This is a genomic window from Microbulbifer agarilyticus, from assembly GCF_020171345.1.
GTDB classification, from domain to species: Bacteria; Pseudomonadota; Gammaproteobacteria; order Pseudomonadales; family Cellvibrionaceae; genus Microbulbifer; species Microbulbifer agarilyticus_D.
The window spans coordinates 634,384-749,726 of sequence record NZ_JAIUZM010000002.1 but is presented as its reverse complement, the minus strand read 5'-3'; the positions used below and the strand labels follow the sequence as shown (position 1 = coordinate 749,726).

Below are 115,343 nucleotides of genomic sequence, written 5' to 3'. Positions count from 1 at the left end.
CGAGCTAGCCTCGGTTAGCGAGTTCATTCACTTCGCGTGTACTTCTGAAGACATCAACAACCTGTCCCACGCACTGATGCTGCGCGCGGGCCGCGACGATGTTTTACTGCCGGCCATGAACCAGATCGTTGATGAGATTGCCGGGCTGGCCAAGAGCTTTGCCGACGTGCCGATGCTGTCACGCACCCACGGCCAGACCGCGAGCCCGACCACCGTTGGTAAAGAGCTGGCCAATGTTGTGGCGCGCCTGCGTCGCCAGGTGCAGCAAATCCAGAAAGTTGAGTTACTGGGCAAAATTAATGGTGCGGTAGGTAACTACAACGCACACCTGTCTGCCTACCCGAGCGTGGATTGGCAGAAGAATGCGGAGGTATTTGTGACCTCCCTGGGACTGACTTGGAACCCCTACACCACCCAGATCGAACCGCACGATTACATTGCCGAGCTGTTCGATGCGATCGCCCGTTTCAATACCATCCTGATCGACTTCGACCGCGATGTATGGGGCTACATCTCTTTGGGTTACTTCAAGCAAAAAGTCGTTGCGGGCGAAGTGGGCTCCTCCACCATGCCGCACAAGGTTAACCCCATCGACTTCGAAAACTCCGAAGGTAACCTGGGCATCGCAAACGCGGTATTCCAGCACCTTGCTGCCAAGCTGCCGGTTTCCCGCTGGCAGCGCGACCTGACCGACTCCACCGTGCTGCGCAACATGGGCGTAGGTGCTGGCTACTCTGTGATCGCTTATGCCGCGACCATGAAAGGCCTGGGCAAGCTGGAAATCAATCGTGCACGCCTGGAAGAAGATCTCAATAACGCTTGGGAAGTGCTCGCCGAGCCGATCCAGACTGTCATGCGTCGCTACAACATCGAAGAGCCGTACGAAAAACTGAAGGCACTGACGCGCGGCCAAGGCATCACCAAAGAAACCTTGGCGGTATTTATCGATGGCCTCGAGATGCCAGAAGAAGCCAAGCAGGCGCTGCGTGAAATGACGCCGGCCTCTTACATTGGTAATGCGGTCGCCCAGGCGAACGATATCTAATCCGCATAGCAGGATCGGGAACGTAATATGACAGAGTCGAGCCAGTTCAGCGCGAGAAAGCCGTTGACCCATCTGGGTGATATGCCCGTTGAGGAGTTCTTGCGGGATTACTGGCAAAAAAAGCCGCTGTTGATTCGCAACGCGTTTCCCGATTTTGTCAGCCCTATATCCGGTGAAGAGCTCGCCGGTATGGCGCTTGAAGAGCAGATAGAATCCCGCTTGATTGAAGAGCGCGGCTCAGATGGCCCCTGGCAGTTGCGCAACGGGCCCTTCACCGAAGAAGACTTCTTTGCCCTGCCGAAAACCCACTGGACTTTGCTGGTACAAGCCGTCGATCAGTGGATACCGGAAGTTGCTGCCCTGAAAGACCATTTTCGGTTTGTGCCCGACTGGCGCCTCGACGATGTAATGATCAGTTATGCGGCGGATCAGGGCAGTGTCGGTCCCCATTACGATTTCTATGATGTGTTTCTGCTGCAGGCCGAGGGCATACGCCATTGGCAGCTAGGGCCGGAAGCCAACGAAGACAGCCCACGTGTAGAAGGCACGCCGTTGAATATTCTGCGGGACTTTGAAGCGGAAGCCAGTTGGCGCCTCGAGCCCGGCGACATGCTGTACCTGCCACCCCAGTTCAGCCATTGGGGCGTTGCCGAGGGTGGTTGCACCACCATTTCTATCGGCTTCCGTGCGCCTTCGGCGCGTACTCTGTTGGAAGATCTGGGCGGCGAACTGGCTGCACAGCTGCCGGATCACATTCGCTACAGCGATCAGGATCTTCCACTGCCTCTGAACCCAGCGGAGATCGACAGCGACACCGTTGCGCGGGTACAGAGCCAGCTCACCCAATGGCTGCAACAGCCGGAAACCATTGCCCGCTGGTTCGGCGCGGTGATGACTGAATCCAAGTACCCGGAAACCGTCGCGCTGGATGCAGGCAGCGCCGAAGATTGGCGTGATCACTTGCAGGATGGTGGCAGCCTGGTGCTCAACCCGGGATCTCGCGCAGCCTTCTCACGTAACCCCGCACTTCTGTTCGTGGACGGTGAACCCCTCCCCGCCCCTCTGCTGTTTGCAGAATCCTTTTGCGAAAGCCGCACCATCACCCACGGTGACCTGGTCGGTTACCCCGAACTCGGCGATCAAGATGGTTTGATCGATGCGCTGGTGTCCCAGGGCAGTCTCATTTACCCTGAGCTACTTGAACACGATGATCAGGATGATGAGTAGGAGTTCGCGCTATGAGTCTGTTTGTTCGCCTGGCTGATTGGCACACAGACCGGAATGCCATTCGCGGCATCCGCCAGAAGGTGTTTGTGGAAGAGCAGAATGTGCCACCCGAACTGGAGTGGGACGAACTCGAGGAGACCGCGCAACACTTTCTCGTTTACCTCGACAGCAAGGCAATCGGCACTGGTCGCCTGACCGGTGGTGGCAAGATCGGGCGCATGGCGATCCAGCGTGGCGCCCGTGGCCACGGTGCCGGCCTGGAACTGCTACAGCGTATTTGCAAGTTTGCCGGACTATCCGGGCAAAAGAATGTCTATCTCAACGCGCAGGTACACGCGATCCCCTTTTATGAAAAAGCGGGCTTTGTACCGGTCGGTGATGAATTTATGGAAGCTGCGATTCCACACGTGCGCATGGAACGCACCCTGAACGAAAGTGAACCGAGTGAAAAGCTCGATGACTGGAACCGTTGACCCGCGCAAGCTTCAGCAGGCCGAGAGCATCCGTGCCGAGGACTCCCATCACATTTTTGAAGGTGGTGGGCAGTGTATCGCCGCTTTAACATCGCTGATCGGCACAAGTCGACGGCGCTTGCGTATTTTTTCCCAGCATCTCGCTCGTCAAATTTATGGTGATCTAGCGGTTGTTGACGCGCTTTCCGAGTTTGCGCGTAGCAGCCGCTACGCACAGGTCGAAATCCTTATCACCGACAGCGAGCCACTTTTACGGCAACCACATCGCTTGCTCCCCTTGCTTAAACGGCTACAGAGCCGTATTACCCTGCGAAAAATTCAGCCGTCAAGCGAACCCACCGACTGGGAATTTGCCATTGCCGATCAGCGACTAAGCTTATCGGTATCTGACCATCTTAAATGGAATGGGCAATATCGCAGCGATGATCCAGTGCGCAACGCAAAGTTAACTGATGTGTTCGAACAGCATTGGCTTGCCGCCCGTCCCGATCCCGCTTTGCGTCAGTTCGTCCTATAGTCGCTTTCGCGAATATCAATCACGCGATCAAACAATACGCTCGGCGGCAGTGCTGGGTTCAAAGCGCACAGCGATATATTTGGACGTCGGGGTGAAACTTCCCACGCCGAAACTCTCCAGCGGCACTAACGGGTTTGCTTCGGGGTAGTACGCCGCGGCTTGGCCTTTGGGTATATCAAAGGCAATCAGGGTGAAGCCCGATACACGCCGCTCTTGCTCATCTTCCCAGATTGAAACCACATCAATCGCCTCGCGGTCATCAAATCCCAGGCGATGGATGTCCTCGATATTGGCAAACACCACATGGCGATCGCCACTAACCCCGCGATAGCGATCATTCAAACTGTATACTGTGGTGTTGTATTGATCGTGAGAACGTATGGTTTGCAGAACCAGATCGGCCTTGTGTCCCGGAGTCCCTAGCTTTTCCAAAACCGCATCCGGTAGTGGCGCCGGCAAGGGTCCGGCGATGAAATTTGCCTTGCCGGTGGCGGTCTGCCACCGACGTTGGCCGGCAGGGTTTTGCAAGTAGAAACCGCCCGGCCGCTCAATCTTCTCGTTGAAATTTTCGAAGCCTGGGATGACATCCCCGATCAGGTCGCGGATGCGATTGTAGTCTTCAGTAAGTGACAGCCAGTCTACCGGCTTGTTACCGAGAGTAGCCTGTGCGATTCCAGCGATAATTGCAGGCTCGGAGCGCATTTCTGCGGCCAATGGCCGTAACTGCCCGTAGGACGCGTGGACCATGCTAAACGAATCTTCCACGGTGACGGCCTGGGGACCGCTTGCCTGGATATCTATGTCGGTGCGGCCAAGGCAAGGGAGAATCAGTGCGTCGCGCCCTGTCACCAAGTGGCTACGGTTTAGCTTGGTGCTGATCTGCACGGTCAGGTCGCAGTTGCGTAGTGCTTGGTGGGTATTTTCGCTGTCCGGTGTAGCCTGCGCGAAATTTCCACCAAGGCCCACAAAGACCTTGATCTCCCCTTTTTCCATGCACTCAATCGCTTTAACCACGTTGACACCGCTTGACTGGGGCATTGGCATCTCGAAACGCGTCGCCAATGCTTGCAGTAGTGATTGTGGAGGGCGCTCGTGAATTCCCATGGTGCGATCACCCTGCACATTGCTGTGACCACGGACAGGGCAAAGCCCTGCTCCGGGCTTACCAATCTGGCCGCGTAGCATCTGCAGGTTGGCGATTTCTTGAATGGTCGCAACAGAGTGACGGTGCTGGGTAATCCCCATCGCCCAACAGATAATGGTGGCGTCGCTGCGCGCGAAGATATGCGCTGCCCGTTCAATTTCATCCAGTTCTAGGCCACTGAAAGCGACGATCTCATCCCAACGCGTGCCTCTTACCACAGACTGATAAGCATCAAATCCCTGGCAATGCTCTTTAATAAACGCGAATTCAAGCGGACCTTTTTCAATATCTGAGCCTTCGGCCCCGTTGCCTCCCCGCCCCTCTTGGCCAGTGAATCGCTCACTGTTGCGCGCATCTACTTCGTCTTGCCACTGAAACAGGAACTTCGCAATACCACGCATAACCGCGATATCGCCGGCGAGCGCCGGGCGGAAGTACGCGGTGTGCATCGGCGACGCTTTATTGGTCACCATCTGCACCGGGTCTTGTGGTGCTTGGAATCGCTCGAGCCCCCTTTCTCGCAATGGATTTAGAACAACCACTTGTGCACCGCGGGCAACGGCTTTTTGCAACGGCTCCAACATGCGGGGATGATTGGTGCCCGGGTTTTGACCCACAACAAAAATGGCTTCGGCTTTACCAAAGTCTTCATAGCTCACCGTGCCCTTGCCCGTGCCAATACTGGCCAGCAAGGCAACACCGCTGGCTTCGTGACACATGTTTGAGCAATCCGGCAAGTTGTTGGTGCCAAACGCACGCGCAAACAACTGATAGAGAAATGCGGCTTCATTACTGGCGCGGCCAGAGGTGTAAAACGCAGCCTGGTCGGGGGACGACAGGTTAGTTAAATGGTCGGAAATTCTTTGAAATGCCTGGTCCCAGGTTATTGGTCTGTAGTGATCGGTCTCCGCGTCGTACACCATGGGTTCCGTCAGCCGACCTTGATACTCCAGCCAGTAGTCGTCCATTTCGAGTAGCGTACTGACGCTATGCTCTGCAAAAAAAGTCGCGTCGACAGCGCGACCGGAGGCCTCCCAATTCACGGCCTTGGCACCATTTTCACAGAACCGGATTCGGCCCTCGTCAGGCGCCTCACCCCATGCGCAGCCCGGGCAATCGAACCCACCGTGCTGATTGGTTTGCAGCATCGCGCGCAAGTTTTTAAACGGCTGGCGGCTGTCCAGCCAGGCATGGGTGACGCTGCGCAAGGCACCCCAGCCGGCGGCGGGACGTTGGTATGGGCGAAAGCGGAAGCGGTCAATGGGTGTTTTCATACGGAAGACGCCTCGCAGAGCAGGTTCACCGCTCGATTACTAGGAGAATTGAATGCATCACTGCTAAAGACCCGTGGGGCGGCCTGCGCGGGTACATGAATCAAGTTGAGTTGGTACTTTCGCGCCCAGCGCACGGCAATATCGGAGGGTGAAGCAAGTGTGACGAGGGTGCCGAGACCGCAGCGAGTAGCTTTTTGAACCAATTCCAGACCGCAACGACTGCTGATCGCGATGAAGCCATGGGACAAAGGGAGGTCTAGTCGCATGCAGGCGCCAATCAGCTTGTCCAGTGCATTGTGGCGGCCGACATCCTCACGGCATATGCTCGTGTTTCCAGATGCATCGACGTAAATGGCCCCATGTAATGCGCCGGATACACTCCGGTGCCGCTGTGCCAGATTTAACTGTTCGCGCAGTTGCAACAGGCGCTCTACGGGCGGTAAAGGTTGGTACCCTCTGGCACTGGTACTCTGCGGTGAGAGCACCTGATCCAGGGCCTCTACACCGCATAATCCGCAGGCACTGGAACCGGCAAGTGTGCGACGCTCGCGCGCCCGGCTGTGTTTGAATTGATGGAACGCACGCTGATTAAGAGTGACGTCAAGACAAATAGCATCATCGAGCTGTCGCGTCTCAATATCTAAAATCTGACACTTACCCGTCACAACGCCCGCGCTGAGGGAGTAGCCGACTACAAAGTCCTCGAGCGCGCCGGGGGATGCCATCATCACCGCATGGCTAAGACCGTTGTAGCTAATCGCAATGGCTTTCTCTTCTGCCAGGCACTGATTACTAAACTGAATACCGTTGCCGGCCGAGTCCATAGAATGGAAGGTATAGCCGGTGGGGCGTCTTGAGTTCTTCATTGAGCGCGTTGTATTGATGATTGTAATTTAGCGGTAGCGCACGGCAGTACCACTCACACTAACCATCATCATGCCACCCTTTTCACCGACAACCTCATAATCCAGATCGATGCCAACGATGGCATTCGCCCCCATGGAGCGGGCTTCGGCTTCTATTTCGGAAAACGCCAACTTGCGCGCCTTGCCCATTTCGCGCTCGTAGGCACCAGAGCGCCCGCCGATGACGTCGGTAATGGATCCGAACAGGTCCTTAAAGATATTCGCGCCAAGAATGGCTTCGCCGACGACGACGCCCAGGTATTGCTCGATCTTGTGGCCGTCGATAGAGGGTGTGGTGGTCTTTAGCATCGTGGATTCCTTCCCTGATCATTATTTTTAGACAGCTTACACAAAGAAAAAGCCCCGCGGGTGCGGGGCTCGAAATATTGTGATGATTTTTACCTTGCGCGTGCGTGCTTAGCGTTGGCTAGCCTTGAACTCACGGCGGCGGCGATGCAGAACCGGCTCGGTATAGCCATTGGGCTGAGCACAACCTTCAAAGACCAGTTCACACGCTGCTTGGAACGCAATACTGCTATCGAAGTTTGGTGCCATGTTGCGGTATGCGGGGTCAGACGCGTTCTGGCGGTCAACCACTGCAGCCATACGCTGCATGGTTTCTTCAACCTGCTCGCGGGCACAGATGCCCTGCTTCAGCCAGTTGGCGATATGTTGTGAGGAAATCCGCAGGGTGGCGCGGTCTTCCATCAGACCTACATCATTGATGTCCGGCACCTTCGAGCAGCCCACACCCTGGTCAATCCAGCGCACAACGTAACCGAGAATACCCTGGGCGTTGTTATCCAGCTCCAGTTGAATATCGGTAGCGCTCCAGTTGGGGTTTTCGGCTACCGGCACTGTCAGGATATCGTCGAGACTTGCAGGCTTACGGGTAGCCAGCTGGTCCTGGATCTCCGCAACGTTAACCTGATGGTAGTGCAACGCATGCAGGGTTGCGGCGGTCGGAGATGGTACCCAGGCAGTGTTCGCGCCCGCTTTCGGGTGGGCGATTTTTGCTTCCATCATGGCGGTCATCTGATCGGGGATCGGCCACATGCCTTTACCGATCTGCGCACGCCCCTTGAGGCCGGTCGCCAGTCCGGTATCAACGTTCCAATCTTCGTAGGCCGCAATCCATTTGGACTGTTTCATTTCGCCTTTGCGAATCATCGGCCCCGCCAGCATGGAGGTATGGATTTCATCACCGGTACGATCAAGGAAGCCGGTGTTGATGAACACAACGCGCTCTTGTGCAGCGGCAATGCAGGCCTTCAGGTTTACCGTGGTGCGGCGTTCTTCATCCATGATCCCCATCTTCACGGTGTTGCGTGCCAGACCGAGCGCATCTTCAACGCGGTTAAACAGCGTATTGGCAAAAGCGACTTCTTCCGGGCCGTGCATTTTTGGCTTTACGATATACACGCTACCAGTGCGCGAATTGCGCACCGGGCCTTCACCGCGCAGGTCGTGAATCGCGATCAGGCTGGTAACCATTGCATCCAGAATACCTTCCGGTACTTCGTTGCCATCTTTGTCGAGCACTGCGTCGTTCGTCATCAGGTGACCAACATTACGGACGAACATCAGGCTGCGCCCAGGCAGGGTCAGTTCACCGCCTTCTGCGCCCTTGTATTCACGATCCGCATTGAGCCGGCGGACGATCTCACGGCCACCTTTGTTCAGTGTTTCCTGCAGGTCGCCTTTCATCAGGCCCAGCCAGTTGCGGTAAACCACTACCTTGTCTTCGGCGTCTACTGCCGCAACGGAGTCTTCGCAATCCATGATGGTGGTGAGTGCGGCTTCCACCAGAATGTCTTTGACGCCGGCTTTGTCGGTTTTGCCAATGGGGCTATTCGGATCAATCTGGATCTCGAAATGCAGACCGTTATCCGCAAGCAGCAGTGCCACGGGTGACTCCTGCTCGCCGCGGTAGCCAACGTATTGACGGCTATTTTGCAGCGCAGTCACCTTGCCGTTGGCAAGCGTTGCTTCGAGCAGCGAGCCATTGATACGGTATTCGGTAACCTCTTTATGGCTGGCACCGTTCAGTGGCGCAGCCTGATCGAGAAACTCACGACCGTATTCGATGACTTTATTGCCGCGCACCGGATTGTAGTCGCCGGCCTTCTCCGCACCATTCTCTTCGCTGATAACGTCGGTGCCATACAGCGCGTCGTACAGACTGCCCCAACGTGCGTTCGCGGCATTCAGTGCGTAGCGGGCGTTCATCACTGGTACCACCAGCTGCGGGCCCGCCATGGCTGCAATTTCCGCATCCACGTTTTCGGTTTTCGCAGTGAAATCCGCAGGCTCTTCGACGAGATAACCGATTTCCCGCAGGAAAGCTTTGTATTTTTCGAGGTCGCGGAAGCCGTCTGGGTTGTCCTGGTACCACTGGTCCATCTGCGCCTGAATCTGATCGCGCTTGGCCAGTAACTGGCGGTTGATCGGCGCCAGGTCATTAACGATTTTTTCGAACTCGGACCAGAACACTTCTTCACTGACTCCGGTACCCGGAACCACGTCGTTCGCGATCAATGCGTGCAATTCTTTGGCGATCTGCAAATCGCCGATACGGATTCTTTCCGTCATGTTCGACCTCTTAGTACTGGTGAGTTCTGCGGCATTCTAAACAGGGCGAGCACCATGCCGCTAATTTATAGGTGGAATCTTCGCTATTCACCAAATGTATTCGGTCGATCGACTGACTACAGTTGTCGGCCTACATCAAGAATCAAGCGGCGCATCCAGCGGTGTGGCGCACTCTGTTGCAGAAGTGGGCTCCAGGCCATCTTTAGCTCCAGCAGCGGTATCTTGACTGGCGGCTCACGCAGCACCACACGGGGGTTGCTGGACGCAAGCTGAGCCATGCGCGTCGGTACTGTAACGATCAGGTCACTCTGTTCCGCGAGCAGCATGGCAACCTGATAGTGGCGCGTGAATACCGAAATGTCGCGCTTGCGCCCCAGACGGCCAATGGCCTCGTCCACCCAGCCCAGCCGCTGTACGTCTTCTGGATTAACCCCGACGCCAACACCCATCCCGGTTTTACTCACCCAGATGTGTTGTGACGCGAGATAGCTCTCCAGATTGTAGTCCTGAAGAATGGGGTTATCTGCGCGCATCACACAAGAAAACGTATCGCTCCAGATCGTCGCCTGGTGGAAGCTCTGGGGCATGGAATCAAAGCGGTTGATGACCATATCGACCTTGCCCTGCTCCACATCGACAAAGCTCACATCACTTGGCGTCATTATGTCTAGACTGATACCAGGCGCACTGACGCGCAATTGCTTCAGCAGCGGCGGAATCAATGTGGACTCCGCGTAGTCACTGGCCATGATGCGGAAGGTACGACGGGCATCAATGGGGTTGAAATCCCGGTTTGGCTGGATGACCTGATCAATGGCCGCCAGTGCCTCCCGTACCATGGGTTGCAGCTCCATGGCGCGCTCGGTGGGCATCATTCCCTCGCGGGTACGCACCAACAAAGGGTCACCGAACAGCTCACGCAAGCGTTTGAGTCCATTGCTCATAGCCGGTTGTGAGAGACCCAGGTGGCTCGCCGCACGGGTCACATTGCGCTCCCGGAGCAGCACATCCAGGTACACCAGTAGGTTCAAGTCGGCACGTTCGAGATTCATCAGCACAGTCTCTATCGGGCTTGTCAGCCGCTGGTTTATTTAGCGTTGTATGAGGTCTTGCCATGTATTCACGACTTGGATAGTGAGAATAATGACAATAAATTAGCCAAATTATGCCAGCACTCCTACGATACGCACAACCTATTCGCAGTCACCGATAGAGGGAATATCGCAATGTCTACTTACGCTAACGAGATCCAAACAGCCGCCAAGCTGTGCGAAACCAACGGCAACACCTGGGATGCAATCAGCCCGGAATCTGTGGCCCGTATGCGTCTTCAGAACCAGTTCAAGACCGGCCTCGATATCGCGCGTTACACCGCGAACATCATGCGCAAGGACATGGAGGCTTACGACCAGGACAGTTCCAAGTACACCCAGTCTCTGGGTTGCTGGCACGGTTTCATCGGTCAGCAGAAGATGATTTCTATCAAGAAGCACTTCGAAGGCAATACCGACCGTCGCTACCTCTACCTGTCTGGCTGGATGGTTGCTGCGCTGCGCAGTGAGTTCGGTCCCCTCCCCGACCAGTCCATGCACGAGAAAACCTCTGTTGCGGCACTGATCGAAGAGCTGTACACCTTCCTGCGCCAGGCAGATGCCCGTGAGCTGGGTGGCCTGTTCCGCGAGCTGGACGCTGCCCGTGACGCCGGCGACGAAGTAAAAGCGAAAGCGATCCAGAACCAGATCGACAACCATGTAACTCACGTTGTGCCGATCATTGCCGACATTGACGCCGGTTTTGGTAACGCGGAAGCGACCTACCTGCTGGCGAAGAAAATGATTGAAGCCGGTGCCTGCTGTATCCAGATCGAAAACCAGGTTTCCGACGAGAAGCAGTGTGGTCACCAGGACGGTAAAGTAACCGTGCCTCACGAAGACTTCCTGGCCAAGATCCGCGCCGTACGTTACGCGTTCTTGGAGCTGGGTGTAGACAATGGTGTAATCGTTGCCCGTACCGACTCCCTGGGTGCCGGCCTGACCAAGCAGATCGCTGTTACCAATGAGCCGGGCGACCTGGGTGACCAGTACAACAGCTTCCTGGATTGCGAAGAAGTTGACGCTGCTGACCTGAGCAATGGCGATGTGATCATCAACCGTGAAGGCAAACTGCTGCGTCCTAAGCGTCTCGCTTCTAACCTGTTCCAGTTCCGTAAAGGTACCGGTGAAGCGCGTTGTATCCTCGACAGCGTTACCTCCCTGCAGAACGGCGCCGACCTGATCTGGATCGAAACCGAGAAACCACATGTTCGTCAGATTGGCGCCATGATGGACGAGATCCGTAAGCAGGTACCGAACGCGAAGCTGGTATACAACAACAGCCCGTCCTTCAACTGGACCCTGAACTTCCGTCAGCAAGTATTCGACGCGTGGAAAGAAGAAGGTAAGGATTTGTCTGCCTACGACCGCGCCAACCTGATGAGCGCAGAGTACGACGACAGCGAGCTGTCTCAGGCGGCGGACGAGAAGATCCGTACCTTCCAGGCGGACGCTGCACGTGAAGCGGGCATCTTCCACCACCTGATCACCCTGCCGACTTACCACACTGCGGCCCTGTCTACCGACAACCTGGCCAAAGAATACTTCGGTGAGCAAGGCATGCTGGGTTACGTGGCTGGTGTACAGCGTAAGGAAATCCGTCAGGGTATCGCCTGCGTTAAGCACCAGAACATGGCCGGCTCCGACATGGGTGACGACCACAAAGAATACTTTGCTGGTGATGCCGCGCTGAAAGCGGCCGGTAAAGACAACACCATGAACCAGTTTGGATGAGTCGATCTCGAAACTATCCCTGAGAATCGTTTCACTCACTTTTGGGGCCGCTCTGCGGCCCCTTTTTTTGCCTCTATTTTCTAGCTACTTGAATCCAACGCAGACGATATGCTGCATGGATTCTCCTGTCCTCACTTTCTATCCCGGCAAAACTCCACTGGCGTAAAAATGAACTAAGCTTATGGCACGCCCTAGGTAATTTTGTACTGTGTGTATGCCTGACAAGCGCGCCAATGGTGGCCAAGTTCTCGTCCTCAACTGTGGTAGCTCTTCGCTCAAATTTGCGTTGATAGATCCACGTAATGGCAACGCCAGCCTTAGTGGCTTGGGTGATTCACTCGGTCACAGCGTGCCTAGCATCAGCTGGAAAATCGACGGTGAGAAACAAAGCTCGGCGCTACCTGAAGGGGCGAAACACACCGAAGTCATCGAGTTTGTTGTAACCAATATCCTTTCTGGTGAGGGCATCCTACAGGAGGATATTGCGGCCATCGGCCACCGGGTTGTTCACGGTGGTGAAAGATTCTCACACTCCGTACTTATTGATGAACAGGTCATCAGTGCGATACAGGACTGTATTGCCCTGGCACCTTTGCACAACCCCGCGCATTTACAGGGCATTGAGGCCGCGACCAAGGCATTTCCCGGACTCCCCCAGGTTGCCGTATTCGATACCGCGTTCCATCAAACGATGCCGCGTCAGGCATACATCTATGCCCTTCCCTACGAGCTTTACGAAGAGCACGGGATTCGCCGGTACGGAATGCATGGCACCAGCCATCGCTTCGTCTCAGAGCGTGCTGCGGTGTTGCTGGGCAGGCCCAAATCGGATGTAAATATCATCTCCGCGCACCTTGGAAATGGAGCATCCATCGCCGCCATTCAGGGAGGAAAAAGTGTCGATACCAGTATGGGGCTGACTCCACTGGAAGGCCTGGTGATGGGTACCCGTTGTGGTGACGTCGATCCCGGCTTGTTACTGCATCTCGGTGTGCGCCTCGATTACTGTCTGAAGGAAATCAATGACCTCCTCAATAAAAAGAGCGGGTTGCTTGGTATTTCTCAGCTCAGTAATGACTGTCGGGCGCTGGAGCAAGCTGCCGCAGAGGGCCATCAGGGGGCGCAGTTGGCCCTTGAAATCTTTTGCTATCGATTGGCGAAATATATCGCTTCCTACCATGGGGTCTTGCCACACGTGGATGCGCTGGTGTTTACCGGCGGTATTGGCGAAAACTCTGCATTTATTCGCCGAAACGTGCTCAACCGACTCGCCGGCCTGCGCTACCAGGTAGACGAGACGAGAAACGTGGAGATGCGCTTTGGCGCTGAAGGCGCAATTGACTTCCCCTCTACCGCGGCGTCCACGCCTAAAGTACTCGTCATTCCCACCAATGAGGAATGGGTGATCGCACGGGATGCCGCGCAGATAATAGGCAGTGGTTATTCAACCGCGTCAGACCAGCTGGCCGGAGACAACTAGCCGATGGCCCGCACGATTATGCTTGTCCCAATCAGTTCCGGCGTGGGCATAACCTCGGTCAGCCTGGGCACCTTACGCGCGTTGGAGCGGGATGGTGTCAGCGTCAGCTTCTACAAGCCGATCGCGGAAACCGTCAAAAACGAGCGAAACCGCGATCGCAGCAATGAGATCCTGCGTACCGCGTCAAACTTAAAGGTTCCGGAATCGTTCAGCATGAAGCATGCGGAATCGATGATTGGTCACGACGATCTCGCGGATTTAATGGAAGATATTCTCGGGCGCTTCAGCGAACAGGCACGCCGGTCTGATGTAGCGATTGTGGAGGGTCTGGTTCCCAACGCGGAAAACCAGTTTGCCAACCTGCTCAATTTACATATTGCGAAGACACTGGACGCGGAAGTAATACTGGTGGTGTGCCCGGACATGGACTCCACTCAACAGCTAAAAGACCGGCTTGAGGTCGCGATGACGACCTTTGGCGGTAGCAGTGCGCAACGTGTGGTTGGCTGTATTGTAAACAAGGTCGGTGCCCCCTCGCATTTACCCGACTCCCCGGGTGCGGACATTAATGGTGTGTTTGAGGGCTCGCGCGTACGGCGTGGCAACCTAGAAATTCTCGCTCTGTTCGGTAAAAGCCCGCTGCCAATCATCGGCTGTATTCCCTGGAATGCAGATTTGGTGGAGCCCAGGGCAAAAGATCTTGCAGAACATTTTCAGGCAGAAATCATCAACTATGGCGAACTGGATATACGCCGCCTGCGCAGTGTCACCTTTTGCTCACGCTCGCTGGGCAATATGATCTATCGCTTCGAGCCCGGTTCAATGCTGGTCACATCCGGTGACCGTCCCGATGTCATCGTGGCCGCCTGCCTCGCAGCGATGAACGGCATCAAGATAGGTTGCCTGCTGTTAACCGGTGGCTACCAGATCGAGTCACAGGTACGGAAACTGTGCGGCCCGGCTATGGAAACCGGGTTGCCGGTTATTCTGGTCGAGAGCAATACATGGCAGACGGCACTGCAGCTGCAGTCGTTTAATACTGAGACGCCCACCGACGATCTTGATCGAATCGAGAAGGTGCAGGATTTCATTGCCGGTCACTTGGATAACCATTGGGTCGAGTCCCTGGCGCGCGACTCCAACCGGCCCAAACGTCTTTCTCCGCCGGCGTTCCGCTACCACCTTACCGAGCTGGCACGGCGAGCCAATAAGCGTATTGTGCTTCCGGAGGGGGATGAACCCCGCACGGTAAGGGCCGCGCTGGTCTGTGCCGAGCGCGGCATTGCCCGCCCTGTGCTACTCGGCGACCCCAAGGAAATTCATCGCGTGGCCGAGCAGCAGGGTATTTTGCTTGCGGATAAGGTTGAGATCATTGATCCAGACAATACGCGTAACAAATACGTTGATGCCATGGTGGAACTGCGCAAAAATAAGGGGCTAACTGAAATCGTCGCCAAAGAGCAGCTTCAGGACAATGTGGTGCTCGGGACCATGATGCTGGCCGAGGGCGAGGTAGATGGCCTGGTATCCGGGGCCGTACACACCACAGCAAACACCATCCGCCCGGCTCTGCAGCTGATTAAAACCGCACCCGGCGCGAGCCTGGTGTCGTCGGTATTTTTCATGTTGCTACCAGACCAGGTCCTTGTGTACGGAGACTGCGCGATCAACCCGGATCCGAACGCGGAAGAACTGGCGGACATCGCCATACAGTCAGCAGACTCCGCAGAAGCGTTTGGCATTGAACCGAGGGTGGCAATGATCAGTTACTCGACGGGATCATCCGGCTCCGGAAGTGATGTGGAGAAGGTGCGGGAAGCCACCAGAATTGCCAAAGAAAAACGGCCGGATCTCGCGATCGATGGGCCATTGCAATATGACGCGGCCGTAATGGAAAACGTGGCGAAGAAAAAAGCACCGGGTAGCCCGGTTGCCGGGCGCGCCACGGTGTTTATCTTCCCGGACCTGAATACCGGTAATACCACGTATAAGGCCGTGCAGCGCAGTGCGGATCTCATCAGCATTGGGCCGATGCTACAAGGGATGCGCAAGCCGGTTAACGACCTCTCCCGCGGAGCACTGGTGGATGACATCATCTACACCATCGCCCTCACGGCCATTCAGGCGAGCCAGTTAAAAAGCTAGCTAACGTTCGAAGTGCTTCAACGAGGCACCTTCATGGAGCCGCTGTGTCGGTGATCTCGGCGGTATCTCCCAGCGCACGCTTATCGTCAAAGAATGTCGCATATGCACCGGCAACCAGGTATGCGAGTAAGCGATGGTGGTAATCGTCGCTACCATAAAAGTCCAAACGCTCGAGGCAGGCGCGTACCGCTGGGAATTCGTCGAGGCGATGTTTGGCAATATCACGGCCTTTGCGCAGTAGCGGCCAGTAGCTGAAGATATTGCGCCCGGCTTCTTTCAGGCTCTGCAAGGCGACCGCCAATTGCGCTTCCGGCGCGGTAAAGTCTGTACCCAAGGGATAATATGGCAGTAGTGCGGGCCTGTGCCCCTGCTCGAAGATTGCCTGAAGCCGGTGCGGTGTGTTGTTTCGGTAGGCAGGGGGGATTTTAAAGCCTCGCTCCACTTTTCCAGCAGCCCGCGCTTTGGCGAGCAGCTCTCGCTGGAACCGTTTATCCGCGATACAAATCATGGAGACGATCACGTCCCGATCCGTTTTGCCGCGCAGATCGGCAATGCCATACTCGGTGACCACGATATCGCGCAGGTGCCGTGGTATGGTGCAGTTCGGGTACTCCCAGACAATATTACTCTGTACGCGACCGCCAGTCGTACGGGTACTGGACAAGGCAATGATGGAGCGCGCTCCTGGCAGTTCTTGCGCCTGTGCGACAAAGTTGTACTGCCCGCCTACCCCGCTCACCACTTTCCCGTTAGCCAAACCATCGGAAACCACAGCCCCGTTCAGGGTTACCATCATTGCTGAATTTACGAATCGAGCATGTTGGCGCTGTACACTTTTCAATTCGCGCTGCTTTTCCAGTGCGTTGATGTAGTCGATACCGGTCATATTGATGCCGGCCAACTCATCCGGATCCATTTCTCGAAGTTCACGGTAGAGGCTGGTAGAACCGAGATAGAACCCCCCATGTAGCCAGGTGCCACCAGTAATTGGCTTGCCCGCGACGCTACCGAGCAACTTTTGTCGCCCCGCTGCACTGTGCAGGTCACACTCTTCCAATTCGCCCCCCTCATCAAGAAAGCGATGGCCACGCCAGCTATACGATGGGTCGATGATGCCCATGTCCTGGAGGAATTTTGTATCTTCTTCGGTTAATGGGCTCTGAATGCGCCCGCTGTCACGCAGCGCGAGCAATAGCTCCTCCGATGCACAGTCAGAAACCACGCCTGAGTTCAGCAGTGACTGGAGTGCCGCATCCTGGTAGACCTTGCGCTTCATCACCCCTGCACGGCGCAAATGCAGGAATCCCTCCGGAACCATCTCACTGGCTCCGTAGATACCCTGCGTAAACAGACTTGATTCCGCAGGTATGCTGCTCGCCGTGGCATCAAGTTCGAACTGCAAGGTGTGCAGGATATCGCTGAACTCCTGGTTATGTGTCTGCCGAAGGCGGAGTACGTGGCAGATAGCATCAGCGAGCGCGCCGATGCCCACCTGCAAGGTGCCGCCGTCTTTCACCAGGCTGGCGATATGGAAACTGAGGGCGTAATCGGTAATCCGTACCGGTGCATTGGGCGCGGGGAAAATTTCCTGCTCAAAAGCATCGCCTTCCAGCAGAAAATCAAACAGGGTCGCACTCACCCGCGCATCACCACCAACAAACGGCAAGCGCGGATTGACCTCCCCAACAAGAACGATTGGGCCATGGTTACGCGCTTCAGCGAGTTCCAGTAGTGGCAAGGTGAGATCGGGGTTGCTACTTAAGCTGTAGTCACTGCTGGTGTCGGTGGCCGGCGACACCATTTGCGCGACAACATTTACACCACGGTCTAAAAGATCACGCGGCACCAGCGTGTAATTCGTGCTGACATAATCCTGCTGCGCACTCGCTACATTGAGCATGCTCCCCGGTTGCATGAAAAACTCACACACCTCGACGTTACGCGGTAGCAGCCCCTTGCGCCGGGCCTGATTGTAGGCAAGATCTTGGTAGTCACTATAGAGGCGGTCCAGCAAGGGTTGGACAAAACGACGCTGCAGTTCGTTGCCGCTTGCCGGCCGCTCGAGCGTCAATGCGGTAAATATGGTCAGGGAAATGCGCGGATCGGCTTCGGCGCGGGCGTAAAGGGCGTTCGCGAAATGGTTGGCTTTACCAATTCCAAGTGGAAGGCCCAGTACGATGCGCTTACCGACTCGCTCGAGCACGGCATCAACACAGGCTTCCACCTCGTCGAAGGACTCAGGCTCTTTCGGTGATTGCACGATGAAGACCCCGCTTTTGCTTTAACCCGTTGTCTTCTGGCCACCAAGGGAATCGAAGTGGTCGACCTGAATCGCCTTGTCAACAGCCTCGGCGGTAAGCTTCATCTCGCTGGCCTCTTCCTCGTTGATCAGTCCTTTGTCCAGCGCTTCCTCGACGGATTTCACGCTGAGTGCGCGCACCCCGCCCTTTTTCATTTTTTCACGGATGTCTGCGGTCGCATGGCTGAGCTCAAATGCCTGTTCGACGATATCGATACCATCTCCCGGGTTCCCCAGGAAGACACCTTCAGTAAGCCGCTCTCGGGTTTCGGACGGTTCCATAATCAAGTCTGCACAGGCTTTGGCCTGCCGATCAGATGCGTCGCGAATACTGTGCCCCCACGGCATGGTCAGGAACTGCATCAGTTGGCCGATGAAACGGATGGGGAAATTATGAAACACCTCGATCAGGCTGACTTCAATATTGTGGAAGCCTGATCGCATCGCAAACTCCAGCAAGGGCCTGTCGCTGTCCGGGCTACCATCGTCGTTAAATCGCTTGAGTGCACAGCTCATCAGGTAGAGATCGCTCAATACGTCACCAAGCCTGGCGGAAATCATTTCCTTGCGCTTCAGCTCGCCCCCCAATGACATCAGGGATATTTCCGTGACCAGCGTAAGCACAGCGGAATAACGATTCATCTGTCGGTAATACTTGGCCGCATCGCCAATGCCCTTGGGACTGCTGGCAAACAGGCCACCGGTCCACCCATGAAAAACGGCACGGGCAAAGGTTTTCATCTGGAACATGAAGTGCTTTGGGAGTAGCGCGTCCAATTCCTTCACCCCGGCGTCGTGGTCGGGATTGGTCGCCGCCTCCATTTCTTGCAGCAGGTAAGGATGGCAGCGTATAGCCCCCTGCCCGAAGATCATCAGGCTGCGCGTTAGAATGTTTGCGCCTTCCACGGTAATCGCCACGGGTACCGCCCGGTAAACGTTGCCGAGATAGTTTGAAGGGCCATCAATAATCGCCTTGCCCGCATGGATGTCCATGGCATCATTAATCGACTGGCGCAGACCGAAGGTTGCATGCGCTTTCATAATTGCGGAGATGACCGCGGGCTTGCGCCCCTGGTCGAGGGCGCGCGTGGTGGTCTTATGTGCGGAATCCAGTACATAAGCAATACCGGCGATTTCCGCAAGCCGGCGTTGCACGCCCTCAAATTTGCCAATAGAGATACCAAACTGCTCACGTACATAGGCATAGGCGCCTGTAGTGCGCGCTGCGAGCTTGGCGCCGCCGGTCGAGAGTGATGGCAGGGAGATACCACGCCCTGCAGCGAGTGCACTCATCAACATATGCCAGCCGTGTCCGATGTTTTCCTGGCCACCGATGATCCAGTCCATGGGAATAAAGACATCTTTGCCCCAATTGGGGCCGTTCATAAATGCCTGCATCGCGGGAAGATGGCGCTGACCAATGGTTACGCCCTCGGTATCGGTGGGCACCAGCGCCACGGTGATTCCCAGCTCCTCTTCATCGCCGAGAATATGATCCGGATCATAGAGTTTGAAGGCGAGCCCGAGGACAGTGGAAACCGGGCCGAGCGTGATGTAGCGCTTGTGCCAGTTGACGCGCATACCCAGAGTTTTTTTACCCTTGTAGGTCTCGTAACAGACGACGCCATTGTCCACCATGGCCGCTGCATCAGAGCCGGCTTCTGGGCTGGTGAGGCCAAAACAAGGGATATCGCGGCCGTCGGCAAGTCGTGGCAGATAATGACGCTTTTGTTCATCGGTACCGTGAGCCATCAGCAGCTCACCTGGCCCCAGTGAATTGGGCACCATTACAGTAACCCCGACACTGGTGCTGCGCGTTGATATCTTGGTCACGATTTGTGCGTGCGCGGTAGGAGAAAACCCGAGGCCACCAAACTCTTCCGGAATAATGATGCCGAAAAAGCGGTGTCTCTTCAGGAAATCCCATATTTCCGGCGAAATATCGTGGTCTTCATACGACAATTTCCAGTCGTCGACCATTTTGCACAGCTCTTCCACTGGGCCGTCGATAAATGCCTGCTCTTCCTCGGTTAATTCCGGCTGCCCCATTTTGAGCAACTGATCCCAGTCGGGCTTACCGGAGAGCAATTGTGCGTCCCACCATACCTCGCCCGCCTCCATGGCTTCGCGCTCGGTGTCCGAGATTGGCGGCAATACTTTCTTAATCCAGTTTAATAGGGGTGCGGTTACCCACTTCTGACGCAAACTGCTCATTAGTTGTCCTTTGGAAGGGCCGTTACAATTTGGTGATCTTGAGTTAGTGAACTGGAGTTATGCCGGACGACGGGTATACCGCCATCGGGCCTCGTCCCCATTCGAGGAAGTCATTGAAACTATAGGCAATCCGTCGGCCGACAACGGGCAAAGACATACTCAGAACGGTGTGCTGGCGCCGATCAGGCAAGGGCTAGAGCGCCAATGCCACAAAAGATAATCAGTGCGCCGCAGACACGACGGATAGAAAGGCGCTCTTTCAGCAAAAACACAGAGATCAGTGACGCGAAGAGGATACTTACCTCTCGTGTTGCCGCGACCGCCGCCACCGGCATCAGCGAGGTTGCCCAAAGTGCTATGCCGAACCCGCTCGTCGCCAATACGCCGGATAGAGAGCTGCGCAAAAAATTCGCGCGCGCAAATGCCAGACCCTTTAGCGGACGTGTTAAGAGGACCGCAACAATTACCCCGCCACCGGAAAGAATTTCGAGCCAGGCAACGAAACTCCAGGGGTTCTCTACAGTACGTACCCCAGCAGCGCCCAATGTGGTGTAGCCGGTAATAGCGATACCAGTACCCAGCGAGTAATAGATTCCAGCAGAACTTACCCGCAGTTCTTTCATAATTAAGGCAAAAATTCCGCAGCTGACCAGCAAAACCCCAATGATCTGCATAGGCTCAAGTGATTCATCGAGAAAAACCAGCGCAGCACTTGCCACCATCAGCGGCGTTACACCGCGTGCAATGGGATAGGCGGTACCGTAATCGAGCGCATGATAAGAACGCGACAGAAGAAAGAAATAGAGGTATTGGAATAACGCGCCGCCAATCAGAAAGATCAATGAGGACTTTGCAGGCAGTGGCAGCTGTGTCGCCAGTAGAATACCTGCAAAAAGACCGACGCTGCGAATCATTGCGAGCTGTAGAAACGCTTCTCCACTATGTTTAACGACTGCGTTCCATACAGCGTGAGCAAGTGCGGATAGAAGGACTAAAGAAAATAAAAGTGAATCCGATATTGCCAAGTTACATCAATGGTTTTGGGGAAACTATCACACCGTTATTGTCAGCGTATAAGTACTCTCCGGGATTAAAGGTAACGCCGCCAAAAGTCACAGCAACATCGCGTTCGCCGATGCCTTTCTTTTCAGTCTTCATCGGGTGACTTCCCAGCGCCTGCACTCCTAACTGTAGTTGAGAAATTTCATCTACGTCACGGATACAGCCATACATGAGGATACCTTCCCAATTACTATTCAAGGCCTTTTCCGCCAGCATATCGCCAAGACATGCGCGCCGCATTGAACCACCCGCGTCCACGACCAATACGCGACCTGCACCCTCTTCCGCCACCAGGTCACGCACCAGCGAATTATCTTCAAAGCATTTTATGGTGGCGATCCTGCCGCCGAAGGTTTCGCGCCCACCAAAGTTGATAAAGCCCGGCTCTACCACCTGAATCAGTTCAGGAAATTCATCGCAAAGGTCGGGGGTCGAAATGTGTTTGCTGGTCATGGTGCGCTCCGAAAATGAAACTGTATCGCCGTGCCGGTTACCCGGCCGCTGATACAACATCATAACCGCTAAGTAGAGGCTTCTGCATTGCACAGACAAAAATGCCGGGTATCACCGCAATGGATAATACCCGGCAACAGGGCCTGCCGATTCCCGAAGCGCTGCCATCGAATGTCAGGCTCGGGCGCAGGCTGCCAAACTTTACCGATAACGTGCCATTAATAAGTCACAGTTACCGGCATACCTACACGAGAATACTGGTAGAACTTGCGTGCCATATGCGGAGGCATGCGTACACAGCCGTGTGAGGCAGGATAGCGCGGTACATGGCCAGACGCATGCAGACCGATACCACCATTGAAACGAATGTAGTGGTTCATCTTCGCACCGCGATAGTAGGTGCCAGCCGGACGACGGTGCTTGCGTGTATCCACGTCCGCACGTACTACACGGCCGGAGTTACGATCGACGTAGCTACCGTAGATACTGGAACGGTGATTTGGTCGTTTCGCCAGTACACGGAATTTGCCGGTACCGGTACGAAATCCTTTCTTACCAGAGGATATGAACGATGAGCCCACCAAACGGCCGCCCTTGTAGAAGTAGGCCTTCTGTTCACTCAAGTTGATGCGAATAGACGGCGCACCAGAGGAATTCATCGCCGCGGCATCATCAAACCAGTTACCGCCCCTATTCGCTTCCGCAAAGGAAGGCCAGAGAGTACCAACCAAGCCACCCACGAGCAGCATGACTGTGGCGATAAAACGGCGGGAAATAACAGATACACCGTCGGCAACACTTACATCCCCTCCTGTTTGGTCAAGCAGGTACTGGCGACATCGTTGGTTGTTTGATTGGGCTACAGGATCGTCGTCGGGAGAGAATTGAAAATGTCTAAGCATGATCACACCTCAGTCAGAACTTGAATCGTTGGCTTCTGCTTCGAATAGACAGATTTGGATTAATCACTCTCACGGTCGCGAATGACATTTATGTGAAAGCTCTTTCGATTCTATTGATGTGAAATTGGGTGCTTAGACTGATTTTATCGGGCGTATAGCAGTTTTATGGAATTTGGCAATTCACTTAGACTCGTGACGGTGATTTCACAAGCCCAAAGCGGTGAAATGACCACACCAGCTGTATTCAATATTAGCCGTTTTCAGGCAACATTTTCCTAACGGCAAATAACAAAAAAGCGCCTTAAAAAAGGCGCTTTGCTTGAAATTTCCCAATCAATGCGCAATCAGCCACGCAATGGACCAGGGCTGGTACATCAAGTTAATTACTTTGGGTCGCTCTGGTTGGCGAGGTATAGCCAGGTATCAACCGCGGTGTCCGGGTTAAGGGATACGCTGTCAATACCTTCGTCCATCAACCACTGCGCAAAGTCTTTGTGGTCTGACGGGCCCTGGCCGCAGATACCGACGTATTTACCCGCCTTTTTACAAGCCTGAATCGCACGGGACAGCAACATTTTTACCGCCGGGTCACGCTCATCGAACAGCTCCGCGACCAGTCCGGAGTCGCGGTCCAAGCCGAGGGTCAACTGGGTCAGGTCATTGGAGCCAATGGAGAAGCCATCGAAGTACTGCAGAAAATCCTCAGCCAGCAAGGCATTTGAAGGAAGTTCACACATCATGATGACTTTCAGTCCATTCTCACCGCGCTTGAGACCGTTCTGTTCCAGCAGCTCGATGACCTGGCGGGCCTCGTCCGGCGTGCGTACGAACGGCACCATGATTTCCACATTGGTAAGACCCATCTCGTCACGGACCTTCTTCAGCGCCTTACACTCAAGTGCAAAACACTGGCGGAAATCCTTAGAGCGGTAACGTGCAGCACCGCGGAAGCCCAGCATCGGGTTTTCTTCGCTGGGCTCGTACATCTGGCCACCCACCAGGTGTGCATATTCATTGGACTTGAAGTCCGAGAGACGCACGATAGTGCGGTTGGGAGCAAACGCGGCGGCAAGCGTAGAGATACCTTCCACCAGTTTTTCGACAATAAAGTCTTCCGGGGATGCGTAACCGCCGATGCGATTGCGAATGGTGTGCTGCAGTTCCTGCGGCAGACGGTCCAGTTCCAGCAGTGCACGCGGGTGGATACCGATCATCCGGTTCAAAATGAACTCCAGGCGCGCGAGACCAACTCCCTGGTTCGGCAGGTTACTAAACGCAAATGCGCGGTCCGGGTTGCCCACATTCAGCATGATTTTGAACGGCAGGTCGGGCATATCCGCGACTTCGGTGAGCGAGCGCTCGAAATCCAATTGCCCGGACATCACGAAACCCGTATCGCCTTCGGCACAGGTCACGGTAACGGGCGTGCCAGTGGACAGCTTTTCGGTGGCGTCACCACAACCAACAACCGCCGGGATACCCAGTTCGCGCGCAATGATTGCTGCGTGGCAAGTGCGGCCACCGCGATTGGTGACGATGGCACTGGCCTTCTTCAGTACGGGTTCCCAATCCGGGTCCGTCATGTCGGTGACCAAGACGTCGCCATCTTGCATTTGCGCCATATCTTCAACGGAGTCCAGTACCCGCACCGGGCCCGCACCAATACGCTGGCCGATGGCACGCCCCTCGCACAGTACTTCACTGCGCTCCTGGAGTTTGTAGCGTTCGATGCTGGTACCGGTGTCGCGAGAACGGACGGTCTCCGGGCGCGCCTGAACGATAAACAGTTTGCCGCTGTCGCCGTCTTTTGCCCACTCAATGTCCATCGGACGCTGGTAATGCGCTTCAATTTTACGCGCCTGATTGGCCAGCTCCGTCAGTTCTTCGTCATTCAGGGCAAAACGCAGGCGGTCTGCCTCATCGACCTGCACGGTTTTGACCGAACGGCCACAGTCGCCGCTGGCGTCATATACCATTTTGATGGCTTTACTGCCCCGGTTACGGCGCAAAATGGCCGGGCGGCCCGCTTCCAACGCCGGCTTGTACAGGTAGAACTCGTCCGGGTTCACCGCACCCTGCACCACTGTCTCACCGAGGCCGTAGGCGGCGGTGACGAAGATGACATCGCGGAAACCACTTTCTGTGTCGAGGGTGAACATCACGCCCGAAGCGCCGGTTTCACTACGCACCATGTGCTGAATTCCGGCGGAGAGGTAAACACCGACATCCGCATAGCCAGTGTGTACCCGGTAGGCAATCGCGCGGTCGTTGTACAGAGAGGCGAATACTTCCCGCACCGCCTGCAGCACGGAGTCAATACCGCGGATGTTCAGGAACGTCTCCTGCTGGCCGGCGAACGAAGCGTCCGGCAAATCTTCGGCAGTCGCCGAGGAGCGCACCGCTACAGCCGTCTCGCCGCCGCCCAGAGCCTCGTAACCTTCGCGGATCTCTTTTTCGAGCTGTGCGGGGAATGGCGTGTCTAGCAGCCACTGACGTATCTCTTCGCCCGCAGCGGCCAGTGCGGTGACATCATCTACATCCAGGTTCTGCAGGCGCTCGGCAATACGTGTGTCCAGATCCGCGCTGCTCAGGAATTCGCGAAATGCCTCTGCGGTAGTGGCGAAACCACCGGGCACGCTCACACCAGCCCCAGACAATGAGGAGATCATTTCACCTAGTGAGGCATTCTTTCCGCCAACCTTGTCGACGTCCGCCATGCCGAGTTTCGCGAAATCGAGAGTATAAGTGGTCAATGATCTGTCCTCTAAGACTGCGTTTCTGGCGGCAAATTATAAGGAAGGGTTTTGTAAATAATACCCCGCAAATACCACTGAAAATCGCCAATATTTGTTGTAATTTTTCTACAAGACACGCGTGTGCAATCGGATTTTGACTACATCAGTATGTGTATGCATAAAGCACAGCATCGATTGACTGTTGTATGATTGGATAAACAGGCGGCCGAAGCCGTTCTCACCTAGAGCAAAAAATTTGCGAGTGACTTCGGGATCGCAATCAATTTATTTGCAAAGATAAAATTATGACGGATTCCACACCGAGCCATGCATCTGCTATTCAGGCGCAGAGTGCAGTAACTGGTAACAACAAAAAACGCACAGCGTTTTTTATTTCAGATGGTACCGGTCTTACGGTAGAGGGTATTGGGCACAGTCTGCTTGCACAGTTTCGCGACCAGCATGTTGAGCAAGTTACCGTCCCCTACGTGGACTCCGAGGCGCGTGTGAATCAGGTACTACAGCGTATAGAGCGTGCCGCTGAGGAATCCGGCCTTCAGCCGATCATTATTACCAGTATTGTTTCAGACCAGATACGCAACCAGCTGCACGAAAGCTCTGCACTGATGCTGGATGTGTTTGAGAGTTATCTGGCGCCGTTGGCAAACCTGTTCGGGGCAAACCCGGCGCGCACGGTGGGCGTTTCCCACGGCATTTCGAACGACAGCCGCTATAGCGCACGTATGGATGCCGTGCACTTTGCCATGGATAATGACGACGGCCGCCGCACACGTGAATTTGAAAGTGCAGACGTGATCCTCGTTGGTGTTTCGCGCTCGGGCAAGACGCCCACGTGCCTGTATCTTGCCCTGCAGTTCGGGTTGCGTGCAGCAAACTATCCGATCACTGAGGAGGATATGGACTCCACCTCCCTGCCGAAAATCCTGCGCCCCTATCAACACAAACTCTTCGGTCTCACCATCGACCCCCGCCGCCTGATGAGCATCCGCCAGGAACGGCGCGCCAACAGCCGTTACGCGTCCCCGGAGCAGTGCGAATTCGAAGTGCGCCAGGTCGAACAAATGCTGCGGCGCGCACAGATACCCTACCTCGATGCGACAGAGCTGTCGGTGGAAGAGCTCGCGACCCGACTGATGTCGCAGGCGGGAATTGAGCGCAGAATCAGCTAGATTTTCATAGAGCCCAGTGAACGGACTCAGCTAACGCAGCGTATCACTATCTATCGCAATACCCCGTCAGGAGTGTTTCGATAGGCTCAGCGGGCAAATTGGAGTAAAGTAGCGCCGCCCACAAGGCTATGCCTATTGCTCGAAAGAAACCTGCGCGGTAAACCCGCCTGGAAGTTTGGTTGACGTTTTGCAGATCATTTCCCTGCCCTATTCCCGAAACCTCGGTGCAGCCTTCGCTGCGCTTGGCGACCTACCCTGCCCGGTCTGGCTGGATTCGGGGCAGCCCCGCGCAAGTGGCGGACGGTTTGACATTATTAGCGCAGATCCCATTGCATCGCTGACCCTGAATGCGGACGACCCGGCCCCCTTCGCGGCACTCGATGATTTACTCTGTGAACTGGCACCACAGGAAGTGGACCAGCAAATCCCCTTCTGTGGCGGCGCCATCGGCTTTGCTGGCTATGAGCTGGGGAACAACTGTAATTTCCTGGCCCCCGATGTGCGGCCAACCCCCTTGCCGGCAGGCGCATTTGGCCTGTACAGCTGGGCGCTGATCGTCGATCACCAGCTGGGCGCGAGCCATCTGGTTTTCCATCCGGCGTGTACTCGCCACCAAAAAGAGGACCTGCAACAGCGCTTTGAAGCCATTGACTGGGAAAAGCCTGCGTCAAGTCACGAATCATTCAAGCTCACACAATCTTTCCAGCACGAATATAACGCCAGTGAATACGCACGGCGCATCGAATCTATCCTCGACTACATTCGTGCCGGGGATATCTATCAGGCGAACTTCACTCAACGCTTTAACGCCACCTACGAAGGCGACCCGCTCACAGCGTATTTAGCATTGCGTGACGCGGCCGCGGGTCCATTTTCTGCATACCTCTCTCTGCCGGAAGGCCAATTGCTTAGCCTTTCACCTGAGCGGTTTATCCTGGCTGATGGGCGCTTCCTGCAGACCGAACCCATTAAGGGCACTGTGCCCCGTGGAGAGACCCCCGCCGAAGATGCGGCACTCGCGCAGCAATTGCGGGACAGCCGCAAAGATCGCGCCGAGAACCTGATGATCGTGGATCTGTTGCGTAATGACTTTGGTAAAGTCTGTGAGCGCGGCAGTGTGCGGGTGCCAAACCTGTTCGAGCTACAGAGCTTTGCCAATGTGCATCATCTGGTGAGCACCATCAACGGGCAGCTGCCACAGGACATTGAGTACGCGGACGTGCTCGCAGCATGCTTCCCCGGTGGTTCGATTACCGGTGCCCCCAAGCGTCGTGCTATGGAGGTTATTCGCGAGCTAGAAGCCAGCCCTCGTGGCGCCTACTGCGGCAGTATTGGTTATCTCAGTAGCTGTGGGCGCGCGGACACGAATATTGCCATTCGCACCCTTACCGCAAGTAATGGCAAGATCAGTTGCGCCGCTGGCGGGGGCATTGTGGCGGATTCGGACCCCGCAGCTGAGCACCGCGAGTGCCTAGACAAGGTACGCATCTTGCTCAATACCCTCGAAGCGCGCTTCTCCTGAATACCGCCACCGGTTATAGAATTATCGCCCTTCGATATTTCCCACCGTTTATCTTCTTTGCTAGATTCCGCGCCAATCATTCGATTCACTGGATTTGAGCCGCCCGCCCCAGAAAACGCCATATGAGATCACGAGGCGACGGCGCTACACAATAAGGCTGTGTTTCATGCGTATTACGCTGGTAAAGAAGATTCTTGCGGATGGCTCCCCTTGCGGGAAATGCCGCGACGTTGAGCAAAAGCTCAAGGAAAACGACCAGGAAAAGTTTCTGGACGAAACGTTGATTGCCGATGAGCGTGACCCAGAAAGTGCCGGTATGGCACTGGCCCAAAAGCTCAATGTCCAGCGAGCGCCATTTTTCGTGGTGGAAGAGGAAGGCAAGGAACCGGAGGTTTACACGGTGTACTTCAAGTTTGCGAAGGAAGTGTTGGCCAAACTGGCAGCCTGATTGCGATTGTTGCGGCGACCCATTGCCGGTGTCGCCGCGCCAAGTTTTGCGACTTAGTAAACCGGCAAATCAATATGTGAAAACAGTTCATCCACCTCCGCACGGGAGGATGCCTGCGCCGCTTGATCAACAAGCTCCCGGGTAAGATGCGGTGCGAACTGCTGGAAGAACTCGTACATAAAGCCGCGCAGGAAAATTCCTTTACGGAACCCAATTTTTGTCACGCTCGACTCAAACAGATCACTGGCATCAAGCGCGACAAGGTCACTATCCTCATCCTCAACCGCTGCCATATCCGCGACAATCCCGATACCAAGGCCGAGCCGCACATAGGTTTTGATCACGTCGGCATCCGCGGCGGTGAACACCACTTTGGGCGACAAACCTCTCTCAAGAAACGCCTCGTCCAGCTTGGATCGACCGGTAAACCCGAATACATAAGTTACGATCGGGTACTTAGCCACTTCTTCCAGCGTCAGCTTGGATACCTGCGCGAGCTCATGGCCCTTGGGCACCAGAATACAGCGGTTCCAGCGATACACCGGCATCATCACCAGATCACTGAATAACTCCAACGCCTCGGTGGCGATGGCAAAATCCGCGGTACCATCCGCAGCCATTTCAGAAATCTGCATTGGTGTTCCCTGATGCATGTGCAGGGCAACTTCGGGGTAGCGGGAGATGAAGCCTTTGATAACGGTCGGCAGCGCGTATCGTGCCTGCGTATGGGTGGTGGCAATGGCAAGGCTACCGCGCTTGTCATTACTAAATTCCTGAGCCACCTGCTTGATATTTTCCACCTTGCGCATAATCTCGCCGGCGGTTTTGAGGATGGCTTCCCCTGCCGGGGTCACACGAGTGAGGTGTTTGCCGCTACGCGCAAAAATCTCTACACCGAGTTCGTCTTCGAGCAGGCGTATCTGTTTACTGATGCCGGGCTGGGACGTAAACAGGCTTTGTGCGGTGGCCGACACGTTGAGGTCATGGTGCGCCACCTCCCAGATATATCGCAACTGCTGCAGCTTCATAGCCTCTCTCCCTGCCTGCCCTTTCGGTCTCCGGCACTGTCCGATCAGCGATAATGTGATCTTTTTTGCGCCAGTAAATGGTTATAAAAACTGTGCAACTATATGCGCGAAAAGCATAGCAGTGAAAGTGATGAGGAGCCAACTAATCGTGATAAGGCTAGAGAAAACGTGACAAATGGTTACAAAAAGTGACCAAAGCCTTGTTCAATTTCTCTGATTACGGGCAGTTGGGGAAAGCCAAGGTGTCAGGTGACGGCCTATTTTCCCAGATTGGCAATGCCGTGCGGGACATGTCCGGTGGCGACATGGGCACTGGCGGATGCGCAGTGCACCGGCTGATCGTCGAAAAATACATCGGCACCGAACGCCCGCAAGAATTCGCCCTTGGGTAGGCCGCCAAGAAACATGGACTCATCAATTCGAATATTCCATGCACGCAGTGTGCGAATGACCCGCTCATGCGCTGGCGCGGAACGCGCGGTAACGAGTGCGGTACGGATTGGGCAATCCTCGGGATCGAATTCGGCCTGCAGCTGCTGCAACGCCTCGAGGAAACCCTTGAACGGCCCCCCTTGTAAGGGTTTTTTCGCGGATGCACGCTCGGCATTAGTAAACGCGTCGAGGCCATCGCGCTTGAAGATTTGCTCCGCCTCATCAGAAAACAACACGGCATCGCCATCAAACGCAAAGCGCAGTACTTCATCGCCACGCTGGCGTGCGCCTCCCGGGATTAATGTCGCCGCGGCAATCCCCTGCTCCAGCGCTCCGCGGACATCCTCGCCATCGGTCGACAAAAAAAGGTGGCAGCCAAACGGAGAGATATAGCGATAGGGACTGCCGCCGTTACAAAACGCCGCGCGACTTATGTTTAGCCCATAGTGTTCAATTGAATTAAACACACGCAGACCAGTATCCGCGCTGTTGCGGGATAGCAGTATCACCTCAACCCTGGGTTCACCGGGCAGCCGCTCGTTGATTTGCAGAAATTTTTCCACGAGAGAAAACGCCTCACCTTTTGGCAAAATATCGTTTTCTCGTTCAATTTGGTAGGCAGAAAACGCCTCGACGCCCTGCTCTTCGAAAATCTGATGACTCTCGCGCAGGTCAAACAATACCCGCGATGAAATCGCGATGATCAGGCGATTGGGATGGGATTTTCCTGTCGGGTACTGTGTGCTGGTCATTTGAACGCCTTACGGAGCCTCAACATCGTCGAGGCCCGAAGGCCGTTCATCGTTACGATGCGGCTCAAGTAGAACCATCAGCATGTTAAGTAAGTCTTCGCGGGTCCGCTCCGAACGGACCCCCGCTTGATTTACCACAACCAGCAGCATGGCATGGCAGGTTTCCAGAGTGGCGCGCGCCAGGCGGTTAGACTCGTTAGGCGGACAGGTAAAACCGAGTCGGCTAAACATCCGCATTAAATGGTTGATTACCAGCTCGTCATGACGCTCATCCAGCTCATGCAGTTCCGGCACACCCCACATGGCCTGTACCAACGGCAACAGACCGCGCTGCTCACGGTATACCGAGAGCCAGCGCGACAAGAGTTCGTCGAGGAATTCGCGCAGACTGAGGCGCTCGAGGTGGCTTGCTGCGAGTTCGTTCAGGCGCTCGGTAAGGCTGGTGAGCCACTGCTCTCCCATCGCGTAGAGGATCGCATGCTTGTTGGGAAAGTAGTGATATACGGAACCAACGGAAACACCAAGCTCCTTGGCGATCAGAATGGTAGTGAGGTCGTTGAGGCCGACCCGTTCGAGCAAATAGCCGGTGGTGTCCAGAATCTGACGGGCGCGCTCGCGTGCCCTCGCCTGAACGGGCTCTCGGCGCGGTGACAACTGGTTTCTACGGCGTTGATTGTCTGAGCTGGACACGTCCATCTTCCCTGCTACTGAACGTGCTTTTTAACACAATTAGCCAAACCACTCACCAAAAAAAAGGCCGGCATTTCTGCCGGCCTTTTATTCCCATCCTGTGAGACGCGAATGGAATCAATTAGAAGCGGTAATCCATGTTGACCCCAACAACGCGACCACGCGAAGGATCGGTCTTGGTGGCCGGCAGGTTATACAGCGCATCTGCGTAACCCCAGTGGTAGAACTCTTCGCCGGTCACGTTCTCGGCGTAGATACCAGCGGTCCAGTTCTCTGCCGGAGAAGTCAGGGCTACACGCAGGTTCACCACGTTGCGGGCATCCAGCTTCACCGCTTCGGTGTTTTCCAGCTCGGACCACTGCTCACCGGTGTAGGTGTATTCACTGGAATAAGACAGCTCACCGAAGCCGGTTGTCTGGGTGTACGTCAGCACGGTGGCGGAAGAGAACTTCGGAGAGAAGGCCATCTCGTTGCCGTTGCACGCATCACACAGTTCTTCCGGCGCACCATTGAACTCGGTGTCGAGCAGTGCTGCACCGAAGTACAGATCCAGGTTGTCGGTGATCAGCCAGCGTGCGTCCACTTCCAGGCCGCGACCTTCAGATTCACCCACGTTGCGGGTGATCGCTGCCGCACCTACCCAGAATGCCTGCTGCATGTCTTCATAGGTGTACTGGAACGCGGCGGCGTTCAGGGCCAGGCGGTTGTCCAGCAGGCGAGCTTTCACACCCAGCTCGTAGGACAGCACGGTTTCCTCGTCGAACTTGCTCGGTTCGGCGTTGTTGGCGTTGACCTCGTAACCCTGCTCCCACAGCCAGTCAGCCTGACTCTCGTAGGTGTCGCCGTACGCCGGGTCGGTAATGTTGTAGGACAGGTAGTCGAAACCACCGGACTTGTAGCCGGTTGCAACGCTGGCGTAGGTGGTCAGCTCGTCGCTCAGCTCGTGGGTCAGGGTTACACGGCCAGACACGTTGCTCCAGGTGTTGTCTCCGGTAATACCATCCTCATCGGTATACATGGCCTGGTAGTTCCAGCCACCAGTCCAGGTTTCTGGCCACGGAGAAACTACGTCGTAGGTCTTCTGGTCTTCGGTGTAACGCACACCCAGGCCAAGCGTGGTGGATTCGGTGATATCGAAGGTGGTGTTGGCAAATACACCCCAGCCCTTGTAGTCACCGAGGGTGTCGGCGGCTTCGATAGACAGGTTGTCGGTGGCGTACTCCCACGGCTCGCCTTCGAAGCCAAAGGCTTCATCGAGCACGTCCTGCGGCAGTGCGTCACAGGTTACAAAACTGTCGAGGCCCTCTTCCCACTCGTCCGCATAAATGCCGTCACAGATAAAGTCTTCGTTGTCGATACCGGCGAAGCTCGCTTCCAGCTCTTCCTGGTAGTAGGACGCACCCAGTACGTAGTTGAACGGACCGCTGTTGTTTGAGGCAATACGGAATTCTTGGCTGAAGAACTCACCAGTCTGCTCGCGTGTATAGGTATCGATCGGGTACGGGGTACCGTCGAAGTCCTCGCGGTAGGAGTACTTGTGGGACTTGTAACCGGTAATGGAAGTCAGGGTGCTACCACCGGCGAGCTCGTGCTCCACGGTGAGGACCACGTCGGCGATCTCAGACTTGTCGAGACCATCGACGTCGTTGTACACCTCGTCGTAGGCACCTTCCGGAATGTCGTAGTTGTAACCGGCATCGTTGTCGAAGGCGCGATAAATGGAGCCATCGCTCTCACGGTCTTCGTACTGCGCCAGCAGGGTCACCGTGGTGGCCTCGGAGGCTTCGTATACCGCGGTGATACGCGCGGCGTTCAGCTCGCTGGCGCCCAGGTCGCCACCGGTAGTGAGGTTCTTAACGTGACCGTCTTCAGAGAAGTGCTTACCGGCGATACGCACGGAAAAGTCTTCGCTTACCGGAACATCGACACCACCTTCCAGTTCGGTGCGACCGTACTGGCCGGCACCCACGGAAATATCGCCAGTAAAGGCTTCACCAGGCTTCTTGGAAACCATGGAGATGGCACCGGAAGCGGTATTGCGGCCGAACAGGGTGCCCTGTGGGCCCTTGATCACTTCCACGCGCTCGAGGTCATACATGCTTGGAGTGGCACCGGTGCGGCTCTGGTACACACCATCGAGGAAAATACCCAGCGCCGGATCGCTACCGCTACCGAAGCTGTTGTTGTTGACACCGCGCACGGAGACGGAGTCGAAGTAGGAGTCGTTGGTCTCGCCGGAAATGCCCGGGGTAAGGGCAAACAAGTCCTTAAAGTCGCTCAGGTTGCTGTTCTTAACGGTATCGCCAGTGAATGCGGTGACCGCTGCGGGAACGTCTTTCAAGGATTCTGCACGCATCTGTGCAGTTACCGTTACTTCTTCAATCTCTGCGGCCACCGCGCCGGCACCGACAGTGAAAACTACTGCGCCGATGGTGGAGGAAAGCAGGTTCTTTTTGGCCATGAAAGACCGGTCTGATAGCGTCATCGTTACTCCCCGTGGGTTATTTTTGTCGGGTTTGTGCCCATAGATACCGCTCGGACGGACCCAGTGCTTGTAAACTGATCGGTCTGTTATTTCATAAACCGAACAATTCTTCAACTTTTATTTGTACCCGCACCCTGCCGAAGCATGGCAATAACGACACAGGATTTTCGCTGTGCCGCATCGCCACAAAGCAAAGAAATCGAGTAAGTCTACCGGCCCAGCTTGTCCATCATGCTGTAGTACAGCATGCCTGCGACCAGCCCAGGCCAACGCAGCAAGGTACCACCCGGGAACCTTGGCGTCGGAATGCGCGACAATATATCAAATCTCTCCTCCGTTCCGGCAATAACTTCCGAAAGAATTTTGCCGGCGAAGGTCGCCGTGGGAACACCGTGACCGGAATAGCCCTGGCTGTAGTACACATTTGGCTCCAGGCGGCCGATGCTCGGCATTCGGTTCATGGTGATGGCAAGGGTACCGCCCCACCCGTAATCGATACGGGTATCCGCAAGCTGCGGGTAGATTTCCAGCATGTACTTACGCACGAACGCCCTGATGTCCTGAGGGAAGCGCGACGTATAGTTTTCTCCACCGCCAAACACCAACCGATTATCACCGGACAGCTTCCAATAATTGATCACAAACAGGGTGTCCTGCAGCGCGTAGTCGTTCGCTATCAATTCCTGTGCCAACCCATCGCTCAGTGGCTCGGTGGCAAGCACAAAGTTGTTGATGGGCATGATGCGCCCGGCCATGCGAGGCTCTAGACCTCCAAGGTAACCGTTGCAGGCCAGGACCACATTCTTGGCATATACCCGTCCACCGGAGGTGCTGACTACGCAGGGGCTGCCGCCGTGATAACTGGTGACACGGCTGTGCTCATAAAATTGCACACCCGCCGCGGCCGCGGCATCCGCGAGACCGAGGGCGAAATTCAGGGGGTGTAGATGCAGCGACCCACTATCTACCTGGCCACCGTAAAACCGCTCAGATCCAACCAGCTCGCCGACCTCGTGGCGATCGGCATAGCGGATCTGGTCATAGCCGTAGCGTTCGTTCAGCAGATCAACTTCGGATTTCAGCTCGTCATCGTGGCTCTCTTTGGCCGCCAGGTGCATGATGCCCCGTTTTAGGTCACATTCGATGTCGTGCTTGGTGACCAGTGACTCGACGAGTTGCACGGCCTCAACGCCCATGTCCCAGAGGACCTTGGCGGTGTCGAAACCGAGCATCTTTTCCAGGTCTTCCTGCCCCTTGCGCTGCCCTACTCCCACGTGGCCTCCGTTGCGGCCCGAGGCCCCCCAGCCAATACGTTCGGCCTCGAGCACCACGACTTTGTAGCCGCGCTCAGCAAGGTGCAACGCAGAGGAAAGGCCGGTATAGCCTGCACCAATAATGCACACATCGGCCTCGATGTCGCCCTGCAAGCGAGGATAACCTGGTGCAGGGTTGGCACTTGCCGCGTAATAGGAATCGGTATGGCCGAGTAGCTTTGAAACGCTTCCGCTAGCGGTCATGAAGGATCTCCAAAGTCAATTAGATGCAACCGGTTCTGTCTCGCACCCAGGCATTGTTAAGGACATAGCCCCATTACTAACCACTTGGCGGTTGCGCCAGCGGCACCCCTGCAAAACAAAACCGAATCATTATTCAGTATTTGTTGAATGATAATTCGGTTTTTTGTCATAATCAAAGCCCTGGCGAGAAAAATTGTTGTCCGCCGGCTGCCAAACCTTCGCTCACCATAAGAATCTACGCTAATGTTTTGGCGAATTTGGCAAGATACCTATAAACAAGCCTTCCAATCTCAAGGTGTAACATGGACAAGATAACCCAGTGGCTCGCGGAACATTCCATCTCCGAAGTCGAGTGCCTGGTACCGGACATGTCTGGAAATGCACGGGGTAAATTTACCCCCACCGACAAGTTCCTTACTGAAGACAGCCGTCTGCCAGAGAGCATCCTCGTTCAGACCGTGACCGGGGACTACGTTGACGAGCACAACGAACTGGTAGACCCGGCGGATACCGATATGCTTCTGGTCCCCGACCCGGACTCTATCCGCCTCAACCCCTGGGCGAACGAGCCAACCGCGCAGATCATCCACGACTGCTACACCCGTGACGGCAAGCCCCACCCGATTAGCACACGTAATATTCTGAAATTTGTTCTGGATAAATACGCAGAGCAGGGTTGGAAGCCTGTGGTTGCACCGGAAGTTGAATTCTATCTGGTAAAGAAAAACCTCGACCCGGACGAGAAGCTCTCGGCACCGGTCGGCCGCTCTGGACGCACCGAGAAAACCCGCCAATCCTACAGTATTGATGCGGCAAACGAGTACGAGTCCATTATCGAGGACATGTATGACTTCTCGGAGGCCCAGGGCCTGGACGTGGACACGCTGATTCACGAATCGGGCACCGCGCAGATGGAAATCAACTTTCTGCATGGCGACCCATTAAAGCTGGCCGACCAGGTATTTACCTTCAAGCGTACGGTACGTGAAACCGCCCTACGCCATGGTATCTATGCCACGTTCATGGCAAAGCCCATGGCCGACGAACCGGGCAGTGCATTGCATTTGCACCAAAGCATTGTGGACGTTAATACCGGCAAAAACATTTTTGTGGACGACGACGGTGCGGAAAACGAACGCTTCATGCACTTCATCGGCGGTATGCAGAAGTATACCCCGGGATTCATGACATTCTTTGCGCCCAACGTAAACTCATACCGTCGCTTCACCAAGGAAAACGCGGCGCCGATCAGTCTGCATTGGGGCTACGACAACCGCACCACAGGTTTGCGCGTACCGGATAGCTCTCCGCAGGCTAAGCGTCTGGAGAATCGATTCCCCGGTGCCGACTGTAACCCGTACCTGGCGATTGCCACATCACTCGCCTGTGGCTACCTGGGCATGATGAACAAGGTTTCCCCAAGCGAGCCTTATAAAGGCGATTGCTCGGTTGAGCCCATCTCCCTGCCCCGCACGCAGGAGCATGCACTGAGCTTGATGGCCGAATGTCCTGAGGCGGTAGAAATGTTCGGCGATACCTTCGTGCGCGCATGGGCGGCAATCAAGCGGGATGAGTACGAGGAATTCAACCGCGTAATCAGCTCGTGGGAGCGCGAGTTTCTGCTACTGAATGTTTGATTACGTAGTTATGCGCAAATAAAAAAGCCCGGCATCTGCCGGGCTTTTTTGTATCAGAAATTCACCTCAGCCTATTTATGGCTCGGGTCTTTCCAATAGTCCTTCACGGTATCTTTCATCTCCCGCGCCAGGATCGAAATACCGAACAGGTTGGGCAGTGTCATTAATACAATAGCCACCGCTGACAGGTTCCAGATAACCGTTGTATCTTCAATGGCCGCCCAGAAGAAGGCGACAACGTATACCAACCGATAAGGCATCACTGCTTTCGGCCCGAACAGGTAAATCATCGAGCGGTCACCGTAATAGGACCAAGCGATGGCGGTGGAGAATGCAAACAGCAAAATCCCCAGCGTAACAATGTAACTACCGTATTCGCCGAAGAAACCTTTCTGGAACGCGCGGTTGGTCAGTGCCACCGAGTGCAACAGCGAGTTACCCCAGACATCTACATTCGGGTTCACGAGACGCCCGTCATTCACATTCAGAACCCCGGAGAAGTTATCGCCGGCCACGCGGAACTCAACATCTTCCGCAACGGAACGGGAGTTCAGTATCGTAAATTCATTTTCGTTCAGCGGACGACCATCGGCCACAACAATAGCACCGGTGTACGCGATGACTTCACTACTCTGGTTGCTCAGGAAGCCAAACAGTTGCTTAACGTCGGCCTCGTCCTTGTCCGAGTAGGTACCGGCAACAACCATCATATCCGCGCGCTCGAACTGGTTCATGTGCTTCTCGGTCCACACACCGGAAGACAGAATCACCAGGCCAGTCAGCGTACAAATGATCAGGGTATCAATGAACGGCTCCAACAGGGATACCATGCCCTCGGAAACCGGCTCGTCCGCCCGAGCCGCGGCGTGGGCGATCGGCGCGGAACCCTGACCGGCCTCGTTCGAGAACAGGCCGCGGTTTACACCACGGTTAAACGCGTAAGCGAAGCTCGCTCCCAGGAAGCCACCGACTGCTGCGCTGCCGTTAAAGGCACCGGCAAATACGGCGCTGAATGAGGGGATAATGTTCTGATAGTTGTACAGAATCACCGCGAGTGCGCCAATGATGTACAGGGTTGCCATTACCGGAACAATGGTCGAGGTAACCTTGGCGATACGGGTAATACCACCAATAATCACCATGCCCAGCAAAATCGCCAACACACCACCGGTAACCATTTTGCTCAGGCCGAAGGTGTCATGCATTGCCTGGGCAATGTTGTTTACCTGAGGCAGGCTTCCGGTACCGAAGGAGCTGATTACGGTAGCGATCGCAAAAATCACCGCCAACCATTTCATATTGAGACGGCGCTCCATGTAAAACATGGGGCCACCTGCGTAGAAGCCATCCGCCGCTTTAATACGGTATTTATGAGAAAGGGTAACTTCCACAAATTTTGTGGTCATACCGAGGAAAGCGGTAACCCACATCCAGAACAGTGCCGCGGGGCCACCGAGGAAAATCGCCAGACCAACACCGCCGATGTTACCGGTACCCACGGTGCCGGAAAGCGCGGTAGAGAGAGCCTGAAAGTGTGAGGTATCACCGGGGTCGCCCGGCTTATCGTACTTACCACGGACAATCTTGATTGCGTGGCCAAAATAGCGGATCTGGGGAAAGCCCAAATAAAGGGTAAAAAAGAAGCCGACCCCTAGCAGCACCCACGGAAACCAGACCGCTGAACCCAGCAGCCCATCCAGGGTCAACAAAAATTGATTGAATGATTCCAAATCAACCCCCACAACTTTATCGTTTTGAATGAAATACCATCAGTGCCATACATTGGCTGGACGCGCGCGCGGAACTTCCAGAGACAGAGTCGCGCACCACACAAAATCAGAAAATATTTTTATAAACCAGCCCCTGACGTTGGGCGCCAGAGTAGCAGCTTCCTTACAAAGTGAACAGTAATCCGCCAATTATCAGCATCAAAGTCCTGTTTTCTGCCAAAAAATCGATTAACCACCAAATTTCTCGCTAAAACAGCGAATCCTGTCGCCGCGTTCACCCAATGTTCGCAAGAGCATTAACGCAACCGCTACATCTAGCCGAACAAATTGACACCAAACTGCTTGTTAATCGTCCCAACTGCGCTTAAATCCATCGCGTTGCGGAAACACGCCAAACTGCCCGCCAGTATGTACAAATACCAGGTTTTCGCTGTTTTTATAGCGCCCCTTTTCGATATCTTGCAGCATGCCGTAAAACGCCTTGCCGGTGTACACAGGGTCCAACAGTAGCCCCTCCTGCTGCGCCAACATCGCAATCGCCTGATAGATTTCATCGGTGGCTATTGCGTAACCAGGCCCGATGTAGTCATCAACGACGCTCACCTGATCCCGATTAAATACAAAGCCTTGCGGAACCTTATCCGGGTAGCGGCGGCTCCAGTCGGATACGTCTTCGGCAACTTTGGTTACAAAATATTCCTCGTCATCACATACCGCGTATCCGGTAACCAGGGCGCTCTCTCCAAGTAATTGGCAGCCCAACGTCATACCTGCTTGCGTCCCCCCGCTACCACTTGCGCACACCAGGTGCTCGGGGGCGAAACCTTCGCGCCGACAATCCTGAATAAGCTCTTCAACGCCCGCGATATAACCCCACACACCGAGCCCATCACTACCGCCTGTGGGAATGGAAAGTGCTTTGCTGCCTTGCGCCACATAATGACGCTCCCATTCCTGGAAAAGGTCAGGCAGCCGAGTGAGGTATTCCTGCAATGGATACAAGCTCACCTGGGCACCGGCGAGGTAATCCACCAAGAGATTGCCGTCCGGTGCATCACTGAGCGTGCCCTTCGGGCGGCTTTGTCGCAACAGCAGGTGGGCACGGAGACCGCACTTTGCGGCGGCAAGTGCAGTGGCTCGGCAGTGATTCGATTGCTCACCACCACAGGTAATAAGTGTATCCGCTCCAATTCTCTTGGCCTCGGCGACAATAAATTCGAGCTTGCGCAGCTTGTTGCCAGACATGGCACTCTCCGTAAGGTCATCACGCTTAACCCAAATACGCGGCCCACCAAACGGCTTGGAGAATTTCTCGGTTATACGATCAAGCGGCTGTAATGGCGTCGGCAGGTTCGCAAGCGGCACTCTCAACGGGTAAACAATCGTCACGGTCAACTCCCCTTTCACTCGTGGCCTGGCGGATTACTTACAAAAAAACCCGGCGATCGCCGGGTTTTTTCGTGAAGCCACTCTGCTTTTATAACTGCACTTAGCAAACGGCTAAGGCAAAGCATGTGTCTTCAGATGTTTTTAATGGTGCCTTTTGGCAATACCGCGTGTACGGCAACCTTCTGGAACTTCAGCTTCATGTTATCGGCCACTTCCAGAATCAGGTAATCGTCGTCTACTTTTTCGACACGACCCAGCATACCGCTGGTCATTACCACTTCGTCACCCTTTTTCAGCGCGCCAACAAGCTCCTGGTGCTCTTTTTGACGCTTGCGCTGCGGACGAATAATGAACAGCCACATGAATACAAACAAGCCGCCGAACATCAGCAGGGTAATCAGCGGGTTACCCTGAGGAGCCGGTGCAGCCTCTTGCGCCATTGCAGCAGGAATAAAGAAATCCATGGTCTAAACCTCGATAGAGTCAGTCAAATTCTGGGGCACAACTCTAACGGCTTTGACAAAATGAGGCAATCCAGAGCACCGCAATTGCGGGCCCTGGATCAGGTGATGCGAGGGATCTGTACGCGGCGATTAATAGCGCTGACGAACTTGTCGGCGGTATCCTGTCGGTGACATTCCGGTCCAGCGCTTAAATGCACTGGTAAAGCTGGTTCTGTCAGAGAAATCGAGGATTCGGGAGATACCGTCAACACTCAATGCGGTGTCTTTCAAAAAGTGCACCGCGTGACGGAAGCGAACGTGATCCCGCAGGGACGCAAAACTGAGGTTATGTTCCTGCAAACGGCGCTGCAGGGTGCGGGTGGACATGCTGAGATCAGAGGCCACCGGGCGAATCGCCAGAGATGCCTTACCAATCCGTTGTTCCAGCACGTCGATTACACGGGCGGCAATACCGAAGCTGGTCGCTTCCGGTGGTGCCAGCAACTGGTCGAGAATGTTCGGATCACCGGACAGACGCGCCTGTTGCAATGGTTTGTCTTCTGACAAAGAAGCCTGATCTGGCTGAATGTGATTCATTGAGCTGCTCCTTTATGGATTCCTTGAGCCGCGGTTATTGTTCTACGCCCGCTTCCTGCGAGACCCTTTTTACCACCGCCAGTGATATTGCTGATCTGATTAACGTTTACAAATCGAGCAATCTCTGACTACAACCTTGGGTGCTGGGCGCACCTGAAAAACAAGCAACGAAGCCTGCCCAGAGTGAACATTTTTTGTACTGCTTCCTCGCACCACACTCAATCGCTCTGGGCAAATCGTTTGAGCGGCGCTCCTTTACACAAGCCAGTATAGACCATCTAGGGATAATGCAAGGGGCGACAGACAATTTTTTTTTCGCAATGTACAAAAAAGAGTACACAGCGCCCGATGCCGCCCTTCGTTTATGGCGGCGACATGGCCCATTGGGGCTAAACCCAGGGTCACCGTGCCTCAAGACCGCCTAGTGTCCCCGATTAACCCAGATTCTCGTCAATCCAGTTCAGAGCATCATCATGATGCGTCTTGGTCTTAACTTTGCCGATGATGTGCTGCAGGCGACCCGCCTTATCGATGATAAAGGTGGTGCGAATCAGGCCCATATATTCTTTACCCATAAACTTCTTGAGGCCCCAACAACCGTACTTGTCGGCGACCTTGTGGTCCTCATCGGCAAGCAGGTCAAAATTCAATTCATACTTATCAATAAACCTCTGCAGCTTTGCTTCAGGATCTGGGCTAAGGCCGAAGACAACGGTGTCACGCTTGGCAAACTCCTTGGCGCTATCGCGGATACCACACGCCTGCGTTGTACAGCCCGGCGTTAATGCCTTGGGATAGAAATACAGCACCACATTTTTGCTATCCCGGAAATCTTTCAAAGCAACCTTCTCGCCGTTTTGGTTCTTCAGGGTAAAAACAGGTGCGAGATTGCCGATTTTAGGATGTGCCATGGTGCCTCCCCTTATTGAAATACAAGTAATAGCAAGCGCAACATTGGAACCTTACCTACAATGCAAGCGCGTATACATCGAGCCCAATATTATATCGAGTTTATCGATGGGCGCGATCTTCCAGGAAATATTTGTTGAATACGGTCTGATTACTTAAATCCCTTTTGGATCAAAAATCTTGCAAGCGGAAACACGGCTCTTTGCGTGCACGTAAACCGCAAGTGCCGAGCTTTTCCACGAGCGCAGCTTTTTCCGCGTCGGTAAGGAACTCCCCTACTTCCAGGCAGCCTTCCGGACCGCTGAACGTCACCGCCGTAGGTTCGGCAGGTGTGGCTCCCATGCGCACCAGTATCGCCAAGCTGTCGCGATCAAACTCAGTGTGATACACCGGTCGCTTCAGACTGCCGCGGCTGGTATCGAGGACTACGCGCTCATCGGTTATGCGGATCACTTCCCGGCGCGTTCCTTCCATATAGACGTAGCCAAACAGTGCTCCCAGCAACAACATCTCCAGGCCAGCAAAAGGGATGACCATCCACGCCCCCGCAAGCGCGAATGCGATGCTGATACCGAGGGAAACGGCCACCAGGGAAATGAACACCCAAAGGTTGCCGGCAAAAGACAGGGATTGATTGGGCGCGAGAAGGATACAGGCCCGACGCCCGCGTGCGCCGCCGACTTCTTTGACCATGAGTACATCATCCATCACTGTGATTATTTCAGTGTAGGACAGGGTAAAACTGAACCAAGAGTCAGCTTCTGCCAGCGCGGCCTTCTATACTGTTGCGGCACCGGTGGCCCGTATTCCAATGGCCCATTTTGCCCCCCTCTTCTTCCGTGCTCTGCCTTCTGGCCCTTCCGGCCGTATCAGGGGTAGATTTTCCCGCACACAGGGGGCAAGATGCGGCGGGAATACGCGTCCAAAAGCCGCGTGCAATAACCGTCTCGCTCGTTTCCGGCAAACCCATGGCCGATACGTAAACGGGCAGGCGCGAACGACAACAAGAGCACCATCATGCAAGTTGAGTCCATCGAAAAACTATTAAAGTCCACTCAGCGGGAAGGTGAAACCGCCCGCATCCAGGGCTGGATCCGTACCCGTCGTGATTCCAAAGCGGGCCTGTCCTTTCTCGCCGTGCACGACGGCAGTTGCTTCGACCCGATTCAGGTGGTGGTTGAAGCCGACATCAACAATTACCAGTCTGAAATTCTGCGCCTGACCACTGGCTGCGCGGTAGACATTGAAGGCACGATCAAGGCCTCCGAGGGCAAGGGTCAGTCAATTGAACTCCTGGCCAGCAGTGTGACTGTGGTTGGTTGGGTTGAAGACCCGGACACCTATCCGATGTCTCCCAAGCGTCACAGCATGGAGCATTTGCGTGAACACGCCCACTTGCGCCCGCGCACCAACGTCAGTGGTGCGGTGGCGCGCGTGCGCAACTGTATTGCGCAGGCCGTGCACCGATTCTTCCACGAACGCGGTTTTAACTACATCCACACCCCGATCATTACCGCCTCCGACTGTGAAGGTGCCGGCGAAATGTTCCGCGTGAGCACACTGGACCAGACCAACCTGCCCCTGACCGATAAGGGTGACGTTGACTACGCCGAGGATTTCTTCGGTGAAGAAACCTTCCTCACGGTATCTGGCCAGCTCAATGTAGAGAGCTACTGCCTCGCGCTCTCCAAGGTCTACACCTTTGGCCCGACGTTCCGCGCGGAAAACTCCAACACTACCCGCCACCTGGCCGAGTTCTGGATGGTGGAGCCAGAGATTGCCTTCGCGGACCTGGCCGACTGCGCAAACCTGGCCGAAGAAATGCTCAAGTACATCTTCCGTGCGGTTCTGACCGAACGTGCCGACGACATGGCATTCTTCGCCCAGCGCATTGATAAAGAAGCCATCTCGCGCCTGGAAAACATCGTCGATAACGACTTCGCTCGCATCAATTACGGCGATGCCATTGAGATCCTGGAAAACTGCAAAGAGAAGTTTGAATTCCCGGTTTCCTGGGGCATCGATCTGGCCTCGGAACACGAGCGTTACCTGGCAGAGAAGCATTTCAAAAAGCCCGTTATCGTTCTGAACTACCCGAAGGACATCAAGGCCTTCTATATGCGTATGAACGACGATGGGAAAACCGTGGCCGCCATGGATGTGCTGGCACCCGGCATCGGTGAAATTATCGGCGGCTCTCAGCGTGAAGAGCGTCTCGATCGCCTGGATGCGCGTATGGACGAAATGGATATCCCCAAGGAGCACCTGGATTGGTACCGCGACCTGCGTCGCTACGGTACTGTTCCGCACGGTGGCTTTGGACTGGGCTTCGACCGCATCGTGTCCTACGTTACCGGCATGGGCAATATTCGCGACGTAATCCCATTCCCGCGCACACCACGCAACGCGAAGTTCTGACTTTGCGCTGCCAGCGATTACTGCAGGCAGAAACAAAAAAACCCGCACCAAGGTGCGGGTTTTTTTATGGCTGTTACTTGCTTGCGTAAAAGCTTACGGCAGCAGGTGCGCTACAGCGTCACGCTCTTCAGTCAGCTCCTGCTCAGTCGCGGTCATCTTCTCACGAGAGAAATCATTGATGTCTACGCCCTGAACAATTTCCCAGTCGCCGTTTTTGCAAACAACCGGGAAGGAGTAGATCAGGCCTTTAGCGATGCCGTAAGAGCCATCGCTGTACACACCCATGCTGGTCCAGTCGCCTTCAGCAGAACCCAGGGCCCAATCGCGCATGTGGTCGATCGCAGCGTTAGCTGCAGATGCTGCAGAGGAAGCACCACGTGCTTTAATGATGGCGGCACCGCGCTGCTGTACAGTCGGGATGAAGTCAGTCTCGTACCATTCCTGCTCTACTTTGCCCATGGCGTCTTCGCCATTTACCTTGGCCTGGTGCAGGTCAGGGTACTGGGTCGCAGAGTGGTTACCCCAGATGGTCATGTGGGTAATGTCGTTGACGGTGGAATCGGTCTTGTTCGCCAGCTGAGTCAGGGCGCGGTTGTGGTCCAGACGGGTCATGGCGGTGAAGTTACGCGGGTCCAAGTCAGGCGCATTGCGCTGAGCGATCAGTGCGTTGGTGTTGGCCGGGTTGCCAACAACCAGTACTTTCACGTCGCGGGAAGCTACGTCGTTCAGAGCTTTGCCCTGCGCAGAGAAGATTGCGGCGTTGGCTTCCAGCAGGTCCTTACGCTCCATACCTGGGCCACGCGGACGGGCGCCAACCAGCAGTGCGTAATCGGCGTCTTTAAAGGCAACGGTCGCATCGTCGGACTGAACAATTCCTGCCAGCAGTGGGAAGGCACAGTCTTCCAGTTCCATCGCTACGCCTTTCAGCGCTTCCAGAGCAGGAGTAATTTCCAGCAGCTGAAGAATAACTGGTTGATCCTTACCCAGCATCTCGCCAGAAGCGATGCGGAACAGTAGGGAGTAGCTGATCTGACCGGCGGCGCCGGTAACTGCAACACGAACAGGTGCTTTCACGATGTATCTCCGTTGTTTTCAGGCGCCCGCATTATAGGGCCTTGCCAATTAATTTCATTATCCTTTGGTCTATATCTCTATACAAAAGAGACCAAATTAATCACGCCAAATCCTTTTTCGTGCCCGGATAACGAACTTTTAAGGCTTCATACAACTGCACGCTGAAATTTTCTGCTGCAGTGTCTAAAGATTGAACGATCTCCGCCAGATGCTCGTTGTCCTCCCTACCCTGCCATTGCTTCTGGTAGCTACCGTCTTGATAACCGTGATCCTGGCGGAAGCGATTCAACACATTTTTGCCAACATAACGACGATAAAGCTCGTCGAGATCCATGGCGCAATCGGCCAATAATTGAGCAAACCCAGGCAGATCAAACTGTTTGGTCGCAAGCGTATTCAAGGTGAATGACTCCAGGTTTTCTCTGAAGTCGCCAGCGCTGACATCAATAGCGTCGAGCTGCTGTTGCATTTCTTGAGCAACAACCTCGGGGGCACCCTGCTGCAGCTCCAAGCTCAGGCCAAAATGCCAGATATCCACGAGTTCCAGCTTAACCTGCTCAATTTCTGGCTCCTGTTTCTTCCACCATTTCCAGCCGTAGTGATCCAGTAATTCGGCGCTCTCGACCCAAATCGCGCGGTACCAAGCGAAATTCTGCTCACGCCAGTTCTCATTTACGACCGTGTTGATGGCGTCCTGCAGGGCCAGCATGGTCTCCAGTTGTTGTTGAGACATAGATGTTTCCTAAAATCAGCCCGTCCCGCTTTATGCGGCGCGAGGGAAAAGTCGGTAAAAGTTTTCGGTAGTGATGCGGGCAAGCTCTTCGTAAGGCAGCCCACGCAAATCGGCGATAAATTCAGCCACTTCACGCACGTAGGCGGGAATATTCGGCTTTCCACGGTGTGGCACCGGTGCAAGATACGGAGAATCGGTTTCCACGAGAAGGCGATCCAGCGGCACTTGCTTGGCAACTTCCCGAAGCTCCTCCGCATTTTTGAAGGTGACGATGCCAGACAGGGAGATGTAGTAGTTGAGGTCTAACGCGGCCTTGGCCATCTCCCAAGATTCGGTGAAGCAGTGCAAAACACCCGCATGCTCACGGCTGCCATGCGCTTTGATCAGATCGATGGTGTCCTGACGCGCATCCCGGGTATGCACAATGACGGGTAATCCGATTTGATCCGCGGCCTGCAAATGCGCCACAAAGCTTTGCTGCTGTACTTCTCTGGTTTCGGTGCTGTAGTAATAGTCCAGGCCTGTTTCCCCCAGCGCCACCACGTTGGGCCGTGCCGCGAGGCTCTTCAGTTTATCGACATCCGCCAGCCCTGAATCAACGTCCAGTGGGTGTACGCCCACGGAACAGACCACATCCGGATAGGTGTTGGCGATGGAAACTACATGGTCGGCGTTATCCAGGCTAATCCCCACACAGAGAAACTTGCTCACGCCGCGGCTTCGCGCAAGGTCCAGCACCGCGTCCAGGTCACCATCAAACTTGTCGAGTTTGAGCCTGTCGAGGTGACAATGAGAATCTACCAGCATAAATAACAGCCTATCGCCCCGCATTCGAGTCAATGCATGAGGGAAATTGAATCAGGGGAAAATGAGGTGGGGATTATACAGGCATGGACATCGATATGCCTGTCTTGCTGGGGGCTAGTGGTGAGACGGTTTGCGGGAGGATAACTGCCGGGCCAAAGTGCCCGGCAGTATCGAGACGGTGGGACGTCGTTACAGCGTATGCGTTGGACGGCTTGACTCCAGAGAGCCTGCCAACAGCGTTTCAATCTTGTTCTGCGCGGTATTTTCCTTGTCGCTGAACTGGATACCGATACCAGGAGTACGGTTGCCTTGTGCTCCACCTGGCGTAATCCAGACCACTTTTCCTGCAACCGGGAGCTTCTCCGGCTCATCCATCAGGCTCAACAGCAAGAAAACTTCGTCGCCCAAGTTGTAAGACTTGTCGGTATTGATAAACAGACCACCGTTTTTCACGAACGGCATATACGCCGCATACAACACGGATTTGTCTTGGATCTTCAGTGACAGGATGCCGTTGCGGGCACCGCCCCCCATACCTTTCATGCTAAACCCCACCGCGGTTGCGTATAACTTGCCTGCCTTGCAAAGGATAGCTGGCAACACGCCACTTCTTGTACATTATTTGACCGCCGCCGGAACCCCTACCACTGTGTAGAGCCGACGACCGTATAGGAATTGTCGTGGTAAGTTACCTCGACCGCCAGCGACCTGTCCACATTCCTGTGAAATATCAGCGGAACAGCGCCGCCCACCGAATCATCAGCTCTTCCAGAAGTAACCGCTTGTTCGGGTTGCTGTTGCCCGATAGCAGCGCGCGGGCTTTGAGCAGGTGGTCATAGAACCCAAATACCGGCCGCATACTCTGTGGCCCCGTGCCAGGCAGACGCTGCAGCAAGCCCATAATCTTCGGATCCGCGGCAACATCGGTACTGCGGGACTTCAGCATCAGTGCCACCCAGCTCTGCCAGAATTGCAGTAACATGTTGAGATCTGCCCCTTCAGCGGGCTTTTCCCATTTGCCTGCCAGAACCACCGGGTTTTCATCACCGCGTGTCAGGCAACTCAGATCTGCAAAAAACGTTTGCCGAGTCTCTTCGGCCTCCGGTTCCATCAGGCGAATAGCCAGCAGCGGCGCACCGCCAGCGAGATTGAGCGCGTTATCGGCATCTTCGTTTTCAATGCCGCTCTCGCGCAGCCAGCGCAAAGCAGATTGCTGCGGGGGAATCGGGAAAGCGATGGTCTGGCAGCGGCTGCGAATTGTCGGTAATAGTCCGGAAGGATGATCCGTGATGAGCAGGAAAATGACCGATCCGGATGGCTCCTCAAGATTTTTCAGGAGCGCATTTGCCGCGTTAACATTCATTGCCTCGGCTGGCGCAAGAAGCACAACACGCGCGCCTTCTCGGCCACTGGTGCGACCAACAAATTCACCCAATTCACGAATCTGCTCAACCTTCAACGGCCCCTGTTCTTTCTCTGGCACCACACGGGTAAAGTCTGGATGGGAACCCGCAGCGCGCAACTGACAACCGCGGCACTCGCCGCAGGCCAAACCATGGCGAGGCTGGTCGCACAACAGCAGCGCGGTGAACGCTTCCGCGAAACGACGCTTGCCGAGGCCGGATTGACCACTGATCAACAACGCATGCGGGCAACGTCCGGCAACCCATTGTGCGCCCAGTCGCTGCCACTGCGCCGCCTGCCATGGCAGTGGCGATGGAATCTGAGACTGCGCGAAACCTTCGGAATCTACTGCCACGGACGTCATAACGGGCTCGCAATCTGACGCAACGCCAGCGCCAGGTTCTCCTGAACCTGCTCAAGTGGCACCGAAGCATCAATTACCGTGTATTGATCCGGGGCACTTTCCGCACGCTTGAGGTAAGCCGCACGGACCTTGTTAAAAAAGTGGATCTGCTCACTTTCAAAACGATCTGCCTCACCGGTACTGGCCGCGCGCTGCAGGCCAATTTCAGGATCGACATCGAGCAACAAAACCTGATCAGGACGCAGATCACCCTGAACGGTTTGCTCGAGTTGTGCGATCAGGTTCCAGTCCAGTTCGCGACCGCCCCCCTGATACGCGTAGGTCGCGTCGGTAAAACGGTCGCAAATAACCCATTTTCCGTCAGCGAGTGCGGGCAATATCACGCGTTGCAAATGCTGCGCACGGGCGGCAAAAACCATCAGTAGCTCCGCCGTGGCGTCCACGCTTTCCTCGCGCTTTTCCAGCAGCAGGTTCCGCAGCTGTTCCGCGAGGGGGGTACCACCAGGCTCCCGTGTTTGGATAAACGGAATCCCCTGCTCCGTCAGCCACTGGGTAATAAAGCGAAGATTCGTGGACTTACCCACGCCCTCGCCGCCTTCCAGGGTAATAAATTTACCGTTTGGTAGATCGCTCATTGATGTTCCGGCCGTCAAAACGGGCAACCGTTTAATTAATTTTCTTGTACTTTTCCTGGGCTCGAACGGTAATCCGAACGACGCCTCAACTGATACTGGCGCACCGCCTTGTTGTGCTCAGACAGTGTTTCTGAGAAGTAATGCGAGCCATCCCCTTTCGCCACAAAGTACAAACTTTTTCCGGGTTTGGGGTGCAGAGCCGCGTGAATGGCTTCCCGCCCCGGCAGTGCGATGGGTGTCGGCGGCATCCCGCTGATCACGTACGTGTTGTACGGCGTTGGCTGGCGCAAGTCAGCGCGGCGTAAATTTCCATCGTATTTGGCGCCCATGCCATAGATAACCGTAGGATCAGTTTGCAGGCGCATGCCCTTGCCCAGGCGTCGGACGAAAACACCGGCAATTTCATCGCGTTCCCAAGGTACGCCGGTCTCTTTCTCGACAATGGACGCCATGATCAAAGCATCATAGGGGGAACCATATGGCAGGTCATTCCCGCGTTTTTCCCACTCTTCGGCAAGCACTTTGTTCATACGTTGGCTGGCCTGACGCAAAAGGTCTAAATCACTGGTGCCAGAGCGATAGATATACGTATCTGGGAATATCTGACCTTCCGGGTTGCCGTCTATGCCAAGAGCCTGTGCCGCGGATTGCACGGAGGCACCCGCATCCGTTGAACGAATTTTTTGTGAAGCGCGTATCTGATTGAGCGCCTGCTGAAATGTCCACCCTTCGACCAGGGTGACACGATAGCGCGTGACATCGCCACGGTTGAGTCGCGCAACCAGATCCATGGCATTACTGCCTGCTGGGATCATGTATTCGCCTGGGTGAATATGGCCGAGCTTTTTAATTCGGGCATAACCCAGTACGAGGCGCGGATGTTTTACTACGCCATCTACCGCGAGGCCGTGCACCACCCGTGAAAGGTTACTGCCCGCCTCCACATCCATCCGCAGCCCCTGCGCCGGAACGGATAACGGCGCTATGAGAGCACTGTTAATGAACCACAGGGACGCGCCGCCGGTTATCACACCGAGCACCAGTAACACGAGTGCACCCCGAACGAACTTGCCGAGCGAGGAGACCTTGGCCGTCTTTCCTTTGCTTGAATTCGAGGAAGCTTTTTTCCGGTTTTCTTTCTTCGCTACCATAACTCTTCCGAAATTAACGCTTGCAGCACGCTTGTTGCACGTCCTGGGCATACCGGGCGCAGTGTCTGGGAATCCATCTGGAAACCCTCTGGTGTGCTCGCCAGCAATCGCGCTGGTATCACGCCCCGCACGCTGTTACAGATCGCCAGCTCATCAGCGCTCGCCAGATCTGTTGGATAAAGCGTATCTTCGCCGATTTCGACCTGACCGGCCAGCCAGCGCAACATGACGCCCCGCACGCCAAACTGATCCAGCCTGGGTGTTATCCAATCTGAGCCGATCCGCAACAACAGGTTGCTACGAACCCCTTCAATCACCGTACCGTCTGGATCCAGCAACACCGGCTCGAGCAGCGGTTCGCCGGTGGTCAAGCGCGCTGGCCACTCGGCAGCAGCCCGCGTATAGATATCTCTTACGAGTAATTTACAGCCGCGAAGGTCAGCATGCTCTGAACCACCACCCAAACTTCGTAAGTGAGGCGCAAACGGCGATTGCGTGGCATCACGGGTGAGTCTGGTGCCGCACAATCCCAACAGCACGCCATTAGCCCATGGAGAGGCGTGTTCCATCGGCTCCACACACAAATCCCACACGAATTTATCGGTGCAGGGACCTTGCGGTACACCAAAACGCAGCCTTACCCGGGCACCTGCCGGCCAATTTTGCGTACGCCACACTACCTGTGCCAAAGATTCGTCGATCGCAGATAAGGTCTCGGATAACGGCGAAGCGCTGCGCTGCAAACGCGCACGGTGGAGCGGCCACAGCGGTATCTTACCGTGGCCGGCCCGCATGGTTTCCAACACGCCATACTGAAACGCACTATCGGGCACGAGCGTGTGCAGATCACCGGCAGCAGAAAGGTAGAAAGGGTGGATATCCGTCACGGATCAAGAAGGACAGCGATAGAGCGGACTGTTACAACACAGCCGCTCCATCGCATATTGCACGGTTAAACGCGCTGAAAAATCAGCGAGCCGTTGGTGCCGCCAAATCCAAATGAATTGGATAACGCAGCATCAATTTTCATCTCTTGCGCCTTATGTGGCACCAGGTTAACACCGGTACAGTTCTCATCGACGTTATCGAGATTCACTGTGGGTGGCGCGACCTGATCCTGGATCGACTTAACGGAGAAAATTGCTTCGATCGCACCCGCAGCACCCAGCAGGTGGCCGGTCATAGACTTGGTCGAGCTTACCGCCAGCGCATCCAAGGAGTCGGAAAACACGGAACGTACCGCAGCAATCTCTGCCTTATCGCCCAGCGGCGTAGAGGTACCATGCGCGTTAATGTACTGAATAGCCGCAGGTTCGAGACCCGCGTCATTCAGCGCGTTCGACATGGAAAGCGCTGCGCCAGCACCATCTTCCGGTGGTGACGTCATATGGTGCGCATCACCGCTCATACCAAAGCCGCTCAACTCAGCGTAGATCTTTGCTCCACGCGCTTTGGCATGCTCGTATTCTTCGAGTACCAATACACCCGCGCCCTCACCCAGCACAAAGCCATCACGGTCTTTATCCCAGGGGCGGCTGGCTGCCTGCGGGTCATCATTGCGAGTGGAGAGTGCGCGCGCTGCACAGAAACCACCAAGACCAACCGGCGTGGTAACCATCTCTGCACCACCGCAAACCATCACATCGGCATCACCATATTGAATGGTGCGCAAACCAATCCCGATCGCGTGGGTTCCGGTAGTACACGCCGTTGTTGTCGAAAGGTTCGGGCCTTTCATTCCGTATTTAATCGACAGGTTGCCGGCAACCATATTGATGATGGCACCAGGAACAAAGAAGGGCGAAACCCGGCGCGGCCCCTTCTCTGCAATCAACATTGCATTATTCTCGATGGCGGCGATACCGCCCATACCAGATCCGATACAAGCACCGACTTTTGGGGCCATCTCTTCGGATACTTCCAAGCCACTATCTTCCATGGCCTGAATACCGGCGCTCAATCCATACTGCAGAAACACATCCATTTTGCGTGCTTCTTTCGCTGGAATATGAGGCTCCGGTGAAAAATCTTTTACTGTCGCTGCAAAGCGTGTGCTGAATGCAGAAACATCAAATGTGTCAATCGGCACAACACCGCTGGTACCTGCCAACAAAGCAGACCAGGTATCTTCAAGGTTGTTGCCCAGAGGGCTAACCATGCCCATACCGGTAATAACGACTCTTCTTTTCGACACTGATGTCTCCCCGATATACATGCTATGCGCCGTAACCCTATTGCCATTATCGGTCGCAAATTTATCAAGTTTCAAATATGCCGAGAGCCGCGCTATGCAACATAGAACGGCTCTCGTAAAGCTTTTATACCGACCAGTGCACGTCGCACTGGCGGTAAAAGTAACGTGTATTGGTCACGCGCTACTTAAGCTATCCAGCAGGAATCAACCCAGGTTCTGGTTGATGTAATCGATGGCCAGCTGAACAGTGGTAATTTTCTCGGCTTCTTCGTCCGGAATTTCGGTCTCGAATTCCTCTTCCAAAGCCATTACCAGCTCAACAGTGTCGAGGGAGTCAGCGCCCAGATCTTCAACAAAGGATGCTTCAGGTTTTACATCTTCTTCCTTCACGCCCAGTTGTTCAGCAACGATCTTTTTTACGCGCTCTTCAATGCTGCTCATGATTCAATTTAACTCCTAGTGGATAAAAATCTAATTTGGTCACTGCTTAAAATTTATTCGTCATTTTTGACGATTCAGTAACCGGCTTACACAGCTAACGGTTTATGCGAGGCGGCATTGTACCCTGATTTTTTCGGGATGTAATGCACCGCCTCACCGCAACCATTGAATGATAAATTTTTCTTTACCAATCAATCAGTTAAGTTGGTCTTCTCGAAAGAAAATCAACCCATATACATACCACCATTCACTTGAATGGTCTCTCCGGTCACATAACCGCCAGCATCACTGGCCAAAAATGCAACAACGGAGGCAATTTCTTCAGGTGCACCCAGGCGCCCCAGAGGGATCTTGCTCAGCAGCGCTTCACGCTGCGCTTCCGGCAACACTTTAGTCATATCGGTATCGATAAAACCTGGTGCTACGGTGTTCACCGTAATCCCGCGGGAACCCACCTCTGCGGCAAGAGCCCGAGCAAAACCACCGACACCCGCTTTGGTGGCAGCGTAATTGCTCTGGCCAGCATTACCCATGCTGCCGACCACAGAGCTGATATTGATAATGCGGCCCCAGCGCGCCTTGGTCATATCACGCAAACACGCCTTGCTGACACGGTAAACAGCGGTCAGGTTCGTATTCAGAACGTCATCCCACTCGTTATCTTTCATGCGCATCAGCAGGTTGTCTTTGGTAATCCCGGCGTTGTTTACCAGGATGGTGGGCGCACCAAATTCACTTTTTACCGCGTCCAAAACGCCAGCAATACTTTCAGCGTTGGTTACGTCCAGCTCTTTACCAGAACCTTTGATACCCTTTTCTGCAAAACGTGCTGTAATTTTTTCTGCGCCGCCAGCACTGGTCGCAGTGCCGATCACAATGGCACCCTGCGCACCAAGTAGGTCTGCAATCGCCGCGCCAATTCCTCGGCTGGCGCCAGTAACCAGTGCAACCTTCCCTTCCAGTGAAGTTGTAATTGTCATAATTTCTCCAGATCGCCAACAACCGACCCATTAACAAAACGGGCCGGAGGGGCGGGGTTCTTCGTCAACTATTGAGCTGTTTTTTGCGGCTATTAGCTGGCCGTAGCGATAACCGCTGCGGATAGCTGCTCGGATGATTCAACATTGTGCGCGGCAAGGCTGCGGTCAATGCGCTTTGCGAGGCCGGCCAGAACCTTGCCCGGACCGCACTCAACCAGCTGCTGCACCCCAGAGCTCGCCATCGACTGAACACAGGCAGTCCAGCGTACCGGGCTGTAGATCTGTTCGACCATCAAGGCCTTGATCGCAGCTGGGTCACTTTCGGTTTTGGCGTGCACATTATGAATAATCGGTGTTGCGGGCGCGTTAAACGCGGTCGCTTCGATTTGTGGCGCGAGTTTGTCCGCCGCTGGGCGCATTAGCTCGGTATGGAACGGTGCACTCACTGGCAATGGCATGGCACGCTTGGCACCAGCCACCTTGCAGGCGTCGATGGCGCGACCGACGGCCGCTGCGCTACCGGCGATTACAACCTGGCCCGGCGAGTTGTAATTCACCGCAGCGACTACCTCACCCTGCGCGGACTCGGCGCACGCCGCTTCGACCGCTGCATCGTCGAGACCGATAACTGCAGCCATGGCACCCTCACCTGCAGGAATAGCTTCCTGCATCAGGCGCCCGCGCTCGCGCACCAAGCGCACACCGTCTGCGAAATTGAGCACGCCGGAACATACAAGTGCCGACCATTCGCCCAGACTGTGACCCGCCATGTAAGTAGGAGCAGCTCCGCCCTGCGCCAACCAGGCGCGGTACAGGGCAACGCTAGCCGTTAAAAGAAGCGGCTGGGTTCTTTCGGTGAGATTGATATCTTCCTGGGCACCATTTTGGCAAAGGTCCCAAAGATCGTAGCCGAGAACGGAGGAAGCTTCAGAAAAGGTCGCAGAGACCTCAGGAAAGGCCTGGGCGGCATCCGCCAGCATGCCAATTTGCTGTGAACCCTGCCCGGGGAAAACGAACGCCAATACTGAGTTGGTCATTGAACATCCTTTAACCAAATAAATTAAGCCACTAATTCCAGGGATGGCTATACAGCGGGCGCCTGTTGGTCGAACCTCGGGGCGAAAGACCGGGAATCAATCACATCCGGTCTGACGCTGGGCCTGGTAGGCCAGAGCCCGCCCTACAAGATGTGCCAGGTCAGATTCGGCACACTCTTTTGCGGTCAACATAGCGCGGTAAAACGCCTCACTGCTGGCACCGCCATGACTTTTGATGACGTTGCCTTCCAGCCCTAAAAAGCTGGCGCCATTATAGCGGGACGGCTCCAGCTGTGACCGCCATTTTCGCAACAGATTTATGGCTAATTGGCCAAAATACCGCTTCAGGGGGGCCTTCTTATCGATGGTGAACGTCTTCTGACCAATAAGTCGAATGACGCCCTCAGCGGATTTCATGACCACATTTCCCATGAGCCCGTTGCACACCACCACATCCACAACACCCGTGAATATGTCATGCCCCTCAACAAAGCCTGCGTATTGAATGGATGGGTCAGCCTGAAGAAGCTGGCCGGCACGGCGAATCTCTTCAGTGCCTTTGTGCGCTTCGGCACCAATATTCAGCAAGGCAACAGAAAGATCCTGCCGGCCTGAAAACACCCGCTGCGCCTCAACACCCATACGCGCAAACTGCACAAGATCTTCCGCGCTGCAGTCGATATTGGCCCCGAGATCTAACAAAAAGCAGGAGCCTTCTGAGGTGGGCAATGACTTGCCAAGCGCTGGACGACGAACACCCTCAACCGTACCCAGGATGCTGCGACCCAATGCCAGTAGAGCGCCGGTATTACCGGAGGTCACCATGGCTCCGCACTCACCGGAAGATACCGACTGCAACGCTTTTGCCATTGATGATTCGCGCTTGTGCCGCAAGGCGTGAACCGGGTTACAACCCTGGGTAATCACTTGTACGCAGTCCACCACTTCCACGCGCTCGCGGACAGATGGCGGTTCACTATTCAGGAGGGACTGGAGTTCCGAGCGGGGGCCGAACAGCTTGAGCGCTGCACGAGGGTAGCGGATAAGAAATCTTGCGCAGGCCGGAACGACAGAGCGGGGACCTAAGTCCCCGCCCATCGCATCCACGGCCAATCGAAATTGGCTGGACAAAACTTACTCTTCTTCGGAAGAGCCGCCAACGTCTACCACTTTGCGACCACGGTAGAAACCGTCTTTGGTCACGTGATGACGGTGGTGCTTCTCACCGGTGGTCGGGTCTACGGACAGAGTTGGTCCGCTCAGGGCGTCGTGAGAGCGACGCATGCCGCGACGGGAACGGGTTTTTTTGCTCTTCTGAACAGCCATTTGGTGCTCCTAAACATAACTAACAGTTTAAACCGGAACCGGGGCGCCTACCGGCGAGCCCAAACCCTTCAAACAACCCTCAAGACTTGTTTGACGAACCCTTCAACTGTTCCAGTACTTTAAAGGGGTTTTCTCGTTGCTCTTCCGCTTCCGGTTCCTCACCCTGACTCTGGAATGCCTCATGCGCGACGCAGTCCCAGTCGTGGTAAGCCACCATTGGCAGATTGAGCAAAATCTCATCTTCCAATACCTGATACAGATCCAGCTCATCGCCTTCCTGTATCACCGGATCCAGAGACTTGGGTAAGGCATTACCCTGCTCTTCGGACCAGACAAACCCCAGTGCGACATCCGCTTCAATCAACTCGCTCACCGGCTGTAAACAGCGTTGGCAAAGCAGGTTGACCGTCAATTCAAGATGACCAGTGGCCACCTGATGGCGCTGCAGGTCTCGGGCAAACGCCAGAGAGACCGTTACGTCACCCTCGATTGATTCCGTAGATGCCGTCAGCCGAGGCAGACCATCGTGGGGCACAATACCATCCAGTTCTTGCCCGCGCTGCACCAACTTACGTGCGTCTATGCGGCGCGGCAGCGCGGATTTCTGAGGTGAATTCTGCGCCATTTTCTGACCGGACTTCTGGGGGGGTATCGACATAAGCGCGCAATTCTATGGACTCACCTGAGGCTTGTCAAAACAAATCATCCACCGCATGATCAGCGCCCGAAAACACTCGCCCTCCCATGATTTCCCAGGGAGGACAACCAGTGGAGAAGCTTCATGCGCAACCTAATTCTAGCGTCCAGTTCGAGCTACCGCCGTGAGCTCCTGTCAAAGCTACACCTAAATTTTGAGAGCTGCGCACCCCATATAAATGAAGAAGTATTGCCAGGGGAAGCCGCCGGGGATCTCGCCAGCCGACTAGCGCGCGAAAAGGCATTGGCGCTGGCAGACAGGTATCCCGACCACCTCATTATCGGCTCCGACCAGGTCGCGGAGTGTCGAGGCACACTGCTGGGCAAGCCCGGCACCAAGGAGCGCGCCAAAGAGCAGCTCACCCATAGCTCCGGCCACACGGTAAACTTTCATACTGGCCTGTGCCTTGTGGACACGCGCGATATGAGCCACGAGACCGTATGCGAAACCTATTCAGTTCACTTTCGCGAGCTTACCAGAAAAGAAATCACCCGCTACGTTGAGCTCGACCACCCTCTGGATTGTGCGGGTTCGTTCAAGTCGGAAGGTCTGGGGATCGCTTTATTCGAAAAAATGGAAGGATCTGACCCCAATACACTCATTGGGCTACCACTAATTCGATTGGTGGAGCTGCTGAGACACAAGGGAATCAATCCTCTCGACCGATAACCGTCCGACTCAGATCCAATTAAAGGGCGTCAGGGGACTAACGGCGGCCAAGCAAGAAGCTCGGCAAAGTGATCAATGACCTTTAGTGGGGAGCAGTCGTGCAGCCGCTCACGACTGTGCACACCGTAGCTAACCCCTATCGCGGGCATATCAATTGCCGCCGCCATTTTCAGGTCAAATTCCGTATCCCCCACCATTACCGCTTCCGAGACGGGCAAATCGATCTCGCACAATATTTCACGCAACATGGCCGGATTCGGTTTTGAAGCGGTTTCATCGGCACAGCGACTAGTTGCAAACAAGTGCCCTATTCCATGCTCGGCAAATTCGCGATTCAGGCCACGGCGACTCTTCCCGGTCGCAACCGCCAGCTGATGACCAGACCCAAGAAGCTGATCAAGAGTATCCAAAACGCCATCAAACAACGGCAGCGGTTCACCGCGCGCAGCCAACCACTCTTCGGCATAGTACTCGCGCAAGTCTCCGCGCTGCTCGCTATGCGCTTCGGGAAATAACGTGGCAATCGCCTCAGGGAGACCGAGACCGATGATATTGCCGATAGCGGAGGACTCGAGCACTGGCAACCCGGCGCGATCAGAAGCGCGCTGCATACAGGCCACAATACGGGCCTCCGAGTCGCATACCGTCCCATCCCAATCGAGAATAACCAGCATCGGCAACCGACCCCTATCAAAAACTCTTACGCAACTTACCCACAAGCCCAGCCAGCTCTCCAGGCAGAGGCGCCTCAACACTCACACGAGTACCGTCAGGCAAGCTGCAGCCCACCCGGGCAGAGTGCAAGAAGAGGCGCTTGAGGCCCAACTGCCGAAAATGCGCGTTAGCTTCGCCGGGCGTATATTTGACATCCCCCGCCAATGGGCAGCCGACAAACTGTGCGTGTACTCGAATCTGGTGGGTACGCCCAGTCACCGGCTCCGCGCGCAACAAAGTGGCGCCGTTGAGTCGCTCCTCCACCTGAAACCGCGTCGTCGACGGCTTGCCCTCGCCATCCACGACAACCATGCGCTCGCCACTCTTCAGTGTGTTTTTACGCAGCGGGGCCTCTACCAGCTTTTGCGCGCGCGGCCATTTACCCACACCGAGCGCCAGATAGGACTTATCCATTTTCCCGGCACGCAATTCGCCCTGCACATGCAGCAGAACGGACCGTTTCCGCGCAACGAGAATGGCACCACTGGTATCGCGATCGAGCCGATGCACCAGCTCCATAAACGGGCTTTCGGGATACATCTGGCGCAGCGCCTCAATCAGCCCGAGACGCACCCCGCTCCCCCCGTGAACCGCAAGTCCCGCAGGCTTGTTCACCACCAGCAGACCACCCTTATCGTAAAGAATGGCCGCCTCAAGTGTACGCCGCAGCTGATCTCCCGCGACTGCGGTTGGCGCCTCTTCGGATACACGGATCGGGGGCACACGGACCACATCCCCCGCCTGCAAACGGTACTCCGCTTTCACCCTTCCTTTATTTACCCGTACCTCACCCTTACGCAGGATGCGATAGATGCGGGAGCGCGGCACACCCTTAAGGCGCGCCTGCAAGAAGTTGTCCACGCGCTGGCCTGCCAGCTCTTCCGGAACGGTAATAAACTGCACGCCAACGCCCCCCTTGGGGGAATTGGCGTCAGAACGAGATTCTTTGGCCTGAGCAGCCTTGTTTGGAGGGGTACTTCGCATGGGGCGCATGATAACGGCATGCACTAACCATTTGAAGCACACAATTGATGCTCAAGATGGGGCGTGTTATATTCGGCCCGCCTAAGTTGGGCTGGTTTTCGGCGGTGCACGGTTTTTCTGCTATATAAAAACCCAGGTGCCGTTCTCGAGAAAATACCGCCAATCAGGCCGGTGCGCGGAAAACCGCGTTATCAACAAAACTTTGTCGGTGAGACCCTTCGAGAGCGCGTCGAAAGATGGTGCCAAGGAAGTACACAGGCAGTGATGAGCTGTCACTTCCGAAGTTCTCGCCGACACCAACCCGAAGAAACGGGATTTTTGCGAAGGTAAGACGGGCTGACGCCCGCAGCGCTTGGAACAAACTCAACTCGTTACATATCGCTCTGAGAATGCGCGCCAGCGACCGAACTGGCCCCCGGCCCGTGCCTGAGATGGAAAGCCGTCCCTGCACCGCCGGCAACAATTAGAGACACAGGGCCCAGCCACGAGCCGGCCCCAGAGCGGAAAAGCATGTAACCCATGCCAGCCCCATATGGCTGGCAGCCAGGAACCGCCCAAAGAAACACACCGGGCCCGGACTGGCAGGATCTGGATACGCCCGAACACGAAGGGGTATTCTGAGTTAAATCGGTATGTAGGCCGACCGCCGTGACCACAACGATGGCACGCGGACTTAGCCACATACACGAAAGCTGTGTACCCCCGCCCTACCCGGCGCCGGGCAAATACAGCCAAACCACCAACGCCTGCGAGCTTCAGTGGTGTTTTACCTTTGCGTAACGCAAGGAAAATACCAACGCATGAAGAGAATGCTGATTAACGCGACCCAGCCGGAAGAGCTGCGCGTTGCCCTGGTTGATGGCCAATGGCTGTACGACCTGGATATCGAAAATCGCACTCGCGAACAGAAAAAAGCCAATATCTACAAGGGTAAAATTACCCGAGTAGAGCCCTCCCTCGAAGCCGCATTTGTGGACTATGGTGCTGAGCGCCACGGCTTCCTGCCCCTGAAAGAAATTTCCCGCGAATACTTCATCAAACAGCCCAAAGACATTGAGGGCCGCATCAAGATCAAGGATGTGGTCAAAGAGGGCATGGAAGTTATCGTTCAGGTCGATAAAGAAGAGCGCGGCAACAAAGGTGCCGCCCTGACTACCTTTATCAGCCTGGCCGGTCGCTATCTGGTTCTGATGCCAAACAACCCTCGCGCCGGCGGTATTTCTCGCCGTATCGAAGGCGAGGAGCGCAGCGATCTGCGCGATGCCCTGTCCAGCGTGGAAGTACCTTCCGGCATGGGTATCATCGTCCGTACCGCTGGTGTTGGCCGCAGTGGCGAAGAGCTGCAGTGGGACCTCAACTATCTCCTGCAACTGTGGACCGCCATCAAGAAGGAAGCGGATGAGTCCAAGGCGCCCCACTTCCTGTTCCAGGAAAGCAACGTCATCATCCGCGCGATTCGCGACTACATGCGCGACGACATCGGCGAAGTGATCGTTGATGAAAACGGCGCTTACCAGCTGGCGGCCGAATTTGCCCGTCAGGTCATGCCGAACTACGCCAACAAGGTGAAGTTCTACGATGACAGCATTCCACTGTTTAATCGCTACCAGATCGAAAGCCAGATCGAGACCGCCTTCGAACGCGAAGTGAAACTGCCATCTGGCGGCTCCATCGTAATCGATGTGACCGAGGCGCTGATCTCTATCGACATCAACTCCTCCCGCGCCACCAAAGGCGGCGACATTGAGGAAACTGCACGCACCATCAATCTGGAAGCCGCGGACGAAATCGCTCGCCAGTTGCGACTGCGTGACATGGGCGGCCTGGTGGTGATCGACTTTATCGACATGCAGAGCAAGTCGAGCCAGCGCGAAGTTGAAAAACGCATGGAAAAAGCGCTGGGCATGGACCGTGCCCGGGTACAGGTCGGCCGCATCTCTCGCTTCGGCCTGCTTGAAATGTCTCGCCAGCGCCTGCGCCCATCCTTGGGTGAAACCACCTTCCGTGTGTGCCCGCGCTGTAGCGGTACCGGCACCATTCGCGGCACCAAGTCACTCGCCCTGTCCATCCTGCGACTGGTAGAAGAGGAAGCCAAAAAAGAACGTAGCGCCGAGATTCGCGCGATTGCGCCGGTTAATGTGGCAACCTACCTGCTGAATGAAAAGCGTGGAGCAATTTCCGATATCGAATCTCGCAACAACACCCGTGTTGTTGTGGTGCCGAATGCCGATCTGGAAACCCCACACTTCGAAGTGCAGCGTTTGCGCGACGACGACTCCACCACCCTGGAAACCTCCTACAAGATCTCCGGCAGCATCGAGGAATCCCTCGACAAGGCGGACGAAGAACCGGCACGTCCGGTAGCGCAGCCAGCGGTGCAGCAGATTGCCCACACTGCTCCGGCCCCAACGCCGCCCGCAAAGCCTAAGGCCAAAGCGAAAACCAAAGCGAAAGCCGAAGCGAAGCCAGGATTGTTCAGCCGTCTGATCAGCGCGATCGCCGGCCTGTTTGGCGGTGAGGACGAAGACAGCCGCAAGAAGCACAAGAAAGGTAAAGGCCGCGGCAAAAACTATCAGCAGCGTAATCGCAGCCAGCGCGGTGGCCGTGGACGTGGCCGCGGAAATCGCGGCAGAGGTCGCGACGAGCAGCACAGCGAAGAGCGTCGAGAAGACGGACGCAACAAGCGTGGTGACAAACGCCGCGAAGACAGCGATGCGGTTGAAAGCGCGCGCGACAGCAAGCGTGAACAAGGCCGCGAGAACGCGCGCGGTGGCGAAGGTCGTGAAGGCGGCCAGCGTCGCAGTCGCCGTCGTCGCGGTGGTGATCGCCGCAACGAGCAGCAGACTGCGGTTGCGGAAGCCGAAGTAAATAACCTGGAAGTGACAGAAAGCAGCGAATCTGGTGAAGAGCAGCAGCGTCCGTCACGTCGCCCCAGCAACGTACGCGGTCGCCCGCAACCCCGCCGTCGCGGTCGCCGTGGTGGTGATCAGGCTCAACCGCTTGCTGACGCCGCAGCCGCACCAGAAGCTGCAGAATCCAAGCAAGGCGAGACAGAAGCAGCCAAGCCTGAACAACCTGCACAGGTAGATAGCAGCGCTGAAGCGAAGTCTGAAAGCCGTGGCGCGCGCTCTGATAAGCCGCGTCGTCAGCGCAAGCCTCGCCCGCCGCGTGCCGAACAGGAACAGCAGCCAGAATCGCCTGCAGCGGAAGTAGCAGCGCCCAAGGCCGAACCGGAAGCTATTGCGCCAGCGCCTAAACAGGAAGCCCCCGCAGCACCTGAAGTTGTGGCCCCCAAGGCCGAGCAACCAGCGGTAGAAGCAGTAGCTGAAGTACCCGAGTCTCCCGTCGAGCAAGCGCCAGTTGAGGTTGAAACTGCCAAGGCTGAAGTACAGGAAACTGCCCCAGCCGAGCAACCAAGCGAGAGCAAACCACAAGCCGCTGAGGCCCCGGTAGAAGCTCAGGAAGCCGCTCCGGTAGCTGACGAAGAAGTTGCGGCCACCGTAACGGAAGCGCCAGTTCAGGAAGCACCAGTTCAGGAAGCACCAGTTCAGGAAGCACCAGTTCAGGAAGAGCCAGTGCAAGAAGCGCCAGTACAGGAAGCCCCTAGCGCCACCACAAGCGGCAAGCCTACCCGTGCGAGCAACGACCCGCGTGTTAACCCGAAACCGCTGGTTGATATTCAGGTCGTTACCAAGCAACTGGAAATTGGCGAACTGCGCCCACTGGATACCGCGCAACCCGCGAACATCGATCACAGCCCTCGCGCACTTGCGCGGCCGGCAAATGATCCGCGTGTTCAACGCAATAACGAGGTAGCCGAAGGCTAAGTGCTAAAGTAACAACAGAGAGTTAGCTGTTCAAAATTGCAGCTAACTCTTTGAAGTTACTAAAAAAATTCGGATCGCACTTGTACCTGCAAGACAGCTCGGTATAATGCGCCGGACAAATTGGTGGGATGGCTGAGTGGTCGAAAGCGGCGGTCTTGAAAACCGTTGAGTGTAACAGCTCCTAGGGTTCGAATCCCTATCCCACCGCCATATTAAAAAGCCCGGCCTTGTGCCGGGCTTTTTTGTGCCTGCAATTCGACTTCTCGAGTGCACACGAGAATTCGTAAAGCCATATACAGTTCATGCACAAGGAATCACGCTGCTGCCGCCTGCTCCGGGTGGGCTCGCAAACGCAGCACCAGACACACCACCAATACCAGAGTTAACCAGACGATCCCATACGGTAGCCAGCCGCAGGCAAGAAGGAACGGCACTGCGAGTAACATAATCCAGCACCGACTATCCTTCGTTGCGAACTGGTCTCGCACCAACCACAATCCCAGGACGTAGATGGATACTGCGAGCGACGTAGTGAGCGTTGCCACTTGCGATAGCCCGTGTCCCCCGTGAAGCCGTTCCACCGCCACCAATAGCCCCGCACCCACCGCAGCACCACCGGAAAAAATAAGGAAGTGGCCGTAAGCCCATACGAAGACACGTTCAAGTTTCTCGGAGGCCAGGTGGCCATCCACAGAGAAATAGAGCCACCACATGCAAAACGCGAGCACGGCGCCGCAGGTAAACACCAGTAAATAATCCCCCCAAAAACCGGAATGAATCGCTTCAGAAAGAGCCTCTTTACTGCCGAGCAGCACTTCACCCAATACGATTATATTCAGCAGCCCGAACCGCTCGACGATATGGTGTCGGTGCCACTGAGTGGTGCCGGCCTTCTCTCCCAGAAACGGAATCAGCATTTCTAAGGCAATGCCGACGACAAAGAGCAACGTGAAGTGGTCGTGGTCACGCGGGACAATAAAGACCAGCCACGCCCAATAGGCCTGCATCAGTACCTGACCACCCGCGTAAATTAGTGCGGTGTTTCGATATTCATGCTTCGCCCAGGCGACCCTCAGCCATAGAGAAGCAAATGCCAGGCGCATGATCATGTAACCGCTAAACATATAGCGCAGGTAACGATCTTCAAAGAATCCTGGAGCACTGGCAGCGATAAACAATGCTCCCAGCATCAGCACCATCACCGTAATTCGATACCCGACATCGTCGTTGTCAAAACTCGATGCGAACCAGGTAAACAGGTTCCATGGCCACCACACACACCAGAACACCAGCAGGAACTTGATAACACCTTCCTGCCAGTGCCCGTCCGCAATCGCATGCCCTAGCCCATGCGCTGCAGCAGAAATAGCGATGACAAATACCAGGTCAAACAGTAGTTCTAACTGTGTCGCGGCCCTATGTGCTTCGGCTTTATCCCGTGGCAGCAATGGTCTTAGGTATTGTGGCGAACGAGATTCCGTCACGTTATTGAACCTGCATCGAAAGATTCGGCCAGCCGGGCTGAATCACCATCGTGTATTCAAGAAACTTTAGTTCCAATAGAGAACTGTCTGAAATTTTGGCGGTCGCTTACCCCCATTAAGTAATCCAGTCATTTTTCTATCTATTCTCATACACATGTCCCAGCAATCGACCTCCACAAGAGCTGAGCGCCATGCAGCAAGGCTCAATCTCGATTCAGGGATTGCACGAAGTTCTCCCAACTGATGTACAACCGAGCAAGTGGCCCATTCGATGAAACGAAGAAATTTCTGTCAGGCAGCGGTACTCATTCCCGCGACCAATATCATTCTTCCGACTAAATCGGAGGCACAAGCAGCCGACAAGGCGAACGAAGCTAAAAAAGCCAGTAAGCCAGCAGCCCCCAAAGCACAGGCCAAGAGCGGCACCATCCGGCAGGGAATTTCAGCGAAAGAAGCGGATGGAATGACCTATTCCGATATGAGCAAACCATCCGGCAAAAGTGTTGTTGCCGGCGGACCCGCAGAAAAGACGGATAGCAAGCCGTATCAAATGCCGCTGACCCAAGAAGAGCAAGACATGCTCGGAGGGTCAAAGGGCCCTGAAATGGCCAAACTCATGAAGATTTTGGTGGCGCACGGAAATGCCTTTGGGGCTGACAAACTCGTAAAGCTGGGCGGGCGCCCCCACTCCTCCATGTACTTCGGCACCGAATACATGGCTTCGCTGATTGGCATTTTCGATGAAGTGGCCAAGGCCGGACTCAAATCCTACGCGCCTTACACGGTTAACCCCCGCCCCTACGATGCGTACAACGTCAACAACAACCCAACCGATATGCAGCTGATTTACGAGGGCTATGCCCGGCAGCGGGATGTTGACTGGGTACATGTACGCCTTGGCTCACCCGACCTCAACTACCGCAGCTGCGCCTGCTACGTACCTGAGATCGGTAATGCGCCGAAACCGGGAACCTATGTCGCCTGGGCGGAATCCTCCGCGGTGAACTACGGAAACTCCGCACTTGGTCTGCGCACCAACCGCAATGCTACCGGCATGGAGTTGCTGTGTGCGATTGTCGGCAAGGCGCCCCGCTTTGGATTAATGACGGATGAGGGGCGCAAGGCCAAATGGCTGATCGATGTAAAAACAAGTAAAGAACCTGACTGGGGTGTGATCGGTACGGCAATCGGCCGTAAGTGTGTAGAGGATGTGCCGTTTATTGCCGCGCTGGATAGCTACTTTGGCGGAAAGATCACCAATGAAAATATGCACAAACTGAAGGCAATGGGTAGTGCCACCGCCTCCAGTGGCGCAGTGGGCCTGTACCACGTGGAAGGCGTCACACCGGATGCACAACAGCACGAACGCAAGCTGCTGCTGGACGGCTATCAGACCTATGTCATCGACGACGCAGAACAGGAGCGCATAAGCGACACCTTCGAAAACCAGTGGACAAAAAAAGATCATGCGCCCACGCACTGCTTTATTGGCTGCCCGCACAATACCTATGACGAAATCCTTCAATGGGGAACCAATGTTACAAAGGCATTGGAGAAGAATGGCAAGAAAGAAGCTGCCATCCCTGTCTACCTGTTTTGCGCCAACGTCGTACGCGACCACCTGGTAGAGGAGCACCCGGAGCTCGTCGGGCGTATGAAACAAGCCGGAATGAAATTTACCAACATGTGCTCAGTTTCCTATGCCGGCATGAAAGGTTTCTCCGAGCGCGTCTTCGGCGTGACGAATTCTGCAAAAACCCGCAACTATTCGACATTGCGATATTTTCCAGACGACGTACTGCTGGAGATCATCGTTACCGGAGAAATCCCTAAAAACGCCTAGTCGAACCAACACCGATACACCCGTTAAAGCCTATAGATAACGCTGGAGAATGACATGGCAAAGAAGAAGTTTCAGGGCCGCGCACTATTACCAGGCAAGTTGGAAGGGAAAGCGCTCGTATCAACAGTGCCATTCAACACGAGTAATTCCTACATCAAGAATATGTTTGGTGGTGAGACAGAAACGGCACCCTGTACCGATGCGGCCAACAAAGACCTTTATCAGAAAGACCTTAAGGGAGCCATTATCTGCACTACCCAGACCGTCGGCTCAACTCTTGGCGGCTGCGTGCTGATGGGTATGAGTGAAATTGGTGTGGGCCCACAGGCAATGCTATTCGCATGGCCGATTGATTCCGTTTCCTCTGCTGGACTGTTTATGAACGACATCTGGTATGACCGCAGAATCATCACCGTTGACAAGCTCGGTGACGATTTCCTTAAGTCGGTGAAGTCAGGAGATCCCATTGCCATCTATGAAGATGGTACGGTTGAGGTTGGCTAAACCAATCTTGAATGTATCTCGTTCCGACTGATACAGGGCAGCCAATGAAGTGCATGCGCGCACCCGCGCTCAACTTACTTTGTGTTTGCGTCCTCTGTGTGGCCCCTGCAGCGGTTGCCTCGCCCCCCCATACAAACGCAAGCACAAAAGACGCCGTCAGTAGCGACCCAACGGATCCCTCGGTGGTACTACCGGACATTACTATTCGCCGCGCGCAGCGGGACTCCTTACTCGGTATTTCACCTCTCAAGGGTGCCCACGACGCATTCAGCAATTTCTCGGACATGATTTATCGCGAGAATTGTGTGCGGGTCGGGGTCACGTTTAATCATGCTTCCCAAGGTATTACCGAATCGGTAGACGATGATTCCAAGAGCGGTAGCACTACGGATATGGATCTCGTCGCTCAATGGGATGCCTATAAGCGTGGCGAACCGACTGCCGGCAAGCTTTACGTGCACATTGAAGGCCGCTGGGACTACGGCACAACCGGGCCACAGGATCTCGGCTTCGTGAGCATGGCGACAGCGGGTGGGACTGCAAACGCATTCTCAGCCTATACCCCGACGTTTCTTCCGTTCAGAAACCTGTATTGGGAGCAAGGCAGTAAAGAGGCTGGCTGGGCGTACCGTATCGGCAAGATTACACCCGATGCCATCCTTGCCACCTCGCAGTACATCGCCCCGGTAACAACCTTTCTACCGAATGCCGGTACCGGTCTATTTGTCAGTGGTTATCCTGACTCCGGGCTTGGCATTGTAGCGGTAAAGCACCCCAGCCCACGCTGGCGTTTTCTCGGACTCGTCTCCGACGCCAATGGGGATCGCCAGAACTTCGGCGACATTGGTGCCAAGGATTTCTATAAGGCGGTTGAGATCGGTTTCAAGCAATGCCCGAAGACCGATAAAGCCGGATATTCAAAAATAACCTTCTGGCACAATGACGGAACCAAGGACCGCCAGCCCATTAATGCCAGTACCGGCCTGCCCGGCCATGGTGTTACCGTAAAGCTGGAACAAGAGCTGGACCCACGCGGGAAGAACGTTGCCGTGCTGCGCTGGGGGCGCTCCTGGAACGATGCAGCCATCTATCGCCAACAGGCGGGGCTCTCTTTTATATTCAACAATCCTAGTGGCCCTCTTGGAATGCAGAACGACATGATGGGTGCCGCCGTCAACTGGATCGAATCCGTAGTACCCACCGCACGTGAGGAAGTAAACTTCGAGCTATTTTATCGCTTTCCACTATTTGTTGGCCTGGATACGACGTTCAGCATCCAGCACATCAGGAATCCTGCATTTACGGATGAATTCAATGAGGCGCAGGCGTTTAGCATCCGGATACGGTCGGTATTCTGACCGTTCCCAAACGTCAGTCAGACATGTCGGCGTTCACATTAAATGCAGCCTCGAAATATGGCGGTAGACCTTGAAAATCCAACAAAGAACTCAAAGAAGGCGTTTCCTGTCAATACGAATAGACATGAATGATGAAGACTGCGCAGACTGTACCGCCTGAAAACCAGGGACACCAAGAAAGCAACTCAGCCGGCTTGGCTTGGCTATTCCATCGGGCTTAATCGCTCAGGTGAACGATTACCTGGCAAGTGATAAAGGCCCCAGAAAAGCGACTAACGTAATTTACCGCCAAGCCGTATCACATCAAGAGATTCGCTTACCTTGGTCATCAGTCATTTCTGTTTGTAAATCCTATCCTCATAAACTCGTCGTTATCTACACACAGCAAGTGGTGACTGTACGATCCTCCCAGAGAGCCCGATCACATATTCCCCTACGCTTGCTTTGTAAGGAATTCCTTTCTGCCAAGACATATTGATCTTTGTGTCATTCAAAATATATTCGCGCCGCGAATCGATCAAAGTTTGTAACTCAGCCTACGATTATGAGGCGACCAAAATTTGACCACAAATTTTAGGTGACATTGCTACAACCAACCCTCATCGCCATATCGCGATAGAGAAAATGGCGCATTAACACATCCTATTCAAAGGGGAATTTATACAAGGTATGTGTTGAGGAGTCTGTACAACCCGACGAAAACGATAGGACGCAACATCGATCGTTTAGAAGTGCATAGATATAGAGTTACAAGGAGCAACTCAATGGATAGGCCGGATAGATTTCGAAGGCGTGCCCTACTGGCACTGATCTTCAGTATTCCATTCGCTAGTCTCAACGCCACCGCCCAAGAAGAATCGGAACAGGTCTTACGGGATCAAGCGCTCAAGCTTCTTGGTAAACATGTGTTTTTCGATTCAGAACTCTCCAACCCAAAAGGAAATCAGGCCTGCGCCAGCTGCCATGAGCCGTTTGCTGGGGGTACATCCGGCTTTTCGGATGTCAACGAAACCAGCGTGGTTGTGCCAGGCGCGACCGCACCCAATATCGGCAACCGCAAACCGCCAACAAACGCCTATGCGTCATTTAGCCCGCCCTGGCAGCCTGCCGTGCCCGGTTCCCCCTGTAACCTGTTTGCCGGAATACCGTTTTGCGGCGGAAACTTCTGGGATGGCCGTTCGCAGGGAAATGATACCCCGGTAGGCAACACGGCCCCGGCCCCGCACTTGGGCGATGAGGTGTTCTACAACATAGAAAATGCTGCGATCATGGCATTCGGCAAGTACAAGGGGCCGACCTCTGATCAGGCGCTAAACCCCATGCCGAATCCCGCGGAGCAAAACATTGCCCGTATCGATGTTTGCGAGCGGGTAGAAAACTCAATCTATGCACCGCTGTACAAGCTCGCATGGGGTGTGGACCTAGATTGCAGTGCGACGCTCGCTTACAACAACAACACCCATTACGACATTTCCTTTAAGCGGCTGATGTTATCGGTCGGTGCTTATCAGCACTCCGAAGACATCAATACATTTTCATCAAAACGGGATATGGCACTACGCGCAGAACTCGCCTGTGATGGGAGCAGTTATCCCGAGCATTATGATGCGGAGTTCTGTGCGCTCTTATCTGAAGCCAATAAGGATGCTGGCCAGTTCCCCCTTTTGTTACTGACAGAAGAAGAGAACCTTGGCCACGACATATTCTACCAAAGTCCATTCGGCCCCCCTGGCCCTGTCGCTGCAGGAGCCTGCGCGCTCTGTCACTCAGGCCCTGGTGAAGATGGCACCGAACCGTTACAGTTGTACACCGATCACAGCTATCACAATATCGGTGTACCCCATAACCCGCATATCCCAAATTCCCCCGACCCGGGACTGAGCAACCATTTGCTGGATGCCCTGCCAGGCCCAGTACGCACACCGACTTTGCGCAACACCAGTAAAGGCGCTCAACCCGGTGTATTTACCAAGGCGTACACGCATAATGGTTGGTTTAAAAGCCTGGAAACTCTGGTGCACTTTTATAATACGCGTGACGTGAAAGTACGCTGCGAAACACTCATCCCAGAGACGATTGCAGAGGGTACTGACCTCACCGCAGCAGTAGCCCTCGAGCACAACTGCTGGCCCAGCCCGGAATTTCCAGATACCGCGGTGGGCGGGCCGATACTTGGCAACCTTGGTTTGACAAGTGACGAGGAGGCAGCGCTGGTTGCTTACATTCGCACCTTAAATGATGCTCATACCGCCGAGCGACCCATATTACTTGATGAAACTAACATACGCGCACGCCGTATCTTTACCATGTTTCAGATGCAGAAATGGGATCGGGAGATATGTGTCATAGGGGGCATATCTTCGAGCGCACCGGCGGCGGACCATTCTGGTCGACCGTGCCTGCCGCTCTCCCAGATAATCGAGCTACTTGAGGAGGATGATTGGTTGATACAATAAGGCTGGCCCTATTTAGGTAGCCTACATCTATCTTTCCGCTGCCGGTGTTCACAGCCCGTAAGGCATAGACCCCGGCAGCGTTTTCTGTATCACCAGTAGCGGGCGCTTTGGTTGAAACTCTGCCCAAGTGCAGTTTTTCAGGTCAAAACCGCACCGTATTTTTGGAAAATGGCCGACCCTACTGGTGCGAATGCGCCAGATACTTACCCTTCTGTTTCTAGGTTCACTTCAAGATCACACATCACTATCTATGCCCTCGGATATTTCCAGAGTGTCCATGTCAATTCACGACAAATTTGCCAGGTGCGTAGAGAAAAACTACCACCCAGTGGCGAGATTACAGACGGACACCCACTGTGCGGGAGCAAAACTTAGCTGCATGGGTCCGACTCTATTTTTCAGTCTCTTTGCTATCACCTGGTCGGGAAAGGAGGGAATCCGGCACAGACAGATGCCAGTAAATCGCGGCGCTGCGTAAGCAAAATATTAGCAGCATGCTAACGGCACCTATGGTGAGAGCGGCACCGGGAAACATCGCCAGTAAGCCGATATAAGTGATGCAACCCAATGTGACTGGTACCGCGTACAACTCTTTACGCATGAGCAATGTTTCATTGCCGGCCAGCACATCGCGCAACAGGCCACCACCAATTGCGGTGATGATTCCGAGTAAAATTGGACCAAGGGGTAGCGCGAACGAAAGATCCATTGTTTTCTCTACAGCCTGAATCGCAAACAAAGCGACGCCGGCGGCATCCAGGTACAGCATGGCCCGGTAGACCTGTCGACCGGTCATTCGCTTGTTGGCGATAAAAGCCAGCAGACTCGCCGCCAGAGCAACCCAAATGTAATTCAGATCTTCCGACCAGAATACCGGCACACCCAAGATCAGGTCGCGCACGGTACCCCCGCCGATTGAGGTAATAACCCCCATCACCAGAGCGCCAAATAGATCGATGCGTTTGGGTGCAACAGCCGCCACCGCGGTCGCCGCAAACGCGACGGTTCCCGCCATGCCCAGTGCATATTGCAGCTCCGCTACTGTCATCAAAGCCTGTCACTCTTTACACATTTCGCCGCATCAGTGACCAAAGTGTAGAACGATCGACTCTGTAACCGGGGTGTGTAGAACATCATGTCACGCCGACCCGCAGGTTACTGGCAAAATATGCGCAGATTTCGACTAGGCTAAGAGAATGACACGCCTTTTACGGGGCGCGCTCCGCACGGGATGAAACTATGAAGGGGAAGCATGCCTCAGCACTCTTTATGGCGGCTTGTATCGCCGGTGTGTGCATTGGCTTGGGACTAATTTACTACTTCGACCTCGACGAGCAGATTCTCGAAATCCTGCAGTGGTTAGAAGATCAAGGCTGGCAGGCCAGTCTGTTGTTCATTCTTATTATGGCGGCGGCCATTATTTGCCTGGCACCCGGGGTAATTTTCACGATGGGCGCAGGATTCGTTTTCGGGGTCATCAAAGGTACCGTGCTGGTTGTCGCGGGTACTGTACTGGGTGCCGGTATTGCCTTTTTAATTGCGCGCTACCTGTTTGGAAAACGGCCATCCGAATGGGTCATGTCCAAGGTCAAGCCAGCCAATATCGGCGACGTCATACGGGATGAGGGCTGGCAGATGATCATGTACACCCGTTTGGTACCCCTGTTTCCATTCAAGCTTTCCAACTATTTTTTTGGACTGACACCCGTGCGCTTCCGGGACTTTCTGCTGGGCAACTTCCTCGGCATCATCCCGCTCACCCTCACCAACGTCTATGTGGGCTCGATTGCTTCCGATCTCACCACACTCGGCAGCAGCGAAGTGGAAAGAACCCCGATTGAGTGGGCGCTCTACGGAATGGGTTTTGTCCTGGCGATTGTGGCGCTGGTTGGCCTTACACGTATTGCGCGACGAGCCCTTGCACCGTTGAAGCAATGAGTACCCGCATGGTGGCACGCCATGCTTTTTATTGATTGTCTAACCTAAACAATGATGCCTGGAGCTATTCAGTGCCACCATCCGCTGTGGAGCGGTCAGGAAAATGCGTGGCGAAACTTGAATTTGGCGATGAACGGAGGAGAACTCTCATGCCCTGGATGAAATGGCTTCCCTGGCGGTTCTTCGTGCGCAAGTTTGCGACATCCCACGGTTTCCTCGATCCTCTCGCGGTCATGGCGCGTATGCAGCGCTTTGCCGAGCCATCGGAAGTCAGCGAGCCAATCGAGCTATTGCGCGCTGGGGTTATCTTCCATGCGCGCGCGCTGATGAACAGCAAGGTGATCCAGCACAACCTGGACTGGGTGTGGCCCTATTGGATCGAACGCCAGTTCGACCCGGCCGATATATCCTTCATCCCGCGCGCCTTCTCCATTACCCACTGTAATCTCAGTCACCGCAACTGGACCGCCGTAGGCGTACCCGGCAGTGAGGAAATGCCCATCGTTGACCCAAGGGGGCTTTTGACGCCCCACTACGATGGCTGGTCGATTGATGCCTGGGTGATCGGCGACGACGGAGAAAACCTGTATCCGTCCCAGCGCGATGACGTTACCCAGCGCTTGAGATTGCTCGATGGCGTTGCGGTGGTCACGCAATCCGGGACCGAACAATGCAGCCTGCTAAGCCGCGTCTGGGCAGAACTCGACGATCAGCACAACAATTGCCATATGCGCCTTAAGGCCAGCCACAGTAACGGCGGATGGTTGGTAGTGTCCCTCAGGCCATGCAATCCCGAGGGGGTTGCCTTTATCAACAAGATATCGCTGCAGGGCAACCGCGATGAATGGCTGGTGGATGGCAAAGATCGCATACTGTTCGACCGTCCGATGGATAGGCATCACGCATCGGATTACAAGAAAGGCGATATTTCCCTGTACCTGCGCGATGACACCAATGAGACACACGCGGAGTGTGATGTGGGCATGGCCACTGCCGCTGCGCTGTTTCGTATCGAGCCCGGGCAAACCCTCGACACCCTTGTCACCATTCCGCAACACTGCCCACTAAACCGCCGCAATGCACCTCCTGGCTGGCGCGCAAATCTCGAGAAGCACTGTGCAATGAGTGTACCCGACGACCAGATGCAGTTTCTCTACGATGCTGCAGTGCGCACACTGATTCTGCACTCCCCCCACGACGTGTATCCGGGCCCGTATACCTACAAGCGTTTTTGGTTCCGGGACGCAGCATTCATGATCCAATCACTGTTGCACGCCGGTTTGCTTGATCGTGCCGCAAAGGCACTGGAGCGCTTTCCATCGCGACAGAAACGCAACGGCTATTTCCACTCACAGGATGGCGAATGGGACTCAAACGGCGAAGCGCTCTGGATTATCGATCAGTACTGCCGCATTACCGGGCAGAAGCTCAAACCCGAGTGGCTCGACCCTGTGCTGCGTGGCGCACACTGGATTGACAACAAGCGACTCCCAAAAGATGGCAGCCTTACCGCAGGCTTACTACCCGCGGGCTTTAGTGCGGAGCACCTGGGTCCAAATGACTGCTACTTCTGGGATGACTTCTGGGGCATTGCCGGCCAACAGGCGGCCGTTACGATCTGCCAGCGCGAAGGTAAGGCCGAGGATGCAGCGACCTTTCAAAGCCATGCCGACGATTTTATGCTGACCGTGGATGAGGCCTTGCAGGGTTGTGCGGAACGGCTCAAACGCCCGGCCATGCCCGCGTCACCCAAGCGGCGACTGGATGCCGGTGCCATTGGCTCTATTGCCGCAGGCTACCCCCTAAAACTGTACGAGCCGGACGATCCGCGCCTGCTGGACCTGGCAGATTTCCTATTGGAAGAATGCTTTGTTTCTGGCGGTTTCTTTCAGGACATGATCCACTCGGGGATTAATGCCTACCTGACAATCCACGTGGCCCAGGTGCTGCTGCGTGCCGGTGACCCGCGCTGTATTGAGCTGATGCGCAATACTGCAAAACTCGCCACACCCACTGGGCAATGGCCGGAAGCCATTCATCCCCACTCGTTCGGCGGGTGCATGGGCGACGGACAGCACGCCTGGGCAGCGGCAGAATGGGTCACCATGCAGCGCAATTGTTTTGTACGTGAAGAAGGCGATAAGCTAATTCTGGCGTCCGGGTTGCCACCAGAATGGTTGAGTGACACGGAAGCCAAGCGCCCTATTCTCTTTGGCCCAGCGCCCACGCACTTTGGGACTATCTCACTGGAGATTTTGCCGGGGGAAAACCCGCGGGTTTCGTGGACGGGTAAGTGGCATGACATACCGCCGGTAATAGAAGTTCGCGCCTTTGGCTACCACCCACAGGTTGTCGATCCCGATACAGAACAGGTGGAGCTCAAACCACTGTGAATATCGTTATGCTCACCAACACCTACCTGCCGCATGTAGGTGGTGTTGCCCGCTCAGTCGCTGCGTTTTGCCGGGAATACCGAAGGCAAGGCCATCATGTAATGGTGGTCGCGCCCGAGTTTCATGACAAGATCGAAAATGAAATGGATGTGGTGCGCATTCCTGCGATCCAGAATTTCAATGGCAGCGATTTTTCCGTGGCACTGCCGCTCTCCGGGGAGCTCAGCGACCGGCTGGATTTTTTTGAACCCGACCTCGTGCATTCACATCACCCGTTTCTATTGGGCATGACGGCACTCCGCATCGCCCGCAGCCGCGAGTTGCCATTAGTTTTTACCCACCACACTCTGTACGAACGCTACACCCACTATGTCCCCGCAGATTCCGATGCGCTGAAACGTTTCGTGATTGAGTTAGCCACCCGCTATAGCAATCTCGCCAGCAAGGTGTTTGCACCAAGCGAAAGCGTCGCAGAACTGTTACGCGAGCGCGGCGTGAAGTCGCCAATCAGTGTTGTTCCGACCGGTGTGCAACTGGAGGATTACTGCGATGGGGACGGGGCCAAGGCCCGTGCACGTTACGGTATTCCGGATAATGCATTTGTTATTGGTCACCTGGGCAGGCTGGCGGAAGAGAAAAATCTCGAATTCCTGTCAGATACGGTGGCGGAATTTATGCAGCGCAACCCCAACACGCATTTCATGGTGGTTGGCAGCGGACCGCTGCAAGCGCGCATTACACAAATTTTTGCAGAGAATGGCTTGTCGGATCGACTGCATATGACCGGCATCCTGCAAGGTGAGACACAGCGGGACGCCTACAGCGCGATGGATGTATTTGGCTTCACCTCCACCAGCGAAACCCAGGGCATGGTGCTCACCGAAGCGATGGCCGCAGGCACCCCGGTAGTGGCGCTGGATGCCAGCGGTGTGCGCGAAGTCGTCGATGACCGCTTCAACGGGCGCTTGATTCTCAAACACTGCCAGCGGGAACTGCTTGCCGGATTCCAGTGGGTATACGATCTGGAACCCACTGAGCGGCAATCCCTGCATAATGCCGCGCTAGAAACCGCCGAGCGCTTTTCCATGGAAAACTGCGCGAAGGCTGCCCTCTCCCATTATCAATCCCTGGTCCATCAGCATTGGCCGCTGGACGACTCGCTGTATGCGCAGTGGATGCGATTACGCAAAACCATTGGCGCCCAGTGGGAAATTCTCGAAGGCGTTACTGGCGCTGCCACTGCGGCTCTGGAAAATGCCGGCAAAGGCAAACCCCAGCAGGCCAATGATTAGGAATTCCTGCAGATGTTGACCCGTATCGCCACACGTCTCCGCAACTGGCGTCGCCGCGTCAGCCGCAGCGAGTGGCTGGCGCGCACGCTCAAACTGCAAATCAATGAGCGCGAACCGGAAGCACCTGCACTGGTACTCATTCAGATTGACGGACTGGCACGCCTGCAACTGGACCGCGCATTAGCCGAGGGCAAAATGCCCTTTGTGAGCAAGCTGATCAGAGAGGAGCACTACCACCTCGATAACATGTACTCGGGGGTCCCTGCGACAACACCGGCGGTGCAGGCAGAAATTTTTTACGGGGTAAAATGCGCGGTGCCCGCCTTTGGGTTTATGTCGACGGATTCCCAGGAAATGCTGCGCATGTATGAATCCAATGCAGCAACCAAGGTCGAAGACAGTCTGACAGAAACCGGTAACGAACCGCTACTACAGCACGGCAGTTGCTATGTCAGCGTGTTTCGCGCCGGCGCAGAACATGACGAGGCGCATTTCTGTCCAGCCTCGCAGGGCTGGGGGCCCTCACTCAAGGAAGCTGGTCCCAAAGCGCTGATCCTGATGCTGCTGGTCAACCTGTGGAGCCTTATCCGCACAGCGGGCCTGCTGTTTCTCGAATTCTGTTTATCGGTGGTGGATTTCTTTCGCGGACTGACCAGTGGCCAGGACTTTTTGCGCGAGCTCATGTTTATACCCACGCGCATTGCCATCACCATCTTGATGCGCGAGCTCTCTACCGTCGGTGTAAAGATCGATATCGCGCGCGGCCTGCCAGTTATCTATATCAACTTGCTGGGGTACGACGAGCAGGCACACCGACGCGGCCCCAGCTCGGCGTTCGCACATTGGACGCTGAAAGGTATTGACGATGCGATTGCCCGAATCTGGCGCGCAGCGCACCGCTCCTCCCGACGCCACTATGACGTCTGGATTTATTCCGATCATGGCCAGGAAGACAGCACGCCTTATGAGAGCCTGCACGGACGCAGCTTTGCCGATGCCGTGAGTGATGCCCTGTCGGAACTGCCGGAGAGTCCCAGCGGCTATCGCTCCAGTTCCAACCACGGCATACAGCTGCAACGCGTCCGCCTGTTTGGTGGCCAGTGGGTACAAAAGCTGTTCCCGGTAAAAGTCACTGAAGATCAGCGCGACGGTGATGCGCCCATGGCACTTTCCGCCATGGGGCCGCTGGCCCTGCTCTACAACATCCACTGTACCCACACCCCACCCGCGGAAATCGCACGAATTATCATTGAGAAGACCGACGCACCGATGATTCTTTATGAAGATAAAGAATCATCGGACACCGACGCCGAGGGTAAGCAGGTCACAAAGATTCGCGGCTGGTGGCGGCACGGCGCCTTTGCACTCCCAGAAGATGGGGAAAAAGTCCTTGGTGAGGACCACCCGTTCCTCGACGAAGCCATCGAAGATTTGGCAAACCTGTGCCGACACCCGGATGCCGGTGATTTTGTCGTCAGCGGCTATTGCGCGGGCCTGCCAAGTATCTCGTTTGCCATAGAGTCCGGCAGCCATGGCGGCGCCGGCCCTAACGAAACCCATGCATTCGCATTGATGCCGGGCGATATCCATTTCCCGAAAAACGGCCGCGGCCACTGGCGCCCCCGCGATATTCGCAACGCCGCCCTCGCATTCCTGCGCGCGCAGCCAGCGCAAAACCTGAAGTCCCCACCAGCAGTGACCACAGCCACGGAAATGGATTCGCCCGAACGCAGTGATCCCTCCGCAACACCAGCACAGGTTGCGACGGGCGCACAACCCGGCACGAACCCGCAGCCATCGAAGCCGCATACACTCCGAGTGATGACCTACAACGTACATATTTGCAAAGGGATGGACGGAAAGCTTTCGCCAGAGCGCATTGCCCGGGTTATCGCGCTCTATTCCCCAGATATTGTCGCGCTTCAGGAAGTGGATGTACGCCGCAAGCGCACCGGAGACGTGGATCAAGCCCAACAAATCGCGAAGCTGCTGGCGATGGATTTCCACTTTCAGCCGGCCATGCACCTGGAGGATGAGCGTTACGGAGATGCCATCATGACCCATCTTCCCGTGCGCCTGATCAAGAAAGGCATCCTCCCCGGACCACCGGAAAACTCGCGGTTCCGCAATAGCGCCGAACCCCGCGGCGCTCTGTGGATGGAGATCGACTTCTACGGCACTCCGATACAGATGTTCAACACGCACCTGGGGCTCTCCAAAGGTGAACGACAGCGACAGGTGGATGCGCTACTCGGAGAGGACTGGCTGGGCAATGCGGAGTGTCGGGATAAGCCCCGCATACTCGTCGGTGACTTCAATGCCCTTCCGGGAGCCGGCGAAATAAAGAAAGTGACCGAGGTACTGGATGACGCACAACTGAAAATGCCTGGCCATAAGCCGAAAGGGACCTTCTTCAGCCGTTTGCCCAAGGCACGCATTGACTACGTGTTTGTGGAGCCAGGCCTTCATGTGAATGATATCCACGTCCCGCGCAGCGAATTGACCCGGCTGGCCTCCGATCACCTGCCCCTGATCGTCGACATCAAGATACCCGGCAGTCATTGAAAATCGCCCCCAATGCCCCCATTACTGGGTTTATACGGTCTGATTGTGCCCCGCAACGCCATTTCCAAGAGTCTGGCATTGCGCGCTGATTTTCCTCAAGTTGCCCCATTTCGGCGAACCTCACGACTACTTGAAGGTCAAAAGCACTGGTTATATGATCGCAACAGATTATCTATTCACTAGCAGGAGACGCTAATGCAGCCCGAAGTTTATACACAGTCCCGAGCGGTGGACCGCTTGGAGTCAGCCAAAGTACTGCGCAATACCTACGCACTACTGGCCATGACTGTTCTATTCAGCGCAGTCACCGCAGGCGTTTCCATGGCAATCGGCATGGGTCGCGGCATGGGCATCATCTGCTCCCTCGGCGCCCTGGCCCTGATCTGGCTGGTACTGCCGCGTACCGCTAACTCCAGCGCAGGCGTTGGTGTCGTCTTCGCCTTCACCGGTCTGCTGGGTGCCTCCCTGGGCCCCATTCTTAACCACTACGTTGCTGCAGGCAGTGGCCAGGTGATCATGCAGGCGCTGGGTACCACCGCACTGATCTTCTTCGCGCTGTCTGCCTATGTACTGACCACCCGTAAAGACTTCAGCTTTATGGGCGGCTTCCTGTTCGTTGGCCTGATTGCCGTACTGGTATGTGCCATCGGCATGATGATCGCGAGCTTCTTCGGCGTATATATGCCGCTGGCCAGCGTAGCCCTGAGCGGCGTGATTGCCCTGTTGTTCTCCGGTTTCATCCTGTACGACACCAGCCGTATCGTGAACGGTGGTGAGACCAACTACATCATGGCAACCACTTCCCTGTACCTGAACATCCTGAACCTGTTCACCAGCCTGCTGCACATCTTCGGCTTCGCTTCCGACGACTAATCAGCACGTTGACCCGGTTCAACCAATGCCCCGCTTAGCGGGGCATTTTTTTGCCAGTATGCCACCCTTTACCTAACCTCCAGCCTGAACACGGCCATCAGACTCACACCAGGTACACACACCCATGCAATTTACCCTTGTGGTTTATGGCGCGCCCCACAGCTCGGAAGGTGCCGCCACCGCGCTCCGTTTTGCCCAGGCAACCCTTGCCGCGGGCCACGGTATCTACCGGGTGTTTTTCTACGCGGATGGCGTACATAACGGCAGCGCCCTCGCCGCACCCCCGCAAGATGAGCAGGACTTGCTGGGCCAGTGGCAGTCCCTGCAACAGGATCACGCACTCGATCTTACCGTGTGTATCGCCGCGGCCCAGCGCCGTGGTCTGCTCAGTGAATCGGAAGCAAACCGCCTGGAGAAGCCCAGCGCCAACCTTGCCGCAGGCTTTAGCCTGGCCGGCCTCGGGCAGCTGGCAGAAGCGGCCGCTGTCAGCGACCGCCTAATCAGCTTTGGAGGCTAATGCAATGGCGAACTCGATCCTTGCCCTCTGCCGGCACGCGCCCTACGGCAACACCCTCGCCCGTGAAGGTCTCGAGGCCATTCTGGCCTGTGCCGCCATGGATCAGATTCCCGCAGTCCTCTTCACCGGCGACGGCGTATACCAGCTGCTTGAACAGGACCCGCAGGCGATTAATGAGAAGAGCCTGCGGCGGAATCTACAGGCCATGCCAATGTTTGGCATAGAGCAGATCCATGTATGCGAGAAAAGCGTTGCAGCACGGGGTATTGCCACCGACACGCTGCAGCTTGCTGGGGCGGAGCTTGTTTTACTGGCCGACACCGGCGCCTTCATTCGCGACTTTGATCAGGTACTGAGCTTTTAACATGACCCTGCATATCGTCAATCAATCCCCACTGGGGGGAAGCGCGCTCCATGATTGCTTAGCGTCCTTTGTCGAGGGTGATGCACTGTTGCTGATCGAGGACGCGGTCTATGCAGCGACTGCGCCCACACACCACAAATTACCTCAAGACAATATCTACGCCTTGACGGCCGACGCGCACGCGCGCGGAGTAAAACTGGCTCAAGGCGTAAAAGGCATCGATGAAGCGGCGTGGGTAGATTTGTGCGTGGCGCACACACCCATTGTTAGCTGGTTCAGGTAAGTTAGCCATGGATAATTTGGTAATTGCAGGGCGTGAGATCGCGCTCGACAAAGAAGGCTTTTTGCGCGACCTAAACGATTGGAGCCCGGAAGTGGCCACCGCGCTGGCGACCCGAGAAAACATCGAGCTCACTCGGGACCATTGGGACGTGATTACGCTACTGCGCGATTTCTATCAGGAATTCGAGCTGTCTCCGGCGATGCGACCACTGGTGAAGTATGTCGGGCAACATCTGGGGCCGGAGAAAGGCCGCAGTATCTTTCTGATGCAACTCTTCCCGCCGAGCCCGGCCAAAATCGGCAGCAAGATCGCCGGGCTCCCCAAACCTACCAATTGCCTGTGAGCGTAAACGCATTTAGCGCTAACACATCTGCCCGAATACGATTTTGGCACCTAAGTTGGTCGTATTTTCCATAAGTTAAATAGTCCCGTATTACACTTTTTACTCAACAGGTATACAAGGAGTTACCTCAAGTGAAAAGGATGTTGAAACTTTTGCCTATAGTGGCGCCGTTAACTTTGGGATTGAGTGGCGTCGCCTCGGCGGGCCCTCTCGGCCTGACTGGACCACAGGATTTTATTGTCCGTGCTGGCGGATACTATATTTCCCCGGGTGATGACACAGTTAGCTTCGTCGATGAAACGCTCGAGTTTTCCGATGCCTTCCGCGCTAATGTGGACCCTGGTTCCGAGTGGGGTTGGTTAATCAACTTCGAATGGAAACCGCATGAGCATTGGGGTATCGAGGTCGCCTATATGGATGGCGACAGCCACTCAAGCAGCCATGCTGACAGCTATTTCACACTCGGCTTCGATGATGTGGAATACCGCAATGTCACAAATTTTGATGCCGATATCAGTACCCTAAGCCTCAAGTATTACCCACTTGATGAGACGTGCCTGGTTCAACCCTACATCGGTGGTGGCATTAGCTACACAGAGTTCGGTTCAACCCGCCTTAGCCGTGCCGTACGGCGGGACTTAGCCGACGTTGGTCTGCGTGGCAACTTCGGCTTAGGTTCCTCTTGGGGCTATACGTGGCAAGCAGGTATGGATTTCAACTTCGGGCGTGATAGTGCCTGGCTGGTAAACGTTGCCGCGGTGTATACGCGAGCCGACACCGATATGCGACTGCGAGTTTTCGATGACGTACCGCCACCCCCGGACCTAGAGCCGATTTTTGAGTCCTATTCCGGGGACTACATCTATGACCCTTGGATGTTCAACCTGTCAGTGGGCTATAAATTTTCCTTCTGACACTTCTAGTTCGGCAGATTGAATTGGGCGCTTCGGCGCCCTTTTTTTGGCATGCGCAATACAGTGCGCCATGGCCCCGCCCAGTGCTAGAGATCCCGCCTGCACTGAAAGCTGTACCGAATCAAACGCTACCACTTAAGTCAGATGCAAAATCACTCGACGTGCGCCCGCATGATGGCGGTGTTCCCATAGATAGATGCCCTGCCAGGTACCCAGCGCCAGCCGACCATCGATAACCGGGATGCTCAGGCTGGATGCCGTTAATGAGGCCTTGATGTGCGCAGGCATGTCATCCGGCCCCTCAAGGGTGTGCGTGTAAAGCGGGTCATTTTCCGGAACCAGCCGGTTCAGCCAGTTTTCCAGGTCAACACGGGCGCTCGGGTCAGCATTTTCCTGAATCAATAAGCTTGCGGAGGTGTGCTGTATAAACAGGGTGCACAGACCGTCGCCACCATTGGAATGACTGGCTAGCCAGCCCTCTACCTCGCGGGTGAACTCGTGCAGCCCCTGCCCCCGCACTACAATCTCTAGCTGTCCTGTTGCCATAAACACTCCTTTCCGACACCCATCTCACATCGATTGGGGGTTTCCGTTATAATCCGCGCCCCAAATTTGGACACACTCTAAACTGCAATTGTACGGCTGATCCCATGGCACTTCACCGCGTAAATACCGACGAATACCAGCAGCAACTGGACCAGAAAGTGGCCCGGCTGCGGGAGGCCTATACGCCCTACACGGATCTGGCACCGGAAGTCTTCCCTTCCCCGCCCAGCCACTACCGCCTGCGCGCAGAATTCAAGATGTGGCAAGACGGCGGACGCGTGGACTACGCCATGTACAAACAGGGCGAATACAAAAAACCGTTTGTGATCCAGGAGTTTACCGTTGGCTCGCGCAGGATCAACGAGCTGATGCCGCCGTTACTTGATGCCATCAACGCGAGCGAAATGCTGCGCAAACGGCTGTTCTGTACCGAATTCCTGACAACATTGAGCGGCGATGCGCTAATTACCCTGATTTACCACAAACCCCTGGGGGAAGAGTGGGAATCAGAGGCGCGCGCCCTGCAGGAACAGCTGGGAGTGCCCATTTTGGGACGCTCACGTAAGCAGAAACTGGTGCTCGAGCGCGACTACGTGATTGAAAAGCTGGATATCGATGGACGTGAATACCAGTACAAGCAGGTTGAAGGCAGCTTCACACAACCCAATGGCGAGATTTGCCGTTCGATGATCGGCTGGGCAAAAAGCTGTTGCCCACAAACAAGCGAAGACAAGACCAGCGGTGATTTGCTGGAACTCTACTGCGGTAATGGAAATTTCACCATTCCACTGGCGGCACACTTCCGCCAGGTATTGGCGACGGAAATCTCCAAGGTATCGGTGAACGCGGCACAGGAAAACATTGCTGCCAATGGCGTGGACAACCTGGCGATACTGCGCTTGTCCAGCGAGGAGTTTACCCAGGCGATCGATAAGGTGCGCCCTTTCCGACGCCTGAAGGACTTCGACCTGGACAGTTACGACTTTTCCACTGTGCTGGTGGATCCACCCCGTGCCGGCCTGGACCAGGACACCTGCGCGATGATCGCCCGCTTTCCAAGAATTCTATACATCTCCTGCAACCCGGAGACGCAGCTGGAAAACCTGGCGGAACTTACCAAAACCCACCGTATCGAGCGATTTGCGATTTTTGATCAGTTCCCGTACACCGATCATACAGAATCTGGTGTATTACTCGTACGCAAGTAAGTGGTACGACGCTCACTAGCAGCGGGCACGCCGACGGTGTCAGGCCGCCCCCAATTATGTACTTAAAAATTCCTACCGAGGATTCGCTTGGCCGCATCCAGAGCGAAATCACCTAACTCTTGCTCGACTTTGAACATTTCCTTTTCGTAGGCAAAACGTTCCTTCGGTGAGAGCTTTTTCCATTCCGCAAGGATGGGAATGTGATTGGTTTTATCCGAAATTTGGTAGAAGGCAACAAACTCTTCCTTTACCGACCCATCCACCTGTAAAGAGTCCAGCAGTACGCGGATCCGGATAGAAGCCTCAGTTAGGCCCACGCCATCTTCCAACAGCGTCTTGGCAATAATCTGAATACTGTTGTTTACCCGCTCACGCTGCGCCTCAGCCGCCGCTTCGAGCTCTGCCAATTGCTGTGCCTGGCGCTTGCGCGCTGCACGCAGCTCAAGAACGTAGTAAGTGGCTATCGCGGAGAGCACGAGAATAATCAGCCCGGCAATTACCAGAATCCACACGGGTACTTCAGTCATGGGAGGTTTACCTTCAACAGTGCCAGTCCGAGGCTGGCGGTAACAATAGAAAAGAGTGTGCTGATCGCAACAATGTTGGCGGCCAACTGACTGTTGCCGCCCAACGCGCGCGCCATGATAAAGGAAGCCGAGGCTGTTGGCGCGGCTGCGAGCAGAAACAGAATCGCCATGGATTGCCCGTCCAGCTGGAACACCCAGCCGATGGACACCAGTACCAGCGGGACCACGAGCAATTTGAATGCGCTGGCGACCACGGCGCCAAAGGAGCTGCGGCGCAACATGCTCAAATCCAGAGATGCGCCAATACAAAGCAGCGCCAACGGCAGGGTTACCGATGCAAGGTACTCACCAGTCTGTACCACCATTTGTGGCAGCTGCAGGCCGATGGCTTTGGCGGCTAGCGCCGAAACGATGGCCACTATCAGCGGGTTGCGCGCGACGTCGATGGCCAGTTTCCGCCAGCTAAACTTCGCCTTTTGCGAATAGACCGCGAACAGGGCAACCGCCGCGATATTGTAAAAGATAGTGATGACCGCCATCAGTAATGCGGCCTGCGCCAGACCCGACGGGCCGTAGGCATTAACCGCCCATGCCAGCCCGATAATCCCGAGGTTCCCGCGAAATGCCCCCTGAATAAACGCACTGCGGTCCCCATAAGCCAGTGGCCGGGCGCACAACCAAGCCATTGGAACCGTCAACACAGTGCCCAGTAAGCCAGCAAGGAGCAGAGGCCATTCGTCCGTTGGATCAGCATCGGAACCGAAAATATTGAAAAACAACAGCGCCGGCAGCGTGATCAGAAATACCAACCGCGATGCATCATCGACGAATGAATTGCTAAGTAGTTTTGCGCGCGCAAGTCCGTAGCCCACCAGCAGGGTGAGAAAGATAGGCGCGGTAACGGAAAGCGCAAACGAGAAGGTATCGGCTACTGCGTCCAAGGCTTATTCCACTTCCTCGGCAGTATCTTCCGTTGCAGCATGCTCCGAAGCCAAGGTTGGCAACTTGTGGCTGTCTTCCGCCTTCTCGCGCAAGTCGGCGGCAATCTGCTTGCGGGTCTTCGCCCCCAGTTTGCGCAGACTGTCGATACGCTTCACCGCATTGCCGCGGCCGGTAGCGAGTCGCTTATAGGTTTCCTGATACGCTTCATCCGCCTGGCGGATACGGCTACCCAGGTTATCCAGCGACTCCAGTACCAGCGCAAACTGGTCGTGCAGCTTGCCCGCCTCGTCGGCGATCTTTTCCGCGTTTTTATTTTGCTTCTCGTAGCGCCAGATATTTTCAACCGTGCGCAGGGTGGCCATCAACGTTGTCGGGCTCACCAGCACAATTTGGCGCTCGTAGGCGAAACGGAACATTTCCGGGTCCGCCTGCATCGCGAGCATATAGGCGGCCTCAATCGGTACAAAGATAAATACAAAATCGAGGGTGCGCACACCCTCCAACTGCTCGTAGGCCTTTTTGTTCAAGCCGGTGATATGCGCGCGGAGTGAGTTCACATGCTGCTTGAGTGCCTGCGTGCGCTCTTCGTCGGTCTCTGCCGAGGCGTAGCGTTCGTAATCCACCAGCGAGACCTTGGAATCAATGATCAGGTCCTTGTTTTCTGGCAGGCGCACGATCACATCCGGCTGGCGGCGACGACCATCGGCGGTAAAGCTGACCTGCGTTTCGTACTCACGCCCTTTCTGTAGGCCAGACTCTTCCAGCAAGCGCTCGAGCACCACCTCACCCCAGTTACCCTGAATCTTGCGGTCGCCTTTCAGCGCCGAAGTCAGGTTCAGGGCCTCGTCACTAATACGCTGGGTTTGTTCGCGCAGCGCCTTGATCTGGCCCAGCAGACTGTTGCGCTCGGCATTTTCCCGGTCGTATACGTGTTCTACGCGCTTGCGGAAGTCGCCCAGCTGGCGTTCCAGCGGATCGAGGCTCTTGCGCAGGCTATCTTCGCTGCGGCGCTGGAAGGCCTGCTGTTTCTCTTCAAAAATCCGGTTGGCAAGGTTTTCGAACTGCTGGGTCATGCTCGCGCGCGTCTGTTCCAGCTGCTGCTTCTGCTCGGCGAGCGCAGCTTCGCCCTTCTCCACCAGAACCTGATGCCGCACCAGCTGCTGAGACTTGTCAGAAAGCGCCTCACGCAGCTGCTGGATCTCCACCTGCTGCTGGGTATCCCGCTCCTGCACTACCTGCGCCTGAGCCTGCTGGACCTGCTGCTCGGCTTGTAGTGACTGGAACTGACTGATCAGACGCGCCCTACCGGCCCTGCCAGCCCAAAATGCGAGGAGCATCAGCGCCAGAATCAGGCCGCCCGCCAGCAGTGACTGCTCCAGGGACATTTGCAGGGGAAACCAGGTCATAAAAATCACTTAAACTTATTAGGTAGTGTTATCGAATATGCTACACAGGGCGTCGGCTGAGGTATCCTTGCCGGCCAGAGGTACTTAACGGGAGACAGGTTGTCGCATGCCAGTAGAAAGCGGCCAACAATCCAGCCGCCATTCTAACAAGGCCCCCAGCGCATTGATATTCGATTCCGGGGTCGGCGCCATCAGTATTGCGCGGGAGATCCGCCGGCAAATGCCCGGTCTCACCCTGCATTTCGGTATCGATAACGGCTTCTACCCCTACGGCGACAAGCCAGAGGACACTCTGGGCCCACGTATCGTCGATATTGCCAGCCGTATGGTGGCCGCCTGTGATGCCGATTTACTGGTCGTCGGTTGCAACACCGCTAGCACCCTGGCCCTCCCCGAGCTACGGCAATTCCTACAACAACCGGTTGTGGGTGTGGTACCCGCGATCAAGCCCGCCGCCGCCGGCAGCCGCACGGGCACCATTGCGCTGATTGCTACCGAAGGCACCGTCAACCGGCGTTACACCCGGGAACTAATTGATCAGTTTGCTAATAGCAGCCGTGTGATCAACGTGCCCGCACCTGAACTGGTGGCGCTGGCGGAAGCGAAGCTCCGCGGCGAGACCATTACCGCAGCAGATCTGGCTCCGGTCATCGAAAGACTGTTTAGTGGACCGCACGGGGAAACCCTCGATACCGCCGTACTGGCCTGCACCCACTTCCCGCTGCTGCGAGATGAACTCAGTGCGGCATCGCCGCGCCCACTCATCTGGCTGGACTCCGGTGATGCCATTGCCCGCCGGGTGCGCTGGTGGTTGGACGAACTCAACCTCACACTGCCGAGCGAACCGCACAGCAGCCAACTACTCACCAGCAGTGAGCATCAATCCGAGCAAATTCTGCAGGCGTTCGGCGAGTTTGGCCCGACGTATCAGCACCAGGCGATTGCGGTTAGACTGTAGCCCTGTGAAGCCTCAGCTTCTCTGCGCAACACCTGGACATTTTCAGCGTGCACTGCGCCTAATAAAACAGCAATAAACACCCTATTCAGCGTCAAACACTATGCTGCAACCTGCATTTCCTTTCCGGCAGATTCTCGACGAACTGCCGGTGGGTGGTCTCCTTCTCACCCCGACCAACCGTCTGCGCAATCGCTGCTTGCAGGTATTCGGCGCATTCCAGCCAGCCAGCACCAAAAATTGGGCTCCGCCCGCGGTAGAGTCACTGCAGGGCTGGCTCGACAACCTCTGGTTTGAGCTACAGCAAAAGCAATGGCCTCCAGCGATGCGACGGGTACTTAACCGTGAGCAATGCCAGCTGTTATGGCAAGCCTGTATCGATAGCACGCTGGATAAAGGCTTAATCAACACCCAACAGTTGGCAGGCCACTGCGACGGGGCTTTGGCGCAATTGTTTCAGTGGTGTCGAATCGAACAATTGGAAAACGCAGAAGAGGTGTTGAAGCCTCACTGGGAAAATACCGGTCTGCAGTCCGGCGACTACCCGCTATTCGAATTATTGCCCGCATTCCAGCAAAAGCTTGCGCAGCACAACGCAATTACCCAGGACCAGCGCGACCTGCTCATATTGCAAGCCTTTGAAGAGGGACAGCTGGCGCGGCTCCCGCAGCTTTCTCTAGCGGGCTTTGTGCAATCCTCGCCACTCAATGACAAATTATTCGCCGCGGCGGCGGAAAAGGTAATGCCGTTCGGTATCCCGGAAGCTGCTGCAAATAGCCTGAAAGTTAGCCGCTGTCATAATCTTGAAGAGGAACTACAGCAGGCGGCGCGTTGGGCCGCCACTAAACTGTCGCAGAACCCGGATGCGAGCATCGGCATCGTGGTGAATAACCTTGGCCAGTGTCGCGCCCAGGTTGAACAGGTCTTCGCGCGGGTGCTGGAACCCCAGTGGTTCTCCCCGACCCAACCCGCGTACACCCTACCCTTCAACTTTTCCGCGGGCACGCCACTGGCCAAGACACCGGTCGGTTCGGCATCGCTCGATCTGCTCGAAGCGCTCGTGGACTCGTTTGATTACAGCACCCTGCGAAATCTGCTGTTCAGCCCCTTCTGGGGGGATGAAGGAACGGCCGAGCAGCATTTGCGCAGCGCCCTGATGCGGCGACTGCAAAAGCTGGAGTTGCGCGAGATACCCGGAAACGTACTGCGTTCCTGGGCGGAGAAGCTCGCCGAAGAGCTTGCCCCTGAAAGTCCCCTGCCCGGGCAACTAAACCAGCTGGGCGACTGGGCCCGACGCTGGCAGCGCGCTCCAGCGGAAGTCTGGGCACAGCGTTTTTCTGACCTACTGCTGAAGCTCGGCTGGCCCGGCGCACGCAACCCCAACAGTCAGGAATACCAGCAGCTGGTGCTGTGGGAACAAGCACTGGAAAGCTTTGCCAATCTCAGCGAATTCACCGGCGCGCTGCCACTACGAAAGGCACTGCAGTTGTTGCGACAGATTGCCAGCCGCAGTCCGTTTCAGGCAGAAACCCGCGACGGGCCACTGCAAATTCTCGGGGTACTGGAAGCGGGTGGCCTCGCATTCGAGCATATACGCCTAGTGGGATTTGGACAGCAACAGTGGCCGGCACCGCCATCGCCCAACCCGATGCTACCCATCCTCTGGCAAAAAGATTGGAAAATGCCGCGCGCGAGTGCCGAGCGTGAACTGGAGCTTGCGCAACAGCTTACCCAGGACCTGCTAAACAGCAGCAGTGATGTGGTGGTTAGTTACGCCTGTGAGGAAGATGGCGTAGGCCAATCTCTCAGCGCACTATTTGGCAGCCCTGCCCCCGCGGATTGGCTCGATAGCGACCCGCTGCAGACCTTCTACGAAACGCTAGAGAAAGCAACTGCACTGGAGAAGATCCCCGACGAAGCACTCCCCCCGCTCTCTGCTGAAGATTGCACACAGGTACGCGGCGGCGCAGGTGTATTGAAAGCACAGGCCCTGTGCCCACTCAATGCGCAACTTCGTTACCGCCTGGGTGCCGACAGTTTTATGCAACCCGGCCTCGGCCTGAGCCCCGCCGAACGCGGCAACCTGATTCATGAAATGCTCGCCGCTTTCTTCGAGAACTGTAAAACGTCTCGCCAGCTTGCCGAAATGACACCAGAGCAGCGCAAACTGCAGATCAACACCAGTATTGACGCCGCCATCGGGCGACTTAAACGAAAACATCCGGAGTTGCCGCAGGCATTCTGGTCACTGGAAAAAAGTCGTCTGGGAGACATCTTTGAACAATGGTTGCCGCTAGAACTGGCGCGCCCACAATTTGAGGCTGCGCAAATTGAGTCACAAACAACCGTGAATCTCGAGGGCTTGACCCTGACATTGCGTCTGGACCGGCTGGACAACCTCACCTCTGCAGATCAGCAAGAACAGCTGGTAATCGACTACAAAACAGGCCAAACCAGTGTCAGCGACTGGCTGCAAGCGCGCGTGCGCGAGCCGCAATTGCCACTCTATGCCCTGTTCTTGCCAAACGTAAAAGGCATTGCCTACGGCGCGGTAAAAAATGGCGATTGCAAATACCTTGGCACTGGTGAACTTACGCATGCCATCAAAGGCGTAAAAGCGGTTGGCGACAGCCAGAAGAACCCCGAAGTGGAATTAGGCAACTGGGATCAGTTGACCCAGCACTGGGCACAAGCACTGGCAACGCTCGCCTCGGAGTACAAAACCGGGTATGCCGCACTCCGCTTCGACCGCCCCGCGGACAACGAAAACCAAAAGAATTTGTGGCCGCTGAACCGCTGGCCGGAACGCCAATCATGACCATTACAACACCAGTAGATGCCCGACAGCGCGAACAAGCGCTCGACATCACGCAAAGCTATGCGGTTTCTGCTCCCGCGGGCTCCGGAAAAACCGGCTTGCTGACCCAACGCCTGCTCAAATTACTCGCAGCCTGCAAGCAGCCGGAAGAAGTACTGGCGATTACCTTTACCCGCAAAGCGGCGGGTGAAATGCGCGAGCGACTGCTCGATGCTTTACTAGACGCACGGGACAATCCGGAGCCGGAGAATCCCCACGCAAAAATCACCTGGCAGCTGGCAAAGAATTTGTTGGCCCACGACCAGGAACATCAATGGCACCTACTCGAGAGCCCTCAGCGCCTGCGTATCCAGACCATCGATGGACTGTGCCGAAATATCGCCAGCCAATTACCCGTCGACAGTGGACTGGGCGCGCCGGGCGAACCCCTGGAGCAGCCCGCGATCGCCTACGAGAAGGCCATTGCCAATCTATTGACGAAGCTGGAGCAAGAGCCTCTAGATCAGGATCTTGGAGAGCTGCTGCTGCACCTCGACAACAATCTGCCGGAAGTTACCGGGCTGCTGCAGACCCTGCTGGAAAAGCGGGAACAGTGGCTCGAACCGCTGCTTGCCGTTCACCAGGAACAGGCAGAGGACTATTTCACCTTCGTAATCAACGAACTGATTGAAGGGCAGCTTGCCGCGCTGAAAGCTGGATTGGGAACACACCTCGGTGAACTGATTGAACTCGCGGACTACGCGGGCACTAATCTCAGCAAAGACAAGCCCGAGCATCCGATAAGCCAGCTTGCGGGTATCGCCGGCGCGCCGAGCTGTGACGCGGAAGGTCTGCCGCAGTGGCTGGCGCTCGCTGAGCTACTGGTTACGGGTACCGGCACCTATCGCAAGTCGGTCACCAAAACCATTGGCTTTCCCGCCGCAGACAAGAAGTCTCCGGACGCGGAGAAGGCCAAAGAACAAAAGGCACGAATTAGTGCCCTGCTCGCTTCCTTGGCCGACGATGAGGCGCTACTGCAACAGATCGCCGAAGTGCGTACCCTTCCCGGCGGTATGGACGACGGCCAGTGGAAGATTCTGCGCTCGATGGCCCGCATCCTGCCGCTGTTGGTGGCAGAGTTAAAACTGATATTCCAGCAGCTCGGCGGGACCGACTTTACCGAGGTCGCGCAGGCGGCGCTGGCGGCACTGGGCAGCAGTGATGATCCCAGTGAAGTCGCGCTCAAGCTGGACGTGCAGATTCAGCACATACTGGTAGACGAATTCCAGGACACGTCCCAGTTACAACTGGAATTACTGCAAAAACTCACCGCCGGCTGGGAGCCTCAAGACGGGCGCAGCCTGTTTATCGTGGGCGACGGCATGCAATCCTGCTACGGCTTCCGCAATGCCAACGTGGGCATCTTTCTGGATGCGCGCAACGAAGGGATTGGCGAACTGCCGCTGGTACCACTGAATCTACAGGTGAATTTCCGCTCCAGTACCGCTGTGGTGGACTGGGTTAATACCACCTTCGCGCGCGCCTTCCCACGCAAAGACAATATCAGCCGCGGCGCCGTGCGCTATCTGGAATCCGTCGCCTTCAAGCCGCGCTCCTGGGAAGGTGAACCCGTCACCTTTTATGGCTGCACAGACGATAACGAACGTTTGCTGGAAGCGGAGAAAACTCGGCAAATAGTGCAGGACCTGCAGGCGCAAACCCCCTCTGCAAGCATCGCCATTCTGGTGCGCAATAAAAAGCACCTGCAACAGATCTTGCCGGAACTCACCCGTGCCGGTATTCCTTACCAGGCCCAGGACCTCTCGCCCTTGGCCAGCAAAATGGTCGTGCTGGACTTGCTCAGCCTGACACGCGCCTTGCAAGATCCATCGGACCGCATTAGCTGGTTATCGGTACTGCGCGCCCCCTGGTGCGGCCTCACCCTGCCCGACCTGCATGCACTGGCCAACGCCACTGCAGAGACCAACAATCTCGACGACGCAAAGCTACGCGACCCGCGCGACCCGAAAAACGCGCCCCTCCTAAACACCTTGCTAAACAACCTGCACAGTGGCCAGGCAGTGGCAGGGTTGAGCGAAGATGGCGCGCAACGTTTGCAGCGAAGCCTGCCAGTCATCCTCGAAGCGTGGCAGCAACGTGGCCGTAAGCCTCTGCGGGTTTGGATCGAAGGCCTGTGGCTCGCCCTCGGCGGACCAGCGAGTGTGGCAGACAAGCAGGAACTGAGTAACGCCGCTGACTTTTTCCAGCTTCTGGAAAAATACGACCAAGGCGGTCGAATCGGCGATTGGCCCGCATTCGAACAAGCCCTGGAAACGTTGTTCGCGCGCCCCGCACAACAGGCCACCGTGCAGGTGATGACAATCCACAAGTCCAAGGGTCTGGAATTTGACCATGTAATCATTCCCGGCCTGGATAAGTCCGGCGGTGCCGGCGGCAGTGACCAGCTTTTGCGCTGGTGCAGCTGGCTAAATGCCGAGGCAGATAACCGTTTTCTGCTCGCGCCCAAAAGCCCGCGCAGCGGCAAAGACCCGCTTTACGCCTACGTCAAACACGACAACAGCGAGCGCGAGCGACTCGAAGGTACGCGCCTGCTGTACGTGGGCTGCACCCGTGCGATCCACAGCCTGTATCTGCTGGCCAACGTGAAGTCTTCCGACAAGAAAAATGAGGACTATAAGGCGCCCACGCCCGCATCACTGCTTGCCAGCATCTGGCCCGCGCTCAGCCAACAGGACGGCAGTAATTGGTGTCATTGGCTTGAGAGTCCGGAGCCGGCAGCCGATGCTGACGCAACCGATCACAACTATCTGTTGCAGTTGCCCCTGGGCTGGCAGCCCAGCGCTTACCCTCATGGAAACCTGCTGGCCCGTTACCGGGTGACAAGCACACAAGCCGCACCCGGCGAGGATGCGCAGGACGCGGAGGAAGAACGCAACTTGCCCGAACTTGGGCAGGTACATCAGCGCTGGTTCCGGCACGCAGGCACCGTTGCCCATGAAACCCTGGCGACACTCACCGAAGCACCGGAGCGCTTGCAACGCCCCGCACCTGAACTGATCAGCGAGCTGCGGCCGCTTTGGCAATTGCGACTCTCCGAGGCTGGCTTAAGCGGACGCAACCACGAAAGCGCGGCCGAAAAAGTTGAACAGGCGATCGCCCGCACACTCAGTTGTGAGACCGGACGCTGGTTACTCGACGCAAGTCATCGAGAATCTGCCGCCGAGCTGGAAATCCACACCGGGGGTGGCCAGCTGCGCCGTAACATTATTGACCGTACTTTTATCGATGCCGAAGGCAGCCGCTGGATCGTCGATTACAAGACCGCAGAACCGAGTGCCGGTGAAGAACCGGCAGACTTTATTGCCGCGCAGCTGGAGCAATACCGCTATCAGCTGGATCGCTACCGACGCCTGTTCTACCAGCGCGGCGAAACATCCATACGCTGTGCGCTGTACTTCCCTCTGCTGCAAACACTGGCGGAGCTACCGCCGGAGTAAGGTTAAAAGCTCTGCTTGGAACCGGCCCTGAATGGGGCCGGATCGGCGACTAACGCAGCCCCCTCTTCAGCCCGACACTCGCGCACTCACCATCCTACCCCGATACGGCCAGCCACATAGTCGAGCAACCCCATCCTTAGCATGTGCATCAAAGCTAGATAAATTTTGCGCACACTGTACAAACTCGTGACAGCTAAAACTGTTTCAAATGAAACCCTAGCCCTACCACCAGTCACTAGGTAGCATAACTGCCCCGCAGCTCTGTGCTGAGGGCAAGGACGCGACCAAATTATCTAAATAAGTAGTGATTTAACCATGACCACGCAGCAGTTCGACGACCTTAACGTCGTCTCCCAGGACATCCTGATTACACCGGAAGCGCTGAAATCAGAACTGCCCGTTAGTGAGGCAGCTGAAGCTTCTGTGGCCGCCGGCCGTACCGCCGTGCGCGATATTCTCGACCGCAAAGACCACCGCCTGATGGTTGTGATCGGCCCCTGTTCCGTTCACGACGTCGATGCGGCCATCGATTATGCCAAGCGCCTGAAGGCGCTGGCCGATAAGGTCTCTGACACCCTGCTGATCGTGATGCGTGTGTATTTTGAAAAGCCCCGCACCACCGTGGGCTGGAAAGGATTGATTAACGATCCGCATCTGGACGATTCGTTCAAGATTGAAGACGGCCTGCACATTGGCCGCAAGCTTCTGCTGGATGTTGCCGAGCTGGGCCTGCCAACCTCCACCGAGGCGCTGGATCCGATCTCACCGCAGTACCTGCAGGATCTGATTTCCTGGTCTGCGATCGGTGCCCGTACCACCGAATCCCAGACACATCGCGAAATGGCCAGCGGTCTATCTTCCGCAGTGGGCTTTAAGAACGGCACCGATGGCAGCCTGGAAGTAGCCATCAATGCGCTTCAGTCCACTGCCAACCCACACCGCTTCCTGGGCATCAACAAAGATGGTCAGGTTGCCATCATCCACACTGCTGGCAACAAATACGGCCACGTGGTACTCCGTGGTGGCAATGACAAGCCGAACTACGACTCCGTAAGTGTGGCAGTCTGCGAGAAAGAACTCGAAGCAGCAGGCCTAGTGCCCAACATCATGGTGGACTGCAGTCACGCCAACTCCAACAAGAACCACGAATTGCAGCCGCTGGTGGTGGACAACGTGACGCACCAGATTCTGGATGGCAACAAATCCATTATCGGCATCATGGTGGAAAGTAACCTGAAGGCCGGCAACCAGAAGATCAACAAAGATCGCAGCAAGATGGAATACGGCGTATCCGTTACCGATAAGTGCATCGACTGGGAAACCACCGAATCCCTGTTGCTCGGTATGGCGGAGCAGCTGCGCGAACCGCTTCAGGCCCGCAAAGGCTAAACAGTTTCACGCTTATTACAGGCCGGTTTTGCCGGCCTTTTTTTTGCCCGCACAATATCACTTCATTCTTTTCGTCTCCCGCGAGCCACCCTATACGCACATGCGTCAGTGCGCGCCCGAGCATCCCCGGAATTCTATCTACACTACTTGAATAGCAACCAAATCCACTGCACACATTAGGCAACAGGAACCGACAATGACTGACGCACAGAGAATGCAATATCTGAAGATCGCTCTCGTCGTCCTTGGCATCTTCTTTATCTTTGGGATCTACATCATGATGATGTGGGTATGGCCGTCCGGCTGGGGCTGGACGCCGCGGCAGCCGGAATACGAGCAAATGATTATGGGACTCTACGCAACGCTCGGCGTATTCCTGATCAGGGCGGCAAAAAACCCTCTGGAAAACCTGAGCCTTATCTGGTTTACCATTTGGTCCAGCATCGTGCACGGCGCCATCATGCTGGTGCAGGCCTTGGTAGACGAGACCGAACGGGCAAACTTACTGGGCGATGTGCCGGCACTGTTTCTGGTGGCTGCCGTGCTCTGGTATCTCATGCCCAAGCGACATTCACACTAGCGCGCCCTATTCCAACCAGCGCAGCAGAACGAACAGGCACAGAAACCACACAAGGAGCCAGGCACTGCGGCGATACCAATTAACCTTGCCCTCCGTGCGCAAGTGGTGACGTATTGCCTGTTCGTATAAATCCGACTCACCTTCAGTTGCTGCTGCTTCACTTTTCCGCTTGTTGCTGGGCAAGAAAGAGGCCACAACTGCCGCAACAACAGTCACGAAAAAGCCAATCACATTCCACCACAGCCAGGAAATTTCCGGCATAGTCAGCCAACATATGCCATTTACCGCCACCCCGAGTGACAGCCCAACAATGACCTGCGGCCCCGCCACACGCTTGACCAAGAAGCCCAGTATGAACACCGCCAGAATCGGCCCATTCGCCAGCGAGCCGACTTTGTTGATGGCTTCCAACACCGTAGGCGCAATATCGCCCACGTAAAACGCCATTACCAGCGTAACAACGCCCCAGACCGCCGTTATGCCCCGCGAATACACCAACTCTTTTCGTGCCGTCCAATGCCCACGGTGGAACCGCCGAACGTAATCTTCCATGGTCGTGGCACTTAACGAGTTCAACACCGAATCGAGGGACGACATCGCAGCGGCAAACAACGCCACCAGACTCAGCCCCACCAACCCAACGGGTAACGCGTTGATCATGTAGAGCGGCACAGCAAGATTGTATTGAGGCCCCTGCCCGGTCGTCGGCAATGCTGAGACGAATGCCGGGTGCTGTGCGGCGTACACGCCGATACCCACGCCTACCAGGCAGTACAGAAACACCAGCGGGAAGCGCAACACGCCATTGATCAGCAGTGCATTATTGGTGGCGTCAATATTGCGGGTACTGAGCTGCCTCTGCACCTGGCTCTGATCGCAACCGTAATAGGAGACATACAGAAAAAGCCCACCAAATAGCATTGGCCAAAACGCGAACGTCTTGCCATCGCCAAAACCGTGGTGTGCAAAGTCGAGCGTGGTTTTCCGCTCACTGTCGAAGGCCTGCCACATCGTGTCCATGCCTCCGGCGGCGGTCGTCAGCGAAACCAGAACCACCAGCAGCATGATTACGAGAATGAGCAACTGCAGTACATCGGAATAGATAACACCACGAATCCCGCCCATCACGTCATATACCACCGTAAAGGCTCCGAGTAGCAACACGGAAGCGAAAAAGCCCAACCCGGTAATCAAATCAATCACCAGAGCAATGCTGTAGACGGTAACGGCGGTGGCAAACGCGCGAACGAATAGAAACAATCCGCTAAGAGTCAGGCGTGTGGCCAAATCAAAGCGCCGCTCGAGATAGGCATACACAGAAACGAGATTGAGGTGGCGAAACAGCGGCATCACGAACAGGATCAATACCACCATGGCCAGGGGCACTGCCAACTCATATTGCAGCCACAACAGGCCACCACCCGCAGCAAACGCAACAAAGGCCGGCGCTCCAAGGATACTGTTGGTAGAGCACTGGGTGGCCATGATCGACAGGCCTACCGGCCACGGCCCCAGATTACGCCCGGCAACATAGTAATCTTCCCGGCTGCCCTGGCGGCGCGACAACCAGTAAGCCATGGCCAGCAGGCCAATGCAGTAAGCGGCGATAACCCCCCAATCAATCCCTGATATGTGCTGCGTCATTGCTGTGTACTTTGGTTGCGTACTTTGTACTGTTGTTCTTTTGATATTTGGGTGGAAACTCCTTGATCACCCGGTTTCATGACGCCGCTACCTCAGCAGCCAAACGATCTCGCGGGCCGGCACCTTGCCCTTCAAGCCGCCATCAATTTCGGCGGAGCCCAGCTGCTCCGTCTTGTAGGCGCTGTCGTAAAGCCGGTGAACCTCGGCAGCATCCACACAAAATGGCGGCCCTGGCAATTGGCTCTGATCGTAATCAATCGCCAGCAACAGCTGAGGAGCAGCCCCGGTAAGCGCGATCAGGTGCGCTGCGTAGGCTGTGCGCATTGCCTCCGGCAGCGCTACCAGCGCGGCGCGATCGTACACCGCATCGATGGGACCCAACGCATCGCGCGTCAGTTCGAAAAAATCCCCAACAAAGACCTCCAACTGCCCCGCGCTGTAGAGCTTTGCGTTACCCACCTGAGTGATCTGCGGCTCCGCACCAAGCTGCGCAAACAGCTGCTGGATTGCCAGCTCACTCAACTCAGCGCCGACAACGCGGTAGCCGTTTTGTAGCAACCAGGCGATATCCAGTGTTTTGCCGCACAGCGGCAGAAAAATCCGGGCACCGGCCGTTAGCCCCAGCGCATCCAGATGCTCAACCAGCAATGGGTGCGCATCCGGATTGTGGAAGCCAATTTCGTTTTTGTGCCATTTATCCAGCCAAAATTTGTGTTCCATAGACACCGCCCTCGCAGATATTCCTCCTGTAGCGCCGATGATTCGGCGTTAGCCGCACCGCGCCTTTTGCCCGGTATAATACCAGCTATGCCTGAGTTACCTATCCACGAGGTGTTGCCCCAACTGCGCGACCGCCTCAACCAAGAAAACAATGTTGTTCTGCAGGCGCCCCCCGGCGCCGGTAAGACTACCGCGGTGCCATTGGCGCTGCTGGCTAGCCCATGGCTTGAAGGCCGCAGAATCATCATGCTGGAGCCTCGGCGCCTAGCGGCCCGATCTGCTGCCGCTCGTATGGCCGACCTGCTTGGCGAGCCGGTGGGCAAAACCGTCGGATATCAGATTCGCGCAGAGCGCAAATACAGCCGTGATACACGCATCCTCGTGGTGACCGAAGGGATTCTCACCCGCTTGCTGCAATCCGACCCCGAGCTCACCGGTACCGCACTGGTCATTTTCGACGAATTCCATGAACGCAATCTGCAGGGTGACCTGGCACTGGCCCTGTGCCTGCAGTCTCAGGAAGTGTTGCGCGAGGATTTGAAGCTGCTGGTCATGTCGGCAACGCTTGATACGGAAGCCGTCGCCGGCCTGCTCGATGAGGCCCCGGTGATTACCAGTGAAGGCCGCGCCTTCCCTGTCGATATTGCGTACCTCCCCCACCAGCAGGTACCTGAGAACATCCGCCAACTGCCGGCAACCGTGGCACGTAAAGTGAGTGAACTGCTGGCTCAGCGAGATGGCAGCGCGCTTGTGTTTCTCCCGGGGGTCGGCGAGATTCGCCAAGTAGAAAGTGCCCTCAAGGAATCTTTCAGTAGGCAGCCAAACGTATTAATCTCACCGCTTTATGGCGCTTTGAAAAAAGAGCAGCAGGACGCCGCCATCGCGCCCTGCCCCGATGGCAAGCGCAAAATTGTGCTCGCCACCAATGTCGCCGAGACCTCACTAACCATCGAAGGCATTCGTGTGGTGGTGGATGCGGGGCTTATGCGGGAATCGCGCTTCGATCCCAATACGGGCATGAACCGACTGGTTACCACGCAGATATCCCAGGCCTCCGCTACCCAGCGCACCGGACGCGCAGGACGAATCAGCGAAGGATATTGCCTGCGCCTGTGGAGCGAATCCACACAGCGGGGCATGGCGAAAAAGAACAGCCCGGAAATACTGTTAAGTGACCTGGCCCCCGTAATGCTCGAACTGGCCCAGTGGGGTGTGAGCGAACCGAGTGAACTGCGCTGGCTGGATCTGCCACCACCGGGACCCACGGCACAGGCACAAGAATTACTAATCGAGCTGGGGGCGCTCGACACGCAATTGCGGATTACCCCGCACGGGCAGCAAATACTGCAGCTCGGCACCCACCCCCGACTGGCGCACATGATGTTGCGCAGCGTTGAGCTGGGCCTGCAGGAGCCGGCCACCCTACTCGCCGCACTCTTATCGGAGCGTGATATCTTCCGCGGGGATCAGCGCTGGGATAGAGACATCCATAAACGCATGGAAGTATTGCTCGGCCGCACCAAAAATAGCCGCGCGGACTTCGCTTCGATTCAGCGCATCCGCCAGCAGGCGAAGACCTGGCGTGCCCAACTCACGGGGAGCGATGCGACTTCAGCGGCAATCGCGGACGCCCGCGACGCCACCGGTGTTTTACTGGGCCTCGCCTACCCCGACAGAATTGCAAAAAATCGACACGACCGCGAACGGCGCTTCCTGCTTTCGAACGGGCGCGGCGCCCACTTCTCCCACGACGACGATTTGGCCCAGGAAGCGTTCCTCGTCGTCGCGGACCTTGACGGCCAGGGTCGCGACGCGCGCGTTCAACTGGCAGCGCGCATTGACCGCGAGCTTTTGCACGAATACTTTTCCGAGCTTATTGAACAGCGCGAGACTGTGCGCTGGGATAGCAGTGCTGGCCGCGCTATCGCCAGCAAGCAGACCCGGCTTGGCAAGCTGATACTGGAGGAAAAACCTGCACAGGATATTTCCCCCGAGCTGCTCAGCCGCGCGTTGCTCGATGCCATTCGCCAGGGTGGTTTGAGGCTGCTGCCATGGACGAAAGAGTCGGAGAATCTGCTGGAACGCGTGCGCTTTCTTTACCGCGAGCGGGAACAATTTGCCGACTTACTGGATGGGCTGGCATTGCCCGAATGGAGCGAAGCGTCCCTGCTTGAGTCCCTTGAGTCGTGGCTGCTCCCGCACCTGAACGGCTTCAGCAAATTGGACCAGTTGAAGCAGCTGGACCTCAAAAGCATTCTGCTCTCACAGCTGGAGTGGTCCACCCAGCAACAACTCGATACGTTGGCTCCGATCCACATTCAAGTGCCCAGTGGCTCCCGTATTGCCATTGACTACAGGGAGACGCCGCCAGTCTTGCCCGTTCGCTTACAAGAGATGTTTGGCCTCGGCGAAACCCCGACGATTATTAATGGTCGCTACCCGCTGATGATTCACCTGCTGTCCCCAGCGCGGCGCCCGGTCCAGGTCACTCGCGATCTGGCGAGCTTCTGGGAAAATACCTACCAGGAAGTGAAAAAGGAATTGCGCATTAAATATCAAAAACACTTCTGGCCCGATGACCCCACCACGGCGCAAGCGACCAGTAAAACCAAAAAGCGGATGAATGGTTAGATCGTGGGTAAATCTTACAGACATAAAAAAACGCGGCTCGGGCCGCGTTTTTTGTCTCTGCTTACAAGGTCAAACAGGATCAGTAGTAAGCCTGAGATTTATCCGAGTGGTCGGTAATATCCTTCACGCCCTCAAGCTCGGGCACCTTTTCTTTCAAGGTTTTCTCGACACCCTCTTTCAGGGTCATATCGACCATGCCGCAGCCCTGGCAACCGCCGCCAAACTTCAGTACCGCAAACATGTCTTCGGTAACTTCTACCAGGCTCACCTGACCACCGTGGGAGGCCAGACCGGGGTTTACCTCACTGTACAGCACGTAGTTGATGCGATCTTCGATCGGGCTGTCATCGGTAACCTTGGGCATGCGGGAATTGGGTGCACGAATAGTCAGCTGACCACCCATCTTGTCCGCCGAGTAATCAACGCGAGCCTCATCCAGGTACGGCACGCTGCGACCTTCAAAGAACGCTTTGAAGCCATCCAGCTGCATTTCCAGGTCACCTTCTTTCTCTTCACCGGGGCGGCTGTAAGCGATACAGGTTTCCGCGTTTGGGGTACCCGGGTTGGAGACAAACATACGGATAGCGATACCTTCACAGTCCTGCTTGGCCAGGAGGTCCCGTAGGTACTCCTGGGCAGACTCGGTGATGGTAACGTTCAATTCTGACGACTTTTCTGACATAGACCTTCTCAAATCTCAGGGCTTGCAATGGCCGGCACGGAATAACCGAGCTCTATGGTCGGGTATTCTACGCGCTAATCCCCGCAAGTAAAGTCGACCACAAAGGGCATACCCGGCCGCAGTTATGCCAGAGCCCCCAGCAGCGCGCGCGCCGTGGCCTCCGAAGACGCGGGGTTCTGCCCCATGATCAGCAAGCCGTCGGTGGTGACATGGCTTTGCCAGTCATCGGTCTTGGAGTAGTCGGCACCATGCTGTTTCAGCATATCTTCCACCAGGAATGGGACCACGTCGGTCAGGCCGACCCCCTCCTCTTCACTGTTGCTAAACCCGGTGGCCTTGCGGCCCTGAACCAGTGGGTCACCGTGGGAATCTACGGTATGGCGAAACACTGCCGGCGCGTGGCATACCGCACCCACGGGTTTGTCCGAGCGATAGAAGCCCTGAATAAGCGCAATGGAGCGCTGATCTTCAGCCAGATCCCACAAAGGACCGTGACCGCCGGGATAAAACAGCGCGTCATAGCCCTCCACATCGACTTCATCCAGCGACTTGGTATTGGCAAGGGCCTGCTGCGCCAAACCGTCACTCTTGAAGCGACGTGTCGCCAGAGTCTGGGCATCGTCCGCATCACTTTTCGGGTCGATGGGCGGCTGACCGCCTTGCGGGGAAGCAAGGGTGATATCTGCCCCCGCATCCACAAATACGTAGTACGGAGCGGCGAACTCCTCGAGCCAGAAGCCGGTTTTTTGCCCGGTATCTCCCAGTTGGTCGTGGGAGGTCAATACCATCAGTATCTTCACGCGCGTCTCCTCATATTTGAGTCATGCTGTGAGCACTCTGAGTGTAGCTCGCAGCGCTATAACCTTTTGTTTGATCAGCATAAAAACAGGATCTTACAAAGTGACCAGAAAGCCGATGCAGAGGGGTATCTGTGCTAATATTGCCGCCCTTTTGATCCCTGGTTTAAGGAATATCCGATGTCTGAGCAGTCCCGCGATCAACGCCTGAAGCAGTTATACGCCGCCCTGGGCGAGCGCATCCTGATTCTGGACGGTGCCATGGGTACCATGATTCAGCGGGCCAAGCTGGAAGAAGCCGACTACCGCGGTGCGCGCTTTGCCGACTACCCCTCCGACATCAAGGGCAACAACGACCTGCTGGTCCTTACCCAGCCCGATCTGATCGAGCGCATTCACGGCGAATACCTGGAAGCCGGCGCAGACATTATTGAAACCAACACCTTCAACGCCACCCGCCTGTCGCAATCCGATTACGACATGGAAGACCTGGTGCCAGAGCTCAACCGTGTCGCGGCCGAGATCGCACGGCGCGCTGCCGATCAATACTCCACGCCAGAGAAACCTCGCTACGTGGCTGGCGTGCTTGGCCCAACCTCGCGCACCGCGAGCATTTCACCGGACGTGAACGATCCCGGTGCACGCAACGTAACCTTCAACGCGCTGGTAGAGAACTACATCGAGTCAACCAACGCGCTGATCGACGGCGGCTCCGATATCATCCTGATCGAAACCATTTTCGACACCCTGAACGCCAAGGCGGCGATTTACGCCGTGCAGGAAGTATTCGAACAACGCGGTTTTGAGTTGCCGATCATGATTTCCGGCACCATTACCGACGCTTCCGGGCGCACCCTGTCGGGACAGACCACCGAAGCCTTCTACTACTCCGTTGCCCACGCCAAGCCTATCTCGGTCGGACTCAACTGCGCCCTGGGCGCCACCGAATTGCGTCCTTACGTTGAGGCGCTATCTGGCGTCTGCGCCGAACACGTCTCCGCCCACCCGAATGCGGGACTGCCAAACGAGTTCGGCGAGTACGATGAAACGCCGGCCGAAACCGCGGCCGTGGTATCCGAATTCGCCCGCGCCGGCTTCCTGAACATTCTCGGTGGTTGCTGCGGCACCACACCCGACCATATTCGCGCGATTGCCGACGCGGTTGCCGATGTTGCACCGCGCAAACTGCCCGAAATCAAACCCGCCCTGCGCCTGTCTGGCCTTGAGCCGTATGTCGCAGACGAAAACGCGCTGTTCGTGAATGTTGGCGAGCGCTGTAACGTCACCGGTTCCGCGCGCTTCAAGCGCCTGATCATGGAAGAGGATTACGATACCGCGCTGCAAATCGCCGCCGCCCAGGTGGAAGACGGCGCACAGGTGATCGACTTCAACATGGATGAGGCAATGCTGGATTCCGAGGCGGCAATGCGCCGTTTCCTCAATCTATGCGCGACCGAGCCCGACATCGCCAAGGTGCCGTTTATGGTCGACTCCTCCAAATGGGAGGTGATCGAGGCCGGCCTGCAGTGCATTCAGGGCAAACCCATCGTGAACTCCATCAGCCTGAAGGAAGGTGAAGAGGAGTTTATCGAGAAAGCGCGCTTGTGCCTGCGCTACGGTGCCGCCGTTGTTGTGATGGCGTTTGACGAAACCGGACAGGCCGATACTTTCGAGCGCAAGGTGGAGATCTGTAAACGCAGCTACGACGTGCTGGTGAATAAGGTGGGCTTCAACCCCACGGATATCGTTTTCGACCCGAACATTTTTGCGGTGGCCACCGGTATCGAAGAGCACAACAATTATGCGGTGGACTTTATCGAAGCCACTCGCTGGATTCGTGAAAACCTGCCCGGCGCCAACGTATCCGGTGGCGTTTCCAACGTCTCCTTTTCGTTCCGCGGCAACAACCCGGTGCGCGAAGCCATCCACTCGGTGTTCCTCTACCACGCGGTTAAAGCCGGGATGAACATGGGCATCGTGAACGCCGGCATGCTGGAGGTCTACAGCGACCTGCCCGATGAACTGCGGGACAAGGTAGAAGACGTCATCCTCAACCGCAACGACGAGTCCACCGAAGCACTGCTGGATATCGCCGAGAAATACCGCGGTGACGGCAGCGCCGCCGAGCGCAAGGAAGACCTCGCGTGGCGTGAATGGCCGGTGAAAAAGCGCCTCGAGCACGCCCTGGTAAAAGGTATCAACAACTTTATCGAGGAAGATACCGAGGAAGCCCGCGCGGCCTCGACACGTCCACTGGACGTCATCGAAGGACCGCTTATGGATGGCATGAATGTGGTCGGCGACCTGTTTGGCGAGGGCAAAATGTTCCTGCCACAGGTGGTGAAGTCTGCCCGCGTCATGAAGCAGGCAGTCGCCTACCTGCAGCCTTACATCGAAGCCGAAAAGACCGCAGACAGCAAATCCAACGGCCGCATCCTGATGGCCACGGTAAAAGGTGACGTGCACGATATCGGCAAGAACATTGTCGGTGTGGTACTTGCGTGCAATAACTTTGAGGTGATTGACCTGGGTGTCATGGTGCCCGCGGAAACCATCCTGCAGACAGCAAAAGAAAAGCAGTGCGACATCATCGGCCTCTCCGGCCTGATCACCCCATCACTGGATGAAATGGTGCACGTTGCCGCAGAGATGGAACGTCAGGAGTTTGATATTCCGCTGATGATTGGCGGCGCCACCACGTCCAAAGCGCACACCGCGGTAAAAATTGAGCCGCAGTTCAAGCGCAACCAGGTGGTTTACGTTGCCGACGCGTCCCGTGCTGTCGGCGTAGCCAGCAACCTGTTGTCGGATGAACTGCGCCCGGGCTTTGTGCAGGGCGTACGGGACGAATACGTAAAAGTGCGTGAGCGCACGGCGAACCGCAAACGTAACGACCCTCGCCTCAGCTACGCGAAAGCGCTGGAAAGCGGCCCGCAGTTCGACTGGAAGAACTTCACCCCCGCCATACCGAACAAGCCGGGCCTGACCGTTCTCGATGACTTCCCGCTGGATAAGCTGGTGGACACCATCGACTGGACACCGTTCTTTATTTCCTGGGATCTCGCCGGCAAATACCCGGCCATCTTGAACGATGAAGTGGTAGGCGAAGCCGCTACCGACCTGTTCAAGAGTGCGCAAACCATGCTCGCTGATATTATCGAGAACAAGCGCCTGAAAGCCCGCGCCGTATTTGGCCTGTGGCCGGCAAATTCCGATGGCGACGACATTGTTGTGTACACCAATGAAAGCCGCAGTGAAGAACGTGCGCGCCTGCACCAGATACGCCAGCAGGTATTGAAACGCGGCGGCGATGGCTACTGTCGCTCACTGGCGGACTTTGTTGCACCAGTTGGCTCCGGCGTTGCGGATTATGTCGGCGGTTTTGCCGTGACCACCGGTATTGGCGCCGATGAGCTTGCCGCGGAATACGAAGCCAAGCACGACGACTACAGCGCGATCATGGTGAAAGCATTGGCCGACCGTCTGGCCGAGTCTTTCGCAGAGTACCTGCACCGGGAAGTGCGCAGAGAGTACTGGGGCTACCAGGCTGAAGAAGCACTGAGTAATGAAGAGCTGATCAAGGAAGCCTATAGCGGCATCCGCCCGGCACCCGGCTACCCGGCCTGTCCGGACCACACCGAAAAGGCCACGCTGTTCAAACTGCTGAGCGCGGAAGATAATGCCGGTATCGAGTTGACCTCGAGCTTTGCCATGATGCCCGCCGCCGCGGTAAGCGGACTCTACTTTGCCCACCCGAACTCCAAGTATTTCAATGTTGGCAAAATATCGCGGGATCAGCTGGAAAGCTTGGCCGAGCGCAAGGGCATGCAAGTCGATGAACTGGAGCGCTGGCTGCGCCCCAACCTCGAAGACTGATTGAGGAAGAGTCGAAGTCGGGTCGTCGGCCGTCCCGGATGGAAAGTTCTGGATGGAAAGTCCTGGATGGAAAGCATCGAAAGAAAAATACGCGTTCGCTGGAAAAAGGAATCCGGTATGAATCACACCGACGACAAAGATCAACAGCAGAAGCCATCGTTCGGCCAGGTTGTGCTCAGCACCCTGGCTGCAGCGGTGGGCGTGCAATCCGATAAGAATCGTGAAAGGGACTTCAAGGCAGGCAGCTTCAAGGCCTACATTGCTGCAGGCATTATCTTCACCGCCGCATTTGTTGCGGTGCTGATCCTGGTGGTGAGAACAGTTCTAAGCAATATGGGGTAAACCCAGATCGCGCCGAAAACATGCTCACCCAGCAGCCGCCACCCTACTCCACACCGGCAAACGATCGGAGCGAAGTGGGGTTAGCGCAGCGAGGAAGAGACTGGGATTAGCCTTGAGAGGCAACCCAGTACACGCAGGTTGCAACGAATATGGCGACCAGGGCCACCGCCGCAATGGCGTCTACAGCATTATCGCTATCGTCAGATACAACTACTACATCTCTTACTACTTGGTCGTTCATCGGAATACTCCGTCACTCAAGAAATCATTATTGTTTTTAAAGGTAGCAGCACCGCTAAAAACGCGGTTTCTCAAGTAGATCAAATCCCCGCAGACGGTGCAACTGCACGCATATTCACCAACGCTTGCGACAGCGGCTACTTATAACCTTCTGTTACTAAGGTAGCGAAAAAAATTGTTATTTTTTGTATAAGGCGGCTGGTATGTTATGCGCCACTCAGGGTCATAGATAGGCTCCAGAAGACCCTCTGGGCGCTGTTGAGCCGGCGCAAAAATGTAATGGAATCAAGCTCTTATGTATCGATACGACGAACAGGACCACAAGCTGATCCGAGAACGGGTGGCCCAGTTTCGCGGCCAGACCGAACGCTATCTCGCCGGTGAGCTAAGTGAAGAAGAATTTTTGCCCCTGCGCCTACAAAATGGCCTGTATGTGCAGCGCCTGGCCCCCATGTTGCGCATTGCGGTGCCCTACGGGCTGATGAACAGCACCCAAGTTCGTCGCTTGGCACACATTACCCGCAAGTACGACAAAGGCTACGCCCACTTCACCACCCGCCAGAATGTACAGCTCAACTGGCCGAATCTGGAAGATGTACCGGATATCCTGGCGGAGCTGGCGGAAGTCGAGATGCACGCGGTGCAAACCAGCGGTAACTGTATCCGTAACACCACCACCGACCAGTTTGCTGGTGTCGCTGCCGATGAGCTGGTCGACCCCCGCCCCTATTGTGAGCTGATCCGTCAGTGGTCCACCTTCCATCCGGAGTTCGCATTTCTGCCGCGCAAGTTCAAGATTGCGGTTTGTGGTACAGATGAAGACCGCGCAGCGATTCGCGCCCACGATATCGGCGTGCAGATCGTTAAAAACGATCAGGGTGAGACCGGGTTCCAGGTATTTGTTGGCGGCGGTCTCGGCCGCACCCCGATTCTGGGCGTGGCCATTCGTGACTTCCTGCCGGAAACCCACCTGCTGTCGTACCTCGAAGCCATCGTGCGCGTGTACAACCAGTTGGGCCGCCGCGATAACAAGTTCAAGGCGCGTATCAAGATTCTGGTAAAAGCCATGGGCCCCGAGGAATTTGCCCGCCGCGTAGAAGCGGAGTGGGAGCAAATCAAAGACGGCGCCGACGAGCTCACCGTCGAGGCCATCCAATGGGCCAAGCGCTTCTTCCCAGAGCAACCGTATAAAACCTTCAAAGCCGGTCACGGTGAAGCTGTACTGCGCGACCAGGCCGGTGGTGATAAAGCGTTTGCCCGCTGGCTCGAACGCAACACCTTCCCCCATCGCGTAGAGGGCTATCAGGCAGTTACCCTGAGCACCAAGCCAACCGGAATCCCGCCGGGTGACGTGACCGATCGTCAGCTGGAGGCAATCGCCGACCTCTCCGACGAATTCAGCTTCGGTGAAGTGCGTGTAACCCACGAGCAAAACGTGGTACTGGCAGATGTGGAGCAGGAAAAACTGTTCGCGCTCTGGCAAGCGGCGCGCAAGCACGGCTTTGCCACCCCGAACATCGGCACCCTGACCGATATGATTTGCTGCCCGGGCGGCGACTACTGCTCCTTGGCCAATGCCAAGTCCATTCCGGTGGCAGAAGCGATCCAGCGCAAGTTCGATGACCTGGATTACCTATACGACCTGGGTGACCTGGACCTCAATATCTCCGGATGCATGAACGCCTGTGGCCACCACCACATCGGCCATATCGGCATTCTGGGTGTAGATAAAAAAGGCGAAGAGTTCTATCAGGTACAGCTCGGTGGCAGCGCCAACCAAGACGCCAGCCTCGGCAAGGTACTTGGCCCAAGCTTCTCCCGTGACGAAATGCCAGCAACCATCGGCAAGATTCTCGATGTGTTTGTCGAAAACCGCCAGCCGGAAGAATTCTTTATCGATACCTACAAGCGTATCGGACTGCAGCCATTCAAGGAGCGTGTGTATGCCAAAGCCAGCTGAGAAGTCCACGGTGAAGAAGACACCCAAGGCAAAAACCATAGGTGCACAGCCGGAAAATCCCGCACAACTCATAGTTGACGGGAAAGTAGCAGACAACCAATGGAACCTGCTGCCGCTGACTGGTGAAGAAGAGGTTTCGGCCGACAACCTGGTCGCAGGCAAAATCATCTTGCCGGCGAGCGTATGGTTGGCATTGCGCGAAGCACTGCAAGACCGCAAACAAGAGATTGGTGTGTGGCTCGACAGTGATGAAACTGCTGATCTCATTGGCGAGTACGCCGGTGAACTGCCGCTCATTGCCGCGCACTTCCCTGCGTTTACCGATGGCCGCGGTTTTACCGCCGCACGCCTGCTGCGTGAGCGCTATGGCTTTACCGGCGAAATGCGCGCGGTTGGCAATTTCATTCGCGACCAGCTCAGCTACCTGACCCGCTGTGGTTTTAACGCCTTCGCGTTCCAGGGTGAGCAGCCCCTGAGTGCACTGACTGAGTCGCTGCGCGACTTCAGTGACAGCTATCAGGCCGCGGTAGACCAGCCGCTGCCAATCCACCGCCGACGCGCACTCGCCTGAGCGAAGCGGTAACCAAGTCAAAAAAGCCCGGCAGATTTCTGCCGGGCTTTTTTGTTTGTATCAGATGATTCCCTTATCCCGAAGCGCGGCGACTTGCTCAGGGGACAACCCCAGCTCATCGGTCAACACCGCTTGCGTATGCTGGCCCAAGGTGGGTGGCGCATCCTGATAAGCCAGGGGGGATGCGGAAAAGCCCAACGGGTTGCGCACGGTGCGCACAGTGCCCGCCTCCGGATGCGGTTGCTCAACCACCATACCGCGGGCCTGCACCTGCGGATCGGCAAACACCTGCTCTAAATTATTGATTGGCCCGCACGGCACATGGGCATCGCTGAGTTTTTCCAGCCACCATGCGGCGGGCTTAGCGGCAGTTGCAGCCTCCACCAAAGGAACAAGGATCTCGCGCGCCTTCACCCGCCCCTGGTTTGTCGTATACGCGGGATCTTGTGCAACCGCGTCGAGACCGGCAATTTGGCAAAACTTCTGGAATTGCGTGTCGTTGCCAACTGCCAGCATGAAGTAGCCATCACTCGCCGGAACCGCCTGATAGGGGACGATGTTTGGATGTGCAGTACCCTGACGCTCGGGACTGGTGCCGGACACCAGATAGTTCTGGGCCTGATTCGCCAGCCAGGCGACCTGTGTATCCAGCAGAGCCAGATCGATGTGCTGCCCTTCTCCGGTCTGCTCCCGATGCACCACTGCCGCAAGGATGCCGGAAACCGCATACATCCCGGTCATCAGGTCCGCCACAGCAACGCCCACTTTCTGCGGGCCCGCCCCAGGCTGCCCTTCCGGCACCCCGGTAATACTCATCAGGCCACCCATTCCCTGAATCATGGCATCGTAGCCAGCGCGCTGGGCATAGGGACCTGTCTGGCCGAACCCGGTAATCGAGCAATAGATGATGCGCGGGTTAATTGCGCGTATCGACGCGTAGTCCAGGCCGTATTTAGCGAGGCCACCCACCTTGTAATTCTCCAGCAAAATATCGCATTGCTGGACCAGTTCCTTTATTAAGGCCTGGCCCTCGGGCTTGGTGATATCGACCGTTATCGACTTTTTGCCGCGGTTCGCGCTCAAATAGTAGGCCGCATCCGCAGTATCCTTGCCTTCAACGTCTTGCAGATAGGGAGGGCCCCAATGACGGGTGTCGTCGCCCTTGCCCGGGCGCTCGATCTTAATGACCTCAGCGCCAAAGTCCGCCAGCACCTGACTGGCCCAGGGGCCGGCCAGAATTCGACTCAGGTCGAGCACCTTGAGATGAGATAACGGGCCAGACATAAAACTTCCTTATGTATTCGCTCTGACAGCGCTGGAGCGCCAGAGAAAAGTGATCACAAATCTGAGGGCAAGATTATCAGATTTGCTACCCGATGGTCGAAAGCGAGTTAGGATAATTGCGCTCTACCCTTGCTTGTGGGGCACACCGGTGGCCAAAATGGCATGTCCTTTTCCGACCAGCGCAAGCTCCTGCTTGCCGCTAGAATCGGCGATGAACCCGTATCATCCCAACCAACACCCTATAAAAATAAACAACAAACAGGATAGCGAGATGACAGAGAACACTATGCAGACACCGCAAAATGAAGATAAGGCCAGCGAAACCCCGCGCTTTAACTCTTTCCGCGAGTTCTATCCGTTTTACCTGAACGAACACAGCAACCTAACCTGCCGCCGGCTGCACTTTGTGGGCACCGCGCTGGTTATTGGCCTGGTTATTACCGCGATCATCAGCCGCAACTGGGCGTTGCTGTGGGCGGTGCCAGTGGCGGGCTACGGCTTTGCCTGGGTTGGGCACTTCTTTTTTGAGCACAACCGCCCCGCCACCTTTAAAAACCCCTTTTATTCCCTGTGGGGTGACTTCGTCATGTTTAAGGACATCCTGATCGGCAAAATCGAACGCTGAGACTGGCGGGCCCGCGCCCAGTGCAATGACAATTTGTCAGTGCACTGTCAATTTGTGCTTGCGCAACTTATTGGCCACCGCCGTATGTGAAATCCCCAGCTGCCGCGCAAGCGCGCGGCTGGAACGCTGCTCGGCGGGCAAACTCTCGAGCAGCTCTTCAAGAATACTCCGTTCCACTTTTTCCAGCTGTTCCGCAAGCGTCAGCCCCCTGCCCCATTCACGCCACGGCAAATTCGTTTCGCTAACCATGTCCGGAAAGTCCTCGCGCGCCAAAACACGCCCCGCGCGTGCATGCATATGCGCCAGCGCCGATTCCATTTGCTGGGTAAGCCCAGTGAAGTTTGTCGGCCAGTCCGACAATTTTAACGCATCCACCGCCCCGTCAAATGCTGATCCCTCCGCATCACCGGGCACCGGCACACCCTCGCCGTGCGACACCTGAGACAGGATTAGCCGCACAAACCGCTCTAGAGACGGACGCATAGCACGCAGGGTGGGCAACTGGATATGCTGGGCAGCAAAGGTTTGCTGCAGTGCGGGCAGCAAGGCGGAGAATGCGGTGACAGTAACCATCAAGCGTGGCAGAAACCGGGTGCGCAACAGGCTTTCCGCCAATTGACGCTGGGCATCCTGCGGCGCGAGCTCCAGATCATCAATTAACACGACGGTATCTGTGGGGAGTTCTGCGAGCCGAGTCACTCCGTCTACATCCAGCGTCTCGCCATGGCAACGATAAACCTTACCGCCCTCCGCCAGCGGACTCAGATAGTAGGCTGCGTGTAGAAATGTGGTCTTGCCGCTGCCGCGTTCACCGCTAATCAGCAATGGGGCTTGCAGCGGCACCATCTGTTGCAAGCGCAAGCAACAGGCTCGGCGCGCGTCCAGGTCCCAGAGCACCTGCGGTGTGGGTGGCGTCTGTTCGAGGGGAGAATCCACATCGGGGGTAGCTGCGTGCAAGGTCAACACGGCACCGGCGAGCGACGCGGGCCCGGCCGAGCTGTCACCCAGGGTAATTGGCGACCAGTCGAGGGTAAACGGCTTGCCCCGCACCGACACCGGGAACCCGTAACGGGGCGCAGTCAGACCGCGCAGGAGTTCCTCCAATTGCAGCCTCGGCAGGAAACGCTGAAGCTGCATCCCCGGCACCTGCCCCTCATTGACCCCGAACGCGCGGGCGGCGGCGAGGTTTGCGGCAATGATGCGGCCGGCACTATCCACCGACAGCACCGGATAGGACACATGCCGCAGCAGGGTATCCAGCTCGAAGTGACGGCGCTCGGAGGGAATTAACGCGATGCGGCGCACCTTCTGTACCCCCGGCACCTGCTGGAGAGACTTCTCGATCGACTGAAACTGGGTCAGAAGCAGGCCCGGCGCCCACAGGTAAACCTTGTCTCCGCTATCGCCGCCAATCTCTCCGGTGCGCACATTGACCCGGAAATTGGCAAAGATCGCCATAATTTCCTGCAATATGCCCACACGGTCGCTACAGGTAATCTCTACTCTCATGCACCAACTGTAAACTTATGTTTACAAAAAGTGTAGCCGACCGGGCCCATGGGCCCGCTTTTTGGCTCTATCTGCCCTGCCACTCCCTCGCGCTCGTGTCTAAGAATAGAAGGACGATAACAACAGAACTGGCGGCAAACTGTGACCGCCAACCGCGGAGATAGTCATGAGCAGCAAAAAGCCCAGCAAGTATGTGGCCCGTGAACCCAATGCTGAGGGTTTCATTGAATACACCGAGCTTGAGCACCAAACGTGGCAGCGCCTGATCGAAAGACAGCTGCAGATTATCCCTGGCCGCGCCTGTGATGAGTACATGCATGGTCTCGACCTGCTGAACCTGCCTGTGGACCGCATTCCCCAGCTGGAGGAAGTCAATCGCGTATTGCGTCGTGAAACCGGTTGGGAAACTGCACGCGTGCCCGCCCTCATCGGCTTCGAGACCTTTTTCCGCCTGCTCTCCGAGCGCAAATTCCCGGTGGCGACCTTTATCCGCACCCCCGAAGAATTCGACTACCTGCAAGAGCCGGATATCTTCCATGAAATCTTCGGCCACTGCGCAATGCTCACCAACCCCGCGTTTGCCAACTTCACGCAGAAGTACGGTGAATTGGGCCTGAAAGCCAGCCCGAAAGAGCGCGGCTACCTGGCGCGCCTGTATTGGTTCACCGTCGAGTTTGGACTGCTGAATACCAAAGACGGCCTGCGTATTTACGGTGGCGGTATCCTGTCGTCCCCGAAAGAGACGCTCTACGCCCTGAGCGATGAGCCAGCGCGTGTGCCTTTCGAGGTGGTTGATACCCTGCGCACGCCCTACCGCATTGATATTGTGCAGCCCATTTACTATCTGCTGAACGATCTGCAAGACCTGCAACAGCTCACCGAAATTGATTTGATGGCGCGCGTACGTGAAGCCATGGCGGCGGGCCTGTTCGAGCCGATGTTCCCGCCCAAAGAAGCGGCTTAACAACGCGCAGCGTTCCAAAACAAAGTTCCAACAACCCCCCTGTTGTTTGGCCGGGCATTGCCCGGCTTTTTTGATCCTGAAAATCGGAGAGAAAATTCCACTACTAGTGCATCGATACGGAGATTATCGTTACTAACGAGATACGGGGTACAGCAAAGGATTCTTCCAAGAGCCGCCAACGTCGGATTTCTCAGTACCCTTAAAAAGTACCGGGGTAATTTGTTGCAAGGGAGCGAGTACCGGAGCAAGCAAAGGGAATACAAACCCGCTTTATGGAGCTTTGTAGAACTATGTCTTCACTCGACGCAATTGATCGACAACTTCTTGCCATCTTGCAATCAGATGTTAGCCTCTCCATCGAAGAGCTGGCCGAGCGTGTGGGCCTGACCAAGACCCCGTGCTGGCGCCGGATACAGAAGCTGGAGAAAAGCGGCATCATTCGTCGCAAGGTCGCCCTGCTGGATGCCGAGGTACTCGGCCTGCCGGTATCAGTGTTTGCCCAAGTGAAAGCGAATCAGCACAGCGCTGAATGGGCGGACTCCTTTGCCCGCACCATGGCTGATCTACCGGAAGTGGTGGAATGCTATCGCCTTGCCGGCGACTACGATTACATCTTGCGTATCGTGGTCAGCGATGTTGCCGCATACGATCAGTTTTATAAAAAGCTGATCGCCCACGCCGGCATTGCAGACGTGGCCTCCACCTTCGCCATGGAGCAGATCAAGAGCACCACGGAACTGCCCATACCCACCGGCGAATGACGCCAGCTCAATGACTGAATTAATGACAGGCCCGCGGGTGATCCCCGCGGGCGCAGTACATTGAGGTCGCCATGAATCATTCTCGCCAAGCACCCAAAAAAGTACCAAAACAAGTACCACAAATGGGTTCGACCTCCGACACAGTCGAACATTTACTTAAGCGCATTCGCGATAACGTCATCGGCGAGCGCATGCCCATGCGTACGCCTTTCGGCGAACGGCCACT

The 115,343-nt window shown here is 55.8% G+C and carries 95 protein-coding genes and 1 tRNA gene (2 of these 96 only partly in view); 44 read left to right on the top strand and 52 right to left on the bottom strand.

Features of this window, described 5'->3' with window-relative positions; all coding sequences use genetic code 11:
- The 4 genes in view from purB to LCM31_RS10270 are tightly spaced (at most 27 nt apart) and all read left to right on the top strand, a layout consistent with a single transcriptional unit that may run on beyond the window.
- Window positions 1-1,045: the 3' portion of an adenylosuccinate lyase gene (gene purB, locus LCM31_RS10285; RefSeq protein WP_224869766.1), read on the top strand. 329 nt of this gene lie to the left of the window's left edge; the window shows 1,045 of its 1,374 coding nt (coding positions 330-1,374); the start codon falls outside the window, past its left edge; it ends in the stop codon at window positions 1,043-1,045.
- Between the two features lie 27 nt (window positions 1,046-1,072).
- Entirely contained in the window at window positions 1,073-2,272 is a 1,200-nt protein-coding gene (locus LCM31_RS10280; protein ID WP_224869764.1) for a cupin domain-containing protein, read from the top strand.
- 11 nt (window positions 2,273-2,283) lie between these two features.
- On the top strand, window positions 2,284-2,745 hold the full coding sequence (locus LCM31_RS10275) for a GNAT family N-acetyltransferase (RefSeq protein WP_224869762.1): 462 nt from the start codon (window positions 2,284-2,286) through the stop codon (window positions 2,743-2,745).
- A complete protein-coding gene (locus LCM31_RS10270) occupies window positions 2,717-3,262 on the top strand; it encodes a DUF7931 domain-containing protein (protein WP_224869760.1) in 546 nt (181 codons plus the stop codon). Before LCM31_RS10275 ends, LCM31_RS10270 begins: the two co-directional genes overlap by 29 nt.
- Window positions 3,263-3,289: 27 nt before the next feature.
- On the opposite strand, the gene LCM31_RS10265 is transcribed toward LCM31_RS10270, so the two are convergent.
- From LCM31_RS10265 to LCM31_RS10245, 5 genes are all read right to left on the bottom strand, one after another.
- A complete protein-coding gene (locus tag LCM31_RS10265) occupies window positions 3,290-5,680 on the bottom strand; it encodes an FdhF/YdeP family oxidoreductase (protein ID WP_224869757.1) in 2,391 nt (796 codons plus the stop codon).
- A complete protein-coding gene (locus tag LCM31_RS10260) occupies window positions 5,677-6,546 on the bottom strand; it encodes a formate dehydrogenase accessory sulfurtransferase FdhD (RefSeq protein ID WP_224869755.1) in 870 nt (289 codons plus the stop codon). The genes LCM31_RS10265 and LCM31_RS10260 overlap by 4 nt, the downstream gene beginning before the upstream one ends.
- A gap of 27 nt (window positions 6,547-6,573) precedes the next feature.
- The gene (locus tag LCM31_RS10255; protein WP_222228263.1) at window positions 6,574-6,894 is read right to left on the bottom strand and encodes a heavy metal-binding domain-containing protein; all 321 of its coding nucleotides are present in this window, start codon (window positions 6,892-6,894) and stop codon (window positions 6,574-6,576) included.
- Window positions 6,895-7,002: 108 nt separating this feature from the next.
- The gene (locus LCM31_RS10250; RefSeq protein WP_224869753.1) at window positions 7,003-9,177 is read right to left on the bottom strand and encodes a malate synthase G; all 2,175 of its coding nucleotides are present in this window, start codon (window positions 9,175-9,177) and stop codon (window positions 7,003-7,005) included.
- Between the two features lie 116 nt (window positions 9,178-9,293).
- Window positions 9,294-10,229 (bottom strand): LysR family transcriptional regulator, encoded by a 936-nt coding sequence (locus LCM31_RS10245; RefSeq protein WP_224869751.1) that lies wholly within the window; start codon window positions 10,227-10,229, stop codon window positions 9,294-9,296.
- A gap of 174 nt (window positions 10,230-10,403) precedes the next feature.
- Here LCM31_RS10245 and LCM31_RS10240 point away from each other — a divergent pair, with 174 nt between their 5' ends.
- From LCM31_RS10240 to pta, 3 genes are all read left to right on the top strand, one after another.
- Window positions 10,404-12,002 (top strand): isocitrate lyase, encoded by a 1,599-nt coding sequence (locus LCM31_RS10240; RefSeq protein WP_222228269.1) that lies wholly within the window; start codon window positions 10,404-10,406, stop codon window positions 12,000-12,002.
- 214 nt (window positions 12,003-12,216) lie between these two features.
- Window positions 12,217-13,482, top strand: coding sequence for an acetate kinase (locus tag LCM31_RS10235; RefSeq protein WP_224869749.1), 1,266 nt, complete (start codon window positions 12,217-12,219; stop codon window positions 13,480-13,482).
- Window positions 13,483-13,485: 3 nt separating this feature from the next.
- Window positions 13,486-15,627: a phosphate acetyltransferase gene (gene pta, locus LCM31_RS10230; RefSeq protein WP_224869747.1), complete on the top strand. Its 2,142-nt coding sequence runs from the start codon at window positions 13,486-13,488 to the stop codon at window positions 15,625-15,627.
- A 31-nt stretch (window positions 15,628-15,658) separates the two neighbouring features.
- On the opposite strand, the gene LCM31_RS16405 is transcribed toward pta, so the two are convergent.
- The 6 genes from LCM31_RS16405 to ppsA all read right to left on the bottom strand — a co-directional run bounded on the left by LCM31_RS16405 (window position 15,659) and on the right by ppsA (window position 25,310).
- Entirely contained in the window at window positions 15,659-17,887 is a 2,229-nt protein-coding gene (locus LCM31_RS16405) for an acetyl-CoA hydrolase/transferase C-terminal domain-containing protein (RefSeq protein WP_224869745.1), read from the bottom strand.
- 21 nt (window positions 17,888-17,908) lie between these two features.
- On the bottom strand, window positions 17,909-20,140 hold the full coding sequence (locus tag LCM31_RS10220; protein WP_224869743.1) for an acyl-CoA dehydrogenase: 2,232 nt from the start codon (window positions 20,138-20,140) through the stop codon (window positions 17,909-17,911).
- A gap of 182 nt (window positions 20,141-20,322) precedes the next feature.
- Window positions 20,323-21,054: a DMT family transporter gene (locus LCM31_RS10215; RefSeq protein ID WP_224869741.1), complete on the bottom strand. Its 732-nt coding sequence runs from the start codon at window positions 21,052-21,054 to the stop codon at window positions 20,323-20,325.
- 112 nt (window positions 21,055-21,166) lie between these two features.
- Window positions 21,167-21,655: a ribonuclease E activity regulator RraA gene (gene rraA / locus LCM31_RS10210; RefSeq protein ID WP_224869739.1), complete on the bottom strand. Its 489-nt coding sequence runs from the start codon at window positions 21,653-21,655 to the stop codon at window positions 21,167-21,169.
- Between the two features lie 218 nt (window positions 21,656-21,873).
- Window positions 21,874-22,557, bottom strand: coding sequence for a L,D-transpeptidase family protein (locus tag LCM31_RS10205; protein WP_224869736.1), 684 nt, complete (start codon window positions 22,555-22,557; stop codon window positions 21,874-21,876).
- A 383-nt stretch (window positions 22,558-22,940) separates the two neighbouring features.
- Window positions 22,941-25,310, bottom strand: coding sequence for a phosphoenolpyruvate synthase (gene ppsA, locus LCM31_RS10200; RefSeq protein ID WP_224869734.1), 2,370 nt, complete (start codon window positions 25,308-25,310; stop codon window positions 22,941-22,943).
- Window positions 25,311-25,597: 287 nt separating this feature from the next.
- Between ppsA and ppsR the strand changes: the two genes are divergently transcribed.
- The 3 genes from ppsR to LCM31_RS10185 all read left to right on the top strand — a co-directional run bounded on the left by ppsR (window position 25,598) and on the right by LCM31_RS10185 (window position 28,452).
- Entirely contained in the window at window positions 25,598-26,482 is an 885-nt protein-coding gene (gene ppsR / locus LCM31_RS10195) for a posphoenolpyruvate synthetase regulatory kinase/phosphorylase PpsR (protein WP_224869732.1), read from the top strand.
- A 187-nt stretch (window positions 26,483-26,669) separates the two neighbouring features.
- Window positions 26,670-28,004, top strand: coding sequence for an aminodeoxychorismate synthase component I (gene pabB / locus LCM31_RS10190; RefSeq protein ID WP_224869730.1), 1,335 nt, complete (start codon window positions 26,670-26,672; stop codon window positions 28,002-28,004).
- Window positions 28,005-28,170: 166 nt separating this feature from the next.
- On the top strand, window positions 28,171-28,452 hold the full coding sequence (locus tag LCM31_RS10185; RefSeq protein WP_222228287.1) for a hypothetical protein: 282 nt from the start codon (window positions 28,171-28,173) through the stop codon (window positions 28,450-28,452).
- A 53-nt stretch (window positions 28,453-28,505) separates the two neighbouring features.
- Here the strand turns inward: LCM31_RS10185 and cysB are convergent, their stop codons facing one another.
- The 5 genes from cysB to LCM31_RS10160 all read right to left on the bottom strand — a co-directional run bounded on the left by cysB (window position 28,506) and on the right by LCM31_RS10160 (window position 35,356).
- Window positions 28,506-29,480: an HTH-type transcriptional regulator CysB gene (gene cysB / locus LCM31_RS10180; protein ID WP_224869728.1), complete on the bottom strand. Its 975-nt coding sequence runs from the start codon at window positions 29,478-29,480 to the stop codon at window positions 28,506-28,508.
- A gap of 257 nt (window positions 29,481-29,737) precedes the next feature.
- Complete coding sequence (locus tag LCM31_RS10175) at window positions 29,738-30,664, bottom strand: 5'-nucleotidase (RefSeq protein WP_224869726.1); 927 nt, start codon at window positions 30,662-30,664, stop codon at window positions 29,738-29,740.
- Between the two features lie 9 nt (window positions 30,665-30,673).
- Entirely contained in the window at window positions 30,674-31,360 is a 687-nt protein-coding gene (locus LCM31_RS10170) for a TetR/AcrR family transcriptional regulator (RefSeq protein WP_224869724.1), read from the bottom strand.
- Between the two features lie 115 nt (window positions 31,361-31,475).
- A complete protein-coding gene (locus tag LCM31_RS10165; RefSeq protein ID WP_224869722.1) occupies window positions 31,476-33,839 on the bottom strand; it encodes a TonB-dependent receptor in 2,364 nt (787 codons plus the stop codon).
- Window positions 33,840-34,048: 209 nt separating this feature from the next.
- Window positions 34,049-35,356, bottom strand: coding sequence for an NAD(P)/FAD-dependent oxidoreductase (locus LCM31_RS10160; protein WP_224869720.1), 1,308 nt, complete (start codon window positions 35,354-35,356; stop codon window positions 34,049-34,051).
- 302 nt (window positions 35,357-35,658) lie between these two features.
- Here LCM31_RS10160 and LCM31_RS10155 point away from each other — a divergent pair, with 302 nt between their 5' ends.
- On the top strand, window positions 35,659-36,993 hold the full coding sequence (locus tag LCM31_RS10155; protein ID WP_224869718.1) for a glutamine synthetase family protein: 1,335 nt from the start codon (window positions 35,659-35,661) through the stop codon (window positions 36,991-36,993).
- Between the two features lie 71 nt (window positions 36,994-37,064).
- Here the strand turns inward: LCM31_RS10155 and LCM31_RS10150 are convergent, their stop codons facing one another.
- The 6 genes from LCM31_RS10150 to LCM31_RS10125 all read right to left on the bottom strand — a co-directional run bounded on the left by LCM31_RS10150 (window position 37,065) and on the right by LCM31_RS10125 (window position 42,769).
- The gene (locus LCM31_RS10150) at window positions 37,065-38,723 is read right to left on the bottom strand and encodes an alanine/glycine:cation symporter family protein (RefSeq protein WP_224869717.1); all 1,659 of its coding nucleotides are present in this window, start codon (window positions 38,721-38,723) and stop codon (window positions 37,065-37,067) included.
- A gap of 345 nt (window positions 38,724-39,068) precedes the next feature.
- Complete coding sequence (locus LCM31_RS10145) at window positions 39,069-40,118, bottom strand: D-cysteine desulfhydrase family protein (RefSeq protein WP_263601028.1); 1,050 nt, start codon at window positions 40,116-40,118, stop codon at window positions 39,069-39,071.
- Between the two features lie 125 nt (window positions 40,119-40,243).
- Window positions 40,244-40,576 carry a preprotein translocase subunit YajC gene (gene yajC, locus LCM31_RS10140; RefSeq protein WP_010130736.1) on the bottom strand — a complete coding sequence of 111 codons (333 nt, stop codon included), beginning with the start codon at window positions 40,574-40,576 and terminating at the stop codon, window positions 40,244-40,246.
- A gap of 129 nt (window positions 40,577-40,705) precedes the next feature.
- Entirely contained in the window at window positions 40,706-41,152 is a 447-nt protein-coding gene (locus LCM31_RS10135) for a helix-turn-helix domain-containing protein (RefSeq protein ID WP_010130737.1), read from the bottom strand.
- A 434-nt stretch (window positions 41,153-41,586) separates the two neighbouring features.
- Window positions 41,587-42,063 (bottom strand): thioredoxin-dependent thiol peroxidase, encoded by a 477-nt coding sequence (bcp, locus tag LCM31_RS10130; RefSeq protein ID WP_224869713.1) that lies wholly within the window; start codon window positions 42,061-42,063, stop codon window positions 41,587-41,589.
- A 169-nt stretch (window positions 42,064-42,232) separates the two neighbouring features.
- Complete coding sequence (locus LCM31_RS10125) at window positions 42,233-42,769, bottom strand: DUF2244 domain-containing protein (RefSeq protein WP_224869711.1); 537 nt, start codon at window positions 42,767-42,769, stop codon at window positions 42,233-42,235.
- A gap of 309 nt (window positions 42,770-43,078) precedes the next feature.
- Here LCM31_RS10125 and asnS point away from each other — a divergent pair, with 309 nt between their 5' ends.
- Window positions 43,079-44,479, top strand: a complete 1,401-nt coding sequence (gene asnS, locus LCM31_RS10120) for an asparagine--tRNA ligase (RefSeq protein ID WP_224869709.1) — start codon at window positions 43,079-43,081, stop codon at window positions 44,477-44,479.
- 93 nt (window positions 44,480-44,572) lie between these two features.
- Here asnS and LCM31_RS10115 read toward each other — a convergent pair whose 3' ends face one another.
- The 15 genes from LCM31_RS10115 to LCM31_RS10045 form a co-directional block, all read right to left on the bottom strand.
- On the bottom strand, window positions 44,573-45,553 hold the full coding sequence (locus LCM31_RS10115; RefSeq protein ID WP_224869707.1) for a malate dehydrogenase: 981 nt from the start codon (window positions 45,551-45,553) through the stop codon (window positions 44,573-44,575).
- Between the two features lie 100 nt (window positions 45,554-45,653).
- Window positions 45,654-46,286, bottom strand: a complete 633-nt coding sequence (locus tag LCM31_RS10110; protein WP_224869705.1) for a dUTP diphosphatase — start codon at window positions 46,284-46,286, stop codon at window positions 45,654-45,656.
- A gap of 30 nt (window positions 46,287-46,316) precedes the next feature.
- Complete coding sequence (locus LCM31_RS10105; protein WP_224869703.1) at window positions 46,317-47,093, bottom strand: TatD family hydrolase; 777 nt, start codon at window positions 47,091-47,093, stop codon at window positions 46,317-46,319.
- 189 nt (window positions 47,094-47,282) lie between these two features.
- Window positions 47,283-47,636, bottom strand: coding sequence for a PilZ domain-containing protein (locus LCM31_RS10100; RefSeq protein ID WP_224869701.1), 354 nt, complete (start codon window positions 47,634-47,636; stop codon window positions 47,283-47,285).
- Between the two features lie 187 nt (window positions 47,637-47,823).
- Complete coding sequence (locus LCM31_RS10095) at window positions 47,824-48,861, bottom strand: DNA polymerase III subunit delta' (RefSeq protein WP_224869699.1); 1,038 nt, start codon at window positions 48,859-48,861, stop codon at window positions 47,824-47,826.
- Window positions 48,858-49,496, bottom strand: a complete 639-nt coding sequence (gene tmk, locus LCM31_RS10090; protein ID WP_224869696.1) for a dTMP kinase — start codon at window positions 49,494-49,496, stop codon at window positions 48,858-48,860. Before tmk ends, LCM31_RS10095 begins: the two co-directional genes overlap by 4 nt.
- A 35-nt stretch (window positions 49,497-49,531) precedes the next feature.
- A complete protein-coding gene (mltG, locus tag LCM31_RS10085) occupies window positions 49,532-50,647 on the bottom strand; it encodes an endolytic transglycosylase MltG (RefSeq protein ID WP_224869695.1) in 1,116 nt (371 codons plus the stop codon).
- Entirely contained in the window at window positions 50,641-51,534 is an 894-nt protein-coding gene (locus LCM31_RS10080; protein ID WP_224869693.1) for an aminotransferase class IV, read from the bottom strand. Before LCM31_RS10080 ends, mltG begins: the two co-directional genes overlap by 7 nt.
- Window positions 51,535-51,599: 65 nt before the next feature.
- A complete protein-coding gene (gene fabF, locus LCM31_RS10075; protein WP_222246606.1) occupies window positions 51,600-52,841 on the bottom strand; it encodes a beta-ketoacyl-ACP synthase II in 1,242 nt (413 codons plus the stop codon).
- Between the two features lie 204 nt (window positions 52,842-53,045).
- Window positions 53,046-53,282, bottom strand: a complete 237-nt coding sequence (acpP, locus tag LCM31_RS10070; protein ID WP_010130751.1) for an acyl carrier protein — start codon at window positions 53,280-53,282, stop codon at window positions 53,046-53,048.
- 224 nt (window positions 53,283-53,506) lie between these two features.
- Complete coding sequence (gene fabG, locus LCM31_RS10065; RefSeq protein ID WP_224869691.1) at window positions 53,507-54,262, bottom strand: 3-oxoacyl-ACP reductase FabG; 756 nt, start codon at window positions 54,260-54,262, stop codon at window positions 53,507-53,509.
- A gap of 92 nt (window positions 54,263-54,354) precedes the next feature.
- Window positions 54,355-55,299, bottom strand: coding sequence for an ACP S-malonyltransferase (gene fabD, locus LCM31_RS10060; protein ID WP_224869689.1), 945 nt, complete (start codon window positions 55,297-55,299; stop codon window positions 54,355-54,357).
- Window positions 55,300-55,395: 96 nt separating this feature from the next.
- Complete coding sequence (gene plsX / locus LCM31_RS10055; protein ID WP_224869687.1) at window positions 55,396-56,430, bottom strand: phosphate acyltransferase PlsX; 1,035 nt, start codon at window positions 56,428-56,430, stop codon at window positions 55,396-55,398.
- A gap of 3 nt (window positions 56,431-56,433) precedes the next feature.
- Window positions 56,434-56,625 carry a 50S ribosomal protein L32 gene (rpmF, locus tag LCM31_RS10050; RefSeq protein WP_077403652.1) on the bottom strand — a complete coding sequence of 64 codons (192 nt, stop codon included), beginning with the start codon at window positions 56,623-56,625 and terminating at the stop codon, window positions 56,434-56,436.
- 79 nt (window positions 56,626-56,704) lie between these two features.
- Window positions 56,705-57,283, bottom strand: a complete 579-nt coding sequence (locus LCM31_RS10045; RefSeq protein ID WP_224869685.1) for a YceD family protein — start codon at window positions 57,281-57,283, stop codon at window positions 56,705-56,707.
- Window positions 57,284-57,406: 123 nt separating this feature from the next.
- Here LCM31_RS10045 and LCM31_RS10040 point away from each other — a divergent pair, with 123 nt between their 5' ends.
- Entirely contained in the window at window positions 57,407-57,991 is a 585-nt protein-coding gene (locus tag LCM31_RS10040; protein WP_224869683.1) for a Maf family protein, read from the top strand.
- 29 nt (window positions 57,992-58,020) lie between these two features.
- On the opposite strand, the gene LCM31_RS10035 is transcribed toward LCM31_RS10040, so the two are convergent.
- Together LCM31_RS10035 and rluC are read right to left on the bottom strand one after the other, a co-directional pair.
- Window positions 58,021-58,665, bottom strand: a complete 645-nt coding sequence (locus LCM31_RS10035) for an HAD-IA family hydrolase (RefSeq protein WP_224869681.1) — start codon at window positions 58,663-58,665, stop codon at window positions 58,021-58,023.
- 16 nt (window positions 58,666-58,681) lie between these two features.
- Window positions 58,682-59,689: a 23S rRNA pseudouridine(955/2504/2580) synthase RluC gene (gene rluC / locus LCM31_RS10030; RefSeq protein WP_224869679.1), complete on the bottom strand. Its 1,008-nt coding sequence runs from the start codon at window positions 59,687-59,689 to the stop codon at window positions 58,682-58,684.
- A gap of 800 nt (window positions 59,690-60,489) precedes the next feature.
- Here rluC and rne point away from each other — a divergent pair.
- Together rne and LCM31_RS10020 are read left to right on the top strand one after the other, a co-directional pair.
- Window positions 60,490-63,516 (top strand): ribonuclease E, encoded by a 3,027-nt coding sequence (rne, locus tag LCM31_RS10025; RefSeq protein ID WP_224869677.1) that lies wholly within the window; start codon window positions 60,490-60,492, stop codon window positions 63,514-63,516.
- A 122-nt stretch (window positions 63,517-63,638) separates the two neighbouring features.
- Window positions 63,639-63,726, top strand: a tRNA-Ser gene (locus LCM31_RS10020).
- Window positions 63,727-63,830: 104 nt separating this feature from the next.
- On the opposite strand, the gene LCM31_RS10015 is transcribed toward LCM31_RS10020, so the two are convergent.
- On the bottom strand, window positions 63,831-65,000 hold the full coding sequence (locus LCM31_RS10015) for a low temperature requirement protein A (protein ID WP_224869675.1): 1,170 nt from the start codon (window positions 64,998-65,000) through the stop codon (window positions 63,831-63,833).
- 271 nt (window positions 65,001-65,271) lie between these two features.
- On the opposite strand from LCM31_RS10015, the gene LCM31_RS10010 reads away from it, so the two are divergent.
- The 4 genes from LCM31_RS10010 (at window position 65,272) to LCM31_RS09995 (ending at window position 71,161) form a co-directional block, all read left to right on the top strand.
- Complete coding sequence (locus LCM31_RS10010) at window positions 65,272-66,843, top strand: aconitase X (protein ID WP_224869672.1); 1,572 nt, start codon at window positions 65,272-65,274, stop codon at window positions 66,841-66,843.
- A 54-nt stretch (window positions 66,844-66,897) separates the two neighbouring features.
- A complete protein-coding gene (locus LCM31_RS10005) occupies window positions 66,898-67,347 on the top strand; it encodes an aconitase X swivel domain-containing protein (RefSeq protein WP_222228339.1) in 450 nt (149 codons plus the stop codon).
- Between the two features lie 182 nt (window positions 67,348-67,529).
- Window positions 67,530-68,705 (top strand): carbohydrate porin, encoded by a 1,176-nt coding sequence (locus tag LCM31_RS10000; protein WP_224869670.1) that lies wholly within the window; start codon window positions 67,530-67,532, stop codon window positions 68,703-68,705.
- A 764-nt stretch (window positions 68,706-69,469) separates the two neighbouring features.
- Window positions 69,470-71,161: a cytochrome-c peroxidase gene (locus LCM31_RS09995; RefSeq protein WP_224869669.1), complete on the top strand. Its 1,692-nt coding sequence runs from the start codon at window positions 69,470-69,472 to the stop codon at window positions 71,159-71,161.
- A gap of 391 nt (window positions 71,162-71,552) precedes the next feature.
- On the opposite strand, the gene LCM31_RS09990 is transcribed toward LCM31_RS09995, so the two are convergent.
- Window positions 71,553-72,209, bottom strand: a complete 657-nt coding sequence (locus tag LCM31_RS09990) for a trimeric intracellular cation channel family protein (RefSeq protein WP_224869667.1) — start codon at window positions 72,207-72,209, stop codon at window positions 71,553-71,555.
- A 191-nt stretch (window positions 72,210-72,400) separates the two neighbouring features.
- Here LCM31_RS09990 and LCM31_RS09985 point away from each other — a divergent pair, with 191 nt between their 5' ends.
- The 10 genes from LCM31_RS09985 to LCM31_RS09940 all read left to right on the top strand — a co-directional run bounded on the left by LCM31_RS09985 (window position 72,401) and on the right by LCM31_RS09940 (window position 82,643).
- Window positions 72,401-73,099, top strand: a complete 699-nt coding sequence (locus LCM31_RS09985; protein WP_224869665.1) for a TVP38/TMEM64 family protein — start codon at window positions 72,401-72,403, stop codon at window positions 73,097-73,099.
- A 149-nt stretch (window positions 73,100-73,248) separates the two neighbouring features.
- Complete coding sequence (locus tag LCM31_RS09980; protein WP_224869663.1) at window positions 73,249-75,492, top strand: hypothetical protein; 2,244 nt, start codon at window positions 73,249-73,251, stop codon at window positions 75,490-75,492.
- Window positions 75,489-76,784 carry a glycosyltransferase gene (locus tag LCM31_RS09975; protein WP_224869661.1) on the top strand — a complete coding sequence of 432 codons (1,296 nt, stop codon included), beginning with the start codon at window positions 75,489-75,491 and terminating at the stop codon, window positions 76,782-76,784. Before LCM31_RS09980 ends, LCM31_RS09975 begins: the two co-directional genes overlap by 4 nt.
- Window positions 76,785-76,796: 12 nt before the next feature.
- A complete protein-coding gene (locus LCM31_RS09970) occupies window positions 76,797-79,349 on the top strand; it encodes an endonuclease/exonuclease/phosphatase family protein (RefSeq protein ID WP_224869659.1) in 2,553 nt (850 codons plus the stop codon).
- Between the two features lie 195 nt (window positions 79,350-79,544).
- Window positions 79,545-80,222: a Bax inhibitor-1/YccA family protein gene (locus LCM31_RS09965; RefSeq protein WP_222246625.1), complete on the top strand. Its 678-nt coding sequence runs from the start codon at window positions 79,545-79,547 to the stop codon at window positions 80,220-80,222.
- A gap of 124 nt (window positions 80,223-80,346) precedes the next feature.
- Window positions 80,347-80,739, top strand: coding sequence for a sulfurtransferase complex subunit TusD (gene tusD / locus LCM31_RS09960; RefSeq protein ID WP_224869657.1), 393 nt, complete (start codon window positions 80,347-80,349; stop codon window positions 80,737-80,739).
- A 4-nt stretch (window positions 80,740-80,743) separates the two neighbouring features.
- Window positions 80,744-81,103: a sulfurtransferase complex subunit TusC gene (gene tusC, locus LCM31_RS09955; protein WP_224869655.1), complete on the top strand. Its 360-nt coding sequence runs from the start codon at window positions 80,744-80,746 to the stop codon at window positions 81,101-81,103.
- A gap of 1 nt (window position 81,104) precedes the next feature.
- A complete protein-coding gene (tusB, locus tag LCM31_RS09950; RefSeq protein ID WP_224869653.1) occupies window positions 81,105-81,386 on the top strand; it encodes a sulfurtransferase complex subunit TusB in 282 nt (93 codons plus the stop codon).
- A gap of 7 nt (window positions 81,387-81,393) precedes the next feature.
- Window positions 81,394-81,729, top strand: a complete 336-nt coding sequence (locus LCM31_RS09945; RefSeq protein WP_224869651.1) for a TusE/DsrC/DsvC family sulfur relay protein — start codon at window positions 81,394-81,396, stop codon at window positions 81,727-81,729.
- Between the two features lie 140 nt (window positions 81,730-81,869).
- Window positions 81,870-82,643 carry an OmpW/AlkL family protein gene (locus tag LCM31_RS09940; protein WP_224869854.1) on the top strand — a complete coding sequence of 258 codons (774 nt, stop codon included), beginning with the start codon at window positions 81,870-81,872 and terminating at the stop codon, window positions 82,641-82,643.
- 135 nt (window positions 82,644-82,778) lie between these two features.
- On the opposite strand, the gene LCM31_RS09935 is transcribed toward LCM31_RS09940, so the two are convergent.
- Complete coding sequence (locus tag LCM31_RS09935; protein ID WP_224869649.1) at window positions 82,779-83,189, bottom strand: secondary thiamine-phosphate synthase enzyme YjbQ; 411 nt, start codon at window positions 83,187-83,189, stop codon at window positions 82,779-82,781.
- 104 nt (window positions 83,190-83,293) lie between these two features.
- Between LCM31_RS09935 and trmA the strand changes: the two genes are divergently transcribed.
- The gene (gene trmA, locus LCM31_RS09930) at window positions 83,294-84,397 is read left to right on the top strand and encodes a tRNA (uridine(54)-C5)-methyltransferase TrmA (RefSeq protein ID WP_224869647.1); all 1,104 of its coding nucleotides are present in this window, start codon (window positions 83,294-83,296) and stop codon (window positions 84,395-84,397) included.
- 62 nt (window positions 84,398-84,459) lie between these two features.
- On the opposite strand, the gene LCM31_RS09925 is transcribed toward trmA, so the two are convergent.
- Genes LCM31_RS09925 through LCM31_RS09915 form a run of 3 tightly spaced genes read right to left on the bottom strand, consistent with a single transcriptional unit; the run spans window position 84,460 to window position 87,272 of the window.
- Window positions 84,460-84,924, bottom strand: coding sequence for a DUF2489 domain-containing protein (locus tag LCM31_RS09925; RefSeq protein WP_222228372.1), 465 nt, complete (start codon window positions 84,922-84,924; stop codon window positions 84,460-84,462).
- A complete protein-coding gene (locus tag LCM31_RS09920) occupies window positions 84,921-85,865 on the bottom strand; it encodes an AEC family transporter (RefSeq protein WP_224869645.1) in 945 nt (314 codons plus the stop codon). The genes LCM31_RS09925 and LCM31_RS09920 overlap by 4 nt, the downstream gene beginning before the upstream one ends.
- Before the next feature lie 3 nt (window positions 85,866-85,868).
- Window positions 85,869-87,272, bottom strand: a complete 1,404-nt coding sequence (locus LCM31_RS09915; protein WP_224869643.1) for a DNA recombination protein RmuC — start codon at window positions 87,270-87,272, stop codon at window positions 85,869-85,871.
- Between the two features lie 106 nt (window positions 87,273-87,378).
- Here LCM31_RS09915 and murI point away from each other — a divergent pair, with 106 nt between their 5' ends.
- The 5 genes from murI to LCM31_RS09890 all read left to right on the top strand — a co-directional run bounded on the left by murI (window position 87,379) and on the right by LCM31_RS09890 (window position 96,511).
- Window positions 87,379-88,230, top strand: a complete 852-nt coding sequence (gene murI, locus LCM31_RS09910; RefSeq protein ID WP_224869641.1) for a glutamate racemase — start codon at window positions 87,379-87,381, stop codon at window positions 88,228-88,230.
- 100 nt (window positions 88,231-88,330) lie between these two features.
- Window positions 88,331-91,045, top strand: coding sequence for a PD-(D/E)XK nuclease family protein (locus tag LCM31_RS09905; protein WP_224869639.1), 2,715 nt, complete (start codon window positions 88,331-88,333; stop codon window positions 91,043-91,045).
- Window positions 91,042-94,542 (top strand): UvrD-helicase domain-containing protein, encoded by a 3,501-nt coding sequence (locus LCM31_RS09900; protein ID WP_224869637.1) that lies wholly within the window; start codon window positions 91,042-91,044, stop codon window positions 94,540-94,542. Before LCM31_RS09905 ends, LCM31_RS09900 begins: the two co-directional genes overlap by 4 nt.
- A 315-nt stretch (window positions 94,543-94,857) precedes the next feature.
- Window positions 94,858-95,931 (top strand): 3-deoxy-7-phosphoheptulonate synthase, encoded by a 1,074-nt coding sequence (locus tag LCM31_RS09895; RefSeq protein ID WP_224869635.1) that lies wholly within the window; start codon window positions 94,858-94,860, stop codon window positions 95,929-95,931.
- A gap of 196 nt (window positions 95,932-96,127) precedes the next feature.
- Window positions 96,128-96,511, top strand: coding sequence for a DUF6632 domain-containing protein (locus LCM31_RS09890; protein WP_224869633.1), 384 nt, complete (start codon window positions 96,128-96,130; stop codon window positions 96,509-96,511).
- A gap of 6 nt (window positions 96,512-96,517) precedes the next feature.
- Here the strand turns inward: LCM31_RS09890 and LCM31_RS09885 are convergent, their stop codons facing one another.
- Together LCM31_RS09885 and tmpT are read right to left on the bottom strand one after the other, a co-directional pair.
- Window positions 96,518-98,155 carry a sodium:solute symporter gene (locus LCM31_RS09885; protein ID WP_224869631.1) on the bottom strand — a complete coding sequence of 546 codons (1,638 nt, stop codon included), beginning with the start codon at window positions 98,153-98,155 and terminating at the stop codon, window positions 96,518-96,520.
- 87 nt (window positions 98,156-98,242) lie between these two features.
- Window positions 98,243-98,875, bottom strand: coding sequence for a thiopurine S-methyltransferase (tmpT, locus tag LCM31_RS09880; RefSeq protein WP_224869629.1), 633 nt, complete (start codon window positions 98,873-98,875; stop codon window positions 98,243-98,245).
- Window positions 98,876-98,962: 87 nt separating this feature from the next.
- Here tmpT and hrpB point away from each other — a divergent pair, with 87 nt between their 5' ends.
- Window positions 98,963-101,506, top strand: coding sequence for an ATP-dependent helicase HrpB (gene hrpB / locus LCM31_RS09875; RefSeq protein ID WP_224869627.1), 2,544 nt, complete (start codon window positions 98,963-98,965; stop codon window positions 101,504-101,506).
- A 79-nt stretch (window positions 101,507-101,585) separates the two neighbouring features.
- On the opposite strand, the gene nfuA is transcribed toward hrpB, so the two are convergent.
- On the bottom strand, window positions 101,586-102,188 hold the full coding sequence (gene nfuA / locus LCM31_RS09870) for a Fe-S biogenesis protein NfuA (RefSeq protein WP_224869625.1): 603 nt from the start codon (window positions 102,186-102,188) through the stop codon (window positions 101,586-101,588).
- A 122-nt stretch (window positions 102,189-102,310) separates the two neighbouring features.
- On the bottom strand, window positions 102,311-102,988 hold the full coding sequence (locus LCM31_RS09865) for a type 1 glutamine amidotransferase domain-containing protein (protein WP_224869623.1): 678 nt from the start codon (window positions 102,986-102,988) through the stop codon (window positions 102,311-102,313).
- A 177-nt stretch (window positions 102,989-103,165) separates the two neighbouring features.
- Here LCM31_RS09865 and metH point away from each other — a divergent pair, with 177 nt between their 5' ends.
- Together metH and LCM31_RS09855 are read left to right on the top strand one after the other, a co-directional pair.
- Window positions 103,166-106,861 carry a methionine synthase gene (metH, locus tag LCM31_RS09860; protein WP_224869621.1) on the top strand — a complete coding sequence of 1,232 codons (3,696 nt, stop codon included), beginning with the start codon at window positions 103,166-103,168 and terminating at the stop codon, window positions 106,859-106,861.
- Between the two features lie 66 nt (window positions 106,862-106,927).
- The gene (locus tag LCM31_RS09855; RefSeq protein ID WP_224869620.1) at window positions 106,928-107,203 is read left to right on the top strand and encodes a DUF2970 domain-containing protein; all 276 of its coding nucleotides are present in this window, start codon (window positions 106,928-106,930) and stop codon (window positions 107,201-107,203) included.
- A 106-nt stretch (window positions 107,204-107,309) separates the two neighbouring features.
- Here LCM31_RS09855 and LCM31_RS16320 read toward each other — a convergent pair whose 3' ends face one another.
- Window positions 107,310-107,444, bottom strand: coding sequence for a hypothetical protein (locus LCM31_RS16320; RefSeq protein ID WP_263601026.1), 135 nt, complete (start codon window positions 107,442-107,444; stop codon window positions 107,310-107,312).
- 294 nt (window positions 107,445-107,738) lie between these two features.
- Between LCM31_RS16320 and LCM31_RS09850 the strand changes: the two genes are divergently transcribed.
- Both LCM31_RS09850 and LCM31_RS09845 read left to right on the top strand, forming a co-directional pair.
- On the top strand, window positions 107,739-109,403 hold the full coding sequence (locus LCM31_RS09850) for a nitrite/sulfite reductase (RefSeq protein ID WP_224869617.1): 1,665 nt from the start codon (window positions 107,739-107,741) through the stop codon (window positions 109,401-109,403).
- The gene (locus LCM31_RS09845; RefSeq protein ID WP_224869616.1) at window positions 109,387-109,974 is read left to right on the top strand and encodes a DUF934 domain-containing protein; all 588 of its coding nucleotides are present in this window, start codon (window positions 109,387-109,389) and stop codon (window positions 109,972-109,974) included. The genes LCM31_RS09850 and LCM31_RS09845 overlap by 17 nt, the downstream gene beginning before the upstream one ends.
- Before the next feature lie 60 nt (window positions 109,975-110,034).
- Here LCM31_RS09845 and LCM31_RS09840 read toward each other — a convergent pair whose 3' ends face one another.
- On the bottom strand, window positions 110,035-111,258 hold the full coding sequence (locus tag LCM31_RS09840; RefSeq protein WP_224869614.1) for a CaiB/BaiF CoA transferase family protein: 1,224 nt from the start codon (window positions 111,256-111,258) through the stop codon (window positions 110,035-110,037).
- A gap of 271 nt (window positions 111,259-111,529) precedes the next feature.
- On the opposite strand from LCM31_RS09840, the gene LCM31_RS09835 reads away from it, so the two are divergent.
- Window positions 111,530-111,883, top strand: a complete 354-nt coding sequence (locus tag LCM31_RS09835) for a DUF962 domain-containing protein (protein WP_224869612.1) — start codon at window positions 111,530-111,532, stop codon at window positions 111,881-111,883.
- A 36-nt stretch (window positions 111,884-111,919) separates the two neighbouring features.
- Here the strand turns inward: LCM31_RS09835 and LCM31_RS09830 are convergent, their stop codons facing one another.
- Window positions 111,920-113,392, bottom strand: a complete 1,473-nt coding sequence (locus LCM31_RS09830; protein WP_224869611.1) for a TyrR/PhhR family helix-turn-helix DNA-binding protein — start codon at window positions 113,390-113,392, stop codon at window positions 111,920-111,922.
- A gap of 166 nt (window positions 113,393-113,558) precedes the next feature.
- Between LCM31_RS09830 and phhA the strand changes: the two genes are divergently transcribed.
- The 3 genes from phhA to LCM31_RS09815 all read left to right on the top strand — a co-directional run.
- Window positions 113,559-114,356, top strand: a complete 798-nt coding sequence (gene phhA, locus LCM31_RS09825) for a phenylalanine 4-monooxygenase (protein WP_222246648.1) — start codon at window positions 113,559-113,561, stop codon at window positions 114,354-114,356.
- A 290-nt stretch (window positions 114,357-114,646) separates the two neighbouring features.
- Window positions 114,647-115,117, top strand: coding sequence for an Lrp/AsnC family transcriptional regulator (locus LCM31_RS09820; protein ID WP_222228406.1), 471 nt, complete (start codon window positions 114,647-114,649; stop codon window positions 115,115-115,117).
- A 122-nt stretch (window positions 115,118-115,239) separates the two neighbouring features.
- Window positions 115,240-115,343 carry the start of an aminotransferase class V-fold PLP-dependent enzyme gene (locus tag LCM31_RS09815; RefSeq protein WP_224869609.1) on the top strand. Its footprint extends 1,534 nt past the window's final position, so the window shows 104 of its 1,638 coding nt (coding positions 1-104); the start codon lies at window positions 115,240-115,242; its stop codon lies beyond the right edge, outside the window.

Excerpts from the sequence above, each read along its gene's own strand:
- LCM31_RS09895 (WP_224869635.1), top strand. The coding sequence starts at position 94,858 with ATGACCACGCAGCAGTTCGACGACCTTAACGTCGTCTCCCAGGACATC.
- LCM31_RS16320 (WP_263601026.1), bottom strand. The coding sequence starts at position 107,444 with ATGAACGACCAAGTAGTAAGAGATGTAGTAGTTGTATCTGACGATAGC.
- fabD (WP_224869689.1), bottom strand. The coding sequence starts at position 55,299 with ATGACCAACTCAGTATTGGCGTTCGTTTTCCCCGGGCAGGGTTCACAG.
- metH (WP_224869621.1), top strand. The coding sequence starts at position 103,166 with ATGTCTGAGCAGTCCCGCGATCAACGCCTGAAGCAGTTATACGCCGCC.
- ppsR (WP_224869732.1), top strand. The coding sequence starts at position 25,598 with ATGACGGATTCCACACCGAGCCATGCATCTGCTATTCAGGCGCAGAGT.
- LCM31_RS10110 (WP_224869705.1), bottom strand. The coding sequence starts at position 46,286 with ATGTCTCAACAACAACTGGAGACCATGCTGGCCCTGCAGGACGCCATC.
- tusC (WP_224869655.1), top strand. The coding sequence starts at position 80,744 with ATGGCGAACTCGATCCTTGCCCTCTGCCGGCACGCGCCCTACGGCAAC.
- LCM31_RS10185 (WP_222228287.1), top strand. The coding sequence starts at position 28,171 with ATGCGTATTACGCTGGTAAAGAAGATTCTTGCGGATGGCTCCCCTTGC.
- LCM31_RS10095 (WP_224869699.1), bottom strand. The coding sequence starts at position 48,861 with ATGACGTCCGTGGCAGTAGATTCCGAAGGTTTCGCGCAGTCTCAGATT.
- LCM31_RS10235 (WP_224869749.1), top strand. The coding sequence starts at position 12,217 with ATGCCTGACAAGCGCGCCAATGGTGGCCAAGTTCTCGTCCTCAACTGT.
- LCM31_RS10105 (WP_224869703.1), bottom strand. The coding sequence starts at position 47,093 with ATGCTGGTAGATTCTCATTGTCACCTCGACAGGCTCAAACTCGACAAG.
- LCM31_RS09820 (WP_222228406.1), top strand. The coding sequence starts at position 114,647 with ATGTCTTCACTCGACGCAATTGATCGACAACTTCTTGCCATCTTGCAA.
- mltG (WP_224869695.1), bottom strand. The coding sequence starts at position 50,647 with ATGGTAGCGAAGAAAGAAAACCGGAAAAAAGCTTCCTCGAATTCAAGC.
- LCM31_RS09835 (WP_224869612.1), top strand. The coding sequence starts at position 111,530 with ATGACAGAGAACACTATGCAGACACCGCAAAATGAAGATAAGGCCAGC.
- pta (WP_224869747.1), top strand. The coding sequence starts at position 13,486 with ATGGCCCGCACGATTATGCTTGTCCCAATCAGTTCCGGCGTGGGCATA.
- bcp (WP_224869713.1), bottom strand. The coding sequence starts at position 42,063 with ATGGCACATCCTAAAATCGGCAATCTCGCACCTGTTTTTACCCTGAAG.
- LCM31_RS09925 (WP_222228372.1), bottom strand. The coding sequence starts at position 84,924 with ATGACTGAAGTACCCGTGTGGATTCTGGTAATTGCCGGGCTGATTATT.
- LCM31_RS10125 (WP_224869711.1), bottom strand. The coding sequence starts at position 42,769 with ATGGATGATGTACTCATGGTCAAAGAAGTCGGCGGCGCACGCGGGCGT.
- rne (WP_224869677.1), top strand. The coding sequence starts at position 60,490 with ATGAAGAGAATGCTGATTAACGCGACCCAGCCGGAAGAGCTGCGCGTT.
- LCM31_RS10170 (WP_224869724.1), bottom strand. The coding sequence starts at position 31,360 with ATGGACGTGTCCAGCTCAGACAATCAACGCCGTAGAAACCAGTTGTCA.
- LCM31_RS10135 (WP_010130737.1), bottom strand. The coding sequence starts at position 41,152 with ATGAATCACATTCAGCCAGATCAGGCTTCTTTGTCAGAAGACAAACCA.
- LCM31_RS09940 (WP_224869854.1), top strand. The coding sequence starts at position 81,870 with ATGTTGAAACTTTTGCCTATAGTGGCGCCGTTAACTTTGGGATTGAGT.
- LCM31_RS09965 (WP_222246625.1), top strand. The coding sequence starts at position 79,545 with ATGCAGCCCGAAGTTTATACACAGTCCCGAGCGGTGGACCGCTTGGAG.
- acpP (WP_010130751.1), bottom strand. The coding sequence starts at position 53,282 with ATGAGCAGCATTGAAGAGCGCGTAAAAAAGATCGTTGCTGAACAACTG.
- LCM31_RS10250 (WP_224869753.1), bottom strand. The coding sequence starts at position 9,177 with ATGACGGAAAGAATCCGTATCGGCGATTTGCAGATCGCCAAAGAATTG.
- LCM31_RS09945 (WP_224869651.1), top strand. The coding sequence starts at position 81,394 with ATGGATAATTTGGTAATTGCAGGGCGTGAGATCGCGCTCGACAAAGAA.
- LCM31_RS10165 (WP_224869722.1), bottom strand. The coding sequence starts at position 33,839 with ATGACGCTATCAGACCGGTCTTTCATGGCCAAAAAGAACCTGCTTTCC.
- LCM31_RS10220 (WP_224869743.1), bottom strand. The coding sequence starts at position 20,140 with ATGAGCAGTTTGCGTCAGAAGTGGGTAACCGCACCCCTATTAAACTGG.
- LCM31_RS10205 (WP_224869736.1), bottom strand. The coding sequence starts at position 22,557 with ATGCTTAGACATTTTCAATTCTCTCCCGACGACGATCCTGTAGCCCAA.
- phhA (WP_222246648.1), top strand. The coding sequence starts at position 113,559 with ATGAGCAGCAAAAAGCCCAGCAAGTATGTGGCCCGTGAACCCAATGCT.
- LCM31_RS09980 (WP_224869663.1), top strand. The coding sequence starts at position 73,249 with ATGCCCTGGATGAAATGGCTTCCCTGGCGGTTCTTCGTGCGCAAGTTT.
- yajC (WP_010130736.1), bottom strand. The coding sequence starts at position 40,576 with ATGGATTTCTTTATTCCTGCTGCAATGGCGCAAGAGGCTGCACCGGCT.
- LCM31_RS10045 (WP_224869685.1), bottom strand. The coding sequence starts at position 57,283 with ATGTCGATACCCCCCCAGAAGTCCGGTCAGAAAATGGCGCAGAATTCA.
- LCM31_RS10260 (WP_224869755.1), bottom strand. The coding sequence starts at position 6,546 with ATGAAGAACTCAAGACGCCCCACCGGCTATACCTTCCATTCTATGGAC.
- LCM31_RS10280 (WP_224869764.1), top strand. The coding sequence starts at position 1,073 with ATGACAGAGTCGAGCCAGTTCAGCGCGAGAAAGCCGTTGACCCATCTG.
- LCM31_RS10155 (WP_224869718.1), top strand. The coding sequence starts at position 35,659 with ATGGACAAGATAACCCAGTGGCTCGCGGAACATTCCATCTCCGAAGTC.
- LCM31_RS09995 (WP_224869669.1), top strand. The coding sequence starts at position 69,470 with ATGGATAGGCCGGATAGATTTCGAAGGCGTGCCCTACTGGCACTGATC.
- trmA (WP_224869647.1), top strand. The coding sequence starts at position 83,294 with ATGGCACTTCACCGCGTAAATACCGACGAATACCAGCAGCAACTGGAC.
- LCM31_RS09850 (WP_224869617.1), top strand. The coding sequence starts at position 107,739 with ATGTATCGATACGACGAACAGGACCACAAGCTGATCCGAGAACGGGTG.
- asnS (WP_224869709.1), top strand. The coding sequence starts at position 43,079 with ATGCAAGTTGAGTCCATCGAAAAACTATTAAAGTCCACTCAGCGGGAA.
- LCM31_RS10100 (WP_224869701.1), bottom strand. The coding sequence starts at position 47,636 with ATGAAAGGTATGGGGGGCGGTGCCCGCAACGGCATCCTGTCACTGAAG.
- LCM31_RS09855 (WP_224869620.1), top strand. The coding sequence starts at position 106,928 with ATGGAAAGCATCGAAAGAAAAATACGCGTTCGCTGGAAAAAGGAATCC.
- LCM31_RS09970 (WP_224869659.1), top strand. The coding sequence starts at position 76,797 with ATGTTGACCCGTATCGCCACACGTCTCCGCAACTGGCGTCGCCGCGTC.
- LCM31_RS10265 (WP_224869757.1), bottom strand. The coding sequence starts at position 5,680 with ATGAAAACACCCATTGACCGCTTCCGCTTTCGCCCATACCAACGTCCC.
- LCM31_RS09905 (WP_224869639.1), top strand. The coding sequence starts at position 88,331 with ATGCTGCAACCTGCATTTCCTTTCCGGCAGATTCTCGACGAACTGCCG.
- murI (WP_224869641.1), top strand. The coding sequence starts at position 87,379 with ATGCCAGTAGAAAGCGGCCAACAATCCAGCCGCCATTCTAACAAGGCC.
- LCM31_RS10160 (WP_224869720.1), bottom strand. The coding sequence starts at position 35,356 with ATGACCGCTAGCGGAAGCGTTTCAAAGCTACTCGGCCATACCGATTCC.
- rpmF (WP_077403652.1), bottom strand. The coding sequence starts at position 56,625 with ATGGCTGTTCAGAAGAGCAAAAAAACCCGTTCCCGTCGCGGCATGCGT.
- LCM31_RS09845 (WP_224869616.1), top strand. The coding sequence starts at position 109,387 with ATGCCAAAGCCAGCTGAGAAGTCCACGGTGAAGAAGACACCCAAGGCA.
- LCM31_RS10175 (WP_224869726.1), bottom strand. The coding sequence starts at position 30,664 with ATGACCAGCACACAGTACCCGACAGGAAAATCCCATCCCAATCGCCTG.
- LCM31_RS09990 (WP_224869667.1), bottom strand. The coding sequence starts at position 72,209 with ATGACAGTAGCGGAGCTGCAATATGCACTGGGCATGGCGGGAACCGTC.
- LCM31_RS10040 (WP_224869683.1), top strand. The coding sequence starts at position 57,407 with ATGCGCAACCTAATTCTAGCGTCCAGTTCGAGCTACCGCCGTGAGCTC.
- LCM31_RS10275 (WP_224869762.1), top strand. The coding sequence starts at position 2,284 with ATGAGTCTGTTTGTTCGCCTGGCTGATTGGCACACAGACCGGAATGCC.
- LCM31_RS09915 (WP_224869643.1), bottom strand. The coding sequence starts at position 87,272 with ATGACCTGGTTTCCCCTGCAAATGTCCCTGGAGCAGTCACTGCTGGCG.
- LCM31_RS10005 (WP_222228339.1), top strand. The coding sequence starts at position 66,898 with ATGGCAAAGAAGAAGTTTCAGGGCCGCGCACTATTACCAGGCAAGTTG.
- rraA (WP_224869739.1), bottom strand. The coding sequence starts at position 21,655 with ATGACCAGCAAACACATTTCGACCCCCGACCTTTGCGATGAATTTCCT.
- rluC (WP_224869679.1), bottom strand. The coding sequence starts at position 59,689 with ATGCGAAGTACCCCTCCAAACAAGGCTGCTCAGGCCAAAGAATCTCGT.
- LCM31_RS10010 (WP_224869672.1), top strand. The coding sequence starts at position 65,272 with ATGAAACGAAGAAATTTCTGTCAGGCAGCGGTACTCATTCCCGCGACC.
- LCM31_RS09890 (WP_224869633.1), top strand. The coding sequence starts at position 96,128 with ATGACTGACGCACAGAGAATGCAATATCTGAAGATCGCTCTCGTCGTC.
- LCM31_RS10240 (WP_222228269.1), top strand. The coding sequence starts at position 10,404 with ATGTCTACTTACGCTAACGAGATCCAAACAGCCGCCAAGCTGTGCGAA.
- LCM31_RS09935 (WP_224869649.1), bottom strand. The coding sequence starts at position 83,189 with ATGGCAACAGGACAGCTAGAGATTGTAGTGCGGGGGCAGGGGCTGCAC.
- LCM31_RS10255 (WP_222228263.1), bottom strand. The coding sequence starts at position 6,894 with ATGCTAAAGACCACCACACCCTCTATCGACGGCCACAAGATCGAGCAA.
- tusB (WP_224869653.1), top strand. The coding sequence starts at position 81,105 with ATGACCCTGCATATCGTCAATCAATCCCCACTGGGGGGAAGCGCGCTC.
- cysB (WP_224869728.1), bottom strand. The coding sequence starts at position 29,480 with ATGAAGCTGCAGCAGTTGCGATATATCTGGGAGGTGGCGCACCATGAC.
- hrpB (WP_224869627.1), top strand. The coding sequence starts at position 98,963 with ATGCCTGAGTTACCTATCCACGAGGTGTTGCCCCAACTGCGCGACCGC.
- tmpT (WP_224869629.1), bottom strand. The coding sequence starts at position 98,875 with ATGGAACACAAATTTTGGCTGGATAAATGGCACAAAAACGAAATTGGC.
- LCM31_RS09985 (WP_224869665.1), top strand. The coding sequence starts at position 72,401 with ATGAAGGGGAAGCATGCCTCAGCACTCTTTATGGCGGCTTGTATCGCC.
- nfuA (WP_224869625.1), bottom strand. The coding sequence starts at position 102,188 with ATGTCAGAAAAGTCGTCAGAATTGAACGTTACCATCACCGAGTCTGCC.
- LCM31_RS10035 (WP_224869681.1), bottom strand. The coding sequence starts at position 58,665 with ATGCTGGTTATTCTCGATTGGGATGGGACGGTATGCGACTCGGAGGCC.
- LCM31_RS09885 (WP_224869631.1), bottom strand. The coding sequence starts at position 98,155 with ATGACGCAGCACATATCAGGGATTGATTGGGGGGTTATCGCCGCTTAC.
- LCM31_RS09840 (WP_224869614.1), bottom strand. The coding sequence starts at position 111,258 with ATGTCTGGCCCGTTATCTCATCTCAAGGTGCTCGACCTGAGTCGAATT.
- tmk (WP_224869696.1), bottom strand. The coding sequence starts at position 49,496 with ATGAGCGATCTACCAAACGGTAAATTTATTACCCTGGAAGGCGGCGAG.
- LCM31_RS10215 (WP_224869741.1), bottom strand. The coding sequence starts at position 21,054 with ATGATTCGCAGCGTCGGTCTTTTTGCAGGTATTCTACTGGCGACACAG.
- fabG (WP_224869691.1), bottom strand. The coding sequence starts at position 54,262 with ATGACAATTACAACTTCACTGGAAGGGAAGGTTGCACTGGTTACTGGC.
- LCM31_RS09900 (WP_224869637.1), top strand. The coding sequence starts at position 91,042 with ATGACCATTACAACACCAGTAGATGCCCGACAGCGCGAACAAGCGCTC.
- tusD (WP_224869657.1), top strand. The coding sequence starts at position 80,347 with ATGCAATTTACCCTTGTGGTTTATGGCGCGCCCCACAGCTCGGAAGGT.
- LCM31_RS09830 (WP_224869611.1), bottom strand. The coding sequence starts at position 113,392 with ATGAGAGTAGAGATTACCTGTAGCGACCGTGTGGGCATATTGCAGGAA.
- LCM31_RS10245 (WP_224869751.1), bottom strand. The coding sequence starts at position 10,229 with ATGAATCTCGAACGTGCCGACTTGAACCTACTGGTGTACCTGGATGTG.